75 protein-coding genes, 1 rRNA gene, 1 other RNA gene, 2 riboswitches and 1 other annotated feature are annotated in these 99139 nt (G+C 50.9%); of the genes, 61 read left to right on the plus strand and 16 right to left on the minus strand.

Annotation, left to right across the window (positions count from 1 at the left end; genetic code table 11):
• Positions 1-41: 41 nt before the first annotated feature.
• Positions 42-140: riboswitch (purine riboswitch) on the plus strand.
• Between the two features lie 63 nt (positions 141-203).
• Positions 204-1952: an adenine deaminase gene (ade, locus tag ACFQ0N_RS14370; RefSeq protein ID WP_379327317.1), complete on the plus strand. Its 1749-nt coding sequence runs from the start codon at positions 204-206 to the stop codon at positions 1950-1952.
• Here the strand turns inward: ade and ACFQ0N_RS14375 are convergent.
• Positions 1936-2841 carry a phosphotransferase gene (locus tag ACFQ0N_RS14375; protein WP_379327168.1) on the minus strand — a complete coding sequence of 302 codons (906 nt, stop codon included), beginning with the start codon at positions 2839-2841 and terminating at the stop codon, positions 1936-1938. The genes ade and ACFQ0N_RS14375 overlap by 17 nt on opposite strands.
• A gap of 223 nt (positions 2842-3064) precedes the next feature.
• On the opposite strand from ACFQ0N_RS14375, the gene ACFQ0N_RS14380 reads away from it, so the two are divergent.
• From ACFQ0N_RS14380 to ACFQ0N_RS14410, 7 genes are all read left to right on the plus strand, one after another.
• A complete protein-coding gene (locus ACFQ0N_RS14380; protein ID WP_379327170.1) occupies positions 3065-3265 on the plus strand; it encodes a hypothetical protein in 201 nt (66 codons plus the stop codon).
• A 465-nt stretch (positions 3266-3730) separates the two neighbouring features.
• Positions 3731-4309 (plus strand): DoxX family membrane protein, encoded by a 579-nt coding sequence (locus tag ACFQ0N_RS14385; protein WP_379327319.1) that lies wholly within the window; start codon positions 3731-3733, stop codon positions 4307-4309.
• A gap of 180 nt (positions 4310-4489) precedes the next feature.
• Positions 4490-5128, plus strand: a complete 639-nt coding sequence (locus ACFQ0N_RS14390; protein WP_379327171.1) for a DUF2306 domain-containing protein — start codon at positions 4490-4492, stop codon at positions 5126-5128.
• A gap of 72 nt (positions 5129-5200) precedes the next feature.
• Entirely contained in the window at positions 5201-5617 is a 417-nt protein-coding gene (locus tag ACFQ0N_RS14395) for a VOC family protein (protein WP_379327173.1), read from the plus strand.
• A 164-nt stretch (positions 5618-5781) separates the two neighbouring features.
• Positions 5782-6420 carry a TetR/AcrR family transcriptional regulator gene (locus tag ACFQ0N_RS14400; protein ID WP_379327175.1) on the plus strand — a complete coding sequence of 213 codons (639 nt, stop codon included), beginning with the start codon at positions 5782-5784 and terminating at the stop codon, positions 6418-6420.
• Between the two features lie 7 nt (positions 6421-6427).
• The gene (locus ACFQ0N_RS14405) at positions 6428-6937 is read left to right on the plus strand and encodes a DUF4188 domain-containing protein (RefSeq protein ID WP_379327177.1); all 510 of its coding nucleotides are present in this window, start codon (positions 6428-6430) and stop codon (positions 6935-6937) included.
• Positions 6938-7087: 150 nt separating this feature from the next.
• A complete protein-coding gene (locus tag ACFQ0N_RS14410) occupies positions 7088-8707 on the plus strand; it encodes a S8 family serine peptidase (RefSeq protein ID WP_379327179.1) in 1620 nt (539 codons plus the stop codon).
• Positions 8708-9227: 520 nt separating this feature from the next.
• Here the strand turns inward: ACFQ0N_RS14410 and ACFQ0N_RS14415 are convergent.
• Positions 9228-10001: an SDR family NAD(P)-dependent oxidoreductase gene (locus tag ACFQ0N_RS14415; RefSeq protein ID WP_379327181.1), complete on the minus strand. Its 774-nt coding sequence runs from the start codon at positions 9999-10001 to the stop codon at positions 9228-9230.
• 435 nt (positions 10002-10436) lie between these two features.
• Positions 10437-11294 (minus strand): pentapeptide repeat-containing protein, encoded by an 858-nt coding sequence (locus tag ACFQ0N_RS14420; RefSeq protein WP_379327183.1) that lies wholly within the window; start codon positions 11292-11294, stop codon positions 10437-10439.
• A gap of 211 nt (positions 11295-11505) precedes the next feature.
• On the opposite strand from ACFQ0N_RS14420, the gene fosB reads away from it, so the two are divergent.
• Positions 11506-11928 (plus strand): metallothiol transferase FosB, encoded by a 423-nt coding sequence (gene fosB / locus ACFQ0N_RS14425; protein ID WP_379327185.1) that lies wholly within the window; start codon positions 11506-11508, stop codon positions 11926-11928.
• 34 nt (positions 11929-11962) lie between these two features.
• On the opposite strand, the gene ACFQ0N_RS14430 is transcribed toward fosB, so the two are convergent.
• The gene (locus ACFQ0N_RS14430; RefSeq protein WP_379327187.1) at positions 11963-13396 is read right to left on the minus strand and encodes a GNAT family N-acetyltransferase; all 1434 of its coding nucleotides are present in this window, start codon (positions 13394-13396) and stop codon (positions 11963-11965) included.
• A 257-nt stretch (positions 13397-13653) separates the two neighbouring features.
• Between ACFQ0N_RS14430 and ACFQ0N_RS14435 the strand changes: the two genes are divergently transcribed.
• Together ACFQ0N_RS14435 and ACFQ0N_RS14440 are read left to right on the plus strand one after the other, a co-directional pair.
• Positions 13654-14085 (plus strand): hypothetical protein, encoded by a 432-nt coding sequence (locus tag ACFQ0N_RS14435; protein WP_379327189.1) that lies wholly within the window; start codon positions 13654-13656, stop codon positions 14083-14085.
• Between the two features lie 109 nt (positions 14086-14194).
• On the plus strand, positions 14195-15079 hold the full coding sequence (locus tag ACFQ0N_RS14440; protein WP_379327191.1) for a sugar phosphate isomerase/epimerase family protein: 885 nt from the start codon (positions 14195-14197) through the stop codon (positions 15077-15079).
• 968 nt (positions 15080-16047) lie between these two features.
• Here ACFQ0N_RS14440 and ACFQ0N_RS14445 read toward each other — a convergent pair.
• Complete coding sequence (locus ACFQ0N_RS14445) at positions 16048-16998, minus strand: copper amine oxidase N-terminal domain-containing protein (RefSeq protein WP_379327193.1); 951 nt, start codon at positions 16996-16998, stop codon at positions 16048-16050.
• 187 nt (positions 16999-17185) lie between these two features.
• Between ACFQ0N_RS14445 and ACFQ0N_RS14450 the strand changes: the two genes are divergently transcribed.
• Together ACFQ0N_RS14450 and ACFQ0N_RS14455 are read left to right on the plus strand one after the other, a co-directional pair.
• Positions 17186-17788 carry an RNA polymerase sigma factor gene (locus tag ACFQ0N_RS14450; protein WP_379327195.1) on the plus strand — a complete coding sequence of 201 codons (603 nt, stop codon included), beginning with the start codon at positions 17186-17188 and terminating at the stop codon, positions 17786-17788.
• Positions 17733-18650: a hypothetical protein gene (locus tag ACFQ0N_RS14455; RefSeq protein WP_379327197.1), complete on the plus strand. Its 918-nt coding sequence runs from the start codon at positions 17733-17735 to the stop codon at positions 18648-18650. Before ACFQ0N_RS14450 ends, ACFQ0N_RS14455 begins: the two co-directional genes overlap by 56 nt.
• 99 nt (positions 18651-18749) lie before the next feature.
• On the opposite strand, the gene ACFQ0N_RS14460 is transcribed toward ACFQ0N_RS14455, so the two are convergent.
• The gene (locus ACFQ0N_RS14460; RefSeq protein WP_379327199.1) at positions 18750-20873 is read right to left on the minus strand and encodes a DNA topoisomerase III; all 2124 of its coding nucleotides are present in this window, start codon (positions 20871-20873) and stop codon (positions 18750-18752) included.
• Positions 20874-21011: 138 nt separating this feature from the next.
• Here ACFQ0N_RS14460 and ACFQ0N_RS14465 point away from each other — a divergent pair, with 138 nt between their 5' ends.
• From ACFQ0N_RS14465 to ACFQ0N_RS14475, 3 genes are read left to right on the plus strand one after another with little or no spacing between them, the layout of a single operon-like run.
• Complete coding sequence (locus ACFQ0N_RS14465; protein ID WP_379327321.1) at positions 21012-21725, plus strand: ABC transporter ATP-binding protein; 714 nt, start codon at positions 21012-21014, stop codon at positions 21723-21725.
• The gene (locus ACFQ0N_RS14470; protein ID WP_379327201.1) at positions 21722-23086 is read left to right on the plus strand and encodes an ABC transporter permease; all 1365 of its coding nucleotides are present in this window, start codon (positions 21722-21724) and stop codon (positions 23084-23086) included. Before ACFQ0N_RS14465 ends, ACFQ0N_RS14470 begins: the two co-directional genes overlap by 4 nt.
• Positions 23087-23130: 44 nt before the next feature.
• Positions 23131-24216 (plus strand): efflux RND transporter periplasmic adaptor subunit, encoded by a 1086-nt coding sequence (locus tag ACFQ0N_RS14475; RefSeq protein ID WP_379327203.1) that lies wholly within the window; start codon positions 23131-23133, stop codon positions 24214-24216.
• 67 nt (positions 24217-24283) lie between these two features.
• On the opposite strand, the gene ACFQ0N_RS14480 is transcribed toward ACFQ0N_RS14475, so the two are convergent.
• Positions 24284-25036: an exodeoxyribonuclease III gene (locus ACFQ0N_RS14480; RefSeq protein ID WP_379327205.1), complete on the minus strand. Its 753-nt coding sequence runs from the start codon at positions 25034-25036 to the stop codon at positions 24284-24286.
• A 247-nt stretch (positions 25037-25283) separates the two neighbouring features.
• Between ACFQ0N_RS14480 and ACFQ0N_RS14485 the strand changes: the two genes are divergently transcribed.
• From ACFQ0N_RS14485 to ACFQ0N_RS14495, 3 genes are read left to right on the plus strand one after another with little or no spacing between them, the layout of a single operon-like run.
• Positions 25284-25679: a GntR family transcriptional regulator gene (locus ACFQ0N_RS14485; RefSeq protein WP_379327207.1), complete on the plus strand. Its 396-nt coding sequence runs from the start codon at positions 25284-25286 to the stop codon at positions 25677-25679.
• Positions 25663-26514: an ABC transporter ATP-binding protein gene (locus tag ACFQ0N_RS14490; RefSeq protein ID WP_379327209.1), complete on the plus strand. Its 852-nt coding sequence runs from the start codon at positions 25663-25665 to the stop codon at positions 26512-26514. The genes ACFQ0N_RS14485 and ACFQ0N_RS14490 overlap by 17 nt, the downstream gene beginning before the upstream one ends.
• Before the next feature lie 5 nt (positions 26515-26519).
• Positions 26520-27170 (plus strand): ABC-2 transporter permease, encoded by a 651-nt coding sequence (locus ACFQ0N_RS14495; protein WP_379327211.1) that lies wholly within the window; start codon positions 26520-26522, stop codon positions 27168-27170.
• Positions 27171-27732: 562 nt separating this feature from the next.
• Here the strand turns inward: ACFQ0N_RS14495 and ACFQ0N_RS14500 are convergent.
• On the minus strand, positions 27733-29706 hold the full coding sequence (locus tag ACFQ0N_RS14500; RefSeq protein WP_379327213.1) for a CAP and S-layer homology domain-containing protein: 1974 nt from the start codon (positions 29704-29706) through the stop codon (positions 27733-27735).
• A 368-nt stretch (positions 29707-30074) separates the two neighbouring features.
• Here ACFQ0N_RS14500 and ACFQ0N_RS14505 point away from each other — a divergent pair, with 368 nt between their 5' ends.
• The gene (locus ACFQ0N_RS14505; protein WP_379327215.1) at positions 30075-30929 is read left to right on the plus strand and encodes an undecaprenyl-diphosphate phosphatase; all 855 of its coding nucleotides are present in this window, start codon (positions 30075-30077) and stop codon (positions 30927-30929) included.
• An 88-nt stretch (positions 30930-31017) separates the two neighbouring features.
• Here ACFQ0N_RS14505 and ACFQ0N_RS14510 read toward each other — a convergent pair whose 3' ends face one another.
• Positions 31018-33255 carry a helix-turn-helix domain-containing protein gene (locus ACFQ0N_RS14510; protein WP_379327217.1) on the minus strand — a complete coding sequence of 746 codons (2238 nt, stop codon included), beginning with the start codon at positions 33253-33255 and terminating at the stop codon, positions 31018-31020.
• A gap of 285 nt (positions 33256-33540) precedes the next feature.
• Here ACFQ0N_RS14510 and ACFQ0N_RS14515 point away from each other — a divergent pair, with 285 nt between their 5' ends.
• From ACFQ0N_RS14515 to ACFQ0N_RS14595, 17 genes are all read left to right on the plus strand, one after another.
• Complete coding sequence (locus tag ACFQ0N_RS14515; protein WP_379327219.1) at positions 33541-34452, plus strand: ABC transporter permease; 912 nt, start codon at positions 33541-33543, stop codon at positions 34450-34452.
• A gap of 101 nt (positions 34453-34553) precedes the next feature.
• Complete coding sequence (locus tag ACFQ0N_RS14520; RefSeq protein ID WP_379327323.1) at positions 34554-35402, plus strand: carbohydrate ABC transporter permease; 849 nt, start codon at positions 34554-34556, stop codon at positions 35400-35402.
• Positions 35403-35430: 28 nt separating this feature from the next.
• A complete protein-coding gene (locus ACFQ0N_RS14525; protein ID WP_379327221.1) occupies positions 35431-36990 on the plus strand; it encodes an extracellular solute-binding protein in 1560 nt (519 codons plus the stop codon).
• 175 nt (positions 36991-37165) lie between these two features.
• On the plus strand, positions 37166-43750 hold the full coding sequence (locus ACFQ0N_RS14530; protein WP_379327223.1) for an Ig-like domain-containing protein: 6585 nt from the start codon (positions 37166-37168) through the stop codon (positions 43748-43750).
• 590 nt (positions 43751-44340) lie between these two features.
• Positions 44341-45291, plus strand: coding sequence for an ABC transporter permease (locus ACFQ0N_RS14535; protein ID WP_379327225.1), 951 nt, complete (start codon positions 44341-44343; stop codon positions 45289-45291).
• A gap of 18 nt (positions 45292-45309) precedes the next feature.
• The gene (locus ACFQ0N_RS14540; RefSeq protein WP_379327227.1) at positions 45310-46185 is read left to right on the plus strand and encodes a carbohydrate ABC transporter permease; all 876 of its coding nucleotides are present in this window, start codon (positions 45310-45312) and stop codon (positions 46183-46185) included.
• Between the two features lie 70 nt (positions 46186-46255).
• Entirely contained in the window at positions 46256-47935 is a 1680-nt protein-coding gene (locus tag ACFQ0N_RS14545; RefSeq protein ID WP_379327229.1) for a type 2 periplasmic-binding domain-containing protein, read from the plus strand.
• A 195-nt stretch (positions 47936-48130) separates the two neighbouring features.
• Positions 48131-55012 carry an Ig-like domain-containing protein gene (locus ACFQ0N_RS14550; RefSeq protein ID WP_379327231.1) on the plus strand — a complete coding sequence of 2294 codons (6882 nt, stop codon included), beginning with the start codon at positions 48131-48133 and terminating at the stop codon, positions 55010-55012.
• A 73-nt stretch (positions 55013-55085) separates the two neighbouring features.
• Positions 55086-56933: a cache domain-containing sensor histidine kinase gene (locus tag ACFQ0N_RS14555; RefSeq protein ID WP_379327233.1), complete on the plus strand. Its 1848-nt coding sequence runs from the start codon at positions 55086-55088 to the stop codon at positions 56931-56933.
• Between the two features lie 17 nt (positions 56934-56950).
• On the plus strand, positions 56951-57757 hold the full coding sequence (locus tag ACFQ0N_RS14560; protein ID WP_379327235.1) for a response regulator transcription factor: 807 nt from the start codon (positions 56951-56953) through the stop codon (positions 57755-57757).
• A gap of 198 nt (positions 57758-57955) precedes the next feature.
• On the plus strand, positions 57956-58336 hold the full coding sequence (locus ACFQ0N_RS14565) for a BlaI/MecI/CopY family transcriptional regulator (protein ID WP_379327237.1): 381 nt from the start codon (positions 57956-57958) through the stop codon (positions 58334-58336).
• Positions 58333-59808, plus strand: coding sequence for a M56 family metallopeptidase (locus tag ACFQ0N_RS14570; protein WP_379327239.1), 1476 nt, complete (start codon positions 58333-58335; stop codon positions 59806-59808). The genes ACFQ0N_RS14565 and ACFQ0N_RS14570 overlap by 4 nt, the downstream gene beginning before the upstream one ends.
• 155 nt (positions 59809-59963) lie before the next feature.
• The gene (locus ACFQ0N_RS14575) at positions 59964-61148 is read left to right on the plus strand and encodes an MBOAT family O-acyltransferase (protein ID WP_379327241.1); all 1185 of its coding nucleotides are present in this window, start codon (positions 59964-59966) and stop codon (positions 61146-61148) included.
• Between the two features lie 32 nt (positions 61149-61180).
• Positions 61181-62320: an SGNH/GDSL hydrolase family protein gene (locus tag ACFQ0N_RS14580; RefSeq protein WP_379327243.1), complete on the plus strand. Its 1140-nt coding sequence runs from the start codon at positions 61181-61183 to the stop codon at positions 62318-62320.
• The gene (locus ACFQ0N_RS14585) at positions 62307-62447 is read left to right on the plus strand and encodes a hypothetical protein (protein WP_379327245.1); all 141 of its coding nucleotides are present in this window, start codon (positions 62307-62309) and stop codon (positions 62445-62447) included. Before ACFQ0N_RS14580 ends, ACFQ0N_RS14585 begins: the two co-directional genes overlap by 14 nt.
• A 168-nt stretch (positions 62448-62615) precedes the next feature.
• Positions 62616-63398, plus strand: a complete 783-nt coding sequence (locus ACFQ0N_RS14590; RefSeq protein WP_379327247.1) for a squalene/phytoene synthase family protein — start codon at positions 62616-62618, stop codon at positions 63396-63398.
• 66 nt (positions 63399-63464) lie between these two features.
• Positions 63465-63896, plus strand: a complete 432-nt coding sequence (locus ACFQ0N_RS14595) for a universal stress protein (protein WP_379327249.1) — start codon at positions 63465-63467, stop codon at positions 63894-63896.
• Positions 63897-63957: 61 nt separating this feature from the next.
• Here the strand turns inward: ACFQ0N_RS14595 and ACFQ0N_RS14600 are convergent, their stop codons facing one another.
• A complete protein-coding gene (locus tag ACFQ0N_RS14600; protein ID WP_379327251.1) occupies positions 63958-65151 on the minus strand; it encodes an MFS transporter in 1194 nt (397 codons plus the stop codon).
• Between the two features lie 235 nt (positions 65152-65386).
• On the opposite strand from ACFQ0N_RS14600, the gene ACFQ0N_RS14605 reads away from it, so the two are divergent.
• The gene (locus ACFQ0N_RS14605; protein ID WP_379327253.1) at positions 65387-67681 is read left to right on the plus strand and encodes a hypothetical protein; all 2295 of its coding nucleotides are present in this window, start codon (positions 65387-65389) and stop codon (positions 67679-67681) included.
• An 88-nt stretch (positions 67682-67769) separates the two neighbouring features.
• Here the strand turns inward: ACFQ0N_RS14605 and ACFQ0N_RS14610 are convergent, their stop codons facing one another.
• The 4 genes from ACFQ0N_RS14610 to ACFQ0N_RS14625 form a co-directional block, all read right to left on the minus strand.
• A complete protein-coding gene (locus ACFQ0N_RS14610; protein ID WP_379327255.1) occupies positions 67770-72209 on the minus strand; it encodes a DEAD/DEAH box helicase in 4440 nt (1479 codons plus the stop codon).
• 145 nt (positions 72210-72354) lie between these two features.
• A complete protein-coding gene (locus tag ACFQ0N_RS14615) occupies positions 72355-72858 on the minus strand; it encodes a C40 family peptidase (RefSeq protein WP_379327257.1) in 504 nt (167 codons plus the stop codon).
• Positions 72859-72862: 4 nt separating this feature from the next.
• A riboswitch (cyclic di-AMP (ydaO/yuaA leader) is annotated at positions 72863-73020 on the minus strand.
• A 165-nt stretch (positions 73021-73185) separates the two neighbouring features.
• On the minus strand, positions 73186-73998 hold the full coding sequence (locus ACFQ0N_RS14620) for a hypothetical protein (protein ID WP_379327259.1): 813 nt from the start codon (positions 73996-73998) through the stop codon (positions 73186-73188).
• 35 nt (positions 73999-74033) lie between these two features.
• Entirely contained in the window at positions 74034-76055 is a 2022-nt protein-coding gene (locus ACFQ0N_RS14625; RefSeq protein WP_379327261.1) for a M1 family metallopeptidase, read from the minus strand.
• A gap of 149 nt (positions 76056-76204) precedes the next feature.
• Between ACFQ0N_RS14625 and ACFQ0N_RS14630 the strand changes: the two genes are divergently transcribed.
• Positions 76205-76762, plus strand: a complete 558-nt coding sequence (locus ACFQ0N_RS14630) for a YwhD family protein (RefSeq protein WP_379327263.1) — start codon at positions 76205-76207, stop codon at positions 76760-76762.
• 21 nt (positions 76763-76783) lie between these two features.
• On the plus strand, positions 76784-77947 hold the full coding sequence (trpB, locus tag ACFQ0N_RS14635) for a tryptophan synthase subunit beta (RefSeq protein WP_379327265.1): 1164 nt from the start codon (positions 76784-76786) through the stop codon (positions 77945-77947).
• 67 nt (positions 77948-78014) lie between these two features.
• Here trpB and ACFQ0N_RS14640 read toward each other — a convergent pair whose 3' ends face one another.
• Positions 78015-80114 carry a transglycosylase domain-containing protein gene (locus tag ACFQ0N_RS14640; protein ID WP_379327267.1) on the minus strand — a complete coding sequence of 700 codons (2100 nt, stop codon included), beginning with the start codon at positions 80112-80114 and terminating at the stop codon, positions 78015-78017.
• 210 nt (positions 80115-80324) lie between these two features.
• On the opposite strand from ACFQ0N_RS14640, the gene speE reads away from it, so the two are divergent.
• The 6 genes from speE (at position 80325) to argS (ending at position 85423) form a co-directional block, all read left to right on the plus strand.
• Positions 80325-81152: a polyamine aminopropyltransferase gene (gene speE, locus ACFQ0N_RS14645; RefSeq protein WP_379327269.1), complete on the plus strand. Its 828-nt coding sequence runs from the start codon at positions 80325-80327 to the stop codon at positions 81150-81152.
• A 16-nt stretch (positions 81153-81168) separates the two neighbouring features.
• Entirely contained in the window at positions 81169-82038 is an 870-nt protein-coding gene (gene speB / locus ACFQ0N_RS14650; RefSeq protein WP_379327271.1) for an agmatinase, read from the plus strand.
• Positions 82039-82178: 140 nt separating this feature from the next.
• Complete coding sequence (locus ACFQ0N_RS14655) at positions 82179-82430, plus strand: DUF7667 family protein (RefSeq protein ID WP_379327273.1); 252 nt, start codon at positions 82179-82181, stop codon at positions 82428-82430.
• 16 nt (positions 82431-82446) lie between these two features.
• Positions 82447-82974 carry a DNA-deoxyinosine glycosylase gene (locus ACFQ0N_RS14660; RefSeq protein WP_379327275.1) on the plus strand — a complete coding sequence of 176 codons (528 nt, stop codon included), beginning with the start codon at positions 82447-82449 and terminating at the stop codon, positions 82972-82974.
• Positions 82975-83024: 50 nt separating this feature from the next.
• Positions 83025-83260: a binding site (T-box leader), on the plus strand.
• A gap of 44 nt (positions 83261-83304) precedes the next feature.
• Entirely contained in the window at positions 83305-83724 is a 420-nt protein-coding gene (locus tag ACFQ0N_RS14665; protein ID WP_379327277.1) for a YwiB family protein, read from the plus strand.
• 16 nt (positions 83725-83740) lie between these two features.
• The gene (gene argS / locus ACFQ0N_RS14670) at positions 83741-85423 is read left to right on the plus strand and encodes an arginine--tRNA ligase (protein WP_379327279.1); all 1683 of its coding nucleotides are present in this window, start codon (positions 83741-83743) and stop codon (positions 85421-85423) included.
• Positions 85424-85439: 16 nt separating this feature from the next.
• On the opposite strand, the gene ACFQ0N_RS14675 is transcribed toward argS, so the two are convergent.
• Positions 85440-86393, minus strand: a complete 954-nt coding sequence (locus ACFQ0N_RS14675; protein ID WP_379327281.1) for a S8 family peptidase — start codon at positions 86391-86393, stop codon at positions 85440-85442.
• Positions 86394-86775: 382 nt separating this feature from the next.
• On the opposite strand from ACFQ0N_RS14675, the gene rpoE reads away from it, so the two are divergent.
• From rpoE to ACFQ0N_RS14750, 15 genes are all read left to right on the plus strand, one after another.
• Positions 86776-87336 (plus strand): DNA-directed RNA polymerase subunit delta, encoded by a 561-nt coding sequence (gene rpoE / locus ACFQ0N_RS14680; RefSeq protein WP_379327283.1) that lies wholly within the window; start codon positions 86776-86778, stop codon positions 87334-87336.
• 213 nt (positions 87337-87549) lie between these two features.
• Complete coding sequence (locus ACFQ0N_RS14685) at positions 87550-89151, plus strand: CTP synthase (RefSeq protein ID WP_379327285.1); 1602 nt, start codon at positions 87550-87552, stop codon at positions 89149-89151.
• Between the two features lie 140 nt (positions 89152-89291).
• A complete protein-coding gene (locus tag ACFQ0N_RS14690) occupies positions 89292-89690 on the plus strand; it encodes a response regulator (RefSeq protein WP_379327287.1) in 399 nt (132 codons plus the stop codon).
• A gap of 197 nt (positions 89691-89887) precedes the next feature.
• Complete coding sequence (locus tag ACFQ0N_RS14695) at positions 89888-91144, plus strand: UDP-N-acetylglucosamine 1-carboxyvinyltransferase (protein WP_379327289.1); 1257 nt, start codon at positions 89888-89890, stop codon at positions 91142-91144.
• A 108-nt stretch (positions 91145-91252) separates the two neighbouring features.
• On the plus strand, positions 91253-92605 hold the full coding sequence (gene rho / locus ACFQ0N_RS14700; RefSeq protein ID WP_379327291.1) for a transcription termination factor Rho: 1353 nt from the start codon (positions 91253-91255) through the stop codon (positions 92603-92605).
• Between the two features lie 5 nt (positions 92606-92610).
• Positions 92611-93861, plus strand: coding sequence for a radical SAM family protein (locus ACFQ0N_RS14705; RefSeq protein WP_379327325.1), 1251 nt, complete (start codon positions 92611-92613; stop codon positions 93859-93861).
• Positions 93862-93961: 100 nt separating this feature from the next.
• A complete protein-coding gene (gene rpmE, locus ACFQ0N_RS14710; protein WP_379327293.1) occupies positions 93962-94159 on the plus strand; it encodes a 50S ribosomal protein L31 in 198 nt (65 codons plus the stop codon).
• An 82-nt stretch (positions 94160-94241) separates the two neighbouring features.
• Complete coding sequence (locus ACFQ0N_RS14715) at positions 94242-94640, plus strand: hypothetical protein (RefSeq protein ID WP_379327295.1); 399 nt, start codon at positions 94242-94244, stop codon at positions 94638-94640.
• Between the two features lie 54 nt (positions 94641-94694).
• Positions 94695-94961, plus strand: an RNA gene (ffs, locus tag ACFQ0N_RS14720) — signal recognition particle sRNA large type.
• 212 nt (positions 94962-95173) lie between these two features.
• Positions 95174-96952, plus strand: a complete 1779-nt coding sequence (dnaX, locus tag ACFQ0N_RS14725; protein ID WP_379327297.1) for a DNA polymerase III subunit gamma/tau — start codon at positions 95174-95176, stop codon at positions 96950-96952.
• A gap of 22 nt (positions 96953-96974) precedes the next feature.
• Complete coding sequence (locus ACFQ0N_RS14730; RefSeq protein WP_379327299.1) at positions 96975-97286, plus strand: YbaB/EbfC family nucleoid-associated protein; 312 nt, start codon at positions 96975-96977, stop codon at positions 97284-97286.
• 21 nt (positions 97287-97307) lie between these two features.
• A complete protein-coding gene (recR, locus tag ACFQ0N_RS14735; RefSeq protein ID WP_379327301.1) occupies positions 97308-97907 on the plus strand; it encodes a recombination mediator RecR in 600 nt (199 codons plus the stop codon).
• A 232-nt stretch (positions 97908-98139) separates the two neighbouring features.
• The gene (locus ACFQ0N_RS14740; RefSeq protein WP_379327303.1) at positions 98140-98415 is read left to right on the plus strand and encodes a DUF2508 family protein; all 276 of its coding nucleotides are present in this window, start codon (positions 98140-98142) and stop codon (positions 98413-98415) included.
• Complete coding sequence (locus tag ACFQ0N_RS14745) at positions 98412-98675, plus strand: pro-sigmaK processing inhibitor BofA family protein (RefSeq protein WP_379327305.1); 264 nt, start codon at positions 98412-98414, stop codon at positions 98673-98675. The genes ACFQ0N_RS14740 and ACFQ0N_RS14745 overlap by 4 nt, the downstream gene beginning before the upstream one ends.
• Positions 98676-99024: 349 nt before the next feature.
• Positions 99025-99139: ribosomal RNA gene (locus ACFQ0N_RS14750) — 16S ribosomal RNA — on the plus strand; the annotation flags it as partial.

Raw genomic sequence — 99139 nt, forward strand, 5'->3', positions numbered from 1 at the left:
TCATTCTGTTGGAGGCCAATGAGACACTTGTGAAATCAAGCTGCATCCTTTAAAATTAGTATTGTATAACCTCGCGATATGGGACGAGGGTCTCTACCAGGAACCGTAAAATCCTGATTACAAGGAAGTGCTCGTATGCATTTTTTTGTAATCGGGATTTTTTGCATTTATGACGAGAAAAGGATGTGTTTGCTATGCAAGCGATGAATGCTGCGTCACTGTCCAAGCGCGTTCAAGTAGCGGCTAAGCAGGTAATTGCGGATGTCGTACTTAAAGGCGGGACGATTGTTAATGTGTTTACAGGAGAGCCGATGCAAGGCGATATCGCCATTGTTGACGGAATAATTGCTGGAATTGGCTCCTACGAAGGCAAAGAGACCGTTGATGTCAGCGGCAAATGGATCGTGCCGGGTTTGATCGATGGGCATGTGCATATTGAAAGTACGATGCTGACTCCGCGCGAATTTGCCAAGGTGTCGCTGCAGCATGGCGTGACGTCGGTCATAACAGATCCGCATGAGATTGCCAACGTAGCAGGTACGAAGGGGATTCAGTATATGCTGGAGCAATCGGAGGAGCTCCCGTTTGATATTTTTACGATGCTGCCCTCCTGCGTGCCGGTAACGCCTTATGAAAGCAACGGAGCTAATGTGGGCGCTGAAGATTTAGCCCCTTTCTATAACCATCCGAAAGTAATTGGATTGGCCGAAATGATGGATTTTGCTGCGCTTTCGAATCAGGAGCGGGGCATGCTGGACAAAATTACCAGTGCACACAACAATGGAAAACGTATAGATGGGCATGCGGCTGGAATTGCGCGAGAGGATCTGAATCTCTATATGTCGGCAGGCATCCGGACAGATCACGAATGTGTCAATGTAGCAGAAGCAAAGGATCGTCTCAATTTGGGCATGTATTTGATGATTAGAGAGGGAACGGTCGCCAAGGATTTGCGAGCACTTGTCCCTGTTGTTACGGCGCAAAATGCCAGACGATGCCTATTTGTAACGGATGATAAGTTAATTGACGATCTGGTGGATGAAGGAAGTATTGATCATAATGTACGTCTGGCGATACAAGAGGGCATTAGCCCTTGCACGGCTGTACAGATGGCCACGCTGAATACAGCGGAATGCTTTGGGCTTGCCGACCGGGGAGCGATTGCTCCGGGCTATCAAGCAGATTTGGTCGTTCTGGATGATCTTGATACCTTCTCGATTCATCAAGTGTTTAAGCGGGGCAAATGTGTAGTCGACCAAGGCGAGCTCATAAAGGAGGCTTTTGCGGCAGCGCCAGCGGCCGCGGAGGATAAGGGGCTGACCGCCTTTCACACTGCAGAGTTGAGTGAGCAACAGCTTGCAATCCCGCTTTCCTCTGACCTCTGCAATGTGATCGAGATCATTCCGAACTCCTTGGTTACCATTCACCGCCAAGAAATTGTAGATCGAGTTGATGGCTGCTTTGTCCCCTCTGTAACTAAGGATCAGCTAAAGCTTGCTGTGATCGAAAGGCACAAAGCTACCGGAAACATCGGGCTGGGCATTGTCAAGGGGTTTCAATTCACTCATGGCGCGATCGCTTCCAGCGTTGCCCATGATTCGCATAACCTGATCGTTGCAGGGGCATCCGATGCAGAAATGTTGACGGCAGCCCGTCATGTTATTCAAATGAAAGGCGGGCTGGCCGTCGTATCTGGCTCCGAGGTGCTGGCATCCTTGCCGCTGCCTGTAGCGGGTTTGCTGTCTGAATGGCGCTACGAGGAGGTTTATGCGTGCATGAAGCAGCTTAATGAAGCGCTGCGTGCAATTGGCACTCCAGCGACGTTCAATCCATTTCTGACCTTATCGTTTTTGGCATTGCCTGTCATCCCGCATTTGAAGTTAACAGATAAAGGCCTATTTGAATTTGCTTCGCATGCACATATTGGCATTCAGGCTAGTTCACTTCAATAATGAGCTGTTCAAGGTCGTACATTAAATCGGGAATCCAGGCATCCGATCCGGGAATGATTTGAGTCCCACCATATAAAAGCCATCGCAGCGTTTTGATCAGCCAGCATATGCCGCCAATATTCACTTGCCAATTCAGTTGTTCTAATGTCAGTCCGGCATGGTGCTCATAATGAAAAGCATGCAAAATATCGTCCTTAGGTACACCGCTCCATGTATGTGCCTCAGCAATTAAACAATATAAGTCGCCAAGGTGGGGGCTCAAATAGGCGTTCGACCAGTCAATGGGCAATATACGCTGCCCCTGAACCAGCAGATTTTTAGCGTGATAATCATGGTGAACAAGAGTAAGAGGAGTTGTCAAATAGAGCTCGTTTACAGCATCCGGAAATGTATGCCGGAGCGTTGCGAGCGCACGATTCCCGGATAGACGCTGCACGCGGAGCAAATCATCCAATAAAGCAATAAACTCTGCGGCGGAAACGGTGTAAGCAAGCGTGACTTCATGCGGCAGACCCTTTTCCAGATTAGCTGCTGCAGCCTTTCGTAGCCGGGCCAACTCCCGTGCCGATTCAAGAAACGCCGCGGCAGAGGGAAGCTGTTCCAAATTATGTTCTCCGGCGTCCTCCATAATGATCACCGCGCTAGTATCCATGTTAAAATCGCTGTAAATGTACGGGGCGCTGATCTTAAGCGGATGAATCAGCTGCCGGTAAATAGCGGCTTCGCCAGCCATCTCGGCGTTACCCCACTTAATAATGCGGGTTTCACCTGATGGCAAGGTTGCTCTATACACCTCGGAAAGCGACCAGCTCCTTAGTAGTGTCCAATCAGTGACTTGGCGGAATAGAGGGGCAACGGAACAGAATGCAGATAGTCGGGTTGGAATCATAGATATCCTCCTACTAGTTATTTATAGACGTAGGAAGATTTTTGCATAATTTTCAGGAAAAATATAGACTGATAATAATCGGTCTGTTATGATGTTGAATAGAGTCTATGAAAATTTTGAAACTCTTTTTTTTGTATAAAACATGCATATAATAACTAGTTGACAGGCTGCAAACAATTCGTGTTTGTGGCCTGTTTTTCACTTTTGCAGTTGGAGGGGAAGAATGAATTCATCCAATAGAAGACAGGCGCTAAACACTGTCCAAACTGTGTTGGCGGCTAATCTTGCCTGCAATGAAGCTGATCTCACAGGCGATAAGGTGACTGTTCACCGCGCTGAAATAAGAGGAGGGAGATTTCGTTTTCCGGTGCGTGAGCAGTCGCTGCATATTGCAACGATGGGAAGAGGTGCGCGCTTGGGTTAGGCTACTGGCCGGCTTGGGTTGAAATATATGCACGTTAACATGGCGGCTGGCGATGAGCGCGGCGGTTGCTGGAAGAACTTTATACAGGAAAGCCGAATATAGTGTGGAGCTTGGGGAAGAGGGGGGCGACGCAGCCCCATAACTGGAAATTATTCCGAAGAAATTTTGGGCTGGAAGTGCATTGATTGGATATTGAATCCACAAAATGAAGCGATCGCAGACAACATCCAAAGCTTCCACCTGCAATGATAAATGGATAAATCTTGAATCATAGGCACTAATTTAATAGTCAAGAAGAACTGATTAATTGTCATAAACCGCCAATAACGAGTTTTTGAAGAGAAAAGACACATTTTCCGCCGCTTTGTACTAATTTCATATTTTCTGGGCTTTACAATTTCCAGGAATGGTCTTAGGATAGAGGTTAATGAAAATTTTAACATTCGGAGGTTGATGTAGTTGTCAATGAAGGAAGAATTGAAAGGGAAAAATATTATTATTCCCGAAAACCCGGTTTCGAACTTCCTGTTCAATAACACGCGATCGGGTCTGATTTGGCTGGTAATTCGGCTGTATCTGGGTTATGCCTGGCTGACAGCAGGCTGGGGCAAAGTTACGAGTGAGAAGTGGGTCGGCAGTGAAGCTGGCGCAGGTCTGACCGGATTTATAAAAGGAGCGCTCGGCAAGGCGGAAAACGGCGGAGACGTTTCGGGCTGGTATGCATCATTCTTGGAAAATATGGTGCTGCCGAATGCAAAGCTGTTCTCTTATTGCGTAGCTTTCGGTGAGGTACTCGTTGGCCTTGGGCTTATTTTAGGCTTGCTGACGGGGGTCGCCGCTTTCTTTGGTGCCTTTATGAACGCCAGCTTCCTGTTCGCAGGAACGCTGAGCACGAATCCGCTATTATTCATTCTGGCTACATGGCTCGTATTGGCCTGGAAGGTAGCCGGCTGGTATGGCCTTGATAGATGGGCATTGCCATTCCTCGGAACGCCATGGAACATGCGCAAGCGCAGCAAGAAAGATCAGACGATTTCGTCGTAATTTTAATAGATTAAGCGAGAGAAGCCCCGGCAGGAAGTTGCTGGAGCTTCTCTTTTTTACCCCATGCCACCGTGCATGGTGATGGTGCCTTATCTGCTTCTCTGTTATAGTAGACTAGACACATCATAGTACAGCATAGTTGCCTATGCATGGGCAATTGAACAGAGAGAGGTATTTGGAATGTCCGGTAAGAAGCAGCTCTATCTTTTCTTGCTTGCTGCCGCCATCGGCGCTATTGTTTACACGGTTTATATTAACTTTTTTCATGACCCGCAAGCTGCTGAATTTCTGAGTCACAAAAGCGGATCGAAACGTCCAATCAACACTTCAATATGGCTAGACGTCATGAAAGTGCATATCATATTTGCTTGTGCGGCCGCCATAGCTGGAGCATTCAATTTTTCCAGGAAAATTTCCAGGGATCATCATCGCAAGCTTCATCGAATAATGGGCTATCTATATGTAGGTGCTGTTATCGGGACAGATCTTACATCCGGCTATATGGCGCCTTATTCCACTGGAGGAAAACCTGTTAGCATAGCTTTTAATATGCTCAATATATGGTGGATGGTTACGACGGTTGTGGCCATTATTAAAATAAGAAAAAAGCAAACCGTCCGACATCGGCAATGGATGGTTCGCAGCTATGCTTTTTGTTTTACCAATCTGTTCATTCATCTGATTGCAGCACTTTTTCATAATGGATTCGGCTTCGCCTACACGGTTAGCTATATGATCAGTGTATATGGCTCGATTGTAATACTCATTGTTTTGGCGGAGATCGTCAACAGGACGATTTTTCGGAAAAATGCTATCTAAGACTGGCATGATCGCTTAATATAGAAGTAGAGTAGCCCCTAAGGAGTACTCAATCGAAGGAGGAAGCGATCGATGACGAAGAAGGCTTTGCTCAAGCGAATAGAATGTGCTTATCTTCCAGTAACAAACGTTGCTGCATCCGCAGCTTGGTATGAACAGGTGCTGGGTTTGACCTTGCGTTCACCGATTAAGCCGGGAAAGGGAGCCATTATGATTATGGGCAGCGGTCAATGGCTGTTTCTCCTTCCGAGTCCCGAAGGGCATCCGCTGCATTTCACGACGACCGGTTGGACGGAGGATGGTTCACAATTCGAGATGTTTCCCATCTGTTTCGAGACGGACGATATCCGGACATTGGAGTTGTCACTGCGCGAGTCGGGCGTGTGGATGGAGCAAGAGGTGCGTGATGAAGGCGGCTGCGGACTGCAGTTGAATTTCAAGGATCCGGACGGCAACAAGTTTCAAGTCTGGCAGCAGCCGGTTGGTTGAGAAGTGTAATAGCTGATCCAAATATAGTGGAATCAAAGCTGTAGTTCCTGGTCGTTTACCGGGGCTGCAGCTTTTTATGTTAGCATCAAGCACTTTATCTTGACAAAATAAATTAACTCATGTTAATTTATTTATCGAAGTAAGCTAATTTAAGGGTGGGCAGTATGCATAACGATATTTCATTAAGAGAATTGAAAAAAGCAAGAACAAAGGTGGCTTTCTATGAAGCTACTTTATCATTGATAGGAGATGGCATGTTTAGGGATGTGATGCTCGACGACATTTGCCGGAAAGCGGAGGTGTCCCGTGTTACCTTCTTTAAATTTTTTCAGAGGAAGGAAGACCTGCTCGTCTATTTTATGCGCGTATGGTTGACCGAACGAATCATTGAGATTAAGGCAGAGTGTAAGCGGGGATTTACGGCCGTCAGACATATCCTGCATAACGTAGCTGAACAATCTAAGGAAAGCCCAGGGTTAATTCCAAGCTTGATATCCTTTTTGGTTGAGAAGCATATGCATCCTTGCATGCCGGAGCTGAGCGAAGCCGAGGTTCGATTACTGTTTCCCGGTCATGAGGAACTTGGAGCCGAGTCGCCCAATATGTTCGCTTTGTTTCAACAGTTTATGATGGAGGCAAAGGGGGACGGAAAGCTAAGAAATGATGTGACGGTGGAAAAGGCAGTCAAAGTGTTGTTTACGATATTTTACGGTGCATTCCTAACTGCCCAAATGTACGCCTCATCGGATATTGCAGGTTTTTATGAAACGCATCTTTCATTGCTGGAAAAAGACGAGGAGTGATGTGATCATGAGTAAGGTTAAACCTGGCCGCTATACCGCACAAATGGAAGACTCTTTTGTTGTGTTTATTATAGGAATGAGGGTGAATAAGCTATGGGCTGTACACAAGTGGCTGCCGACATTTATGGCCATGAGTCCAATGATTCAGGAATTGTACCGTAATAAAGAGTTGGGTTTCCTGGACTCCAGCTATCACCTATCTTGGCGCGGTGTGACGCTCATTCAATATTGGAACTCGTTTGAGCAATTAGAGAATTATGCGAGAAATGGCGCGGTCCATTTGCAGGCTTGGCGCAATTTCAATCAAAAGGTTGGCACAAGCGGCGTTGTTGGTATTTACCATGAGACGTATCTTGTTGAAAAAGAGCAGTACGAATGTTTATATAACAACATGCCTGTTTTCGGCCTGGCCAAGGCGGGAGCTCATGTTCCTGCTACGGGCAAACGTGAAACCGCAAGCAGAAGGCTGGGACGGAAGGGGGATCCCGCAGTTCCGACGCCGCCTAACCCGATGTAGGAGTGACAGCAAGGTTCTTGCATAACCTCCTTGATTAGCAGATACATGGTGGTAAAAATATGCAAGACTAACCCGGTGTCTCTGATGACAGCGGGGTTCTTTAATAGCTGCGCGGTATAATTTAAGCTGGCACGAGGGAGTGATCGAATAATGTGGCCATCAATTAGAGAGTTTCTGCGGATTCCTGAGGAACTCACTGGAAAAAATGTTGGTATCGCTGTGGTGGATGGAAGATTTCCGAACCATCCGGACATTGCTGCGAATGCATGTCGAAACACTTATATCGTAAAAACATCCGAAAGTAATCCACATCCAATGATAATGGAGATGGATAATATGCCTTGGAACGGAGGAGTGCACGGGTTATGGACAGCAGCTGCGGCTGCTGGCTCTGGCCAGCTATCACAAGGACATTATGCTGGAGCTGCTCCTGACGCTAATCTCTTTTTGCTCGAGACAGGGTCTTTTATCACTGTTGAAGAAATTGAATCAAAATTTGTTGCTGCTCTAAAGTGGCTTAGAAAATCTTGGCGTCGGTATAATATCCGCGGAGTTGTATTAACAGTTGCATCAACTAGGGATACGGGTCTATTACCTTGGCAGGCAGATCCGATTCGGATACTATGCGAGCAGCTTGTCCACGATGGTTTGCTCGTGGTCGTAGCGTCAGGTAACACGATAGATTTAACATGCAGTGGGCCAGCATCCTCACCGTCTGTATTATCTGTCGGCGGTGTGATTATGCCGAAGCACTTAGATATTTATGATGCCAAGCCCTATCACGGTTGCAGGGGCAAGACGTTTGAAGGCAAAAATATCCCTGAAATCCTCGCTCCTGCTGAAAATGTGGTGCTGCCGATGACGTTTCAGTCACAAGAAGAGAGACAAAATCACGCTACTGCAGCGTACGATCATTTGCCTGAAGGCTATGCCAGAACAGAAGGAACTTCATTTGCTGCCCCCATTATATTGGGATGCGCGGCATGCGTTTGGGAAGCGCATCCTGATTGGACGGCAAGCCAGATAAAATCTGCAATATTAGACAGCTCGATCAAGAGTGATGCTTGGAAAGAATTGAATGCCGGATTGATTGATGTTGCATCTGCTATGAATAGTACTCCATCAAGAGATAACTCCGACTTGCCGTACGCCACATGGAATGGCTGGAAAAGCAAGAAGGAGACAGTGCGATTGAAGGCATTACAGGAACGGGACGAGGAACTTGTTACTTCTGTGTTATTGTCCTTTTGTGATGATGTACGATCCAGTGAAATTGAAGAGCACGTACGAGTGCTTTTAGATCACCAGTCCGATAAGATCCGTACAGCTGTGATAACGACACTGGCTTTCAACCCAGATACAATTACTAGCGATGACTTGCGTCATTTACTCCGCGCTAATAGCAGCTATTTGCGAATGGGGGCATTATTTGCCTTAAGGCGTTGCCCCAGCTTATGGGATGAGTTCACTGATGAAGTTAGCAGGTTATTTACCGATCCCGATTTGAACCTCCGGTATTGTGCAATAGAACTTGCAGCGGTAATAAACAAGCAATGTTTTATTGAGCCGCTTATTTCAGGACTATATGAAGATGCCCAATTCCAACGGGTATCGATATTTGGAACGAGGTGCAATGCACTTGAGATATTAACTGGTATTGCTTTTGATCCGGTACCTGAATGGCTTGAAGGACAATGCTGGTACTCGGATCGGAGCACACAAGCCAGGCTCCATATCGCCCAAAAGTGGGGGCAATGGAGGGGCTACTAGAGTAATAATGGTAGACATGCTATAATCAGCTATGGACTAGAATTGTGGTGGATGATTTCGACCATGGCGCAGCTTCCCGAAAGGGGGTGAGGCCAATGGTCGCACTTGTGGCGTTTTACGATGCTCTACGTTGGATTGTGACAATACTAAGCCTTGTGTTTGGTGTTCGTAAGCTCTATCGTTGGGTGCGTCGTAAATTTAAGCGTAACAAGCGAAAATCCACCGCATCTTAGGTTGGGACGCCTAGACGGTGGATTTCGCTGAACCAAGATTTTGTTTTAGCGCGCCGTGGTAATCCACAGCCTTTCATGTCCTGAAAGAGTCCTTGTCGCTACCAACGGCAAGGGCTCTTTTCAGTATACGGTTCGATGCACGATCCATATACCTGTAATAAATGAAGGCTTGTTGCCCGTCAAACTGAATACAAAAGTGAATAGTAAACTGAATACTTGAATTATACCACACAGTCCTTATTTCAAGCAATGACAGCCCCTTGCGGGGATGGTTAACACATTAACACTCAAATTAATGATCTCGCCCCGTCGATATAGATTTCAGTGCCAGAGATGTAGCTTGCTTGCTCTGAAGCAAGAAACGCCACCAGATCAGCGATTTGATCGGCTTTGCCGACGCCAAACGGATATTTGCCTTCGGGATATTCCACCGGAATGATCACTTCGGAGAGCGCGTCAGAGCGTACGAGGCAATCATTGATTGTGGTGTCGATTGCTCCGGGACAAATAACGTTGACACGGATTTTGTAGCGTGCCAGCTCCAGGGCGGCGGCTTTGGCGAAAGCGGTCAGGCCGGCCTTGGAAGTGGAGTAGACAGTCATCCCATAGCTGTTGAAAATGCGATTTCCGTGTATCGAGCTTGTTAGAATGACATTGCCGCCCTTCTTCTTCATGAGCGGAATCGCATGTTTAACGGTCAGAAAAGCGCCTTTCAGGTTTACCGCCATAATCCGGTCCCATTCTTCTTCAGGCATATCTTCAATTGTAGTAAGCAATCCTGCGACACCGGCGTTTGAAAACAAGATGTCGAGTGATTTGCCCCAAGCCGCAAACTGTGCGAATGCATCCATGACCGCATTGCTGTCCGTTACATCCGCCGTGACGGTCATCACCTCACCCTGTAAAGATTCAATCTCCTCTTTTAAGGAAAGCAGACGGTCTGCTTGATTATCAACTAAACATAGCGCGGCCCCTTGGCGAGCCAATCGAATGGCCGAGGCACGGCCAATGCCTAAGGCAGCGCCAGTAATGAAAGCTGTTTTGCCCAGCAGTGTAGTCATGGTTCGGAATCTCCCATCTCATCGCTTAGTTTTACTAGTATGCCTCTTTCTTTTATATTTTATCAGAGTTGCCGGGCTATTGTTTGCAGAGAAGTGGTACAATACTTCAGATAGCGGAATAGAACGCCGATTGTGGACATCTGTACGCGCGGGTGAAGCGGGTATGAGCGGACCGTAGATCCGTTATCTGTGAACAAATGTGCCCAAACGACTGGTTCGCGGACCGTGGTTCCGTTATTTGCCTCAAATTGCCCCAATAACCCGCCAAAAATCCACGAATAACGGATCGTGTGTCCGCGGGAGCTCCGAATGGGCTCGTTTTCGGCAAAATAACGGATCGTCTGTCCGGTGACTCAAAATTGGCCGCTCCCGCGGCAAAAAATCGTTGTTGTTGCGGTGGCGAACCGCCTATTTTAAAGCGGTTCGCTCCCTGGTTTACCAGTGAGCCGGACGATCGAGCCGGGGCGGCAGCTTGGTGGCGGCATCGCCATGTGCGGCATTGATCTGGAATTGCGTAAGGAAAAGGCTGGTGCTGAGATCTGCGCCGCTAATATTCGCATCGCGCAGGTCGGCACCAATGAGATCGGCATATCGCAAATCCGCCCCCCTAAGATCGGCGGCTATCATATTGGCGCCTCTTAAGTTGGCGCCTACAAGATTGGCACCGCGAAGCTTAGCGCCGATCAGATCAGCCCCGCGCCCAAGCTTGGCAAACCGGCGTGAACCTGCTGCAGTTGAGGCTTGTATATTACGGAGCTTCGCACGCACCAATTCACTCGTTTGCAGCAATAAGCTGTTAACACTCGCTCGATAAGCGGGAAGATCTAGTGCCAGCAGCGATTCAGGGTCAAGCCGGGTGAGGCGCATCGTCTCTTCGATTGCTTCGCGTAATGCGACCGTAATTGACGAGGTGTCGCGCAGCTCAAGTGCTTCACACAAATAGAACAGCAGCTCATGCAATTGCTGCATCCTCGGAAAGACGTCAAACATCTGCTGTGTCGTCCCAGGAGCTTGCCGCCAGTCTTGACCGCCATAAGTAAACTGGGACACCTGCTGACCTGCGCCAAAGCAGTCATAGACGGTGCAGCCGCGCATGCCCTGCTGCCGTAAACGGCTGTGAATGGTGCAGCGAAAGCTCGATGATTGCAGGTTATGACACGGCGTGCCAGCAGCTTTGTCAAAAGCGAAGTCGGAGGAAGCGGCAAAAGGAAGCGCGGCACAGCATAAGCCGAAGCATTGCTCACAGTCAGCTTTTAACTGCTGCGGTGCAGGTATATTTGAATGGTCAGACATAGGTCGTGTTCCTTCCGTAGGTGCGTTTTTTTCAGAAATATTTTAATCGTGTTTCCATAGAGCGTACAGATAATTTTCGCTTATACTTATTTTCTGCTAATAATATTATAGTGAAATCAAGATAAAAAGTGGAGGTTTATGATACAGCTTCGAGCAAGAAAGTGTTTCTAAGTATTACTTAATATTACTGTCCAAAAAGGGGAGACCAAGATTGAAAATAGGTGCAATAAACCACTTTCTGTTTTCAGTATCTGATTTGGAAAGATCTATTATATTTTACGAGCAGGTATTTGGAGCCAAGCTGCTAGTAAAAGGTAGAAGCTTGGCTTATTTCGATTTGAATGGTATATGGCTGGCGCTCAATGAGGAAAAAGATATACCGCGCAATGAGATTCAACATTCGTATACACATATTGCTTTTACAGTAGAAGAAGCAGATTTCGATTCATGGATTGCCCGGTTGAAACAGCTGCAGGTCAATATATTGCCGGGCAGAAGCAGAGATGAGCGTGACAGACGCTCTGTATACTTCACTGATCCAGATGGCCATAAATTCGAGCTGCATACTGGATCGCTGCAGGACAGACTTTCATATTACAAGGAAGAGAAAGGGCATATGGCGTTTTATGACTAATTCGCATTATTTCATGCCGCCGCGGCTGCTCCATTCAGCTTAACTTCAATTCCCGTATTATTTCATGTCCTGTTCGCATAACCTCATCAAAGCCTAAAGAAGCATACAGCGCGGCTGCTCTCATATTGTTTGGCCGATGGCCTAATACAATTTTGGGACAATGATGCCGCTCATGCATGTAATGAATCAATCTCTGCATGGCCGCGCGGCCAAATCCCTGACCCTGGAATTGTTTATCGATCAAAAAAGCCATAATCCAGTAGCTCCCGTCTTCCGGGTCGACGGCATATATGGCAAGCCCCACAAGCTGGTCCCCGGCATAGATCGCAAGTGGCGTAAATCCGCAGTAGGCTGATTCAGCCAGCCAGTATACGGAGGATACCGGGAACCAAGCTGTTTGTTCAGCAGTCACCTCTAATTGTGTACATTCATACCAGTTTTCAGCGGTTACGGGCTGCAACACAATCTTCTTGTGATAGCGTGCCATTATTTGATCGCATACGCCCAGGAGCTTCGCGCGCAGTTGGTCTGCCCATTCCGGTGCAGATGCGGGCAATGCCTCCATTCCTGCAACACTGCGGAGCAGCCGGGCAAGTGTATAAAGCTCGGAGAACGATTGGAATAAAGGCAGCAGGCTGGCATACTGTTCATCCAGTTCTTTTACTGACCGGTAGCCGTTCAAGAAAAGCTGAAGCTTATATTCTGCGGACTCGTCGCTTACTTCAAGGAGGCCGCGGATCGCTGACGTAATGTCCATCATAAACCAGTGAAGCATCCCGTCATTAAAATCGATCACACAATACTTGGTCTCATCAGCCATATAAAAGAGATTATCGGGTTCAAAGTCGTAGTGGACGATGCCTACATCCGCTGTACCTGCCGGAAGCTGCATAAATTGTCTGTGGAGTCGGTTGACTGCATGCTGCAACTGCGGCAGCAATTCCGAATCTATTCGTGCCGCGCTGCTTTGCAGAGTGGCAGAGATGAAGGCAAGCGCATCATTCCAGCTTTGGTGAGGGACGTTTTGACGGGGATAAGCGGCAGATAGATGGTGGAGAGTGGCGAGTGACTGTCCCCACTGATAAAGCTGCTGCTCCGACATCTGTTCTATCGCCAATGAAACGCCCGCAGCTTGGGCGAATACAACGCCATAATAGGTACCGTGATCTGTCTCGGCTGTTTCTATCCATTCACCGCTTAAAGAGCGGACGGGCGGCGCGGCGGCATATCCTTGCTTCAGCAAATAATGGATGAAGTTTAGTTCAGCTTCAAGCTGCACACGCGATTGATCCTCCTCATGGATAAAACGCAAATAATACGGCTTTCCGTGAAGTTCGAATACGTATACAAAGTTGCTGCTAGCCCGCCAAAATCGCAAAGATTCCGCATCATGCTCCCATAAAGCAAGCAGTGCTCTGGCGGGAAGATCGTCTTTCAGCCCGCGCAGCATATTTGTTAAAGACATCATTGGTGTTCTTGCCTCCTTGCTGGCTATATCATGATAGCCTACTCCATATTGTTGAGAAAATAGATAAGAGGATCAAGATACAGCATGGTTATAATTGTTTTCTACCGCTGGAGTTGAACATAACAGGTCTTATATGAGCGTGCTTGTCATACTAATTTTATGAGGGGAAGGGCGCTGGGAGGACGGTTGACTGATATAAAACGGTTTGATACGCTGGAAAAAGCCGGGCAAACAAGAAGACTTCCAGGAGGTAACGAATGAGGATAGCAATATCGATTGTGCTTGCAATAGTTATAGCTGTGGGGGCGTACTATACGGGTACAACTATTAAAAAGAATGATATGGAAAAAGAAGAGATACGTAATTTGCTCATGTCGCAAAACCAAAGCTTGACAAAAATAAGCGACAGCATTGAGCACAAGTTTCCGCAGGAATATATAAAAGGCCTAGTGGAAACCTTTCATTATAACGGGCTTCATTTTTCCTACTTCTCCAATGCTAACGGCTTCATCCAGTATTGTTTGCAGGAACTGGAGAAGAAAGAATGGACAGATCTGCTTGCCAAAATTAAAGAAGGACTGGCGATAACGGAAAAGATAAAATTCAATACTGGAGCTAAGGAGACAGAGGCCGGCTTACAGGACTGGAACGCCTTTTTGGATCAATTCCCGTCTCCGGCTGCAAAATAAGAACAATAAAGGGTTGTGCTCAGTTAGTGGGCGCAGCCCTTATTGCTGTTCATTTGCAGATTTTTGAAGGACTTTGCCGGCATATAGCGAAGTAGAGTGGAGTCTAAGGATGAAAATTTGGGAGGAGCGGGAAATCATGATGAATCTTGGAATACTTGCACATACATTCGGAAAAATGAAAAGCCGTGATTTGGCGAAGCTGGTTCATGAGCATGGCTTTAATTTTGTACAATTGGCTCTGGCTAAGGCGCTTACCGATTTTGATTATCGGTATGGCATGCTGAGCCCGGGGCTGGCCAATCATATAGCGGAGCAGTTTCAGTCGCAAGGCGTAAGAATAGGCGTGCTGGGCTGTTATATCGATCCGATCCATCCGGACCCGGAAATTAGGCGGGATGGCATTAATCGGTTTAAGGAGCATTTGAAGTATGCGCGTGCCTTTGGGACGCATATTGTTGCGACTGAAACCGGCGATCTGCGCACCTACGAGCAGCTCTACCCGGAGAAGTATATTGAGAAGGGGTGGAATACACTGCGGGAGACGGTCGAGGAGCTGGCAGAGGAAGCGGAGAAATGGGGCGTGCTTATTGGTATCGAGCCGGTAGCTTCGAATACAGTAGCATCAACTGCCCTTATGAAACGTCTTATTGAGGAAGTAGCGTCCCCGGCCGTTCACGTCGTACTAGACCCTGTCAATTTGCTGGACCGGCATAATGTGGAACGGCAGGACGAGGTGCTGCGCGATGCTTTTACCCAGCTGTCTGACCGGATCGCGCTTATTCACGTCAAAGATTTCAAGATGAATGAACAGGGTGAAAAGGCGTACGCTATGGTTGGAAAAGGCGAGCTGAATTATCCGCTGCTTTTCGAGCTGCTGCAGCAGCATAAGCCGCTAATCGATATTTCTCTGGAAGAAGGCGTTGTCCCGACATTAGGGGAATCAAGTGGATTTTTGCGCGGATTATGGGAGCAGGTCCAGCGAAATAATAGCTGATTATTTTTGCCAATAGCGTGTCTATGGAGGTCGAATAATCATGTATAATCGAGTCCCTTTCAGTACGCCATAACTTGGAAAGGTTCGCGGTACAATTGTTGTAGAAAATACAACATTAGAACCCGCATTCTGTTGTTTTAGACGGAATTGTTGTACGTTCTGCAACAATCATCGCTCATTAACCCCCCTGGTGGAGCAGATTGTTGCATTTCATACAACAATTGGGATCATAGTTACTTCCGGCCATCGATTTGTTGCAGAAACTGCAACATTTGAGCGTCTTTTTCACCCATCCAAGTCTCGTCTTCACATGTTAGGATATCTCTTCTTGGACTTGTTGGCCAGCGACAGCCTCCCGTGTTACGTTAGCCCCCGCTCGTCACTCCCCTTCTGATGATGCTGCGCAGTATCATGGGCTAGCGTCTAACTGCAAAAATCCCTGTAGACGCTAGCCCATGCCATTCGCTCGTTTATTTTGCAGGATTTAAACTTCGTGAATGTTGGTCCATTCTCATTGTTATTTTAATAATTTTCACACAGTGCAATATTCAAGAACATCATTAAAATATAGTAATTCAAATTTTATGACTTCTGATATTTATCTATAAATAACTAAAAATACTGGCGGAAGTAGGCCGAGCGGACCCTAGTTCCGTTATCTGTGAACAAATATGCGAAAAAAGCAGGGCGGCGGACCGTGGTTCCGTTATTGGCATCAAATCGCCCCGAAAACCCGGTAAAATCCACGAATAACGGATCGTGTGTCCGCGAAACCTCCGAATGAGCCGGGTTTCGACAAAATAACGGATCGTGTGTCCGCATGGCTCACAGTTGCCCGCCTCTGCGGCAAAAAAACGTTGTCCATAGAAAATCGAAAGCCTCCGTAGGTCCGCATGCCCTCATTCCCCCGCTTAAAAAACCTTCTCTATCAAGGGCGGTCAATCAGACCCTTGAAGAGAAGGTTTTTCTCATTTTTGCTGCGTATCCATCAGCCATTTGAATTCTTTGCTTTCATACATGACAATGAGCGAGGTTTTGCCCGACTCTCCACTCGCAATCAGGTGAATGACAGTCGTGTCGGTCTCCCATTGGGAATAGAATACGGCCCGGCCTTGGGAAATATAGGCTGGCCAATCTAAAGTGCTGATCTCGCCTTCAGGCTCTTCATCATGCCACACCACGTCGGAAGCATTCTCCGAAGCCCCGAATTTGTCGGTAAAGACCGCTTTGAGCTCTTTGTAGTTTGCTACAATGTTGGCTGCGCTGGTGTTATTAACCTGATAAAGCCCGGCTGTAAGCTTGTTGTTGATAAAGTAATATAAAATGTCAGCATTTAAGGCAGCGACTTTCCCTTTGTACATAAGTGCGCTGGAGTCGCCATGAACAAGCTTGAGGCCTTCGCTTTTTTTCACTTGACCTGCCGTCATTCCCCAAGTGGCATTGCGGAAATCCTTGATTGCTGCTTCGTCTTTACTGCGGGCAGGAACTTTCACTTGTTTGCCCAACTGTACGACACGATTGTTGGGATCATACTGTACATTAAGCTTGGCTGCCTCGCTTATGAAGCGGAGCGGAACGAACGTTATGCCGTTAGTTGCCCGCGGCGCTATCGTCAGCGGTACCCTCTGGCCATTGACGTAGGCATATTTGCTGCCGATAATCAGTCTGAGCTTGAGCTTATCTTTAATTGCGGAGATGACCTTCGTCTCCGGGTCGTAGTCGACGATAAAGTCCAGCGTTTTGAATACTGGAGCGAACGGAACAAGGATACTGCCGTTTTGAATAATAGGTGGTTTTATTAATGAAATGCGTTCGCCGTTCACGTAGACATGGATCGGGATGGCTGCGGACACGATGGCAGGCGCAGCCGTGGCGACCATGAGGACCGCCATGAAGAGTAGTAGAAGCTTCTTCTTCATCTTTGCTACAATTCCTCCTATTGGATGATAAAAGCGCACTGCAATGATTATACCACAAGCTGAAAAACTGCCAATATGCCTGCAGCAGCAGTGCTTTAAAGCAAGAAGCCGCAAATTAGCATGTCACAAAAATGGATACCGGTTGTTATATAAGTATCACACGGGCAAGAGAAGGGAGGTGCGCGAGATGACCGAACAGGACCTGTTAAGGGCGATAAAGGATGGCGATACCGAGTGTTATGCTGAAATCGTGCGGCGCTATCAGCAGCAGCTGTTTGTGTACTGTTATCATCTGCTCGTACAGCGGGAGGAAGCGGAGGATGCGGTGCAGGAGGTGCTGATTAAGGCATTCGAGAAGTTGGAGCGCTACCGCTACGAGCAATCCTTTTCGGCCTGGTTGTACAAGATCGCCTACCATCATTGTATGAATGTCCTGAAAAAGCGAAAACGGTGGACGCTCATTAACGGATTGCTCAAATTCCAGAGTGAGTCAGCCGTAGAGGAAGACGGCTATAACAAGGTAGAGCGGGATGAGCTTAAGCGAATGCACGACAAAGCCTTGCAGCGGCTAACGCCATTGGAGCGGTCATTGATCGTTCTTCGCGTTATAGAAGAGAGGCCGTATGAGGAGATCAGCGCAATTCTGAACAGCAGCTGTCCAGCCTTGCGCAAAAAGGTAGAGCGAACGAAAACGAAGCTGCGCACAATATGGAATGAATTGGAGGGGCAATCCTATGAAAGAAAAACAAGCATTTCCTCAACAGCCGAGTATCCCTTTATTCGAACATGATCTTCCGGCAATCGATGTTACAGCGCGTGTAATGAGCGCGGTGCGGGAGCGGGCGGCACGCTCCACGCGGGCGCGGGCACTTCGCGGCAAGCCGGCCTATATCATCGGTCTGGCCGCTGTGTTTATCGTTGTTAGCGGCTTTGGCTATGCGACATTGTCTTGGAAGCTGCAGCGGGAGGATGGCCGTGTCGTGATGGATTACCGGCAGTTTGAGCCGGGCGATGAGCCGGTCAGCAGCCGGGAGGATTTTGCCGAGAAGCAGGCGCTGCTGCCGGAGGGGACTGCCGCATTTTTCTATGAAAAGCCATCGCAGGCCGGAGAAGCGGGGCGGTACTTTTCGATCGACAATCCCGCCATGTTTGATTCCGCTGCTCAATTGCGGCAGGAAAGTGCGCTTCCTGTTCGTGTTCCTGATCAGCTTGGAGACGGCTTCCAATTTGCTGAAGGCAACTTCATAAGCGGCCATAGCCATCCGGATGAGGGATTGATGGAGCAGTTGAAGGCGGAGGCGGAGCGTTCACAGGAAAGCTTCGCGTATGCTCCGATCGATATTGGCGACCGGGTAGGGTTGTCGCTGCTCTATAAAGGAACGGCCGGCGGTGAAATCCGGGTATTCGCCGATGCAGAGGGAGAACGCTGGCGCACCGTATTTACCGACCTTAAAGAGAAGCATGTAAGCGAGGCCAAGGTCCGCGGCATGGAGGCGCTGCTCATTGCCAATCAGATGACAGGCGAGCTGGAAGTGATGTGGATCGACGGTGAGGGGGAGCGCGCGGTCTTTTATAAGGTAAGTACGGAAACGCCGCAATTTGTCAGTTCCGGGCAATTGTTAGCCGCGGCAGAGGAGTTCGTCAGCCAATAAAATAAAACACGCCAAAGCCGGCAACATAACAGCGCCCTTCAGGATTGTTATGCATATGTGATGCGTACAATTCCGAAGGGCGCTTCCCTGTGTTATTTGCTATTTTTTCTTTTCCATTGCTGCTTTAAGCAGATCGCCAAGATTGGAGCCGATAGACTCCTGTTTTTTGCTGTACTGCTGTACGAGGCGCTGCTGCTCGCGCTTGTTCATATGCTTGCTGTCTTTGTTGACCGTTTCGGTAATTCCGCATGGCAAGCACTGTACGTAGAGCCCTGCTTTGCCTTCCTTCAACTCCATTTTTTTATGGCAGGTCGGGCAGCGGCGGTTGCTTAGCCGTTTGTCGCCGGAGCTGCGATAGCCGCAATCTTCGCTCGGGCAGACAAGCATCAGGCCGCGCTTGGACTTTTTCTCAAGCAGCCGGGTGCCGCAGTCCGGACAATGGCGATTCGAGACATTATGCGGCTTATAAGTGGCGTCGCTCTTTTTGACACCTGATACAAGGCTTTGCGCCATCTCGCGAATTCCTTTCAGGAACGGTTCGGGCTTGCCTTGTCCGCGGGCAATCCGCTCCAGCTCCGCCTCCCAGCGCGCCGTCAGCTCTGGCGTGCGCAGATCGGCCGGCGCCAGCTCGATCAGCTGCTTGCCCTTGCCTGTCGGATGCAGCGTATTGGCTTGCCGCTCAATCGTATCGGAGCTGACGAGCTTCTCAATAATATCGGCGCGCGTGGCCGGTGTCCCCAGCCCGTGCTTTTCCATCTGAGTGAGCAGCGCAGCTTCGGTGTAGCGTTTGGGCGGCGACGTGCGGCCACTTTGCAAGCGGCACTGCTTCACAGCAACAGCTTCGCCCTCGCGCAGCTCGGGAAGCGTGACGGAGCGTTCGTCCTGCTCGTCCTCGCCGTCTTCATCATCGAGAGCCTGGTTGTCGTAGACAGCCCGCCAGCCGCTATCCTTCATCGTTGTCCCTTTGGCATGAAGCGTCTCGCCGTCGATGCTGATCGCGACACTGACCTGATCGAAGCGCGCCGGACCGTAAAACAGACTGAGAAATCTTCTGACGATCAGATCATACAGCCGTCTTTCCTCTGTGCTTAGCGCATTCAGCAGAACGGTTTGCTCTGTAGGAATAATGGCATGGTGATCGGTAACTTTGCTGTCGTCGACGACCCGTTTGCCAGGACGCAGCGGACTGCGCAGCAATGGCCGGGCCAGCGCAGCGTAAGGACCGACGGCAACACTGGATAGCCGTTCTTTTAACGTGTCCACCATATCGGATGTCAAATAGCGCGAGTCTGTCCGCGGGTAAGTGACCAGCTTATGCTGCTCGTAGAGCCGCTGCAGCACATTGGACGTTTGCTTGGCCGAGAAGCCGAGCAGACGGTTCGCATCCCGCTGCAATTCGGTCAAATCGTAGGCCAGCGGATGAGGGACGGTTTTCTCGCTTTTTTTGAGCGAGGTAATTTTTCCGTTTTTGCCGGTAAGCTTTGCCTGCAAGCTCTTCGCTTTCTCGGCGTCAAAAATTCGCGCATCCCCGTTTGCTCCCCGCCATGTCGCCTCGAAAGAATCAGTATCGATGCGCAAGGTGAAATATTCCTCGGACCGGAACGATAAAATTTCCGTCTCCCGCTGCATAATCATGCCTAGCGTCGGCGTTTGCACGCGCCCTGCTGAAAGCGGGGAGCCGAATTTGCAGGTTAGCGCCCGCGTTACATTAAGCCCGATCATCCAGTCTGCCTCGGCGCGGCAGCGGGCCGAGTGATAGAGCCGCTCGAACTGGCTGCCCGGCTTCAATGCGGCGAAGCCTTCTTTAATCGCCTTGTCCGTCTGCGAGGAAATCCACAGCCGCTGGAACGGCTTTTTCCAATTGGCCATGTCGATAATCCAGCGGGCGAGCAGCTCGCCTTCGCGCGCGGCATCGGTAGCGACGATGAGCGAGGTGATGTCCGGGCGGCGCATCAGCTGCTGTACAGCCTTGAATTGATGGCTGCTTTCCCGCAGTACCTTCAGCTTTGTCTTATCCGGCAGAATGGGCAGATCCTCGAGCTCCCAAGTGCTGAATTTACGATCATAGTCCTCCGGCTCCGCCAGTCCGACCAGATGGCCCAGCGCCCAGGTCACGACATATTTAGGGCCTTCAATAAAGCTTTTATGCTTATCGCGGCTGCCCATCACACGAGCGATTTCTCGTGCTACGGACGGTTTTTCCGCCAGTATGAGAGTTTTCATGCGTTCTGTAGTCGACTCCTTTCATTGCTATTGATTATACCATAATCCGGCCATATCCAAACTTTTCATATCGGCGCACCGTAATACTAGTGTAGACATTCAGTGGGGTGAGATAAAGAGGAAAGGAGAATGATAGCTTTGCTGCGTATACAAGATTTGTCCCATTCCTTCCAGAACGGCACAGAAACGACGCCCGTGCTCCATAATATCAGCTTCGAGGTCAAGGAAGGGGAAATCATTGCGCTGCTCGGCAGCTCCGGTTCAGGGAAATCGACGCTGCTTAATTTGATGGCAGGGCTGATGAAGCCGACAGCAGGAAGCATTTACATAGCCGGTCACAATATCGTGACGATGAATGAAAACCGGCTGGCCGAGTTTCGGCGCAAACATATCGGCTTTATTTTTCAGGCGTATGAGCTGATCGCCAATTTGACCGTACGGGAAAATGTGGAGCTGCCGCTAGTCTTTCAATCGGTACACCCGTCGATCCGCAAGAAAAAAGCGCTGGAGCTGCTGGAACAGGTCGGCATCCCGGAGAAGGCGGAGCTCTTTCCCTCTCAGCTGTCCGGCGGCCAGCAGCAGCGCGTCAGTATTGCGCGATCTTTAATCACCGAGCCTTCTGTCATTTTTGCGGACGAGCCGACAGGCAATCTGGATACGAAGACGGAAGAGGAGATCATTGCCATTTTAAAGCGACTGAACAGCGCGATGAAGACGACCTTTATTATTGTAACGCATGAGCGGGAGGTTGCAGAGCAGACGCAGCATATCATCTCGCTGCGCGACGGCTTTTTGATCAATGAGCGCATGGCGGATGAGAGTGTACCTGCGGCAGGGGGGGATTCAGGATGAGAGTGCGCGACATTACGCGGCTGTCATGGGACCAGGTTCGCAGACGGAAAGTAGTGACGGCTTTGTGCGCGGCTGGCTTGTCGATCGGCTGCGCGGCTATTATTTTGGCGATGAGCATCGGGGAGTCGGCGCAAAATTATATTGAGCAAGAGATGAACAGCTTTTTTAAAATGGACGAAATCACCGTCTCGGCCGATCGCGGAGTTGCCCAAAATAGCAGCGGAGGTTCTGGTGAGGAAGAGGAGCTGTTGAAGCGCGGCCAGCTGACCGAGCAGAAGCTCAAGGTCATCAGAAACCTCCCGCATGTGGTAGCGGCGGCCCCGTTCCAGCAGCTGGACTACCTGGGAGCAATCACGACGGATGACCGCAGGAGCCATATTGAGGTGGTCGGAACAGATATGGAGACGCTGGAAAAATTCGATCATCAGTTTATGCAGGGGGCGGTGGCCGATTTGCCGGGCACCATTGTCCTGAGCTATGGGGCGACATTCGGCTTCGTCGATGAGGAGACGCGCAGCAAGCTATTGGAGCAATTGCGGCGCAATCCCTATGACGAGCAGCTGCAGGAGCAATACGACAAAATGATGCGGCTGCCGGCGCCGCTGTTCCAGCGCCAAATCCAGTTTAATAGCTTCGCTTCGGACGGAAAGCAAAAGACCAGCTCTCCTCTGCGGGTGAGCGGCATATTGAAAAAGCCTGCCGGCGCCAATGAAAGAACGGTCATCTATGACAAGAAGGCTTACATCTCCATAGAGACGGCCGGAATGCTCAGGCGGGAGCTCGGTTTGAGCCGGGGGGAGCCGGAAGAGGAAACGTACAGCTCCGTACTCGTCAAGGTAGATGATCAAGCGCATGTCGAAGAGGTTGAGCGGCAAATTAAAAAGCTGACCCTGGCGACGCAGACCAATCTGCAGCAAAAGGAACGGCTGGCCGAGCAGTTCAGCATTTTCAAGGCAGTTGCTTTAGGCGGGGGGATCTTTATTCTGATTATCGCCTCGATTTCCATTGTAGTAGCGATGACGATGTCGACCTACCAGCGCAGAAGGCAGATCGGCATTATGAAGGTGCTCGGCGCCAACCTGCGGCAAATTCGCAATATGTTTATTGTGGAGGCGGCGCTGCTTGGCTTCCTTGGCGGTCTGCTTGGCGTACTGTTCTCCTATTGGATCGTGTGGGGCATCAATGCGCTGATCCATATGATGGCCGGCGGCGACAGTCAGGATGCAGTCATTATATTTATACCATATATAGCGATTCCGGTCGGGATGGGCTTTGCTATTTTGACAGGCGTAATATCGGGCATTTATCCGGCAGTAAGCGCGTCGCGCACCGATGCGCTGACCGCAATCCGCCGGGATTAGTAAACGGCCGGCATATGTAACGAGAAAAGGGGTGGCACGAATTAATGAAGAAAAAAATAAAGTGGATCGTAATCGGTGTAATCCTCATTGCGATCAGCTATGTTTTATATACAATTTCGCAGCCGAAAAAGCCGATGGAGCAAGCTGTCGGTACACAGGCGATCTCTTTTGATGTGACGGAGGAGTCGCTGGTCAATACAGTTGAAGTTAAAGGGAAGTCGCTGTATGAGCAGGAGGTCCCGGTCTATGCCCCGTTCAGCTCCAAGGTCAAAGAATGGAAGGCCGAGGACGGGCAGCAGGTGAAAAAAGGGGACGTGCTGTTCACGCTTGATCAGACGCATCTGCAAAATGAAATCGAACAGGAAGAAGCTTCGATGCGGAAAGCGAAGCTGGAGACAGAGCTGCAAACCTATATGTCGCAGCTTGGCGACAGCGATTTGACGTTGGAAGCGACAGAGGCGGACCGCAAACGCACACTGGTCAACAAGGAGATTGCTCGGTTGAACCGGGAGCTCGGCGATGTGACGGCATCGCTGCAGCGCAAATCGCTTGACCAGAAAAAAGCACTGCTGGGCAAAGCGCAATATTATGCCCCGGCGTCCGGCATATTCCTGTATGACACCACTGCCGCGAAACGCCCGCAAGCTGTAGGGGACGACCAGTATATCGGCAAAATTGTCGATTTGAGCAAGCTGCAATTCATCGCTCTGGTCGGCGAGCAGGACGTCTTTCACATTAAACCGGGCATGTCTGTGCAGGTGAAGATGAATGCGATGAAGGAGGTTCAGCTGGCAGGCAAGGTGCTGCGGGTGTCCAAGTTCGCCAAAACGGGCACGGATCAAAACAGCATGGAACAGGCCGCGCAGTTTGAGGTGACGATTACGCTGGAATCGAATGAATATTTGATTGCCGGACTGACATTGAATGGACAGATCGAGACGGAGCGCCGCGACAAAGTAACGGTTGTGCCGACAATCGCAGTCATGCGGGATAAGGATGCCTACTATGTCATGCTCGATAAAGGCAATGGTCAGTATGAGCGGAAGGACATTAAAGTGGGGATGGAAACGTCGGAGAAGACGGAAGTGCTGGAAGGGCTGAAGCCGGGCGATAAAGTTGTGATTGAATAAGTGTGTAATGCGATTGCGTCATATGCTGCGAACAAAGGGCTGCCCAAACATAGGGCAGCCCTAAAAGCTATTTCATATAAAGCAAGACCGGGCAATGATCGCTTCCCAGCACATCACAATCGATTTCGGCATCGACAAGCTCGGGGGCCAGCCGGGACGAGGCCAGAAAATAATCGATGCGCCATCCGATATTGCGCTCCCGGACTTTGGCCATATAAGACCACCAGGAGTAGACATCCGTTTTGTCCGGATAGAAATGGCGGAACGTATCCATAAAGCCGCTCGCCTGCAGCCGGGTCATTTTTTCTCGCTCTTCATCTGTAAAGCCGGAGTTGCCGCGGTTGGACTTGGCATTTTTCAAATCGATCTCCTGATGGGCGACATTCATGTCGCCGCATACGATGAGCGGCTTGACAGCGTCCAGCTTTTGCAAATAGCGGAGGAAGCGGTCCTCCCAATCCAGCCTGTAATCGAGCCGCGACAAATCGCGCCGCGCATTGGGCGTATAGACATTAACCAGGTAAAAGGCGTCAAATTCAAGGGTAATGACTCGCCCTTCCTCATCCTCCTCGCCATCCAAGCCGTATTGCACAGACAAAGGTTGTAATTTAGAAAAAATGGCTGTGCCGGAATACCCCTTCTTCATGGCGTAATTCCAATATTGAACATACCTATCCCCCAAATCCAGCTCAATCTGTCCGGCTTGCAGCTTGGTTTCTTGAAGGCAAAAAATATCGGCATCTGCTTGCTGAAAGTAATCCATAAATCCTTTATTCACACATGCTCTCAAACCGTTGACGTTCCAGGATATTAGTTTCATCTGCTGCTGCTCTCCTCGTTATGCTGAAGCTGTCTTTCCCGCCCTACTTTCATTACGGCTTAGCCGCTAAAGCAGGCGGTCCCATATACCGATGGTAGCAGTTAAATCCAGGAAGTACAACGCTAGAAAAGAAAAAAGTGTTCCATAGCAGATACAAGAGGGGAACTTCAGGTATATTGACAGTTCCGTTTATGATGTATATGATGTGTATTAATAAGATACACAGTTGGGACGTGGAAAAGCAAACATGAAAATAGTAATTTCGGGCAGCTCGGATTTGCCGCTCTACCAGCAGGTAAAGGAGCAAATCAAGGATGCGATTTTGTATGGCGAGCTGGAGGAGGGGGAATTACTACCTTCAATACGTGCCCTCGCGAATGATCTGCGTGTCAGTGTGCTGACTACCCGCCGTGTATATGACGAGCTCGAAGCTGAGGGGTTGGTGACGACTAAAGCGGGCAAAGGAACATTCGTCGCCAAAGAAAATCTGGAGCTGCTGCTGGAGTCGAAGCGGCATGCGGTGGAGGCCAAGCTGATGGAGGCTTGGAAGTCAGCGCGTGCGCTGGGGATCGGCAAGGATGAGCTGTTCAAAATGATGGAATTGCTTTTTGAGGAGGATGACGATAATGAGTCTGGTGCTTGAAGTGAAAGGGTTGCGTAAAAAGCTCGGAAGCTTTCAGCTGCAGGATATCAGCTTTGCGATTCCGGAAGGCTGCATTACCGGCTTTATCGGGGCAAACGGTGCCGGCAAGACATCGACTATTAAGGCGATCCTCGGCTTGCTTCCGTTCGATGACGGCCGTATAGAGGTGTTCGGGCAAGCGATGAAAGGAAATGAAATAGCGATAAAGAACCGGATCGGTGTTGTGCTGGATGAAGGTTATTTTTATGAGGATCTGACGTTAAAGGAAATGAAAAGCATCGTTGCTCCGGCTTACTCCCGCTGGGACGAGCAAGCATTTCAGCGCTATATGGAGCGGTTCGGCCTCTTCCTGCAGCAGAAAATATCAACGCTCTCCAAAGGAATGCGGATGAAATATGCGCTGGCGCTGGCTCTTTCACATCATGCAGAGCTGTTAATTATGGATGAGCCGACCAGCGGGCTCGATCCGCTGGTACGCAAAGAGCTGATGGATATGCTGCTGGAATTTATGGCCGATGGCGGCAAGGGCGTCTTTTTTTCATCCCATATTACGTCGGATTTGGAGCGTACAGCAGATATGCTCATTATTGTCGATCAAGGAAAAGTCATTTTGCATGAAGGCAAGGATGAGCTGCTGGACCGTCACGGATTAGTACAAGGCGAGCGGGCCGCGCTGAATGAGGGGACACGTTCATTATTTTTGACATTGCATGAAACGAATTACAGCTTTACAGGCCTCACCAGCGACAAGCCGGCCGTGCGAAAGCAAATGCCGGGGGCGGTTATCGAGCGGCCGACAATTGAAGATATTATGCTTGGATATGTGAGGAGGTAGAGAAGATGCTCCTTAATCTCATACGCAAAGATTTTTTGTTAATTAAAAAATATATCCCGATCATGTTCATTATTGCCGTCGTCGTTCCATTTTATTTGAACACAAGGGCGGCAGGAACATTTATGGAGGGCAGCTTTTTCAATTTTTTCCTGACTACGCTATATATCCAGTATTTGATGTTCAATTCGGTATCGCTGGCGGAATATAAAAATAAGGGAAACGCCCTGCTATGCGCGCTCCCGTATACAAGAAAGGCGTTCATCACGTCGAAGTATTGCTTTTTGCTTATTATTTTTATAGGCTGCCTGCTTATTTACAGTGCGGTCACCTTGTTGGTATTGGGGCAAACGGCGATGTTGAGCATAGCGCAGATCGTCCTGTCTTTTTCCTTGCTGTCATTTGTGTTTAGTCTGCTTATTCCCGCGCAAATTCATTTTGGTTATGAAAAATCAAAATTTATATTTGCCGTCTTTATTGTCGCTACGCCGTTCGTCATGCCGCAGATCATTAAGCTGCTTCAGCAAAATAATGCCTCAATGCCAGCCGCTGCGTCCGGGCTGCAGTCATTTGATGTACTTATGCTAGTGGCCGCATTGGTTGCTTTAATCGTATCGCACCAAGTATCCAATCGGTTTTACGGGATGAAAAGCTTGTAGCGAGGGCGTATACTGGACCGGTTCAGGGTATCTTGGCCATTAAGCTTGCAATAAGCGGGCTGCCGGTAGCAGGGACTTTCTATCCAGGAAAAATTTTTAAAGAGCGGGCCCCACGGTCATTTTGACCTTGGAGCCCGCTCTTTGGTGGACATCTGTAAATGCGGTCGAAGTGGGGCTGCACGCGGACCCTGGTTCCGTTATGTGTGAACAAAATAGCTAAAACGGCTGGCTCGCGGACCGTAGATCCGTTATTGGCCTCAAAACGCCGTAAAAACCAGGCGAAATCCATAAATAACGGATCGTCTGTCTGCGGAACCTCCGAATTACCGTTTTTTGACCAAATAACGGATCGTATGTCCTCCTGACTAGATCTGCAGCCTCCGATGGGGCCAAATTGTTGTGCAAAATACAACATTTCAACTGGGACTTCACCGAATTTTAGGGAAATGGTGTATGTTCTGCAACAATCATCCCCTCTTGGCCAGCCATGAGGGGGAGATTATTGCATTTCGTACAACAATTCGAACCGTGGTTCGCTTTCGGGAGTGATTTGTTGTATGAACTACAACATTCTTTCCAGTAAGCGATAGACCATAATGCAGGCTTGCTCGACAGTTGTACTGCTTTTTGGTTTGAATAAATTATCGGCATCGCCCTGCACGACGGATAGCGCGCGAAGCGTTTCGACAGCGCCCGTCGCCCATGAGGATATTTTACCAGCATCGGCAAAGGCAGCCTTTTCGGACGCATGCTCAGGTTTGAAATCCGGTTTGCCCTTTTGGAGCGCGCGATTGAGCATGACGGCAATTTCTTCGCGGGAGATCGGCTGCTTCGGGGCAAAGCGCTGGCTCGAAACGCCGTTCACGATCCCGAGGCTGTACGCTTTCAGCACTTCAGGATTAGCGGTATCGGCAAAAGGGTTGTCAGCCGCCTCCGGCAAAGCCTTGCCGGTCAAAGCTTCATAAAATTTCACGACAACGGCGCTAAATTGCTCGCGGGTAATCGCTTGGCGGAAATCCAGTTTGCTGACAGGGGACACCAGTCCATTTTTATCGGCGTTTTCCAGCTCGGCAAGCGCCCAGGTGCTTGCGTTTTTATAAGGGCTGGCTTCAGGCTTCTCCAGAACAACCTCCAAGCCGCCGTTATTTCCAGTTCCGCCTGTTGTACCCGTGCCGGTCTGCCGGTCTTTCTTCTCATCCAGATTGAAGAAATGGGTCGTATACTCGATTGAAGCATCCTGCCCATCCTTGGACTGCAAGCCGGTGATGGTGATTTTGATTTCATCGCCAGCTTTGAAGGAGAGTCCCTCCGGCTTGAAAGAAATAAATGGCGCGTTGCCGTTTGGATGGCGCTGCTCGCTGAAGAGGATCATTCCGTTATCGCTGGAATAGGAGCCGGTTTCGTAGAGCCGCCACTTTTTCTTTTGTCCTTTGCTTACAACTTCAATGCGAAACGTCTCCGGATCGATCGGTGCAAAGCGCTCCGGATTGAGCTGCACCGAGATCATCTCGAAGCCCGACATTTCCATCGGGAAGTTGCCGGCTGCTGGCCAGGCAATATAGTCGGGTGTTTCCATCTGTTGCGGAAACGGTATGCTCAGCCGCATAACGGTATATTTGCTTGTCATGCCGAAGCCGACCGCTTGCAGGTCCGGCATCAAAATAGCCCGCCTATGTCCAAGGCTGTACCGGTTGTTGTCCCCGCGATCATCCATGAAGGAGATGACTGCTCCGGCAGGATCGTAGCCGTAGTGCAAATTTTCATAAGCGTTCAGCTTCGCCGTTTGGTAGAAACTATCCTCCATATCTGCAGGCTTGGCCGGGTTATGCGGATCTTTGCTGTTGTAAGTCTTCTCCAGAACAACAACTTTATGCTGCGCGGCCTGCGATAAGGAAGGGTCGAGCGTGATGTTCTCGGAAAGCCCTGTCAAATAGCGCATAAATTTGGTTGCATTCAATGCGTCCTGCAGCACTTGCTCCTTTAATGCGCCGGCTTCGTAGGGACTTTTCAAAACAGGCATCTGCACATAAGGACTTTCCTTATCGTAGTTGAACACGGGAGCATATTGGCTCCATTTTTGCTTAATTGCTGCGATGCTATCCGGACTGACAGTGTTTTGCAGCGCGGGGTCGCCATTTTTCAGCGTTGTCATCGTCGCTTCCTGTGGCCGCGGATTCAGTTCTTCGCTAGCCCGCACGCCCAAATAATAGGAATAATTGTCATTCGTGTAGATAAAGACATTGACGGAATTGACAGCGAGCGGCTCTGTCACAAGTTTAAAATATCCTTTACTATCGGCTTGAACCTGATAATCTTTGGAGAAACTCACTTTGCCGCGGGGGCCTTGAACCATAATGCGCATCGATTGCCCGGCGTTTTTCTCTGAGGTGCCCTCTACGGTTACTGTCCGGTCGTCATGGTAGACAGCCTTGAACGTGTTATTGACATACTCCGTGGAAACCCCTTCGGCGGATGCGGCTTGAACCAGCAAAAATAGGGAAGCGAGCATTGTTAAAATAATGGCACTTCTACGCATAATGCACTCCTTATTAGTCGTTATGTAGTAGTCAATAGGAACTATTCTACTCTATTAATCGGCAAAATACGACAAGTTTTTAGCGCCTTATCGGTAACGGCTAGGCTGTTTCTGCTTTATCCACAAGAAATGGTGGACAACTTGTTTATAACATGTGGGCAATGAGGATGGAATGTGGATAACTATGCCGGTTGTTGTGGATTTACATAATCTTAACATTACAAAATTGTAAGGCGTGGTAAGGTAAAAGCATAGCTGCACGGCCTACTTTTTTGTATACTTAGCAAGGGTATGCAGGTTGTTAACAGCTGCAGCTGTTGCATGACATTTTGCAGCAATCTACTAGTGGAGAGGAAGAACAGGCAGCCATGGAATTTATTGATTATTTAAAGGCTCTTATTCTCGGCTTGGTTGAAGGACTTACAGAGTATGCACCTGTGTCATCTACAGGTCACATGATCATCGTCGACGATATGTGGCTGCAATCAGAGCAATTCCTGACCAAATATGTCGCAAATACGTTCAAAGTTGTTGTGCAATTGGGCTCCATACTGGCAGTCGTCATTTTGTTCCGCCACCGGTTTATCGATTTGCTGGGCTTGAACCGTTTTCGCCGCACACAGTCTGGCGATGGAGCAAGCGGCGCGCCACAAACTGCCGGTCGCCTCAAGCTGATGCAAGTCATCGTCGGCATGATACCGGCGGGGGTATTCGGACTGTTATTCAAGGATCAGATTGACGATTATTTATTTTCAACGAACACTGTACTTATCGGACTAGTGGCTGGCGCGGTTCTGATGGTTGCCGCCGATCTTTTCCGCCCTAAAAAGCAGATCGTGGAATCGGTAGATCAGATGACATATAAGCAGGCAATAGGCGTAGGCCTGTTTCAATGCCTTTCCTTGTGGCCGGGGTTTTCGCGGTCGGGGTCAACGATATCAGGCGGGGTGCTGCTGGGGATGAGCCACCGCGCGGCGGCCGATTTCACTTTTATTATGGCAGTACCCGTCATGGCAGGTGCGAGCGGGCTGTCACTGCTTAAAAACTGGCAGTATATTACCGCAGATACCCTTCCATTTTTCATAGTCGGTTTCATTAGCGCCTTTGTCTTTGCCATGATTTCGATCAAATTTTTCTTGAAGCTGATCAACCGGGTAAAGCTTGTCCCATTTGCGGTCTATCGCATTCTTTTAGCAGTAGTCGTATATATTGTCTATTTCTAGCATGTTAATAAAACCGGATTCAGATGCAGAGTGACGCATCGCGAATCCGGTTTTTTGTGGATAACTTGTGCATAAAATGTGGATATGTTTATTGTTTGTCCCGATATTGACTGGGCGTCATGCCGGTCGCTTTTTTGAAAACAGTGAAGAAATGGCTTTTCGTCTGAAAGCCTGCCCGCATCCCGACGTCTGTAACCGGCCAATCCGTTGAGATCAGCAGCTCCTTCACCTTGGCAATCCGCTCCTGCAAAATATAATCGGACAGCGTCTGGTCGAACGTTTCCTTAAAGAGCTGCCGTACATGCCTTGTGGATAAAGAGACATGCTCGGCGATATCCTCAATGGTGAGCATCGGGTCATGCAGGTTTTGCTTGGCGTACTCCACGATTTCGGCGACAATCTCCTCACGCCGGCTGGAGCTTTTCCGGTTGCTCAATTCATGAATAATGCCATGCAGTTCATTTTCCAGCCATTCACGTACGCCGAATAAAGTATCAAACGACTCCAGCACATTTTCGATGTCTTCTACCGATTCGACCGAAGGCAGCTTATTGAAAGTTTTGAACAAGGTATAGAGCATCAGCAGCAGCTGAAACTTGCTTTGCGTGTAGTGCATCTCCTGCATATGGGTAAAAATGCGATCAAGCGTCTCCGTCACTTTATCCGCTCTGCTCATCCGAATCTGCTTGATCAGCTCATCCAGCAGGTCGTCGTCCAGCGGCTGAGCGCGGCGCATATAATCCTCATAATCGCGTTCAATGAATACTTTGTCCTCGCTGGCAATGAATTTAAGCATCGTCAGCTCATGAATCCGCTGGTAGACGATGCGCAGGTCATCGCTGAACAGCCGCTGGCCGCTGACAGCCACCGTCACATGAATCTGTGTCCATTGTTCAATTTGCCTTCTTGTATCCTCCAGCACCGCAACCAGCTCATCCATCCCGATCGTGTCGCCGGCGATAAACAAGACCAGATGGTCGCTGCCGAGATCGACCGCTTCCGCATGCCAGCTGCGACGGGCGACTTCCTCGGCAATATTGCCGATCGCATACTTTAACAGCCTGCGGGAAGTGAAGTTGTACCGCTTATTGAAAGCGCTGTATTCATTGATGCGGATAACACTTATATAAAGCCCTTCGTGGCCGAACAACGTTGAATGTTCATGCAAATACTGCTCTACGGGCGAGGCCAGCTTGCCTTGCAGCACCCATTGCCGCAAATATTCCGTCTTGATGACGTTCCGATGCTCGCGCATGGACGAATCCAGCTGCCCCATGCGATCCTCAAGCATTTCAATCCCGTGCCGGATCACCTTGTATTCATCCATCGCGCTGTCACGCTGCCTATTTTTCTGATGCAGCCCGAATTTGCTTTCCAATTGATTGGCCAGCTGCGTGAAAGGCTTATAGGTGCGCCGGGAATTCCAGAACAGGATGACAATAAGCAGACCGATCAGACAAGCGACGAAAATAACCATCCGCGTGCGAAACGAGACGAAATCGGCGCGAATGCCTTCCAGTTTGGCCATATGATAAATGCTCCAGCCTTGCGGCTCGATGGCCGCATACTGGACCGACCACGTTTCTCCTTCATAGGTGCGCGTGAAGCTTCCGGTTTCGTTACTTGAAAGGGTTATCAGGCCGTCATACAAATCATCGGCAGCGGGCTGTCCAAGCATCACTTGTCCGTTTTTGTCCAAAATGAAGGATTGGATCTCCGCGCCGGCATCTTCTTTGAGCAAATATTGCTGCATAAGCTTGTCATTTAACAGCAGTACGAGATAGCCGAAAGACTGCTGCCCGGAAGGAACCGACGGGATAATAAGTGCAAGCTGCTGCGTGCCGTTCAGTCTGTGGAGAAAAAAACGCAAGTATGTGCTGCGGGGCTGCCCGACCCGATCCAGCATCTCCTGATCGCCAAACTGCGAAAAAGCGAGGATGCCATACTTTAAGTCGATGACATGTTTCGTCCGCATATTGATCAAGTAGGCATTGTCGAGAAAGGGCTCGGTCGCCAAATATTTGTTGGCGGCGACGATCGCCTCCACCTGCGCTTCCTGCGATTCTGCACCGGCTGTCATCCAGGACTTGATGCTTTTGTCCGCATACATGTTCAAGCCATATGAGATGAGTTTATTGAAAATGAACTTGGCATTGTCCCGCGAATGTGCGATCTCTGTCTTGTTCACTTTATCAATTTGCTTCATCGCATAGATCGAGAACTGATGTGTCATCAGGTACACGAACGGAATGGACACCGCGATAAACAAAATACATAAACTCAGGAAAATCCGGATATACGTCTGTTTAGGAATAAACCGGCTCAACCTGCATCCCCCTTGTCTCTAAATATGCACTACGAGTATATCATATTCGAACCGTACCGGGTTGTTGTCCATGCAAGATGGCGACTTTGCCGAAAAGCCAGTAACGGCGCGGGTTTCCGGTGGTAAGTCAGCCGCGATTTCCAATTTGCGCACTTCATTTCCTCATTAAGAACCTGGCGAAATGCGGGGTTCAGAACCGTTATTCCCCGATCAGAACTATACAGAGCCCCCTGGACGGCATAAACTTGGCGGTAGGTAAATCAGTGGAGAGGAGGAGTTGTAGAGGTGGCTGTATTGAGGGAAATCATAAGAAACAAATATTTGTATGTACTGGCAGTCCCGGGATTGCTGTTCCTGCTCATCTTTGCGTATCTTCCGATGACCGGTTATTTGATCGCCTTCAAAAAATATCGATTGGCTGACGGGATCTGGGGGAGCGAATGGGTCGGATTCGACAACTTTAAATTTTTCTTTATGGGCAGCGATTGGTATAAGGTAACGTTCAATACGATTTTTCTGAATGGGCTGTTTATCGTTTGCGGCTTGGGGATTGCCCTGCTGCTGGCGATATTGCTGAATGAAGTGAGGCTGTTTATTTTCAAAAAGATTGCCCAAACGTTTATTTTCATGCCTTACTTTATTTCATGGCTCGTTGTCAGCATGATGGCGTTTGCGTTTTTGAATACGACGGACGGCATGCTGAACCGTACATTAGCATCCTACGGCATGCAGGGAGAGAACTGGTATCTGATGCCGGAAATTTGGCCGGCTGTACTCACCATTATTTATGTATGGAAATTCGCCGGCTATTACTCGATCATTTTTTTGGCGGCGATTGCTGGGATATCGGGCGAATATTATGAGAGCGCGCGCATTGACGGTGCCAGCCGGCTGCAGCAAATGATCCATATTACGCTTCCATTGATTCGCAATGTGCTGATTGTGCTTGCTTTGCTGGGGGTCGGCCGCATTTTTTACGGCGATTTCGGCATGATATACGGCATCATCGGCGATAATGCCCCGTTATACCCGACTACGGACGTCATCGACACGTATTCGTTCCGGGCGCTGCGCCAATTGGGCGATTTCAGCAAATCGTCGGCCGTCATTTTATATCAGGCGGTGATGGGACTTGTGACGATCATATTGTTTAATGCCATAGCCAAAAAAATAGACAAGGATTCAGGCTTGTTCTAAAAAGAAAGCGGGTTATCGAGATGGAAAACGCAATCCGTCATGTCAAGACGGCAAAGGCGGCAAGAGGCAAAACAGGCGAGCCTTTCTCCGAGAAGGTCTTTATGTTTGTTGTTTATGCCATTACGGGCCTGTTTGCACTGGCTTGCTTCCTTCCATTTTGGCTGGTGCTGATCAATTCCTTTGCAGCGGAATCGAGCATCAAGCTGCATGGTTATCAGCTGCTGCCGAAGGAATTTTCATTGAATGCCTATCAATATTTATTTGAAGGCCGTCAAGTGTTCAGCAGCTACGTCGTCTCCACTACAGTAACCGTAGCCGGGACGATCATCGCGGTGATGATCACTGCTATGTACGCATACGTACTGGCGCATCCGAAGGTGAAATACCGCAATATTTTGTCCTTCCTGACGTATTTTACGATGATTTTTGGCGCCGGTCTGGTCGGCTTTTACATTTTGGTCGCTAACTGGCTGGGGCTGAAGGATACATTGTGGGCGCTCATCCTTCCTTATGTGCTGAACCCGTTTTTTGCCTTCATTATGGTATCATTTTTTCGGACGCTGCCGTATGAGATCAATGAAGCCGCAACTGTGGATGGCGCTAATGATTTGACGATCTTTTTCAAAATTATTATTCCGATTTCCAAGCCGGTCATAGCGACGGTCAGCCTGTTTTATGCGCTGCAGTATTGGAACGATTTTTTTCTGGCGCTGCTGTTTATTGACGACTACAAGCTGCATCCGCTGCAAATGATGATCCGGCAGCTTATTTCCAACATTAATATCGGTTCTTATGTAGGAGGCAGCCAGACCACCTATACGCAGCCGCTGCCAACTTATGGCGTACAGCTCGCGACGGTCTGCATGACGATTGGTCCGATTATTTTCTTATATCCCTTTACGCAAAAGTTTTTTGTGAAGGGGATTACGATCGGTGCCTTGAAAGGGTAGTAACACAAAACTTTTTAGGAGGGCCAACATGAAAACAAAAAGATTAATGGCGTTAATGGCAGCGATGTTGCTGCTGCTGGCAGGAATCATCGGTTGCAGCTCCAAGCCGGACGAACCGGCTCCGCCTTCCGGCAATTCCAACGGGGATAAGGAGAGCGCCAGCGAGAAGCTCGATCCTGTTACGCTGAAAATCGTGCTGCCCGGCGACCGCCCGGCCGACATGGATGTCATTATTAAGGAAGCGGAGCGGAGAATGGCCGATACGCTCAATGTAAAGCTGGACCTGGTCTTCGTGCCTTGGTCCGATCTGGCCCAAAAAACACAGGTGATGCTCGCTTCCGGCGAGAGTGTCGATCTGATTTTTGATGCGCCTTGGCTGCATATGGAACAGATGGTCAGCTCGGGGTACTATGAGCCGCTGGAGGAGTTACTGGATAAATACGGGCAGGATGCGCTTAAAGTGAGATCGCAGCAAATGTTCGATGCGAATAAATTCCAGGGGCAAGTGTACGCGCTGCCGCTAGGCAATACGCATTTGGCGGGAAGAACGTATTTGGTGCGCAAGGATCTTCGCGAGAAATACGGTCTCCCGCCGATCAAAACCTACGATGAGCTGATCCAATTCGCCTATAAAGTGAAGGAAAATGAAAAGGATGTCATCCCGCTGCTTGCATATGGGCAGCCCGGGCAGAAGGACGTCTCATGGGGCGCCTTCCGGGCTTTCATGGAATATGATCCGCAAATTTTGCGCTCGGATGCACTCGGTCAAAGCCTAGTCCTGTACTACAAAAATAATGACGGCAAAGTCTACAATCTGTTCGACGAGATGGAGCCGCGCATTTGGTCGTGGATTGAGGAAGCGAGGAAGCTGTATACCGATGGCCTGATCCACCCGGATATTTTGGCGCTGAAGGATGTCAACTCTGTCATTGAATCCGGCAAAGTAGCCGTCGCCATCTACAATGAGTTTGGCGTGCCGACCCAGTTTGCCACTGCCGTCGCCCGGAACGTTCCCGGCGCCGAGCTGGAAGCGGTCACGTTCATCAAGATGGAGCCGGGCGAAAATATTACCAATTTCAAGCAAGCGAACTTCCAGGCCATACCTAAGGTCAGTAAAAACAAAGAACGCGCCATGATGTTTTTGAACTGGACGGCGCAGAAGGAAAATTACGATCTGCTTGCCTATGGAATCGAAGGGACGCATTATAAGGCGGTTGGCGACGACCAGTACGAGCAAATTGGCTCCAGCTATTCTTACTTCCCTTATGCATGGATTTGGAATCCGACAACAGACCGTCTGAACGCCGGTTTTGATGAAGAAACAATCGCCCATTATCAATTCAATAAAGATGGCGACAAATTGACATCGAGCATCTTGACGGGCTTCTCCTTCGACCCGGGACCGGTCATGAATGAAATTTCCCTGTACAACGCTGTAGAGGATAAATATTATAACGCACTGTTCGATGGCGTATTCGATCCGACGGAGCAATGGAACAAGCTGAAAGCGGAAGGCGAAGGCTACGTGAAAAAAATTCAAGCGGAGCTGCAAAAGCAAATCGATGCCTTTCTTGCCGCCAAAAACTAGCTCAAAAGTATGACCCAGGCAAACGGAAAGGAGGGGAGTGGACTCATCATTTGCCTGGTGCAAGTATAGAGCAGCAGGGCTGTCCCATAAATTATCCGCGATAATTTTGGGCGCCCTCTTTTGCTGGAATGAAATGAAAACGATTACTTAATTGAGGAATGGAGGTTCATGGTTCATGATAGGAAAAAGTAAAAAAATGACGTGCCTGCTGCTTGCTCTTGCCCTCGTCCTGTCCCTGGGCAATTTCCCGGTCGCGCATGCGGCAGACAATGAGCCAGCAAAAGTTAATTGGCTGGCGGCCGATATGGATACGACATTCAGTGACGGCGTCAGTCCCTTCATTTTGGAAAACAGCAGCTCCGGCGGTACGCAGCGCATTGTACAGATTAACGGCAATAATGCGCTGGAGCTGCGCGATGCTTCGCTTGGTTCCAATTTGTCCAGCTATTTCTATTCCGAATTGAAGAGCGGCAGGCTGAAGGACCGCATTAATGAAATTTACAGCAGACCGATTGGCAGCTCACCGGTCGATTTTGTTCTGGAATATAAGGTGATGCGCAGCGCTGCCAGCGATAAGCCTGTCAATAAAGATATTTATGCGCAATTGCAGTTTGGTAACTATGACGGCACGATGGTGCCGCGCTTCCCGGCAGGCATGCCGAGCATCGTAGGTACGAGTGCTTACAAGAATAGCGAGCCTAATGTACTTAAGGTGATTAACGATCAGGATCTCCCGGAATACAAGTTTCAGATTGTGCCAAATGGCGGAGCGCGGCTTATTTCGAGCGTAAAGCTGGCTTTTTCCGTTCGGGTCGATACGGGCGGCACAGACGAGGCTTACGTCATTGACGATCTGGCCGTCTATGAGCTGAATTCGGATGCACCGCTTGATGACGAGCCGCCGACTGCACCTGCAGATCTGCAAGTTACCGGCGTTAGCGACACCAGCGTCAAACTGTCCTGGACGGCCTCCACAGATAATGTGGCGGTGACGGGTTATACGGTTTTTAAGGACGGGGCAGCAGCAGCTGTTGTCGGCGGCACGGCGACTGAAGCTTCAATTGTAGGGCTGACTCCGAAAACAAGCTACCGGTTTACGGTTAAAGCAAGAGATGCCGCAGGCAATGTGTCTGCTGCCAGCAATGAAGTGACGGCCACGACCAGTCCGTCTGCCAGCGGCTTGCCGGAACCGTTCGGCAACCGCGATATCGGCGCCGTCCGGCTGACCGGAAGCGCCAGTTACGATGAAGCGGGCGGCATCTACAAGGTGAAGGGCTCGGGCGCCGATATTTGGGGCAAAGAGGATGCGTTCCATTTTGTTTACCGGCCGTGGACTGGCGATGGCGAGATTGTCGCGCGGGTCGCTGCTATGGAAAATACGGTTGTATGGAGCAAGCCCGGTATTATGATTCGCGGCGGCATTTCGGCTGAGGCGCCTTATGCGATGATGGCGGTTACACCCTCGAACGGCGTCATTTATCAGAACCGGCTGCAGCAGGGCGGGGATGCTACGCAGTCCTGGGGCTCCAAGTCTTCCGCGCCGTACTGGTTGAAGCTGGTCAGAAAAGGTAATCTGATTACTGCTCACGAATCCAGCGATGGCGATAACTGGACGCTGATCAAAAAAGATACCCTTACACTTCCGGAAACGGTCTATGTCGGCCTTGCGGTGACCAGCCATGACAACGGGAAGCTGACGACAGCCGATTTTGACCATGTGAGCGTCGGGCCGATCACGTCCTCCGGCAATCAACACGCGCCTTTCCCGGGCACAATCGATACCCGCCGCGAATGGATGTGGAATAAAACGAAGCAGATGTCGGAAATCGACAATCAATTGAATATTGCCCAGTTGGTGGCGCAAATCATCGATAATCAGAATGTAGATGTCAATTTGCAAAAGCTGGACCAGATGTTCAAGACGTACGATTGGGAGCAGTATAAGACCGTTTCCAAAATGTATGCCTATCTGATGGTAGGCGACCGTTTCAGCAGCGACCTGATTAAGCATGTAAAGGATTATTTCGCCAGCTATGCTTATGCCAAGCTGCCGCAAACGGAAAACTTGAGAATGAGCAATTATACGGCAGGTTATTTGGTTGGACAATATTTTCCTGATTTGAAGGATTTGAACGGAAATTCCGGGGCGCCGCTCAAGGCCGCAAACCGCGCCAATATTGAGGAAATGCTGGAAGCGGGCGTATACCGGGGCTGGGCGGAATATGAAAGCCCGGAATATACGTTTATGACCTATCTGTGTCTGAATGCTTTGTATCAATATTCAGATGAACCGGATTTCAAGCAGAAGGTCAAAATGGCGATGGATGTCATGTGGTTCGAGTGGGCAAATGACTGGATTAACGGCGCGTTCATCTCGACCTCTAACCGCGCCAAGGGCGACGGTGTAACGGCAAGCGACCAGTCGTGGCGGGGCGCTGACCATACGGCGCTGTCGTGGATTTACTTTGGCGGACACCGCGCGCAGGAAGGTGTCGGCGAGTCGGACAGCATGGCTCCGGGCGCTTACCGTCCGTACCTGGAGTATTTGGGCATGCTGACTTACAGCGGCATGAGCTACACGCCGCCGGAACTGGCGGTCCGAATCGGCCAGGATACGAATAAAAGCTACACCTCGCGCAAAACGAATATGCAAAATTCGAGCGGCCGCGCTTTGAAGACATACCGCTCTGCATATGTGCAGCCGAATTGGGGGCTGTCTACAGAGGTAACTTACAATCGCGTCGACAATTGGATCGAGGATATACCGGTCGTCGTGCGCTGGCTGTCCGATTCGCCGGCCTCGGTGTTCAGATTGTCCGTCGATCAGGAGGATGCGCCGATCGGCAACTATGACCAGCCTGAAAACCATCGCATTATGCAGGACGGCAAGACAGCCGTCGGGGTGTTTAAATCGCTGAGCGAGCCGGGCAAAAATAACTTTATTAATGCGATGTTCCCGGATACAGGAGCGATCAAAACCCGGGAGGAGCAATCCGGCTGGGTATTCAGCGATACGGGCCCGATGTATTTTGCCTTTAAAATGATAAAGCCTTATTCCTGGTACTATCAGACGCCGGCCGATCCTTCTAACAAGGTCAAGCCGAATAAGCCGCATCCGACGAAGCAATTGCATTATGATTACAACATTTTACGCAGTCAGGCAGACAAGAACGGCTGGGTGCTGGAGACGGCAGACGCTTCCGAATATGCCGATTTTGCCAGCTTCAAGCAGGCGGTGCTGAACAGAACGTCACTCGACAGCTCTCATATCGATGAAGCGAACCCGCGATTGGTCTATACGAATCTGAGCGGTAATGTGATGGATATTAACTTTGATCTGGCCTCAGGCTCCTATAACAATACGCACAAAATTAACGGCAAGCCGATCGATTATTCCGCCTACAAGCTCTTTGATACGCCATGGCTGCAGCAGGAGCAAAACGCCGCGCTGTTCACGGCGTCTTACGGCGGTGAATCACTTACTTACAATTTCGCCAACTGGTCGATCACGCGGAGCGGCTCGGCAGTAGCTGTTCCGAACAGCGGCTTCGATAGCGGGGCGGGCGATCGCCCCGATAACTGGATTTTTAGTGGGACAGCCGCGTCATCAGGCCATTGGGACAGCAGTACATTTAGAAGCCCCGGGCATGCCGTAAAAATCGCGAATCTTGATGCCGGGGACGAAGGCCGCTGGAGCTTGGCAGGCGATAGCGGAATTAAGGTTGATGCCGGCAGCAGTTATACATTGAAAGCATGGGCGAAAACGGCCAAGGCCAGTGCAGACGGCGGTGCTTACGCTTCGCTCGCCTTTTACAAAGAGGATGGCAGCCCGGCAAGCGGTACTCCGGCTGTCTCCAAGTTTGCGGCAGGCACCAAGGATTGGACGCTCCTTGACGCTTCAATTGTGCCTCCCGTCGATGCTGCTTATTTAGGCATAAGCCTCGGTTTGAAAGGGACAGGAACGGCATGGTTTGACGATCTTGAGCTGACCAAGCAGGCGTACACAGCGGTGACCGGAGTTTCAATCACTCCGGCCGTGCTGACGCTTGGCGTGGGAAGAACGGTTAGCTTGAATGCCAATATTGAGCCTGTCGAAGCGACAAACCGGGCTGTAACGTGGACATCAAGCAATCCGTCGGCGGCAGTCGTGGATCATACAGGCAAGGTAACAGGGCTTGCCCCCGGCACAGCTGTTATTAAAGTGACGACGCAGGACGGCTCCTTTACCGCGGAGGCTGAAGTAACGGTCATTATGGAGCCGCTGTTTGCAGATGACTTTAGCGGCGGTCTGAACAATTGGGATTTATTCGGCACAACGGCATGGCAGGTGGAAGGCAGCGGCAGCGATGCGGTGCTGGTCGGCAAGACGACACTAGGCTCGCCGCAGCGCGCCGTGGCGAAGGTCTCCGCATTTCCGTACAGCTCTACAGATTACAATCTGCAATTCACTGCCTATGGGGACCGTTTCCGTACGATGTTCCGGTATTCATCCAGCACGGGTTATTATTTTCTGGAATTTAAAAACAATGAGGAAGCCGAGCTTTGGAAGTATGCCAATACATCCACTCCGGAACAGGTAGGCACGCTAGTCCATATTAGTGAGGCGATCCCGGGCTTTGTGCTGACAGATCCGCATGCTTACAAGATCGAGATAAAGGGAGTGCAATTCAAGCTTTTTATTGATGATACACTTGTGGAAACGTTCCAGGATGTTTCATTGGCAGCGGGCGGGATCGGCTTTTCGGTGAAAAGTGTAGGACCGGAGGCGAAAGTAACCATCAGCCATGTGTTGGTGGAGCCGGTTGTCACTGTGCCGGCGCCTGTGAAGGTGACAGGCGTAACGCTGGATAAAACGGCATTAAGCCTGCTTGCAGGCGGAGACAGCTACCGGTTGGCGGTGAAGGTTACGCCTGAGGATGCGGCTGATCAATCGGTTCAATGGAGTTCTAGCAATCCGGAAGCAGCCAGTGTAAGCGCAGAAGGCGTAGTAACGCCTCACACTGCCGGCAGCGCGACGATAACAGTAACGACGGAGGATGGCGGGTTTACAGCCAGCTGTGAGGTTACGGTAACGGAAGAGCCTGAGCCGTCGGTTAGCGTAGAGAGCGTCAAGGTCGATCCGTCGTCCGTGTCACTGCAAGTAGGCGAGAGCAAGGCGCTGACGGCAACTGTAGCACCGGCCAATGCGGCGAACAAAGCGGTCGCATGGAGCACGAACCATCCGGAAGTGGCAACGGTTGATGAGACTGGCCAGGTGAAGGCGGTCGGCGCAGGGAAGGCGACGATAACGGTAACGACGGCGGATGGCGGGTTTACGGCCAGCTGTGAGGTTACGGTAACGGAAGAGCCCGGGCCGTCGGTGAGCGTGGAGAGCGTCAAGGTCGATCCGTCGTCCGTGTCGCTGCAAGTAGGCGAGAGCAAGGCGCTGAAGGCAACGGTAGCGCCAGCGAATGCGGCGAACAAAGCGGTCGCATGGAGCACGGACAATCCGGAGGTAGCAACAGTCGATGCAAACGGCCAAGTGAAGGCGGTCGGCGCAGGGAAGGCGACGATAACGGTAACGACGATGGATGGCGGGTTTACAGCCAGCTGTGAGGTTACGGTAACCAAAGCGACCGAGCCGCGGCCGCCGGAGTATGTATGGTACGATCCGCAGCCGCAAACGCCACAGCCGCCGAAAGGAATGATGGTCGTCAAGCCGGAGGCGCTGAAAAACAGCCTAGCAGGCGTGGTGACGATCGAGGCGGCTGACGGCATCACGAAAGTGGAGCTGCCGTCTAATGCGGCAGAACTGCTGCAGGGCAGTAAGCTGCTCGTACAGAGCGCGCAAGCGACGCTGGAGGTGCCGGCAAAAGCGCTGGAGCTAGCGGGAGGCGCCATTTCGCTGACGCTTATGCCGCTGGTGGACCCGGCGGCGCAGGAGCGCATCGCGAGCGGCCAGCAGGCGCTGGGCGCGGCGCTGCGGACGGGCAGCAGCCTGTATGAAATCGGGCTGACGGCAGGCGGCAAGGAGCAAGCGGCGGGCTTCGCCGCTCCGGTGACGCTCCGGCTGAAGGCCGATGCTGCGCTGCAGGCTGGCCGGACCGGGATCTTTTGGCTACCAGCAGCGGGCAAGCCGGGCTATATCGGCGGCGAGTATGGCGAGGACGGCTGGCTGATGGCTGTAATCGAGCGCCCGGGAACGTATGCCGTGCTGGAAGTAACGAAGACGTACAGCGACCTGCCGGCAGGCCACTGGGCGTATGAAGCGGTAGCAGAGCTGAGCGCGAAGCAAGTGCTGCAAGGCACAAGCGCGACGCGCTTTGAGCCGGGGCGGGCGGTCACGCGGGCGGAGTATGCTGCGATGCTGGTTGGCGCGCTCCGGCTGACGGAGACAGGAGAGCATCGCTTTGCCGATGTGCCGGCGGACAAATGGTATGCGGAAGCGGTGGCGATCGCATACAAGGCCGGGCTTGTGACGGGAAGAAGCGCCAGCGTCTTCGATCCGGAGGGCCGGATTACGCGGGAAGAGATGGTAGCGATGACGATGAAAGCATTCAGCCTGACCGGCAGCAAAGGCGGGAGCGCGGCGGCGCAGCCGGAGCGGGTATTCGCGGATGAGACGGCGATCTCGGCCTGGGCGAAGCCGTACGTGCAGGAAGCGGCGGCGCTTCAGCTGATCCAGGGCCGTGCGGCGGGCAAATTTGCACCGAAGGAAACAGCCGGCAGAGCGGAAGCGGCCGTTGTGATTTGCAATTTAACGGCATTAAAAGTCCGGTAACCCGGTTAACTGTGTACTAAGCGACAACATCTTGCCAGGGCGGTGGGGAGACCGAGGCACAATGTTGCACAGAATACAACATTTCAAGCAGGATTTCACCGTATTCCCCGAAAATGCTGCACGTTCTACAACAATCATCGCCATTTAGCCCCCTTCGAGGAGCAGATTGTTGCATTTCGTACAACAATTCGGGGGCATGCCAGCTTCCCACCATGGACTTGTTGCACAATCTGCAACATTTTGAGCGCGTTTTTCTATTTGCCTGACCCCACGGTTCGCGGACCGCTATTTGCGCCAAATCACCGCAGAAATAAAGCAAAATCCGCACATAAAGGATCATGTGTCCGCGAAACCCCGAATTGGCGTGCTTTTCGACAAAATTACGGATCCACGGTCCGCTCGACCGCTAAAAATGCCCGGCAGCAAAGGTGGCGGCTGCCGGGAATATCAACCAGCTGCAATCCGACTTTTCCCGGGTATTATTGTCCTTCCCTCCGGTTTTCGGTATCGCAGATTTCAAGTAAGCTTACATTGTAAGCACTTTCTCAAGGGGAAATTGAATCGGGAGAGGATGCTTGAAGGAGGGAAAGATGGAACTCGCGAATGCCGTACCCGCAAAAAAGTCAGAGAAGTCTTTCAAGGGAAGACTGGGCAAAATTTGGAGATTCAAGCTGTTATATCTCCTGCTATTGCCCGCATTAATATGGGTTATACTTTTTGATTACCTGCCCCTTTATGGGATCACGATTGCTTTTTCGGATTATAATGTCATTCAAGGCTGGTCCGGAAGCGAGTGGGCGGGGCTGAAATATTTCCGGTCGCTATTTGAGTCCGAAATGTTCCTTAATGCCTTTAAAAATACGCTTATTATTAGCTTGTACAAAATGATCAGCGGCTTTATTTGCCCGATTTTGCTGGCGCTGGCGCTTAATGAAATCCGGGTGGCCTGGTTTAAAAAGACGCTGCAGACGGCGGTTTATTTGCCGAGATTCGTTTCTTGGGTCGTGTACGGAGGCATCATTACGCTGCTGCTTTCACCCGAGACCGGCATCATCAACAAAGTGATCGAGCTGTTTGGCGGCAGCCCGGCTTACCTGCTCGTAGAGCCTGCTTACTTCCGGACCATTCTAGTCGTCACGGATGCGATGAAGGAGATGGGATGGGCGGCAATCATCTACATCGCCGCTATTGCCGGGCTGAATCCCGAAGTGTATGAAGCGGCGATTATGGACGGGGCGACACGTTTCCAGCGCATTCTGCATGTCACCTTGCCCGGTATTTCCAGCACGATAGTCGTCATTTTCATTCTGAGAGTCGGAACAGTGATGAGCGCAGGGCTCGATCAGGTGATTAACCTGTACAATCCGATGGTATTTGAAGTCGGGGACATTCTCGACACTTATATTTATCGGGTGGGCATTGAACAGTTCAATCTCAGTTTGGCTGCGGCTGCCGATGTGATCAAAGGCATAATCGGGCTGGCGCTTGTATTGACGGTCAACCATATCGCCAAGCGGATTAATGATTCCGGTATTTTTTAAAAGAAGGAGAGCCAGCCTATGAAGCTTACGAGAGGCGAGAGCGCCTTCGTCACGACCAACTATGTTTTGCTGACCTTAATGACGTTAATTATCGTTTTGCCCTTTTGGTATGTCATTTCCGTATCGGTGACGCCTTACCATGTTTTTAGCGCCAAAAATGGACTGGTGCTTTTTCCGACCACCTTCAGCTTCGAGTATTATGAGTATTTGCTGAAGAAGGGATCGATGATTTATAACTCTTATGGCATGACCATCCGCAATACAGTATGCGGCGTGCTGCTCGCCTTGATCTTGACGGCTACAGCTGCTTACGCGCTGTCGGAGAAAAAGCTGCCGGGCAGGCGGATCATCATGATCGTATTCGTATTCACGATGCTGTTCAAGGGCGGGATGATCCCGACTTATATTACGATCAAAGAGCTGGGACTGCTAAATACCGATTACGTGCTCATCCTGGTGATGGCCTATACGGCTTTTAATATGATCATTATGAAATCATTTTTTGAAGGCATACCGGAAAGCCTGAAGGAATCGGCGGCCATCGACGGCGCCTCGGAGTTCCGGATTTTATGGCAAATTGTTTTACCGCTTTCCATGCCGGTTATCGCTTCAATCGGCCTGCTTTATCTCGTTACCTACTGGAACGATTTTTTCAATGCACTGCTCTATGTGACCGATTGGAATAAAGCGCCGGTACAGCTGGTGCTGCGGACGATCATTGCAAGCTCCAGCCTGCCGCCTGAGCTGCTGGAAGCGGCCGGAACGACGCCCCCGCCGACAATCGGCATTCAAATGGCGGCTATCGTCATCGTAGCTTTGCCAATGATGATTGTTTATCCATTCGTGCAAAAATATTTTGAGCAGGGCATGCTGATTGGATCTGTGAAAGGGTAGCGGACTTGACAATGGTTTATCCCCATGGGGTAAATATAGATTTTAAAAAAAGAAGGGGGACGATTGTTCCATGACAAAGCACAAAAAACAGTGGTCATATGGCGCACTTTCCGCTGTCCTGATCGGCACGCTGGCCGTGACCGGCTGCGGCAGCAATTCCGGCAATGGAGGAGCTGATTCCGCCAAAAACAACCCGCCGTCAAACGGGAATAAAGCGGGGACAGAAACAAACACAGGAGCTAACACGCCGCCTGCAGAGACGCCGGCTCAGCCGTATACGTTCAAATGGCTGAAGGCGCAAGATATTTCGTTGCCTTATGACGCGTCTAAGGACGTGGTGAAGCAAGCGATTGAGAAGAAGCTGAACATTAAAATTGTTCCTGAGCTTGTAGACGTTCAGCAATACAAGACAAAGCTGAATTTGAAAATGTCCAGCAGCGATATTCCTGACGTGGCCAGAATCGATTTTGCCGATGACTTTCAGAAATATGCGCAGCAGGGCGCCTTTGTCGACATTACAGACATGATTAACGAGAAGGATACGCCGAACATTATGAGGGAGGTTTCACCTGAGGTTTTCGAACAGGCCAAGGTGAACGGGCGGATTTACGGCATTCCGTATCAAGGCGGCCCTGGAGCGGGTTACCGCTGGGACCTGGTGCTGCGCAAGGACTATATGGAGGAAGTCGGAGCCAGCGTACCAAAAACGCTTGATGAATATTACAACCTGCTCAAGCAGGTGAAGGCAGCGAAGCCGGATGTCATTCCGCTCGGCGGCTACACCGCCCAAATTGGCGAGACGAAGTTTGCCAACAACTCGTTTGACAATATTTTTGGCGCCTTTGGCGTTACACCGGGCTTCTTCACTGAGCAAGACGGCAAGTTCAGCAATTATGATATTGATCCGCGCATGAGAGAAGCGCTGTTATTCCTGCAAAAGATGTACGCCGAAGGGTTGATTGATAAGGAGTTCGCCACAATTAAAGAGGAGCAGCTGCGGGCCAAGCTCTATAGCGGCAAGCTGTTTTCCTGGATGGGCTGGTGGTCAACAGCCAACGATTATGATACGCAAATTGAGACCAATGAGCTGATTAAAAGCGGCAAGCTGGCCTCTGACGGCAAGCTGCCGAACCAGGCCGAGGAGCCGTTCAAATATTTGACATTGACCGGTTCGCTTACAGGCGCCGACGGTAAAGCAGTAGCTCCATCCGGTGCGCCTTTCAACCAAATGAATGCGATCAGCGCCAAGACGCAGGACCCGAAAAAGGTGCTCTCCATCATTGAAAAGTCGCTGTCGCTTGAAAATCAAATGCTTACTGTATGGGGAATCGAAGGCGAGGATTACAAAATCGAGAACGATAAGCTGGTAACGGCGATCGATCTGGTTGACCCGCAGACGCAGCAGGACAAGAACGGCAATTTCCGCGGGACGCAAAGCTATCTGTTTGCACCAGGGCTTAATGGCTGGCCACGGTACTTAGAGTCGCTGCCTAAACGTTTTTCCGAGGCGCTGGATGTAGCCATCAACAATCCGAATCAAATTACGGATGCCTCCAACTACCTGGAATCTCCGACGAAAATCGCCAAAATGGTTGAGCTGAACACAATGCGCGATTCTGTCTTTACTCAGATTATTATGGGCGGAGATATTAAGAAGTTCGACGACTTCGCGGAAAAATGGAAGAACCAAGGCGGAAATCAAATTTTGCAAGAACTTGAGGAATCCTTTAAGAAGAAAACAGGCAAGTAGACAAGAAGAAACGGCTGACGCCGTCCTTGGTGCGAGGCAAGTTTCTTCCCTTAGAAATATAAGCTGTGTATAAGGTGAAACTTATACTTTCTTATATTTTTTAAAAAAACGATAAGAATCGTCCCCCGTTTATACAGAGACAGGAGGTCTTGTATCGACGGGGGCTATCCTTGTCATTTTCGGAGGCGTTTACATATGAGAACGTGGCTAAGACATATAAGCACCTTGTTGATCGCCGCTTTTATCGTGCAGCTCATTCCGATTTTCGGAAAGGCTGAGGCAGCAGCAGACGCTCAGGAGCGGCAGCTGCTATTTGAGGACCATTTTGCTAACGGTTTGGACAGCTGGGACTTGTTCGGCAGCCCAGCCTGGGAAGTCAAGAGCGACGATGCAGGCTCCTGGTTGACAGGAGAAACTGCCTTGACCGGACCGCAGCGGGCTGTGGTCAAGTCGTCGGCATTTCCTTACAGCAATGCCGATTACAGTCTGTCTTTTGACGCGCAAGGGGACCGCTTTCGCGTCATGCTTCGATACACTTCAGGAATGAGCTACTATTTTCTGGAGTTTAAAAATACGAAATCGGTTGAATTGTGGAAGTATCCGAATTCATCGGCTGCTGAGCAGGTAGGTGCTCCGGTCGATATTTCCGCCGTGCTTCCGGCATTTAATATGGCAGAACTGCACCGATATGAGCTGGAGGTTCAAGGCGAAGTATTCAAGCTGATGATTGACGGCAAGTTGGTAACCGCTTTCTCGGACAGCTCGCTGGAAAGGGGCGGTATTGGCTTCTCGCTCAAAAGCGTTGGAGCCCCTGTCAGCGTCAAGATTAGGGAGGTGGAGGTAAAAAGCATTGCCTCACCGCCGGAGCCCGCCTTCGCGATTCAGCATACCCCGGTTGAAGCTGTGCCCTACAATGCAGATGTAGCGGTCGCCTTTTCGCTGGCCGATGCCGGGTCGCCTGTAACGGCTGCAGTGTACTATGCTTACGGCGACGAGCCATCTTATTATTCAACCGGCGGCATCCAGGGGACTGGCGACGTTTACAAGGCAGCTATTCCGGGTACGAACCGTGCCGGCCATCTTCGCTACTACATTACAGCACATGATGAACAAGGCCGTGAAGGACGGTATCCCGATACAGGCGACATTACAGTTGCTGTGGGAGAACTGGCCCCATATTTCAACGATTTCGAACAGGAGGCGGTCGGGTCTGCACCATCCGGCTGGACGATTGGCGGAAATACAAGAGTCATTCAACTGCCTGACGGCAGCAAAGTATTCAATCTGAATGGGTCAGGCAGCGCCAGGCTGAATGTGCCGATGTATCAGAATGCTGACAACTTTATCGTGAAATTCAAAGCGAAATATGAACGGACGAGCGAGGCGGTCCAGAATACATGGCGTTTCCGCTATCGCGCGACGGATGACAACAACAACAATGCGATGGAGTGGGCGACCCATAATTCCAAATATTTTCTGATGCGAAAAACAACGCTGGGCGGCAACTATTATATCGCCAATTATGTAAAGGCGCTGCTTGATGATTGGCATGAATATGAGCTGCGCGTCAGCGGGATTACGCATAAGCTGCTGATCGACGGCGCAGAAGTGGCAAGCGGTGACGATTCCGATCCGCTGGCGCTGAAGAAAGGTTATTTTCAGTGGAACGTCGTTGGCGGGATCAATCTGATGATCGACAATTTCTCCATCGAGCCGATTGCAGCCCCATATGTATTGGATTTGCAGCCTTCCGGCAATTACGCCGGCATTTATGAGCAGCGCGAGGAGCCGGGGCTTTCTTTAGCACTCGATACGGGAGCAACGGCACATAAGTTTACGATGAATTATACCGTGCGGCGCTCTGACGGAGATCGTGCGGTCGTGGCAACCGGTGAAAAGAACTACCAATTGGAGAAGTATGACAAGACAGAGGACACGTTTGCTTTCGCGCCTGCCATTAAGCAAATCGGCACGTATGAGGTGACAGCCGAGTTTGCTGTGGACGGCGTGAAGCAGCCGGACAAGACGAAAAAGATGCGTATGGCTGTTATTCGTCAGGCGGCTGAGGTGAAGACGCTTGATCTGGATAATGAGAGCAAATTCGGATTGAATACGCATTATGCATTAAACTGGAAGGACGATATTATCGATGGCGCCCGCAAAATGGGAGCACGTCATCACCGTTCCGGCATTAACTGGGATGAAGCGGATCGCAATGTGAAGGATGCCTCCGGCAAGCCGGTGTATGATTATAGCGGCATTGATGCCAGACTGGATAAGCTGTTTACCTACGGCTTCAATCAGATCACCGTGCTCGGCATTGACCGGAACGGCTACTATCAGAACGGTACTGTCAATACGCCGAATGCGTTGAAGGCGATGGGCGACTTCGTCTACGATGCGGTCAGCCGCTATAAAGGGAAAGTCAGGCAGTGGGAAATGCCGAATGAGCCGGAAATTGTTTCTAAGCCATATATCCCGGCGGAATTCGTGCAACTGCAGAAAATCGCTTACTTGAATATGAAAAAGGCGGATCCGGATGCGATGCTGCTTGCCGGCGATCATACGTCCAGCGTTCGCAGCGTGCTGCCGAAGGAGCTGGAGCTGGGCTCCTACGATTACGCCGATGCTTTTTCTTATCATCCGTATGTGTACAACGCCATGCCGGATGACAATCTGAAGGAAATGGTCGATGGCGTCAAGGAACTGGTCAATGCTTATGGCGGCTGGAAGGACTATTACTTGACAGAGGGCGGCTGGCCGACAGCGAAGGCCGGTTATCCGTCCGTGACGGAAGAAACGCAGCGGGATTATATTGTGCGCGCTTTCTTGAATTATATGATTACAGATCAGGTGAAGGCTTACGAGTATTACAATTATAAAAACGACGGCACCGATGACCGCTATTATGATATATTTTGGGGAATAACCGATAATGATGGACGGCCGAAGCTGGCGTATACGGCGGTTAACCAATTGATGACTAGCCTGGACAAAGCAAGATATGTCGGCACATGGAATACGGGAGACCCGGCTGTTGCCGTTCATGTGTTTCTGAATGACGGAGTCCCGGTTATCGCAGCCTGGAAAAAGGTCGATCATAAGGACAACCCGGCTGTCAAGCCTCCTACCAGCGAGGTTACACTGCCCTTTGCCCTATCCGGGGTCGAGGTCAAAGATATTAACGGCGCAGCGCTGCAAGCTGCGGAAACCGGAGGGAAGGCCCGGTTTGTCGTATCCGGATCGCCGATCTACATCACTGGAGCGCCCGCTGATTTTGTCCGGCAAGCAGCTGCGCAGCTGCTGCAGCAAAAGCAGCAGGAGGCAGACCGCAGGCTGGATGCTTTGCGAACTGCGAGCAATGCTGCGCTAATTGATGGAGACAAGGCGGAGCTAGGGAAGATTGCCGCTGAGCTTACGGCTGCGCTTCGCGCCGGAGATGATCAGGCAGCTTCCGTTCTCGAGCAGGGCATCAAACAAATCTATGCTTTGATGAAGAAAGTTTCGGGCCAGATTGAAGCTGAAGGAGTAGAGCGAGCACCGGGCTATGTGTTGCTTGAAGCGCTATACAATATGGCCGAAAGTGCATCGATCGCACTATCCTACACGCTGCAAGATTCAGCTGGCGCTGCCGCAAGCCTTGACTATCAGGCTGCGGTACAGTCTGCGGCAGCGGCATTTGAGGCGGCCAAGGGCAAGTACAGTGTAATGCCGGTATCGGAGGCAGCCGTGCTGCGCATGAAGCGCTACGGCGGGCTGGCGGATGCAGCCTACGGGCGGGAAAGCTACGCAGACAGCTATGCTTATAATTTGCTGGCCCGGGAATTTTCCGAAGTGGTCAAGGCGATGACGGCGTCAGAGCCACCTAAATTTATCGGTATACTGCCAAATGTAGTGCCTGTCCAGGCGAATGGCGAAGCAGGGCGGATCAGCAGTTTCACGGTATCACTTGCGAACGAAATGGATGCCCCGCAAAATATAACGATGCGCATCGGCTTGCCGGACGGCTGGGCCGCTCATCAGTCGGAACCGGCAGAGATCGAGCTTGCCGTGCCGGCAGGAGAAGCGGTCGAATATGCTTACCCCGTCAAGGTGCCGGAAGGCACGATCAAAGGGCGCTATGATATTCAGATGGACATGGTCTATAATGGCACTATATTTGATACAAAAATGATCCAGCTGACGGTAGAAGAAGGGATCGAGGCCAAAATTGCCCCGGTCAAACAGACCATCCAGGAGCTTGATACGATCACGCTGGAATTGTCGGGCACCTCTACAGCGGAGAAATCCGGCAAGGTTATATTGACCGGACCGGATGGCCGCAAGCTGGAGCCGGTAAATACGGCAACTTTCAGCGGCTTGAAGAAGGGCGACAAGCTCAAGCTGGATTTTTACTGGACGTATCATTCTTTTGTACCGTTCAATGAGTATCTTGTAGATGTGCAAATCGAAGCGAATGACGGCAGGACGATTTTTCATGATCCGGCCATGCCGCTTGATTTCAATCTCGTGCAAAAGGCGGGAGAGCTGGTCATTGACGGTGCGCTTGACGGCTGGGAGGATGCGTTCCCGTTCCATCTTCGCCGCAATGATCAAAATGCTAGCGGCTATCATGAGCCTGACAAACTGGAAGCGACCGCTTATACGAAATGGGCGGAGGATGGCATTTATTTCGCTGTCCGCGTGAAGGATGATGTCCACAAGCAATCGGAAAATGCTGCAAACCTGTGGAAAAATGATTCGATTCAAATTACACTTGATCCATTAAACAATCGCGAGTCTCCTTACGGCGCGGACGATGTGGAATGGGGCTTTGCGCTGGCGGATGACGGCCGGCTGCTCGTCAATATTTTCAACTCCATGCCGCCAAACCCGAACGGAGAGATGAGCGGACAGGTTCCATTCAAAGCCGTTCGGGATGAGGCAAAAGGCATCACCCTGTATGAACTGAAAATGGAGGGTAAATATATAAAAGATTTGCAGCCTGCATTAGGCGGCTTTATCGGTTTGAACGTAGCTGTCAACGATGCCGACTACCAGAATGGCCGGGACAATTTTATTCAATGGACAAAAGGGACGGCAGATTCTAAAAGTACAGCCTTCTATGATTCCTTCTACTTTATCGAAGCTGGTGACGATCATAACCAGCCTGTCAAGGTGACGGGCGTAACAGCCGAGCCGTCGGCCTTGTCGCTGCAAATAGGCGAGAGCAAGGCGGTGACGGCGACGGTAGCTCCGGTGAATGCGGCGAACAAAGCGGTCGTATGGAGCACGGACAATCCGGAAGTGGCAACGGTCGATGCGAACGGCCAAGTGAAGGCGGTTGGCGCAGGGAAGGCAAGGATAACCGTTACGACGGCAGATGGCGGGTTTACTGCTGTTTCCGAAATTACGGTAATCAAGGCTTCCGAGCCGCCGGTGAGCGTGGAGAGCGTCGCAATCGAGCCTGCATCCTTGTCGCTGCAAGTAGGCGAGAACAAGGCGTTGACGGCAACGATAGCGCCGGCGAATGCGACGAACAAGGCGGTCGCATGGAGCACGGACAATCCGGAAGTGGCAACGGTCGATGCGAACGGCCAGGTGAAGGCGGTTGGCGCAGGGAAGGCAAGGATAACCGTTACGACGGCAGATGGCGGGTTTACTGCTGTTTCCGAAATTACGGTAATCAAGGCTTCCGAGCCGCCGGTGAGCGTGAAGAGCGTCAAGCTCAAGCCTGCATCCTTGTCGCTGCAAGTAGGGGATAGCAAGGCGCTGACGGCAATGGTAGCGCCGGTGAATGCGGCGAACAAAGCGGTCGCATGGAGCACGGACAATCCGGAGGTGGCAACGGTCGATGCGAACGGCCAGGTGAAGGCGGTTGGCGCTGGTAAGGCGACGATAACGGTAACGACGGCGGATGGCGGGTTTACAGCTGTTTGCGAAGTTACAGTAACCAAAGTTTCTGAGCCGCAGCCGCCGGAGTATGTATGGTACGATCCGCAGCCGCAAACGCCACAGCCGCCGAAAGGAACGATGGTCGTCAAGCCGGAGGCGCTGAAAAACAGCGTAGCGGGCGTGGTGACGATCGAGGCGGCTGACGGCATAACGACTGTGGAGCTGCCGTCTAATGCGGCAGAACTGCTGCAGGGCAGTAAGCTGCTCGTACAGAGCGCGCAAGCGACGCTGGAGGTGCCGGCAAAAGCGCTGGAGCTAGCGGGAGGCGCCATTTCGCTGACGCTTATGCCGCTGGTGGACCCGGCGGCGCAGGAGCGCATCGCGAGCGGCCAGCAGGCGCTGGGCGCGGCGCTGCGGACGGGCAGCAGCCTGTATGAAATCGGGCTGACGGCAGGCGGCAAGGAGCAAGCGGCGGGCTTCGCCGCTCCGGTGACGCTCCGGCTGAAGGCCGATGCTGCGCTGCAGGCTGGCCGGACCGGGATCTTTTGGCTACCAGCAGCGGGCAAGCCGGGCTATATCGGCGGCGAGTATGGCGAGGACGGCTGGCTGATGGCTGTAATCGAGCGCCCGGGAACGTATGCCGTGCTGGAAGTAACGAAGACGTACAGCGACCTGCCGGCAGGCCACTGGGCGTATGAAGCGGTAGCAGAGCTGAGCGCGAAGCAAGTGCTGCAAGGCACAAGCGCGACGCGCTTTGAGCCGGGGCGGGCGGTCACGCGGGCGGAGTATGCTGCGATGCTGGTTGGCGCGCTCCGGCTGACGGAGACAGGAGAGCATCGCTTTGCCGATGTGCCGGCGGACAAATGGTATGCGGAAGCGGTGGCGATCGCATACAAGGCCGGGCTTGTGACGGGAAGAAGCGCCAGCGTCTTCGATCCGGAGGGCCGGATTACGCGGGAAGAGATGGTAGCGATGACGATGAAAGCATTCAGCCTGACCGGCAGCAAAGGCGGGAGCGCGGCGGCGCAGCCGGAGCGGGTATTCGCGGATGAGACGGCGATCTCGGCCTGGGCGAAGCCGTACGTGCAGGAAGCGGCGGCGCTTCAGCTGATCCAGGGCCGTGCGGCGGGCAAATTTGCACCGAAGGGAACAGCCGGCAGAGCGGAAGCGGCCAAACTGATTCACAGCTTGATTGCAGTTTAAAAAGTGTATAACAGCGAGCCCCTCAGACGCGCGAATTGGCTGAGGGGCTTCCTGACAGTTTGGAGGGAATGAGATGATGGCGTTTATGAAGCGGCTCCGGAAACAGAGGGGGCGTACCAGCTTATTTTCAAGGCTAAGTGTACCGATCTTTGTACTGATCGTCACTTTCATTGCCCTTTTTTCAATCGCTTCAAGCTATATTCTCATTCGCGTACAGAACGACCATACCCGGCAGATGGCGGAGCAATCGATGAAATTTGTCTACCGCAATGTCAGGTACCAGTTTGATACAATGAGTAATGTCGCTGCATTTATTTTGGCGAACCAACCGATTGAAAATATGATAGAACGTACTCATCGCGAGCCGTACGAGGCAGTGGACGACTTGTTCGCGCTGCAAACGAATCTGCAAAGCCTTTCGCTGCTGTCGCTCGTTAACGATCTTGGCGTAAACGATGTGACGCAGCAGTCCTATACGATTTCGCTGGCGCTTGAAAAGGAGAGCGGGCTTTATCAGCTTGCGACGGACCGTTTCTACCCGACGACAGGGGTATTCAAGGCAGATGATCTGCAGAATGAGCAGTGGTTTCACAGCTTGGCCGAAGGAAGGCAACAGACGGTATGGTGGGGGCAAAAAACAGGCCGTTCGGGTGTGCAAATGATTTTTTCAGCTAGAAAAAAGACGAGCATCAAGGACGGGCGAACGATTGGCACAGTTATCGTCGGCGCGGATACGGGGAGCATCAAGAGCGTATTCAGCAACGCGCCATTAGAAAAAGGATATCATTTGCTGCTCGATGAGAAGGACAACGTTATTTTTAGCGAACGCTTCAGTTTTCTTGAATCGCTGGCCGAGCACCCGATCCTGCAGGATGTATCCGGTTTAAGCGGTTCCGTGGTGACGAAGGTAGATGGGGAAAAAGATCGGGTCATGTACGAAACGCTGGACAACGGGTGGAAGGTGTTTACCATTGTGCCGGAAAGCCATTTCGGCCAGTATACGCTTCTCATCTCGGCCATAGGCGCAATCACCGCGGCAGGCGCCTTGCTCGTTGCCGGCTTCTGGCTGCGCAGAATCGTTGTGCGCGTAACCGTACCGATTACCAGATTGGTCAATGCGATCCAGCGTCCGGAAGTCGTGGAGTTCAAGGAACCGCTGCCCGAGCAGCGTTCGGGCATCTACGAAGTCGATGAGCTGAACCAAAAATTTGCTTCGATGCTCGTAACGATTCGCGGCTTGATCGAGAAATCGTTTGCGGAGGAGATGGAGCGCCGCGAGCTCCAGCTGGAGCTGCTGCATGCCCAGATCAACCCCCATTTTTTATATAATACCCTGGATTTGATTAATTGCCGCGCGCTAATGTCCGGCGATATGGAGACAAGTCAAATCGTCCGCTCGCTGGCGAATGTGTTCCGTTTTGGCTTGAATCAGGGGCAGTCGCTCATCTCCCTTGGAGATGAGGTGAAGCAGGTCGAGGCCTATTTGCATATCCAGCAAATGATGCTGGAACAGCTGCAGGTGGACATTCAAATACCGGATAATTTGCTGTCCGTGACGGTCGTCCATCTTTGCCTGCAGCCGCTCGCCGAAAATGCGATTGTACACGGCTTTGCCGATCAGCCTGCGGAATGCCGCCTGACGATTTCTGCGCGCGTAGATGGAACGAGACTGATTTTGCGTGTGACAGATAACGGCAAAGGGTGCGATGCCTCGCAGATGAATCGGGAACTGAAGGAGCAGGCGGGCGAGCACTCAAGCGCTAACGGCAAAAGCGGGGGCACCGGTTATGGCACAATGAACGTTCATCGCCGGATTCAATTACATTGCGGGCAGGCGTACGGCCTGCGATACATTGAGGTGGAGCATGGAACGTGCGTGGACATTTTGCTGCCTTTGCGCCCGAGCTTAGCCGCACCTTGAGAGAGGAGTGAACAACCATGTTTAAGCTGCTGATTGTTGAGGATGTACGCACTGTACGCGAAGCATTGCTGCATGCTGTCGATTGGGGCAAAATGGGCATTCAACTGCTCGGAACAGCCTCCAATGGCGAGGAAGCCTTGGCGCTGATTGAGCGCGAGGCGCCGGATTTGCTGCTGACCGATATCGGGATGCCGCGCATGAACGGGCTGGAGCTGATCGAGAAGGTCAAGGAGCGCTATCCCGACATCCGCTGCATCATCTTGTCCGGATTGAATGAGTTTGAGCATGCGCGGCAGGCGATCAAGCTGCAGGTGCTGGAATATATTTTGAAGCCGATCAATCCGGAGGAAATCGAGCGGGTTATGGCCGCTGCCGTCGGCGATTTGCTGAGGCAGCAGGAGGAGCGGCGGGAAAAAGCGGCAGCGGAGCAGGTTATTAAGGAGGCTATGCCCAATTTGTCCCAGACGCTGTCGCTGGATGAATGGACGGGCAGCCTGAAGAAAAAGAAACTGGTGGAGCAGGCGATCAGCTATATCAAATCCTCCTATAACCGCAAGGAGCTGACGCTGTCCGACATTGCCGCGGCGGTCGGAATCAGTGATAAATACCTCAATACTTTGGTTAAAGAGGTAACGGGCATGACTGCCAACCATATGATTATCCGGCTCCGTATGGAGGAAGCGGCGAAGCTGCTGAAGGACCCGGTCAATAGAATCTATGAGATCTGTGAAAAGATCGGCTATGCCGACCAGGATCATTTTCGGGAAACGTTCAAAAAGCAGTATGGCCTGACGCCGACAGAATACCGCAACAGATTGTTGTAGCCTGCAAGATCGTTCCGTGGCGATAGCAAATAAATCCAGTATTGTTTGGTCTAGTCCTAGAAGGGGAACCAGGTTCGGGTGCAGCGGCACCCGCTAATCTGGTTTTTTGTGTTTTAATTGTTATTGACAACTGCGACAACTCGTCGTATATTCATTCTACGACGAGTTGTCGCAGTAATGATTAGAGGTGCGCGCCCAATGAAAAAATTAGGAAGACTGTCTGAAACAGAAATGGAAGTCATGGAGGCAATATGGGGAGTAGCAACTTCCGTAACGGTCAACCAACTTCTGGATATTTTTGAAAGTAAGGATTGGAAAACTTCTACGTTATCGACCATACTGAAACGGCTGATTGAAAAAGGTTTTTTGACAAAATCAATGAGCGGCAAGGTGAACTATTACGATCCTGCTTTGACATTCAGTGAATACAAGAAGCACGAGACCCAAACTTTTCTTAGCCGCTTATATAATGGGAAAGTGAAAAATTTTATTGCTGCTCTGGTTGACGAGGATGAACTTAATCAGGATGACATTACAGAGTTGAAAGAATGGTTCAAGCGTGAGGAGGGCAAGAAATGATGGGTTTCTTCCTATCTCTCCTCATTGCATCATTCGTCGGAACGATCATTTGGATGGTGCAAAGCTGTGTAAGGCCAATCACGCAAAAAGTGTTTTCGCAGACGTGGCATTATTATGCTGGCTTGATTCCTGTATTTTTTCTTCTTGGCGGTTCAGAAATCATAAACAGACTTATCTCTTTTATACGTTCTGTCATACCGGAGGCAGCCACAATTCCAGAGTCAGGATCGGTTGCAGAACATTACGCACACATCACTCCAATCGAGAAAACGGCAACAAGCAGCTCATTATTTATGCAGCAGCAGTTTGACTATCTGTTACGGCTCAATAACATAAAGGAATTTGTTCTGTTCGCAACTGTAATTTGGGCTGTTGGAGCAGCTGTCTTTCTTGTTTTTAACTTCAATAAATATAGGACATTTAAACGTTCGATCTTACAAGAAAGCCGGGTGTGTGATACGGTACAATGCCCTGTAAAAGTAATCATAAGTGCTGATGCAACAACGCCAATGGTTATGGGTTTATGGAAACCGGTTGTAGTATTGCCGGACACCCAATTTGGGGAAAAAGAGCTTGCCATGATCCTGTCCCACGAACTCGTTCATTTAAAGCGCGGCGATTTACTTGTGAAGTTAATGGTGCTTACTGCAAATGCAGTTCACTGGTTTAATCCGGCAATTTACTCGCTCAATAAACAGATAAATACGGTTTGCGAACTGTCTTGTGATGAAAAAGTCGTTCAGGAAATGGATATGGAAAACCGAAGGTTTTACGGTGATACGCTTTTATCCATGCTGGAGTATGGCGTTATGCAAAGAAATGTGGCTCTAACCAGCAGCTTATGCAATCCGAAAAAATATATGAAAAAGAGACTTTTAAACCTCATGAATGCGAAAAAAGCAAATAAGTCTATTATTATGCTTTCTCTTATTGCAACAATTGCATTGGTTGGAAGCGGCGGACTTGCTGCGCATGCCGCCGGATTGGCAGTGCCGGACATAGCAGTGCCGGATGCAACAATAGTAATGGTTGGACCGCCTAAAATTTCGACTGGTAAAGTACCTGAAGGCTATGGCCGCAATGTTTACGTTCAATTGGAGGATGGAACGGTCTTCTACTTCGATAAGGATGGGAATGTATCAGAGGTACCCGAAATGAGAAAAAGTTTATCGCCGCTGGAATATACCACTGAAGAGATTGTAGATATGATAAAACAATGCATTAAATATAATGCTCCCATACCTCCAGAACATGTTGATAAACTCCCCCAAAAATATTTGGATGAGATCAATGAGACTTATGGTTTGCAACTTAGACGCTCAGAAAGTTTAACCACCGAGGAGCTTGTTGATCAGGTTAAACGATCGATTAAAGATAATGCTGTACCTCAAGTATATGTCGATGCGCTCCCACAAAAAGAATTGAATGAGATCAAGAAGACTTATGGCTGGGATCTGCAAAAGTCAAACTAGAGAGACGTTAAGCTGAGACAGCCTGGCGAAGTTAAGTTAACAAAATAAATATTTAGCGGTTTAAACTTTTGACCCGATTTACTGATTCGAGGACCCTGTTAAGGTGCATCAAAACCTCAGGGCCGATATTTCCTAATCTGACATTTAGGTGACATATGTTTTATACAGATTGGTCTTACTGGCTGTTCATTGCCGTTGTCTCTGCTTCCTGCTTCGCGGCTCCTATTAAACTGCGGCCGTTTCTTATTATAATCGCCGGCTGCTTGTTTTATTGGTATTACGCGGGCCCCTTCCTCCTGGTGCTGTTAAGTGAAGCCGTTCTGATCGGCTGGGCAATGGCGCAGTTCGGGAAGACAGGCAGACGCTGGGTATATATCGTTGCCCTGTCGGGGGCAATTGCTGTGCTGATCTATTGCAAATATCGGGGGCTGCTGCTGCAGCCGCTGTTTGATCTGCTGCCGACCGCGGCCAAAGTGCATTTTCCGCAAGCGGATGACCTGATATTGCCGCTGGGTGTTTCTTATTTTACTTTCGAGCTGATTCATTATGTAGTGGAAAAAAGAAGAGGGACGCTGCCTGATCATCGTTTTGGCGACTTTTTAGCATTCGTGTTGTTCTTTCCGACTTTGTTCGCCGGGCCGATCAAGAGCTTTCAGCTGTTTCAGCCGCAGCTGGCAGCCCGTTACGAGCTGCGGCTGCAGCTTCAGGGAATTGGGCTGATCGTAAAAGGATTGTTCAAAAAACTCGTCATCGCCGGCACGCTTGAGCTGCTGGCCGAGCCGCTGTATTCGCCGGAAGGCTTCTCGGCTTCATCGCCAGCGCTGCTCTGGACGGCGCTCCTGTCCTATACTTTTGTCATTTATTTTGATTTTTCCGGTTACTCCGATATCGCGATTGGTACGGCCAGACTGCTGGGCATTGTCCTTCCGCCCAATTTTCGCAATCCTTATTTCAGCCGGAACATCGCCGAGTTTTGGAATCGCTGGCATATTTCATTAGGGAACTGGCTGACGAGGTACATCTACTATCCGTTGGGAGGCAGCCGATGTTCCGAATTCAGAACCTGCCTGAACCTGCTGGCGACGATGGCAGTATCGGGCTTATGGCACGGGGCGGCCTGGCATTTTGTTGTATGGGGAATCGTCCATGGCATGATGCTGTGCATATACCGCATATATGCTAAACAGATCAAAACCCGCTGGTATGTGCCCATCCCGCATTCACTCGCCACAGTACTCTCCGTTGGTTTTACATTCCTGTGCGTGACGCTCAGCCGCCTCTTCTTCGTCCTGCCGCTGCAAGAGGGCTGGTCGCTGGCGAGCAGGTTATTTCAATTTTAAATTTATGCACATAAGGGAGACGTGTTAAGTATATGTTAAAATCCCAGCTTGTCGTTGGTATTTTGCTTGCGGCGATCGGGATAGCGGTATTGGATCAGCTTGCGAAACCGGTCGTGGAAGAAATGAGAACGCATGTTATCTCTTATGCGGAGCGGGAGCTGCGAGTTCCCCCGTACGATGCAGTCGTTTATACCCCTTTATGGATCGAACATTTGCGCGGCGAATTGGACGGCAGGAAGCCTGTCATCGGATTTTTCGGTTCCTCGACAGTTTACGGGTCAACCGTGAAGAAGAGCCAGAATACGGCAGCAGGTGTATTCCAGAACGGACTGCAGGATTACAGGGTAGTCAATCTGGGGCTCAGCGGAGCCCGCTTTACAGATACTTATACCATTTTGCAGTCGATCATCGAGCAGGTTGATATCGTTATTTTTGAAATTAATTACGGTATGACGGTTGTAAGCGATAATGAACCGGAGGCAATCGCTTATCCGACGTTGGCCGGGAAGCTGGGTTATCCGATCAAGCGTGAATGGCTCGCGCCCTTCCCGGACAAAAACGAGCACTCTTTACCGGGCGGCCTGCACAGCTGGATTGCCTCCGGTCTGGATAGGGTCACTCTGTACCGCGAGCGTGACGTCCTCAGTTACTATTTGTTCAAAACCCGGACACCGAAAGAGAAAATTAGAAGAGAACTGGCCAAGCAAAGCGGAAAGACAACGCCTGCCGACCCTATGTACAAGGCTTATGACAGCATGACAAAGGAAAGCAAACAACGGATCGACCAGGGATTCCGGAAGCTGTACACCTGGAACAAGCCATTTTCCGAGGAGGACAGCTTCGGTCTGTTTATGATCGGCAAGACGCTGGACTTGCTGCAGCGCCACAACAAGAAGGCATTTTTCTATACCGCGCCGCTGGATTACAGCTTGATCCAGAACCGCAATCTGCTGCAATGGGACGATTATGAGCGCGTCATGGGAGTATACTGTAGTCTTGTCGAATCACGCGGGTATCCGTTCCTTGAGTTCAATCGGCGTACTCCCGTCATCCCTCACCACCTGTACCGCGATCCAACACATTTGACCGACGCCGGCAGCCGGCAGTTTGGAGAAATTTTGTTTCGGCAAATCGTGCCACAGCTGAAGGAGGCGGGCGATGTTTCGGCCTAAACGCTTTGCCCGCGCTGCGGTTTACTGTCTCGTTACAGCCGGCTATGCCATACTTTGGATGGCCTTCATACTCGGAATTCTTTTCTTTGCCTATGAACCAACAGCATTCATTTATATGAATTTCTAATGCCCGGCCGGGAGAAGAAGTCCTCCCTCCAGTTAGGAAGAGGGCTGTCCCTGACGTAGCTTGTCCTATACAACGTATGGTAATATAGAAATAAAGACAACAATAAGGATAAAGTCAAGCTATTTTTTGGAGGGAACTCTCATTTCTAACATTGCACTGAATGATGCCATGACCATGCTTCAGCAAACCAGCCGTACGTTTTACATTCCGATCAGCCGTTTGGAAGCGGAGTTGAAGGAAGCGGTCACATCCGGCTATTTGTGTATGCGGGCGATTGACGAGATCGAAGACCATGAACATTTGGACGATGCGATCAAGATTGATCTGCTGCGCGGAATACAGCACTGCCTTACGCTGGAGCGTCCGATAGAAGAGACGGAGCAATTTTTGACTCCGCATAAGGCAGTGCTTCCCGAAGTATCCTTCCGCTTGCCGGAGTGGGCGGGGTTGAGCCCTTCCGGAGCGGAAGAGATCGTACTGCGCTACACGGCGAAAATGGCCGGCGAGATGGCCGATTGGGTGGAGCACAAGTGGGCAATCTGTACGGAGGCTGATTTGGACCGCTATACTTATAGCGTTGCGGGCATGGTTGGCGAGATGTTATCAGAATTGTGGCTGTGGTTTGATGGTTCAACATCTGATCGGCAAAAGGCAATCGCTTTTGGACGGGGACTGCAGGCGGTTAACATTTTGCGTAATCGCAAGGAGGATCTTGAGCGCGGGGTCGACTTCTTCCCGGACGGCTGGGAGTTTAAAGACATGATCAAATATACCCGCCGCAATTTGAAGGAAGCAGACGCCTATATTGCCGAGCTGAAAAAGGGGCCTGCCGTCGAGTTTTGCAAAATTCCGCTGGCGCTGGCCAAAGCGACGGTGAAGCTAATTGCTGCAGGGGGCAATAAACTAACCCGTGATGCGGTGTTGAAAATTGTCGGAAAAATTGGCGGCTAGCATTTGAATGATAGGACAAATGAGCGTATGCTGTAAGAAGAGGCCATTTTAATGGGAGGGATTACCATGTTATATGCTCATGTTATTGTAGCTTTTGACGGTTCTGCACAGTCTTGGAAGGCGCTGGAGAGCGGCATCAAGCTGGTAGAGAGCGATCTGGCGGAACGTTTGACGGTCGTTCATGTGTACAGCTTCCCTTATCTGACATTGGCGGATGCCGTGATTACTGCATCCGCTCCGGTACAGAAGGAGCTGTATGATAAGGCGGAGGCGATGCTGGCGGAAGCAGCCGAGAAGATCGCCCATCTGCCTAATTCGCGCGCAGAGCTGCTTGAAGGCAGTCCGGCACAGTCGATCCTCGGCTATACCGAGCAAAATGACGGCAGTCTGATCATTATCGGCACCCGCGGCTTAGGCGGTCTGCGCGAGTTTATGATGGGCAGTGTCAGCCATAACGTTGCCCAGCACTCCAAGGTGCCGGTGCTTATTGTCAAATAGCTTTTACCCGTCGTAAAAACAGCCGGGCAAGAGGGTCTATGCTCTCCTGCCCGGCTGTTTTTTAGTGGACGCCCGATTGCTGCGATTGGAGGCGGCGGGCAAAGAATGCTGAAGCTGTCATAATAATAAGCAGTGCGACCGCACAGCCGGCAAATAGCCAGCGTGTGGCATCCATGCCGAAATCATCCATAAACCAGCCAGTCGCCTTGGGGAACAGCGCGCCGCCAATGCCGCCGGCGGCCATTAGCAGACTCGTGGTGCGTTCCACCCTTCCGGGAGCGGCACGATTTGTGAAGACGAGTGCGATAGCAAACATGCCTGACATAAATAGTCCGGTTCCGAAGGCGAACATGAACATCGACACTGTATCGGTCAGCCAGCCCATCATGATAAATAACAGTGCATTGACCGCACAGACGAAAATAAGGTAGGTTCCGCCGCCAAAGCGGTCAGCCAGCTGCCCCGAAATAAGCCGGCCGATCGACATCGCTCCCCAAAACAGGCTTAGCGCCAACGTTGCTGTAGATTCAGCCAGCCCGTTGCTTGCAACAAGTAATGAAGGCAAATAATGAACATAACTCATCTCCAGCCCAACGTAGAAGGAGAAGAAGAGAATGCCAGCAGCAAGCAGCGGAACCAGGCTGCGCCCGGCAATTGGGCTGGCGGTGGTGTGTCCGTGCTCCAGGGAAGAGGCCTGGTCGAATGGTTTGTTAAGCAAGGCAGGCCACAGCACGAGCCAGAGCAAAAGCGTGCATACAGCGATCAGGCCAACAATGCCAAAGGCAAACCTCCAGTAGCCTGCGTTAATTAATGCGGCCCCGGCAAAAGGCATCAACAGCGCTCCTACGCCGAAAAATACTTCAACACGGCTCATCGAGACGTTAGCTTTGTCGCCCGTGGCACCGATAATAAAGGAACCGACGACAGATTCTGTTGTACCGAAGCCAAAGCCGGCGAAGGGCGCAAGGGCGAGCATAACTCCCCAGGAGGGCAGCGACATGTATGAAAACTGAATCAGGGCCATTACTCCGAGGGCTGTGAGCAGCACTGCTTTTTTTCCGAATTTACGGATCAGCCATGGCGAACACATTATCCCTACCATACCCCCAAGAAATTGATGCATCACCAGTTGGCCGCCATCGCCATATTGAACCCCGTACGCATGGACCATCGGTTCCATGACAGTACCCATTACAAGCTGGCCAAGACCGACAGCCAAATAAGCAGCGCATCCCAAAAAAACAAGCCGGGTCATAACGGTCGGATATCTCCTTTCAAAATTGAACATCCCTACTACAATATCACGTTAAGGCTATCTTTCCTAATGTAATTTATATAAATGGAAGACTTCTTTTCAACCAGGAATTGGCTTATAATGGGGTGGATCTAGCAGAGGCGCCGCTCACCAATAACTGATGAAAGGGTGAAGAGCATTGCGCAAAATCGTTCAAGTATTGTTAGCATGCTTCTTGTTGCTGGGAGCGAGTCAGGTGTATATAGGCGCGGGCGCCGTCGCTGCAACTGCAGCGCCCCGGGCTATTCAGGGAGAGGCGGCCGGCAATGTCGTTACTCTTCAATTTGACCGGCAGTTAACGGCTGCAGGACAAAGCGGCGAAGCTATTCCGCAGGAGCTTTCCAGGCAGGGGGTGACACTAACCGGATTGACAGGTTATCGTATTCAATCTGTATATGCGATCGGCAATGAAATCAGGATTGTGACAGATCGGCCATTAACAGATCTGGATGCAGTAAATGTTCGCATGGAGGCCGGCGTAATTCCGCCGGCAGCAGGGCAGAGCAATGCAACCTTGGATTATCGAGTAGTAACTTTGCAGGGGCGGCTTGCTTTGCTGAATCAACTGGATCCGCAGCGAACCGGCTTTGGGATAAGGGAAGTCGTCAAGCTGCTTGCCGTGCAGCGGCCGGATAATATAGTCGGCAGCCCGGGCATCGATCAGGAGGACGCCCGCTATTTGTTGTCTATTATGGAAAATGCGGATGAACGCCGCGTCCAGGCGGCCGAGGAGCACTTGCAGGCAGCCGCTGAACAGGCAGAGCGTTTGATGGAAAGTGCGGGCGCGTTTTCCCGGGCACCGGAATGGCAAGCGCTGGCGTCTGCACGACAGACTGCAATTGAGGCGCTGAACAAGCCGGCTTCCGAAAGGGAGTTTAATCAAGTGACAGTCCGGCTATTGCAGGCAATGGATCAGCTGCGTTACGCGCATCAAGCGTCGCGGGAATTGCCGGAGCCGCTTGTATTCGCCGCGGCCGGCCTTATCGGGGATCATCATTTTGATTATCAGGACCACGCTGCGCTGCTTGACGGACAGGCGCAGGCAGAAGCGAAATTTGTCGTTTCCTTGCAAGCTCCATCCGGATCTTTTCATGATCTTCAGGTGGGGGATCGGATTATTATCCGAATGGGTACGGCGAATCCGGTTATGTTGTATACGCTGACAGGAGCGGATATAGCCAAGCTGAGTCAGCATGATGCTGAGTTACATATCGATGCCAAAGCGTTCTTCCTTGATTCGCGGCTTGTAGACGGAACTATCGAACCGAGCTTATGTATTTCAACCGCTCAAGCTGCTTCACAGATTAGCTGTACAAGCGCCGCGGTCCCGCTTACCGGCTCTCCGCAGTTTGTCATCGACCGCTCAGACCGGCAGCCGCCGCAGTTGTCGTTGTCCGCTGCCGGACAAATGCTGCTAGGTTCCTCCGTGACTGCGGAAAGCAGCAAGAAGGGCTATATTTACTTGGCGTATACTCAGATGGGACCAGGTGAATATCTGGAGCGGATCAAAGTTGAGGCTGGCCAGCCGCATACGTTTACCTTTGATTCATCCAAATTCGAAGCCGGCACAAGCTTGAAACTATATGCGATCGATGAAGCGGGCAATCAATCCGTCAATCAGGAAGTCATTCAACTCGGGCTGATCGTGAAAAACGGTGCCTCGCCGGCAAAGCTTGTCATTCATGATGATGCTATTTATGCAGACAAATCGATGACGGTTGGCGAGCTTCGTTCGGCGCTTTCCGCTGTCGCCGGTTTTGAAATTGAGGCGAATGGTACAGTGCTTGATCAGAGCGCCGATAGGACGCCAATTGCTGCCGGCATGACGGTAAGAGCGAGCGCTGGAGCGGCAAATGCAGTTTACAGCATACAGCCCTTGTTAGCTGTAGGCTCTACGGATGAGCTTCAGGGAGAATTGGATAATCCGGCGGGGGCAAGAGCCTTTTATTTGAATACAAATATGACGGATAAATCCTTTATCCTATCGGTTGCAGACAATGTGGTGCTGGCGTCTGCGGCTCCGATTGAGGTTGGCCTGCGCTATGTTGCCTTTGATGGCGGCGAATTGACGAAAGCCGGACCGGTGACGATTGCCGCATATGTGCAACTGACCAATAGTGCTGAAGACGATGCTGCGCTTGGTCGTTCTCTGGAATGGCGTACATTGACAGACCGGATTATCCTAGAGGGAAACAGCGATATGAAGCTGGATGGCTACACCGGCGAGTTGCGGCGCTTCGGCGATGAGGACCAAGGCTACTATGCGAGCGCGGACGGGCATGCCTTTGCAGCTGAAGAAGCGGGGTTAGCCGCAGCTTTGCAGGCTGGCAGGGTGAACCGTATTTATTTGACGAATGATATTTATTTGTCGGAGCTGCTTGTGTTCCCCGACCGCACTCTAACCTTGGCCGGCCGGAACCGGTCGCTCTATGTGCCGGATACAGCCGGAACGCATTATGGCGCTATTGAAGGTGTTGCCATTATAAAATAAAATAGCTCATGCGGCAAAAATGTAAAAACTCCATTCTTTCCCCGCAATGTATGCGGGGGAAAGGATGGAGTTTTTCTGCTTGCCTGCATCATAACAGCTGGCTTGGCCATAAAATGAGCGACTGATTGTCGCGTTCAGCTCCAAGCGCCAGCAGCAAGCGTTCTGCCTCTGTGCCTGAACCGGCGATTTTTTGGCCGTTCCACTGTTCAATCTTGAGCTTGCGCAGGGATTGCCGGCGAAGGAGGGTACCCAGCATCTCCTTCAAGCGGTCAGCATCCTGCAACGGCTCAGAGCTACCGCCCGCTGCAGACATATCGGTAATCCGTTTTCCGTTGTTTTCAACCCATAAGCGCCAGCGTCCCTGATCGAACACGAAAAAATTGCTGCTTTTGCGCGCGAAGCTCGCCCCTTTTGCCTGAGGCCACACAAGCGTTGCCCCATACGGATTGATAGGATCGACTGCCGAGACGATCATCAGCCCGGCCGTACGATCAGCCGCGGCCGGTACAGGCTCTCGCAAGGCGGCGATAAATTCGCGTCTGGCAAACTGCAGTGTCGATGTATCTTCGACAAGTATGCCGCGTGTCACAATACCCCAGTGCTCCAACTGGCGAAGTACAGGAAGAAGCTCATCCCACGGGTAAGGGCAGTGAAGGGCGGCGAGCTCCTTGGAAAGGATGCCGTAATTGTCCAGCAAATGCTGTGTCCAATGCAGGACGGAGCCGGATAGCCCGGCTCCTGCCGCGGCTATAGTAGTGTGCGCATGCCCAGGGACGAGCGGCTCATCCGCCGCCTCATCTTCGCCTTCTGCCAGTAAGGAAGACGTGCAATACCAGCGGCCTTGTCCGGATCCGGTTTTGGCCAGTTGCTTTCCTTTTGTTTGCAGCTGCAGGCGCAGCGGGGCAAATTGATCGTTGGAAATATGGCCTTCCCACACCAGGTCCATCAAGTCGCTGAGCAGCGCGGATGGCGCCAAGCCTGTCTCGCGGGCGAGCCGGGTAAGAAAGCTCGCGCCGCTTCGCTGCAGCAGGGCAAGCAGCTGCGGATGCTTCGTTTCGGCTGTCTGGCTGCCGGTCCTGTGTGAAAGATAGGGCATATAGAGCGGCTTGGCATCGGCGAGGAAGAAAGCGATTTTTCCTTCTTTCTCATCCGCCTGCTTTTTTCCGAGCCATATAATTTCACCGGAAGCGCATAGCAGGTCGAGATCTTCTTTGCGGTAGCCGGTCACACGCGCAGGGAAAATCAGACTTTCCCAGTGAGCTGCCGGCAGGTACAAGCCTTGCATCCGGGCGATGACAGCACGAAGTCCATCCATACCGCTTAATTGAGTGCCGGGCCATGCATGCTGGAGTACAGCCATTTGGATGTACCAGCGAGATGCGGCGGCAGGTTGGGCTTGCTTTCGCGCCTGCTCAATCGTTAAACGGATCAGCCGTTTGGCTATTTGAGCGCTTGTCCATATTCGTTCCCGCTCATCTGCTGCAAAAGGAGCCTGCTCAATACGCTCCATAGCCAGCAACCGGTCGATAATATAAGCCGCTTGCGCCGGAGTCAAATGATAGCGTTCCTGCAGCTCGCTATCGGTAAAGGAAAGGCGATGGTCGGCATAACGGCTGATGATGAAGTCGATCACGTAATCGGAGACAGGGAAATCGTCGTATATTTGCTGCTCCTCTGCGCAAATCCAGCGTTTCCCGCTGCCTTCGCCAAAGGCGATGGCCGCTGCGCGCTGCTGCTGCGCCAAAAGGCCGAGCCATTGCTGCAGCTGACCAGGACGCTCAGTCAACTGCTCCAGCTCCTCCTCTGTCAGATCGCCTCGCAGCTTCAACAGATCGTAGACGGCTTCGGGGGATTCGGGCTGCTGCCGCAGTGTCTGCAGGCGTTCTTTTTCCGCTTGTTTAATGCCTTCGTCTATACCGTGCTGTTCGCTGAGCCCAAAAACTGCGCCGGCTGCCTGTCTGCTGAGCTGTTGGAGCTGCAGGCGCGTAGCGTCGCTGAAGCCGTCCCCTTCATATATTTGCGTGTTGACATAATCGGCCAAAAACTGTAAAGCAAACGGTGAAGGCCCTTTAGTTTCCTTTACGATAATTTCGATCCGACCTTCACTGATCGCCGTCAGCAGCTGCTTTAGCCCTTCGCTGTCCAAATACAGATGCAGGCATTCTTGAACGGCCTCCTGCAAATAAGGGAAATGCTCGGCATATGGAAGTGCCTGTTTCAGCAGCTGTTCGCTGCGCAGCCGTTTTTGCCAGAGCGGCGTGCGCGTGAAGCTGCGCGACAGCAGCAAGGATGTCTCGGCAATTCGCCGGAAAGAAATCGCCAGCATCGGCGACCCGGTCACGGCTTCCTGCAGCAGGGCATCGACTGTTGCGGGAGTAATATGCCAAATGGTTTGCAGCCATGAGGCATCTCCGTCCGGGACGACGATTTCGATTCCGTTGTCTTTGGCGTTGCCGTAAAGCTTGTAGGGCAGCATTTTCTCGAACTGCCGCTCGATGGCAAGCAGCCAGGTGCGGTTGAGCGTTCGCCCGAAAGGATTGTGAATAATGATCCGCTGCTGATTAGTCAAATCCTTGTAGTGCTCAATTACGATCCGCCGCGCGGTCGGCAGTGCAAGCATATTATGCTGCACGCGTATCCATTCAATAAGCTCCTGTGCGGCGGCGGCTTCAAGGCCGTAATCGGCCTCCAGCCATTGCATTGCCGCATGAAGCAGTGCGGGCTTGATTGATGCGGCCGCGGCAGGGGCGGACTGAGGCAGCTCAAGGCGCTGCTCCAGTTGTTCGATGAAGCTGCCGAGCTGCATGCCGGCTTCCACGCTTCGCCCTCCCGGCTCGGCCCGCCAAAATGGTATTTCACTATACCGGTTAGGCGCTTCCTGGACATAGACGCGATCCTGCTCGATCCGGCTCATCATCCAAGAGGAGGTGCCAAGCTGGAATACGTCGCCGGCGCGGCTTTCATGCACATACTCTTCATCCAGCTCGCCAAGGTGAATTCGGCTGTCGGCATGATGGACGGAATACATCGAGGACTGAGGGATTGTGCCAACCCCGGTAATAGCGGAAGCGGCCGTGTTTCCGCGTTTGGTCAGCAGTCCGCTGCTGCGGTCCCAGTCCAGCAATGGCCTGGAGAACGGATAAAATCCGGACAACACCTGCAGTACAGCCTCCAGCTCCATCCGGGTCAACGGGCGATAGCATTCACTGCCGGCAACGAGCAGAAATAATGCGTCCACCGTTATCGGGGCAGCCGCGACGATGGCTGTCACTTGCTGGGTGAGCACATCCAGCGGACGCTGCGGCAAGCGTATTTCGGCAATATCCCGCCGGATGATGCTGCGGCGGAGAACCGCTGCTTCGGCCAGCTGTCCCTTGCTTCTGACGATAATGAAGCCGCGGCTTACGTCGCCAACGGAGTGGCCGGCCCGCCCGATGCGCTGGATACCGGCTGCCGCATCGGGCGGCGGATCGAGCTGCAGCACAAGGTCGACATGCCCGACATCGATGCCAAGCTCAAGCGAAGAAGTAGCGACCAGACAGCGCAGATCGCCATTTTTCAGCAATTGCTCGACCTCAAGCCGCCGTTCGCGGGCGAGGCTGCCGTGGTGAGCACGGGCGAACTGGTAGCCGGTATGGTCGTTCAAGCGCAGGACGAGCCGTTCACATAAGCGGCGGCTGTTTACGAACAACAAGACTGAGCGTGCAGACTGCATGAGGTGCATCAGCATGCTGATTATCGGCGTCCAGGCGTTTTCCCTGTTTTGCAGCTGCTCGTCATATTCCGGCATCATGACTTGAACCTGCATAGCTTTCGTCATATGGCTTTCAATAATGGTTACAGGCCGCGGCTCCGCTAAAGCCGACTCCCATCCCCCCAAGAAGCGGGCGATGCGCTCTAGCGGTTTTTGCGTAGCAGATACTCCGATGCGCTGAACTTTGTGAGGACAAAGCGCAGTCAGCCGCTCCAGTGAAAGGGAAAGATGGGCGCCGCGCTTATCCCCGGCGAGTCCGTGGATTTCATCGACAATAACAGCTGTCGTCGTTTGCAGCGCGCTGCGTCCTTTTTCTGCAGTCAGCAGCAAATAAAGCGATTCGGGAGTCGTAACGAGTACGTCCGGCGGCCGGCGCAAAATTTTGGCGCGTTCGCTGGCTTTCGTATCGCCGGTTCTAACGGCGGAAGAAATGGACGGCCACCGGCCTTCTGCAGTATTGGCGGCATAAGACTCGATTTCTTCTATAAAATGGAGCAGGTGCTGATGAATATCATTATTTAAGGCTTTGAGCGGTGTGACATATAAAATGCGCACCCCAGGCTGCCAGCTGGCTGCGGCAGATTTCCCCTTTACCAGCTTATCCAGGCAAGGGAGCAGGGCGGCTAGTGTTTTTCCCGATCCTGTCGGCGCGGCAATAAGGGTATGATCACCTTTTGCAATGGCTGACCAGGCTTGCAACTGCACGTCGGTCGCCTGGCCGAAAGTAAGCCCGAACCATTCGGCCAGGACGGGATGATAGTTGGACAGGGTCACGGGAAGCGTCTCCTTCATAAACAAGAATATAATCACAGGATCGGATTGCTGCTTCTATTATATACTTGAAAATAACAAGACCACAGCTTGTCCGTCGCGAAAGACAAAGTAGCTGTGGTCTTATTAGGCATCCTTAAAGGATGCTTTAGTCAACGTCCTGATCGTCTACAGGCTCATCAGTAGGCTCGTCGGCGTACTTTTCGAACGTTTCCGTGCTCATTACACGGCGAGCAGTTACATAGCGTTTTTCATAATAGGAATCGCTCAGGCCGCTTATAGTTACACCTTTGCTGGAGGAAGAATGTGCAAACTTGTTATCTCCAACATAGATGCCAACATGCGAAATGCCCTTGCCGCTCGTATTGAAAAATACGAGATCGCCGGGAATGAGGTCGCTTTTGGCTACTTTTTTGCCCAGCTTGGATTGGGATCCGGATGTGCGCGAGATTGAGACGCCGATTTTTTTAAATACGTACATCGTAAATCCGGAGCAATCAAAACCCTTTGTAGTCGTTCCGCCATAATGATACGGCGTGCCGATCACATCGCTAATAATGCTGTCCATCTTTGACTCGGCCGCGAAGGCGCTTGCAACTTGGAATACAAGCATTAAAGAGAGGGCGATCAGCAAAGCAGAAAGCTTTTTCAAAACAAGGTACTCCTTCCAACGCCTACGAGGTTAGCTGTGGGGTTCGGTTGAAGGTCCCCTATGATCTCTCTCCTCCAGTCCTTCATTAAGACAGAGGACGAGATCAATTCACCCAAAGATGGTTCCCCCGTTTCTCTCACGAGAATTCGGCAAATTTTTCATTTCCGGGAGTATAAATTCGCGTATTTTTGCATTTTCCCTGCTAAGTTCACATAATGTTCACAAATTAGAATTCTAAGAGTGCAACTTTTTGCGATTTTAATCGTAAAGGCCGAAATTTTCATAACGAAAACAGGCTCCGCTGCTGCGGAGCCCGTTCTTCACCAATTATGTATCTGTGCGGAGGGTTTCATATTGGGCGGCGATTGTCCATACTTTCATCAGGGTACGTATCAGATAATAGGTTTGATTTACAATGAGTGCGACAAGGCCGGCCAGCATCATGGAAACTGAGGTCACTGTGGCGCTGACAAAAATGCTCATTAGCCACATCATAAAGGAAATTGCAAGGAAGGGGAGTATGCGGCGCAAGGCCGTCCATAAGGTGCGCCAAATCCCGGTTCCCGATACAGCGCCAAGCTGCATGGCCAAAAACAGAAGATGCAGCAATACGGCCCAGGCCAGCCAGCCGGCAATGTAAGGCATCATTTCCTCCAGCAGCCCGGTCAGCGATCCGCTGGAAACCAGCAGTTTCCACGCTAGGGGCAGCAGCCATGCAAGTGGTGTCAGCATGAGGAGCGTTTCGATAAAATAGAGCAGTGTAATTGGCCTCCAGGCGGTGCGGATTCCTTGCAGAAAATGCGTATTGCCATCATCGTTTGTGTGGCATAGGGAATAGAGGAGGCCGGCATTGATGATCGGTGTTATTAATATACGCACTCCCAGCAGGCCGCCAAACAACCATAAATAGGGCGAAATGAGATCTGTCTTCATCAGCCGAAACTGGGCCTCGGCCAGAAACAAGGGTATAGCACTATCGATGCCAAGGGTATCCGGGAATCTGCGGAGCAGCGGCACTACGATCGATTCGACAGTACGATAGATGAAGAAGCCCCATATCAGTTCATATATAAACAAGGCGATCATAATGTAGATGTGCTTAAATGTCAGCTTCCAGCCCCGTTTGACATAATTTTTCATGCTAGCGCCTCCTTTCATTACTGCTTTATGATGAATTACCACGCTACTGTGCCGAATAGCCCCTCGACCAGCTTGCTGACCATCAGACTCCAGCGTGTGCGGGTTTTTTCAGGCAGCTCGGCTTTCATAAAGTTGTTGATATGCTGGTTGTCCAGAACATTCGTGCCGTGGGGATCGACGGCAGCCCATAGCAATGGCGAGTCATGCAGCAGTCTGTACTGGATGTGGGCTTCTTGTCCGTCCCATTTTTTCGTGAGCGTGGTGCCATCAGCAAACTTGAACAAAATGGGGAGCGGTCCGTAAATGCCGCCATTCCTTTTAATCAGGACGCTTGATTCATACTGCTGCTTATTCCCCTCGGATTGTACGGCGCGCACTTGGATCGCTTCTACGGAATAATCGGCCATAGCGTCGCCATACACGAACTGGCTGAAATAGTCGTTCCATTTTGTTTTCGTCACCTCTTCGACCACTCGCTGAAAATCGGCCGTCGAAGGATGCTTGAATTTATATTTCTGAAAGTAAGTGCGCAGAATCTTCCGCATTGCTGCGTCGCCGACTTGGTTTTCAATCCCGGTCAGCACGAGCTTGGCGCGCATATATACATTTTCGGCATAATGATTATGGTCATGGTAGGACCAGGCGAGCTGTTTCAGCGGTGCAGGATCGGTCATATAGCTGGCTTCGAGCGCAAGATTTGGCGTGACGCCGTATTCGCTTTCCATCACTTTATCTTCGGCATAGGAAGTGAAGCCTTCGTCGAGCCAGGCCTCCTCGAATTCATTGGTAGCGACCATGCCGTACCAGTATTGGTGGCCGATTTCATGCACGACTGTTCGTTCAAGCTCAAAGCCCGGGTTCTCATTATCGGCGGAGAAGGCTGTAACAAGTGTAGGGTATTCCATTCCTCCCGCCCCGTTCCCCCCTTTTGGCGGAACGACTATAGACAAGGTTGAATAAGGGTATGTCCCATACCACTGCGCAAATTTAGTCAGTGCGGATTTAGCGGCATGCATATAGCGGTCCTTCAGCTCGGCATGAAGCGGATCAAGATAGAGCTTGATTCTTACGCCCGGCACGCCCGTTGTAGAGAAGGGCTCTTCTGCATAAACAAAGTCCGGAGAAGCAGACCAGCCAAAATCGTGCACGTCATCTGCATAAAATTGATAGGACTGCCGCCCATTTTGAGTGATTGGCGCCCCTGATTGAAAACCTGTGGCAGCAACCTTATAACCGTCAGGCACATTTATTTTCACGCTGTAGGTGCCAAAATCGCTGTAAAATTCGGAATTTCCATGATATTGATGCACATTCCAGCCTTCACCCGTTCTGCCGCGCATGCCTGACGGTTCAAAAACGGCCAGTTTGGGAAACCATTGCCCGGCCATTATGAAATCGCCGGCATAGCCCATGCGGGCGAAAACCTCCGGCAGCTGTACCTCAAACTTCATTCTCAAGGAGACGCTTGCTCCCGGGGCAACGGCTTCTGGCAGGCGGAGCTTGGCCAGCGTAAAATCGTTTGTATTTCCGTCGTCAGGCTGGACGTAATGCAGTCTCGGGAGGAGGCTTTCTCCCTGGATTGTCTCAAGTGATTCGATGCGCATAGAGCCAATGCTGGATGCGGTCGCTTTATCATTGCGCAGCCGCCCTCCGGATTCCTGCATAAAGGTAGAATCTGACGAGCGGAAGGCATTGGGGTAAAGGTGAAAGTAAAGCTCGGATACCGGCTTGCGCCCGGGATTTTTCCACGTGACGGTCTGGGTACCTTGCAGCAGCTTGTTTTCTTCTTGCAAGCTCACTTCGATATGGTAATCGACGATTCGCTTGCTCAGCTCGATTTTAGTCTTCTGAATGGGGATTTCTTCTTCCTTGGACCATACCTGGCTCCCAGCTTCATCTCTCGAGACTGAAATAGCTGCGGCAGGGACGAGCGCATCTGCATTGGCGTATGTATATTGTGAAACCCAGGCCGAACTAAATCCTTCTCGTGCGGTTACGCCGACCAGAACAGCTAGAAGAGCAAGCATTAGTAAACGCTTAGTGTGATGTGGCGTCATTGAACGATTCCCTCCCGTTGACAAGCATCTACAGCATGTATATGTTTGCTTTTCACAGATTATTAGCTAAAATGGAATTAAAGTACGGACAGGCGTTAAAACTGTGCGTGAGCGCGCAGTTTCAATATAGTGGAAGGCGGGGAAAGCCGATGTCAGAACAAGAACAAAACCAAGAGCGGCAGCAAGGAGAGACTGCGGAGAGCGCTGAGCAAGCGCCAAAGAAGGAAAAGAAAACATTAGCGCTCAACGTGGTCAGCAATAAGAAGCATCGCGGCTTCGGGGCAGGCACGATCGACCTGAGTCAAGTAGCTTGCGTCATGATCGATAACGGAGAAGCCTATATAGATGTTGGAGCTATGCATGCCAAGAGCAAGATCGAGCGCGGGATTCGCTTCAGCCCCAATAAGGAGGATGTGCCGAACGGCAGGCTTTGCTGGATTGTATGGGTTGCTGTAGACCGCAATGAGGAAGGTTCATATTATGCGGGGGCGACCGCTTGCCCGATGCTCATCGATTCCGAGGCTAGACGAGGGTGGAAAATACTGGCGCAGCATGTGAACAATTTGGACTATGCGATTAAACGCCGCTTCATTCTGGATGAGCTTGGAGCAGAAGAGAAAGCAGCCTTGCGCAAATTGCTTGTTAGCCATAATCTGGAATGGTGGGATCGCTCGCCGGATGAGCTGAAGCAGGCTTTAAGCGAATAAAATATATTGGAGGCAGATCGGATGAATGAAGCGACAGAAGTAAAAGGATATTTCGGAGAGTTTGGCGGCAGCTATATTCCGCCTGAGCTGCAGGAAGTTATGGATCATCTGGACGAGCAATTTACAAAATATAAGGATGATCCTGAGTTCAATGAGGAATACCACTATTTGCTGCGGGAGTATGTCGGCCGCGAAAATCCGCTCACCTTTGCCAAGCATCTGACTGCGGAGTGGGGCGGGGCCAAGGTATACTTGAAGCGGGAAGACTTGAATCATACGGGCGCTCATAAAATTAATAATGTTATTGGTCAAATCTTGCTTGCCAAGCGGATGGGAGCGAAGCGGGTTATTGCCGAGACGGGGGCTGGCCAGCACGGGGTAGCGACCGCTACTGTTTGTGCGATGTTCGGAATGGAATGCGTCATCTACATGGGGCTTGAGGATACAAAGCGTCAGTCGCTGAATGTATTCCGCATGGAGCTGCTGGGTGCCAAGGTGGTAGCGGTCGACAAAGGTCAAGGGCGTCTGAAGGATGCTGTTGACGAAGCGCTGAACGACCTGGTGGCCAATTATAAGACAACCTTCTACTTGTTGGGTTCGGCGGTAGGGCCGCACCCGTATCCATCGATGGTGAAGCATTTCCAATCGGTCATCAGCGAAGAGTCCAAACGCCAAATTTTGAGCAAGGAAGGCCGCCTGCCGGACGCGGTACTGGCTTGTGTCGGCGGAGGCAGCAATGCGATCGGCGCCTTTGCGCATTATCTGGACGAGCCTTCTGTACGCTTGATTGGTGTAGAACCGGATCAGGCGCCAACGCTTACACAAGGTGTGCCGAGCGTTATTCACGGGTTCAAATGTCTCGTGCTGCTTGATGAAGAAGGCAATCCGAAGCCAACCTATTCCATTGCCGCAGGTTTGGACTATCCGGGTATCGGGCCTGAGCACAGCCATCTTAAAATGTCCGGCCGGGCGGAATATGCCACGGTCAGCAATGAAGAAGTGCTGGCGGCATTCCAGGAGCTGTCGCGCGCTGAAGGCATCATTCCGGCATTGGAAAGCGCACATGCCGTAGCTTATGCGAAAAAGATCGTGCCATCCATGAGCAAGGACCAAATTGTTATTATTAACTTGTCCGGACGCGGCGATAAAGACGTAGAGCAAGTATTCGAGATGCTGAACAAATAATGGCGAAGGGCTGTTTCCAAAGTTGCCTGCGGGTCACTTTTGGAGCAGCCCTTTATATTAGACGCCTCTAATGCGTCCACCATCGTTTGAAGGTTCGCCACCAGGATGACTCGTCCGGCTGCCCTGACTGCTCTTTAGTGCCGGCAGGGGCTGCCGTTTCGCCATGCGCTCCGCAGATCTCGGTTGGCTCCGTGCCGCTAATGAAAGCTTCCAGCCGTTTGTTCGGGCAGGACGCCGCGGCGAGCTTGCCGGTATCCGGATCGATGTAGACATTGACGACTCCCTCGGGGACGGCGAAAATTTTCGGCGGCACAGCATTCAAAGCATTTTCGACATAATTGGCGAATATCGGCGCTGCCCGGTGAGCTTCGGAAGTTGTCAGCTTGCGGTCCTTGTCATACCCGACCCAGACGGCAGTAGCCAGCTCGGGCGTATAGCCGACCAGCCAGGCATCGGTAGCTGTAGTCCCTGTCTTGCCGGCGACAGGCCGCTTGAGCACAGCGGCAACCCGGTTGCCGGTGCCTCCAGTATCGAAAACACTCTCCATTAAGCGGGTTAATACATAAGCGTGGGCCGCGTCTACGACTTGTTCGGAGGCTGGCTCGTATTGATACAGCACTTGCCCCGACCGGTCCTCAATGCGGAAGACGGCGATAGGCTGCATGCGAACTCCCCCGTTGGCAAATGCGCTGAATGCCGAAGCCATCTCAAAGGGACTGACCGGGAAGGTGCCGAGCGCCAGTGAAGGCACGGCATTCATCGGACTGTGAATGCCCAGCTTTCTGGCCATGTCGATTACTTTGTCGGGACCGACCTTCATTAAGGTGCTCACGGCAAAAATATTGTCCGAACTGGCGATTGCCTGCCGCATATCGATTTCTTTGTTGGCATATTTGTCGTTATAGTTACGCGGCGCATAGGTTTGCCGCCCTTCATCATAAGTGAATACGGTAGGCTCGCTCTTGAAACGCGATTGAGGCGTCATCCCTCCCGCTTGCAGGGCAGTCAAGTAGACGATCGGCTTAAAGGAAGAGCCCGGCTGCCGTGTATTCGCGAATACACGATTATATTGATTGGACTTGTAATTTCTGCCTCCGACCATCGCCTTTATATATCCGTTGCGGGGATCGATGGAAATGAGCGCAGCCTGCTGCTCGGATTGCTCGGGAACTCCTTTGGCAATCGCTTCTTCAGCCGCCCGCTGGGCAATCGGATCGAGCGTGGTATAAATTTTTATGCCCCCTTCGAGAAGCAAGCGCTCGTCTAATCCGAGCTGGTCGACAACGATGCTGCGAATATAATCGCGAAAATAAGGGGCGGTTCCTTCCTGCTGGCTGCTGCTGAGCGGCTTGAAGTGCAATAATTCACTTCCGGCTTGCTCGGCTTCCGCGGAAGTGATATATCCTTGCTCGGCCATCATGGCCAGAATGGTTCGCTGCCGATCCTTGGCATTTTTCATATCGTTGTATGGCGAGTAATATTTCGGGCCTTTCGGAATTCCGGCGAGCAGGGCGCTCTCTCCCAAAGTAAGCTCGGAAGCCTGTTTGCCAAAATAAAGCTGGGCGGCTGCCTCTGCTCCGTATGCCCCATGCCCGTAATAGATCTGGTTCAGATAAAGGCCGAGTATTTCATCCTTGGAGTAATGCATTTCGAGCTGCAGCGTATACATAGCTTCCTTGAACTTGCGCTTCCATGTGCGCTCATGCGTCAGATACAAATTGCGGGCAAGCTGCTGGGTCAATGTGCTGGCGCCTTGCTTGGTGTCGAAATGCTGCAAATTAACTAGCATAGCGCGGAGCATCCCTTTCGTATCGAAGCCGATATGATCGTAGAATCGCTGATCCTCGATGGCGAGCGTGGCATGAACCAGATCGGGCGAGATATTTTTGAGCGGCACCGACTGCCGATTTTCACCGGCATGAATAGCATCGATAACATTGCCTTGCAGATCGATAATTTGCGAGGTCTGGCTAATAAATGAGACCGGTAGCGCCTGTTTATGCAAATAAAATAAAAAACAGAAAGCCGCGATCATCAGCACAGCAAGCCCGCATCCCGCCGCTATCAACAAACGCTTCATCCGGCGAAGCAGGGGGGCCCATCTTTCGGCCCGAATCAGAAGCGGCAAGCGCCGTTTTCGCTGGGAGCTGCTATTTTGTTTTGTCATGGCAATCACCTCCGGATGTCTCACTTCCTTAGTATGGAAAATGAGAGGGAAGGCTATTCATGCCGTTCATATTTTTTTCAGCAGATACATTCTAAAAGGTTGTTTTTTCTGTTTGTAAAGGGATGAACATTCCACTATAATACAGATTGGATCAGCGACCTACAAATGTTAATGCTCCATATAGATAATGACGAAAGAAGGGAACGCCAGATGGAATTATGGTACACCGAGAAGCAGACTGAAACCTACGGCATTACAGCCAAAATTAAAGAAACTTATGTCAGTGAGCAAACTGATTTTCAAAAGCTGGACATGATTGAGACTGAAGAGTTCGGCACTATGCTCGTACTGGACGGCATGGTAATGACTACAGACAAGGATGAGTTCGTCTATCATGAAATGGTAGCTCACCCGGCACTGTACACCCATCCAAATCCTAAGCATGTGCTTGTCGTTGGCGGCGGGGACGGCGGCGTGATCCGCGAAGTGCTTAAGCATCCGGAGGTAGAGAAGGCAGTTCTTGTAGAGATCGACGGCAAGGTCATCGAATATTCCAAAAAATATTTGCCGAACATTGCGGGGCAGCTTGACAATGAACGGGTTGAAGTGATCGTCAATGACGGCTTTATGCATATTCATGATCATAAAAACAGCTATGACGTTATTATGGTAGATTCTACCGAGCCGGTAGGCCCGGCAGTAAATCTGTTTACACGCGGCTTCTATCAAGGCATTTACGATGCCCTCAAAGAGGACGGCATTTTTGTTGCTCAGACCGACAACCCATGGTTCAAGGCGGACCTAATTGCCAATGTAAACCGTGACGTAAAGGAAGTCTTCCCGATTGTCCGCGTATATTGGGCAAATGTGCCGACTTACCCAAGCGGTCTGTGGACATTTACGATGGGCAGCAAAAAATATGATCCTTTGGCAGTAGATGAAGCTGCTATTCCAGAGAGCGATACAAAATATTACTCTCCACGTCTGCACAAGGCTGCATTTGCACTGCCTAAGTTTGTAGAAGACTTGGTCAAATAAGAGAGGATAGGCAAATATGAAACTCGATCAGCAATATTCGGGCAATGTCTTTATTTTGAGCTCGGAAGATTACGCTGCCTCCAAAGCAGTTATTTACGGCATGCCTATGGACTTTACGGTATCCTTCCGCCCGGGATCTCGCTTTGGTCCGCCGCGTATCCGCGAGGTTTCCATCGGACTCGAGGAATATAGTCCTTATTTGGACCGGAGTCTGGAAGATATTACTTACTTTGATGCAGGCGACTTGCTGCTGCCATTCGGCAATGCCGCGCGTTCGCTTGATATAATCGGCGAATATGTTCGCGGCGTGCTTGCAGATGACAAGCTGCCGGTCGGGCTGGGGGGAGAGCATCTGGTTTCTTGGCCGATTTTCAGAGAAGTACATGCCAAGTATCCGGATTTGGCGATCATCCACTTTGATGCGCATGCCGACCTGCGGGAGCAATACGAAGGCGAGCCGCTGTCGCACTCCACGCCGCTGCGCAAAGCGGCAGAGTTAATGGGCGGCAGCAACATTTATCAATTCGGCATTCGTTCCGGTTCCCGCGAGGAATGGCAGTATGCGCGGGAGAACATTAACTTCTATCCGTTTGAAGTGCTGGAGCCGCTGAAGCAAGTATTGCCGCAGCTTGCAGGGCGTCCGGTCTATTTGACAATTGACATCGATGTGCTGGATCCTTCTTGCGCCCCCGGTACGGGGACGGCAGAGGCTGGCGGCATTACAAGCAAGGAATTGCTTGATGCCGTGCATGCGATTGCGCGCTCGGATGTCCGCGTAGTTGGCTGCGACCTGGTAGAGGTAGCGCCGGCTTACGATCCGACGGAGCAGACGCAAATTGTAGCGGCCAAAGTCATCCGCGAGATGCTGCTCGGATTTATCAAATAAAGCTTACGGATCATATTTCGCTTAGACCGGATTTCCTTGCAGAGAGCCGGTCTTATTTTTTTACCGCATAAGATTCGCAGCTGTGGGCTATGAAACTCTTCTTTTGGGGCCATACTGGCTACTAGAAGGAGGGAGCGCTTGTGGGGATCATGCCTATTCACGAACGTCTGGCCGAGCTGTGGACGATACGAAGCCGGCGGCCGCTTACAGAAGCGGAGATGTCTGATTTCGAGCATTGCCTGGCTGTAAATGCTGCCTATTGCCGTCAGCTGGCGCATTTATACAACTGCTCGCTGCTAGCTTCCATGACCTCAGATGCCGAATGGCAGCATGAGTTATGCAGCCGCATTGAAAAAATCAGCGGGCTTCCGCCGACATTAGGACGCATGTAACAATAAGGGGGGCGGGATGCAGGTACAATCATTTCCACCGGTCATTGATGCGAGCGCCCGTATTTTAGTTTTGGGGAGCATGCCGGGGACGGCCTCGCTGGAGAAATTTCAATATTACGGCCATCCCCGCAATTATTTTTGGCCGATTTTGTACCGCTTGTTCGATACACCGCTAGAAGCTGATTATGAGAGAAGGCTGCTTTTTGCCCGGAACCGCGGCATTGCACTCTGGGATGTGCTCGCTTCTTGCGAGCGGCAGGGCAGTCTTGATGCGAATATTAAAAACGAGCAGCCTAACGATATTCTTGCTTTATTGCGGGAATATCCCGCTATTCGCTGTCTTGCCTTTAATGGCAGCAAGGCTTATGAAGCGTTTGGGAGACTGGCGAGCAAACATGGCGAAGCTGACGAACAAGCGCAGCGCGTCTTGGCAGCGGTCGATCTATTAAAGCTGCCCTCGACTAGTCCTGTTCCGACACCGAAGATGCGGAATATCGATGATCGCTTGCAGCATTGGCGGCAGTTGCTGCAATATGTGTGCTAGGCTTGTTTTTTATTTCACTGCCCTCTATAATAAGTAAAACTAAGTTAATGGCAATGACGATGATCGGGAGAGTACTGACGCAGCAATCTGTTAGCAGCGAGCCGGGAGGGTGGAAGCCGGTATCAGACGCGAAAAGGAAGCGCACCCGTAAGTTGGCTGCTTGAACGAAAGTAGGGCAGCCCGGCACACTCCGTTACAGTGTTGAGCGGCGCCGCAGTTCCGGGAGCATACTATGGAACGCGCAGCGCTACAAGAGTGGTACCGCGGAGCAGCCTCCGTCTCTTTATTGAGACGGAGGTTTATTTGTTTTCAGAGAGGACGCCGGAAGCAATGAGCAACGAACAAGCGTCTGTAAACATTGTGCTGGAAAGCGAGACAGACGGACAGAAGCAGGAGCGTAAATTTGCAGGAGAATGGTTTCGTAAGGGCGAGACGATCTATTTGCGTTATGAAGAGACGGATGAGATGTATGGTGCGATCCGTACACTGATCCGCTGGCGGGCCGGCGAGCTGCAGGTGACCAGACGGGGCGGCGTGGATTCCGAGCAGAGATTTATTGCAGACACCCGCCTGATGGGACGCTACAGCTCGCCCCATACGAAATTTGCAATGGAAATTGAAACGACCTATTTGCAGCTTGAGCACAGCGGTCTGCCATTGCGGATGGAATGGCACTACGGCTTGCAGGTTAACGGGCAGCGGGCCGGCCTCTTCAAGGTGAGGCTGCAGGCTGAAGAAGCGGGAAAATAACGAGGAGGAACAGGATATGAGCAATGAAAATACATTACAGCAGCTGGATGAAAAGGTGAAGGGGGCAATTGCAGACGCCGCAGTCGCGGCAGGGCTTGCCGCCCGCGAGGAGCTGCCGGTATTTGTGCTTGAGGTGCCGAAGGACAAGGCGCACGGCGACTTGGCGACAAATGCGGCGATGCAGCTGACGAAAATAGCGAAAAGAAATCCGCGGCAAATAGCGGAAGCGCTCTTGGAGCATTTGGACAAGACTCAGGCTTCCATTCAATCGGCCGAAATTGCCGGTCCCGGCTTCATTAATTTTCGGGTCGACAAAAGCTATTTGTATCCTGTCATAGATGCAGTGCTCGAGCAGGGCGGCAACTATGGGCGAGTTCAAATCGGCGGAGGGAAAAAAGTGCAGGTGGAGTTCGTCAGCGCCAACCCGACTGGCAGTCTGCATTTAGGTCATGCCCGCGGTGCGGCGGTAGGCGATGCCTTGTGCAATGTGCTGGATTATGCGGGGTATGACGTCACCCGGGAATACTACATCAACGATGCAGGCAAGCAGGTGGAAAATTTGGCGCTGTCGATCGAAGCGCGCTACAAGCAGGCGCTAGGACAGCAAGCCGAGCTTCCGGAAGACGGTTATTATGGCGAGGATATAGTCGGCTTTGCTCAAGCCTTGGCGGAGGCTGAGGGGGATCGGCTGCTGACGATGCCGGAGAAGGAACGCTATACGTTTTTCCGCCAGTATGGGCTGGAGCGGGAACTGGATAAAATTAAACGCGATTTGGCGCGGTTCCGCGTCGGTTTTGATGTCTGGTTCAGTGAAACCTCGCTCTATGAAAGCGGACAGGTTGTGCAGGCTTTGGAGGCGCTGCGCGAACGGGGCCAAGTGTTCGAGGAAGAAGGAGCGACCTGGCTGTCGACAATGCCGTATGGCGACGACAAGAACCGCGTATTAGTGAAAAATGACGGATCGTACACTTATTTGACGCCGGACATTGCCTACCACCGCGATAAGTTTGGCCGCGGCTTTGATCAGATGATCAATATTTGGGGAGCGGATCATCACGGATACATTCCGCGCGTAAAGGCGGCGATGGCGGCGCTGGGCAACGATCCGGACAAGCTTGTGGTCCTTATCGCTCAAATGGTCAGCTTGTATCAAAACGGCGAGAAGATGAAAATGTCGAAACGGACCGGCAAGGCCGTGACGATGGAGGATCTGATGGACGAGGTTGGCGTCGACGCAATCCGCTATTTCTTTACAATGCGGAGCATGGATTCTCACCTTGACTTTGATATGGATCTTGCTATTTCGACATCTAACGAAAATCCGGTTTTCTATGTTCAATATGCACATGCGCGTATTTGCAGCATTTACCGGCAGGCGGAGGAGCAAGGGATTGCGCTTGCCAATGCCGCGCAAGTCGATTACAGCAAGCTGACTGCCGAGCATGAATATGATTTGCTCCGCAAAATGGGCGAGCTGCCGCAAGAGGTTGCCGAAGCAGCGGCGCAGTATGCTCCTCATCGTCTTATCCGGTATGTATACGAGCTTGCATCGCAGTTCCACAGCTATTACAAAGCAGAGCGCGTCATTACGGAAGATATGGCGCAAACGCAAGCGCGCCTTGCTTTACTCGCCGCAGTAAGAACTGTTATTGCCAACGTGCTGCGTCTGGTTGGGGTTTCGGCTCCGGAACGGATGTAAACGAAAATCCGCGGGGTTATCGCTCCGCGGATTGCAGCATGCGCATAATATCGAGCTCGCCGGTCAGACGCGGTCGCTTTGGGCCGCGCAACGGGAGCATTGAACGCTTCAAGATCGCTTTTATTTCTGCCGGGGGCAGACCTGGCTTGCGCGCGAGCAGCAGAGCGATAGCTCCGCTCACATGCGAGGTTGCCATCGAGGTGCCGCTCATTTCATGGTACTTGCCCTTTAGCCAAGCGGAGTGAATTTTATCGCCGGGAGCATAGATGTCGATATAAGCGCCGCGGTTGCTAAAAGGCGCAATGCGTCGAAGCCTGTTTGTTGCGCCGACCGAAATGGTCTGTGGATAGCGAGCAGGATAGTCAATAGATTTGCGACTGCCGTCATTGCCTGAGGAAGCGACGATAATAATGCCGGCATTATAAGCGTAATTTACGGCATTAAGCAGCGCCTTGCTGCGTGTTTTCATTCCAAAACTCATATTGATGATGTCCATGCGATTGTGGATGCACCACTCAATGCCGAGAATGATGTCCGAGACGAATGCACTGCCGTCGTGATCAAAGGCTTTGACTGGATACAAAATGGCGCGCGGTGCGATGCCGATCATACCCCGCGGCTGATTAGCGGCGGCGATCGTGCCTGCGATATGAGTGCCGTGGCCGTTATCATCGTGAGGAAGGGCGTTGCGGTTCAGTAAGTTGATGCCTCTAGCGAGCGAGTACTTCAGATCGGGATGGTTAAAATCAACGCCAGTGTCGATGACACCGATTTTGATACGATGTCCGGTCGTGATACTCCATGCTTGCGGGGCTTTCACCTGCCTGACACCCCATGGGATACCTTTTTCGCGAACAATTAGGCGTTGTGCGACAGGCCGCTGCTGCAAGCGGGTGACTCTCCGTTTCTTGCCTTTTTCGGGTGCAGCCGTAGCATAGTGCAACCAATGGCGAATTGCGATTTTGTCCATGTGGGCCTCCCCCTCCCAGGCGGGTAATGCTGCAGTATTGTATGAGAGACGGGAGCGTCTTGTATGAGCAAGTGACCTTCTTTATGCATAAATAGGCTCAAAAAATCGTGTCATTAGCCGCTAAGACTCATAATATGAAGGAAGAGCTGTAAAAGACGGTTCTGAATCCGAGCCGGTCAGGGATCGCGCGCGGTGGATACAGTCACAGCCCAAGGGAGAGCGGCGGGAATTGAAGGGATTTCCATCCGCTCTCCCTTGGGCACGTATACCAGCCCATATTTCGCAGAGCTTGCTTTTTTAAGGGAAATAGGTTTTACTATAGGTTGAAAAAGCAACATGTGCAGCGAAGAAGGTTTGCATTCGTACGAGAGGAAGTGTACATATGAGCAGCGAGTTCGCTTTGAAGCTTGAGCCCGAACGCATTAAGGAAATGCCGATGGTCGATTTGGCATTTGAGCTGTTGAAGGTGGCGAACACCCCGTTTTATTACCGTGATCTCATGATGGAGATTGCAAAGATCCGCGGCTTGTCTCAAGAGGAAATCAACCAGGTGATTGCGCAGGTATATACGGAAATCAATATCGACGGACGGTTTGCTTGTGTCGGCAACAATATGTGGGGACTGAAGCGCTGGTATCCGGTAGAGCGCAACGAGGATCCGGTTACAAGCGCGAAGCGTCCGCGAATCATCAATGACGATGAAGATGATGAAGAAGATATTTATGTGGATGAAGAAGAAGAAAACTACGCGTCTGACGACGAGGACTTCGATATGTACGACGAGGATCAGGAGATTTTCGACGATGAGGAGGAAGCGGAGGAAGTCGACGAGGAAGTTATGATCGACGACGAAGATATGGAGGAAGAGCAGGAAGAAGACGACGAAGATCAAGAGGATGACGAATTCGACGACGATTCCGACGAAGAAAAAGACGATAAATAACAGGCCGCGATGATACCCGTTTAAGACTCTTGACATGAACAGCTTATGCAGAGTACACTATTGCATGGGCTTCAAGTTCGGATAGAAGTATTAGGCCAAATTTAGAAAGTGCCCCGTGTATACGGGTGTCACTTTTTTCTTTTTTTCGAGCCATTTTTGCAGCGAAAATGGGCAACCCTATACTTTAACTATTAGCGTGGAGGGTATCATCAAGTGACTAAGTACATTTTTGTAACCGGCGGTGTCGTGTCGTCCTTAGGAAAGGGAATTACGGCGGCTTCGCTTGGCAGACTGCTTAAGAACCGGGGTCTGAAGGTAACCATTCAGAAGTTTGACCCGTACATCAACGTAGACCCGGGCACGATGAGCCCTTACCAGCACGGCGAAGTGTTCGTTACCGATGATGGAGCGGAGACAGACCTTGATCTGGGTCATTATGAACGTTTCATTGACATTAATTTGTCAAAGAATAGCAATGTGACGACGGGCAAAATCTATTCGACCGTCATTACGAAGGAACGGCGCGGGGAGTATCTTGGCGGCACTGTACAAGTCATTCCGCATATTACGAATGAAATCAAGGATCGGGTATTTCGTGCAGGCAAGGAAACGGGAGCGGACGTTGTCATTACTGAAATTGGCGGTACTGTAGGCGATATTGAAAGCCTGCCGTTCCTGGAAGCTATCCGGCAGATCAAGAGCGACATCGGCCGCGATAACGTTATGTATATTCATGTAACGCTTATTCCGTTCATTAAAGCTGCGGGCGAAGTGAAAACGAAGCCGACTCAGCACAGTGTAAAAGAATTGCGCAGCATCGGCATTCAACCGAACGTGATCGTATGCCGGACAGAGCATCCGATGGCTGAAGAGCTGAAGCGCAAGGTCGCTTTGTTCTGCGATATTGATGCCAATGCCGTAGTGGAATGTATTGATGCGCCGACACTGTATGAAGTGCCGCTTAATTTGCGTGCGCAGGGCTTGGACGATTTTGTAGTCAATCATTTGAAATTAACGACTAATGAACCGGACATGACCGGCTGGGAAAGTCTGGTCAACCGGGTGAAAAACCTGAAGCATACTACAGAAATTGCCATTGTCGGTAAATATGTCGCGCTGCATGATGCCTATCTGAGTATAGTGGAGTCGCTGAGCCATGCCGGATTTGAATTGGACTCCGATATCAAAATCCGTTGGGTGAACGCCGAGGAATTGACAGAGGACAACGTAGAAGAGGCGCTGGACGGTGTAGCCGGCATCCTGGTGCCTGGCGGTTTTGGCGATCGCGGCATAGAAGGAAAAATCAATGCTATCCGTTACGCTCGCGAGCGGGAAATTCCATTCTTCGGGATCTGCTTGGGCATGCAGGTGGCAGTGATCGAATATGCGCGCAACGTAGTTGGGCTTCTAGATGCCAACAGTTCGGAAATTAACCCTTCGACACCATACCCTGTCATCGATTTGCTGCCAGAGCAGAAGGATGTAGAGGATTTGGGCGGAACAATGCGCCTCGGCCTTTATCCTTGCAAGGTGGTCGAAGGCTCGTTGGCAGAACGGGAATATGCGGATGAGCTGGTGTATGAGCGCCACCGTCACCGCTACGAGTTTAACAATGAGTACCGTGAGCAAATCGAGGCTTCAGGTCTTCGCATTTCGGGGACATCGCCGGATGGGCGTCTTGTAGAGATGGTTGAACTGCCTGACCACCCTTGGTTTTTGGCTGTCCAATTCCATCCGGAGTTCAAATCCCGTCCGAATCGTCCGCAGCCGTTGTTCCGCGGTTTTGTAAAGGCAGCTTTGGGTAAAACCAAATAGAAGTCCTTTCGCGAGATTTTTTCTGTTTTTTTTCGAGCAGAAGCAGGATATCCAATTCCTCCGCGCGAATATATTAACGATTATGGAAGAGTTGACCAAATCGTGTCGCAAGGCGTCGCGCATTGTTGGGAGGGTTCAAGTTGGATAAGAAGAAAGTATTGATCGTGGATGATCAAAACGGGATTCGTGTCTTGCTTATGGAAGTGTTCAGCAGCGAAGGTTATGTGACCTTTCAGGCCTCCAATGGCAAATTGGCGCTTGAAATCGTGAGATCCGAGACGCCCGATCTAGTGCTGTTAGATATGAAGATTCCCGGAATGGATGGATTGGAAATTCTGAAGCACATTAAGGCGATCAACAAGGAAATCAAAGTCATCATGATGACTGCATACGGCGAGTTGGACATGATCAAGGAAGCAACAGACCACGGAGCGTTAATGCACTTTACGAAGCCGTTCGATATTGACGAAATAAGAGTAGCTGTTAATATGCAGCTTCGTGGCGGAGAGTCGGGTAATTGGTATGCGATAGGGTCCTGAAGGGGACCCTATCTTTTTGTGTAGCGAGCATTGCGCGAGCGGGCATGCCTGTCCAAAGGCGATGTCATATGGTATAATGGCTACTGCGAGATCCCTGTAGGACCCAAGGGTTCCTGAACCAAATACTTACTAAGGATAACTTCACTTTTGGGGGATCATCTACTTGCTCCCTTCGAATGGGGAGGATAATGAGGCTGATGGAAAAATTGATGATTCGCGGCGGACAGAAGCTGCGTGGCACCGTGCAAATTAGCGGCGCCAAAAACAGCGCGGTAGCGCTATTGCCGGCATCAATATTAGCGGAATCTGCTGTTGTGCTGGATAATTTGCCCCATATTAGCGATGTAGCGGTGTATAGTGAAATTCTTGAAGAACTAGGCGGAAGTGTCGAATGGAAAGGGGATTCAATTGTAATTGATCCCTCGGCGATGATGTCCAAACCGATGCCTAACGGCAATGTAAAACTGCTCAGAGCATCCTATTACTTGATGGGAGCGATGCTGGGACGTTTCGGCGAAGCTGTCATTGGCTTGCCTGGCGGCTGCAATTTCGAGCCCCGGCCGATCGAGCAGCATATTAAAGGGTTTGAAGCGTTAGGAGCGGAAGTGACGAACGATCATGGCTCTGTGCGCATTGTTGCCAAGGAACTGCGCGGCGCCAAAATATATTTGGATATCGTCAGCGTAGGTGCCACAATTAACATTATGCTGGCGGCCTCCCGTGCCAATGGCTCCACAATTATTGAAAACGCGGCGAAAGAGCCGGAAATAATAGATGTCGCCACACTCCTAAATGCTATGGGAGCCAAAATTAAAGGAGCCGGTACAGAAACGATTCGCATTGAAGGCGTAGATAAACTCCAAGGCTGCCGCCATTCTATTATCCCTGACCGTATTCAAGCTGGCACTTATATGATTGCTGCTGCAGCGACGCGCGGCGATGTCCTGATCGATAATGTCATCCCGAAGCATTTGGAAGCTGTAACCTCCAAATTGCAGGAGATGGGCGTTCATGTGTATGAAATGGATGAAGCGATTCGTATCGTAGGACAGCCCCATTATGAATCCGTCGATGTGAAGGCGCTGGTGTACCCCGGTTTTGCTACTGATCTGCAATCCCCGATGACTAGTTTATTAACTCAGGCCAAAGGTGTAAGTATACTGAGCGACTATGTATACAGCAATCGCTTTAAGCATGTTCCGGAATTGATGCGAATGGGAGCTAATATTCGGGTAGAAGGGCGATCAGCCATTATAGAAGGCGGTCTGCTCAATGCCGCCAAGGTAAGAGCGGCGGATTTGCGCGCCGGCGCTTCGCTCGTAGTTGCTGCCCTTACAGTACCGGAAGGGATTACCGAGATTACTGGCGTTGAATATATAGATCGCGGTTACGACAATTTGGTAGAAAATTTACGTCACCTTGGCGCTGATGTTTGGCGCGAGGATGAAGTTTAGCTGGTAAAATAGCTAAGAATCAGGGCGGATGGAATAGACTGCTCTGATTCCGGCAATGCTGGAACAAGCTGGTATTTTATAGATTATTGATAAAGAAGTGGTGAGACTATGGCGACTGATCTTCAGATTGGAGATCTGGAAGAAATGAAGCTGACGGAATTGTACAAGCTGGCGAAGCTGCATCAAATTCCTTACTACGGTCAGCTGAAGAAAAAAGAATTGATTTTTGCAATTTTAAGAGCACAGGCAGAGAAGAGCGGACTTATGTTTATGCAGGGTGTGCTCGAAATTTTGTCTGAAGGCTATGGCTTTTTGCGTCCGATTAATTATTTGCCTAGTACAGAGGATATCTATATATCCGCATCGCAAATTCGCAAATTCGACTTGCGCACAGGAGATCTGGTATCCGGCAAATGTCGCGCTCCAAAGGAAAACGAGCGCTATTTTGGTCTGTTGCAGGTCAATGCTGTTAACGGACAAAGCCCTGAGCAAGCAGCCGAAAGGCTACACTTCCCTGCTCTAACTCCCCTTTATCCGCAGAAGAAGCTAGTGCTTGAGAATTCCCCGTCAAAACTGTCAACGCGTATAATGGATCTTCTCGCTCCTGTCGGTCTTGGCCAGCGCGGGTTAATCGTAGCGCCTCCAAAAGCGGGAAAAACCTTGCTGCTGAAGGAAATTGCCAACAGCATCTCAACTAACCATCCGGATATCGAGTTGTTTGTGCTGTTGATCGACGAGCGCCCGGAAGAAGTAACGGATATGTCGCGTTCGGTTAAAGGCGAAGTTGTCGCTTCTACTTTTGATGAGCTTCCTGAAAATCATATCAAAGTTGCAGAGCTTGTGCTCGAACGTGCGCTTCGGCTGGTTGAGCACAAAAAGGATGTCGTAATTCTGCTGGACAGCATTACGCGGCTGGCTCGTGCGTACAACCTTGTTGTGCCTCCATCAGGCAGAACCCTTAGCGGCGGTATAGATCCTGCCTCATTCCATCGCCCCAAACGCTTCTTTGGCTCGGCGCGCAATGTAGAGGAAGGCGGAAGCCTGACTATATTGGCCACAGCGCTCGTAGAGACGGGCTCGCGTATGGATGACATTATTTATGAGGAGTTTAAAGGAACAGGCAATATGGAGCTGCATCTCGACCGCAAGCTGGCGGAAAGAAGAATCTTTCCGGCGCTCGATATACGCCGTTCGGGAACGCGCCGCGAGGAAATGCTGTTATCAAAAGAAGAGCTTGATAAAGTATGGGCGATTCGCAAAGGCATGAATGATTCGATGGAATTTGTCGATAACTTCTTGAAAAAGTTGGCTGACACAAAAACAAATGAAGAGTTTCTAATGTCTCTGGATACGTCCGGTTTGCAGCAAAGCTCGCGTGGAGCGGGTAATGGAACGGCGGGCAGCGCAGGAACGACTAGCAATGGAGGGCGGCGTACGACACGCTCGGCGCCTGTATCCTAATGATGATGAATTTAGTGTATGCAGATGCAGAAGGAAATTTGTTCGATCATCCGGACTGGATTGCGCTCGGCCGCAGCGGAGAAATGATTGTTGAGATTATGGACGATGAGCTGATCCCTCTGCCGGAAGGGGCTACATTGGTTGGGCTGCCCTATACGCGTCCAATCGGCATAGAGAGAGCTACCGGCGAGATGAAGCCGTTGCCTGGCGAAGTTCAGGCGGTAGGGGCGCTTCTTCCGCAAGGGTTCACCCGGTTAAATATTCCCGGATATATTAAAACGGACAAATCGCATAAATTGCCGCTGTTCGGTTACTCAGCTGTTGTCTGGAAGGATGGCGGCTTCTATGTTACCGCGCAGCAATGCGATGATCCTGAGCGCTGGAATCCGCTAAATTGCGATCGGGACAAGCTGAAGCTTTCGGTAGACAGCTTGTTGGCCAAATATCCGAATAACCGCTTATACCAGCATTTATCCAACTGCGCCCTTGGTTATGAATGCTTGACGGCATCCAACACGTTTCTGCAGCGCTGGGAAGGTGCGGTTCCGGTCTCTTATTCGTGTAATGCAGGCTGCTATGGCTGTATTTCGGAGCAGCCGGATGACAGCGGTTTTCCAGCTCCGCAAACCCGCATGAATTTTCGTCCAACCGTCGATGAAATTGTGGAAATTATGCTGGAGCACCTGACGACGCCTGATGCGATTATCAGCTTTGGCCAAGGCTGCGAGGGCGAACCGTCCACGCAAGCAAAAATTATCGTAGAAGCGATGCGGAAGGTACGCGGCATTACATCGCTGGGACATATAAATATTAATACCAATGCCGGTCTTACCGACCATATCCGGGCGATTGTAGATGCCGGATTAAGCCTAATGCGGGTCAGCACCATTAGTGCACTCGATGATCATTACAATGCTTACTACAAACCTAGAGGCTATACGCTCTCCAATGTCGAAAAATCGCTTCGTTATGCTGCGGACAAAGGAGTATATACCTCGATCAATTATTTGATATTCCCTGGCGTTACTGACCGCGAGGAAGAGATAGAAGCGATGATTGGATTCGTGCGGCGCACCGGTCTGCGGCTAATCCAAATGAGAAATTTGAATATTGATCCCGAAAGCTATTTGGCGTTAATTCCCCCGCCGCAGGGTGAAATATACGGCATGAAGCAGATGCTGGAGATTTTCGCTGAAGAGCTGCCGGATGTGGTCATCGGCTCTTATACGCATGTGCCCCCCAAACCGGGGAAATGAAAAGGATTGCGATCCGGACAATAACCGTGATATAATTCGATTTGTGTGTATTTTAACTCTGAGCTCGCATGTAGCTCAGGGCGGAAAGAGGTGAATCGCGATGAAACAAGGAATTCATCCGAACTACAACGTCACTACAGTAACTTGCGCTTGCGGCAACAGCTTCGAGTCTGGTTCGATCAAACAGAACCTGCGCGTTGAGATTTGCTCCGCTTGCCACCCGTTCTTCACGGGTAAACAAAAGTTCGTAGATGCTGGCGGTCGTGTAGACAAATTCAAAAAGAAATACGGCATCTAATTGCAATATGCCGTTTCTGCCGAAAATTAGCAGAATACAAGAACCTCCTGCAGCCATCCTATGGACTGAAGGAGGTTTTTTTATGTCCACCAAATTTGCATTATGTTCAGCGCGAGCGCTTGTTGCTGCATTGGCTGTTATGCTGCTTATTACGACTGGGGCCTGCTCCGGCCGCGATAAAGGAATGGCGGCAAAATCGTATGGTCGTGACGGTTATTTAGGCTTGTCGAATAGCAACCCGCATTTGCCCAATAAGCATGGGAATTATTTGAATTATGGCAGCGATGGCGATTTTGTTATTGAAAAAATGAAAGAAATTAACGGCGTTTCCGATGTTAATGTGATGTTCCAAGGAGTGGAGCTTTATGTAACATTAACCGCCCAAAAAGGCTATGACAAGCAGTATTTGCATCAGGAAGCGCTGGCGTCGCTGCAAAAAAATATGCCGCGCTACAATGCTCATGTGGAAGTAACAAGGTAACAACTTGGCTTGAACAGTTGCATATTGTTGCAGAACGCGCTATACTTATTTCTGCCGTGCTAGATGGGGAGGTAGCGGTGCCCTGTAACTCGCAATCCGCTGTAGCGAGGTTGAATTCCTGTCAGAGGTGATGCTGATGTGGGGTTTGGTGTTTGGGAACAGTGTTGACGGACGGGTCCTCCGCAATGGGCGCCTGTGAACCTGGTCAGGTCCGGAAGGAAGCAGCCATAAGCAGGTTAGTTCATGTGCCGGAGGAGTGCCTGTCCCGAGCTGGGAACAAAAGTGCCGCCTGGATCACATTTATCGAAGGCAGGTGCACGGTATCTCTCTTCGAGGGATTTTTTTTATAAATTATAAGCAAACATCCTTTCCTTGTTCGTTGGTCGAACCGGGAGACGGATGTTTTTTATTTCAGGCAATATATGAGGTTAATGTTTTTCTTGGCAGGATGATCGTGTATAATAAGGGGGCATTGTCTCTTCTGAAGAAGAAGCGGCAGCGGTCTATGGAACAATTCGAAAGGAACGGTCTACATGTCACATATCGCTTTATACCGCGCCTGGCGTCCGCAGACGTTCGGGGACATGGTCGGCCAACAGCATATTATTCAAACGCTGCAAAATGCGATTCGGGAGCAGCGGATTTCGCATGCTTACTTATTCAACGGTCCGCGAGGCACCGGTAAAACAAGCGCTGCCAAAATTATGGCGAAAGCAATCAACTGCGAATCCGGTCCGGCCCCGGAACCGTGTAATGCATGTGCGGCTTGTCAGGGAATAACGGCAGGATCCATCATGGATGTCATCGAAATTGATGCCGCCTCCAATCGGGGCATCGATGAAATTCGCGATATTCGTGATAAAGTGCGGTATGCACCTTCCGAAGTTCGATATAAAGTGTACATTATTGACGAGGTTCACATGTTGACCTCTGAAGCATTTAATGCGCTGCTAAAAACATTGGAAGAACCGCCTGGGCATGTTATTTTCATTTTGGCAACTACGGAGCCGCATAAGCTTCCGGCTACAATTATATCGCGTTGTCAGCGCTTTGATTTCCGGCAAGTATCGCTGCCTGAGCAGACGGCGCGTCTAACGCAAATTGCCGTACAGGAGGGGATTCAAGCGGACGAGGACTCTCTCGCTTATATCGCCCGCTTGTCTGAAGGCGGTATGCGCGATGCGATAAGTTTGCTGGAGCAAGTAGCGGCGTTTGCCGGAGAGCGGGTTACACTTTCCGCTGCAGTGGATGTTACAGGTGGGCTCGCAGCCGAGCAATTCACACAATTGGCTGAAGCTGTTCAGGCAGGCAATGCCGGAGCGATCCTTCCCTTGGTGGAGGGATTAATGCAGGCTGGCAAAAGTCCTGACAAATGTCTCGAAAACCTCATTTATTATTTCCGTGATTTGCTAGTGCTTAAGCTGGCTCCTGACCGGGCGTCAACAGAAAGAATTGTCGACCAGGAGCGCTATCGGGCGATGGTCGATGCTTTCAGTGCAGAGCAGCTCTTTCGCATGATCGATACACTAAATAAGTATCAAAGCGAAATAAGGATTGCATCTTTGCCGCAGACGATCTTTGAAGTGGCCTTGATGAAGGTATGCGCGCTGCAGGCGGCATCGAACGGTCCAGGTGCAAGCGCCGAAGCAGGAGCAAATGCCGATTCAGCCGGAGAAGGGCGCTCCTCGGAGGAGGTTGCGCGGCTTCAGGAGCGTATTGCTTTACTTGAGCGCAAGCTGGAAGAGGTAATGCGCTCCGGTGCAGCCGCAGCTCCGGGCAGCGGAGCCGCTTCTTCGGAGCCGAGTAATCGCGGCGCTCGCGGAGGAGGCTTCAGAGGCACAGGCAGCGGCTCCGGCAGCGCTGTGCGCACGACTGTCAAGCTGGAACCCTTCCGGGCGGCGGCCGAAAGCCAGGCGACGGGGCAGATCCGCATGAAGTGGGGCGAAATTTTACAGCGTGTAAAAGAAGCCCGCATCACCGTTCATGCTTGGCTTGTGGATGGCGAGCCGGTGTCGGCCGCAGAGAATACCATTCTTGTCGCCTTCAAAAATACGATGCACCGCGAAACAACCGAGCGTCCTGCTAACCGTGAGCTAATCGAGCGTGTCTTTCACGAAATGTTCGGCCGGCCAGTCAAGCTTGCAACGGTTATGCAAAAGGAATGGCAGGCAGCCGAGCCGGCTGCAGCCGAACCGCTTGTGATGCAGCATGAAGAAGGGAATGGCGGGCCGGACAAGGCGCGGCAGCCGGAATGGGTTGAAGAAGCGGTCAAGTTATTTGGCGAGGAACTTGTTGTAATTGATGATAACTGATCACATTTAGGAGGTCTTTCCCATGAACAATATGAATCAAATGATGAAGCAAGTGAAAAAAATGCAGGAGCAAATGCTCAAGGCGCAAGAAGAGCTCGGCAGTAAAACGATAGAAGGCACTGCTGGCGGCGGAGTTGTGACAGTAGTTGTGAATGGACATAAAACTGTGCAAAGTATCGTTATTAAGCCTGAGGCGGTAGATCCGGACGATGTAGAAATGCTGCAGGATCTCGTGCTTACGGCTGTCAATGACGCTTTGAACAAAGCTGACGAATTGGCTAATAAAGATATGAGCAAATATACTGGCGGTATGAAAATCCCGGGATTGTTCTAGACAAAGTAGAGGAGCTGCGCTTTGTATTACCCAGAACCGATTGCCAAATTGATCGAAGCCTTTAGCCGTCTGCCCGGTATTGGGCCGAAGACGGCTGCAAGGCTGGCCTTTCATGTCCTGAGAATGAAAGAAGACGATGTTATCGATTTTGCCAAAGCGCTCGTGAGTGTCAAGCGGAATCTTCATTATTGCTCGGTTTGCTGCAACATTACAGATGTCGATCCTTGCCGGATCTGCCAAGACAAGACGCGGGACCATTCGGTCATCTGCGTGGTGCAGGAATCCAAGGATCTCGTTGCGATGGAGCGTACGAAGGAATTCCAAGGACAATATCACGTGCTGCAAGGAGCGATTTCGCCCATAGAAGGGATAGGGCCGGATGACATTCGCATCGCAGAGCTGTTGAAGCGTCTGAGTGATGAGCGTGTGCAGGAGATGATTTTGGCGACAAATCCGAATATTGAAGGCGAAGCGACAGCGATGTATCTGTCCCGTCTGGTCAAGCCCTTCGGCATTCGCATTACTCGTATTGCACACGGCTTGCCTGTAGGCGGAGACTTAGAATATGCCGATGAGGTAACTCTGTCTAAGGCGCTGGAGGGTCGCCGCGAATTAAACTGATGATTCGATGGATTTAATCTGACTAAGAGCCCCAAGTTTCTACTGTGTAAGGCGGTGGAAATTTGGGGCTTTGTTTGGAATGTAAAACCCAAGCCAATTATGCCGCAGCCTGTTTTTTCTTGCAGCTTCAATCTGCACATTGTTCTATTTGCGCCCGGATTGTTCATAGATTGATAGTAAAGTGCTTCATATGGCGGGAGCGCGTACTATGGACAAGCGGGAGGCGAAGGCGATGAAATGGAGTCGGTGGCTGTGGCCTGACAGGCAAAGCAAAGAGCGGCAAAATAGCGAGGAATTGGAACGGCGCAGTTTGCAAAATGAGCTTAGGGACGCAAAGCGCGAATGGGAAAATGCACTCCGTCATTTTGATTGCGCGCTGGGCGAGGATCATGTTGACTATGCGATCTATACCATCAAGGCGGCCGAGAAAAGATACGAAATGCTATTGCGTAAAGCCAAAGCCAGTAATAAGCAATGGCCGGCATGGGTCGGGGAGGACGCGGTATGAATCTCTTTTGGCTGGCGTGCCTGGTTATATCGACTTTACTGTTAACGGTGGTGCTCTATCGGCAGCGCGCGTCGCGCTTATGGATAAAGCATTTTGCTCTGCAGCTTATCGGTGTCGTGCTTGGCATTTATTTATTGAATTTTTCAGGTATCATTTCCGGCTTCGAAATACCTTTAAACCCGTTGACGATTGGCACTGTAATTTTGTTAGGACTGCCTGGGATGGGGTTGATTATTGGCCTGCAATTGGTGTTAGTGTAGCTGGATCAAGTTTATAAATGCAAGCGATAGCTCGTCGTTCTCATGAAAAAGAAAAGAAAAAAGCAATGGGCTATTGACCTTCGGGGGAAAGATGTGCTACATTATTCATCGTGCCTGGTTGAAGGGAATCAATCATTCCTCTGAAGGTAAAAAACTTTTTTAAAAAAAGTACTTGCAATCAACTAGGCGGATGTGATATATTATTCTAGTCGCCGCTGATAGCGACGGCGAGCAAGAAAAGAAGATTTGTTCCTTGAAAACTGAACAATGAGCAAAACTGTCAAATCGCAAGAAAACAAGTAATGAGCTAACAAGCTTATTCATGAATAGAAGTTTTCGGACTTCAACTTTTATGGAGAGTTTGATCCTGGCTCAGGACGAACGCTGGCGGCGTGCCTAATACATGCAAGTCGAGCGGAGCAGAAGAGAAGCTTGCTTCTCGGAAGCTTAGCGGCGGACGGGTG

Source organism: Paenibacillus sp. GCM10027626 (genome assembly GCF_042676285.1).
Classification (GTDB): Bacteria; Bacillota; Bacilli; order Paenibacillales; family Paenibacillaceae; genus Paenibacillus_Z.

Excerpts from the sequence above, each read along its gene's own strand:
- speB (WP_379327271.1), top strand. The coding sequence starts at position 81,169 with ATGAAACTCGATCAGCAATATTCGGGCAATGTCTTTATTTTGAGCTCG.
- ACFQ0N_RS14555 (WP_379327233.1), top strand. The coding sequence starts at position 55,086 with ATGATGGCGTTTATGAAGCGGCTCCGGAAACAGAGGGGGCGTACCAGC.
- argS (WP_379327279.1), top strand. The coding sequence starts at position 83,741 with ATGAGCAATGAAAATACATTACAGCAGCTGGATGAAAAGGTGAAGGGG.
- ACFQ0N_RS14380 (WP_379327170.1), top strand. The coding sequence starts at position 3,065 with ATGAATTCATCCAATAGAAGACAGGCGCTAAACACTGTCCAAACTGTG.
- ACFQ0N_RS14450 (WP_379327195.1), top strand. The coding sequence starts at position 17,186 with ATGACCGAACAGGACCTGTTAAGGGCGATAAAGGATGGCGATACCGAG.
- rpmE (WP_379327293.1), top strand. The coding sequence starts at position 93,962 with ATGAAACAAGGAATTCATCCGAACTACAACGTCACTACAGTAACTTGC.
- ACFQ0N_RS14525 (WP_379327221.1), top strand. The coding sequence starts at position 35,431 with ATGAAAACAAAAAGATTAATGGCGTTAATGGCAGCGATGTTGCTGCTG.
- ACFQ0N_RS14580 (WP_379327243.1), top strand. The coding sequence starts at position 61,181 with ATGTTAAAATCCCAGCTTGTCGTTGGTATTTTGCTTGCGGCGATCGGG.
- ACFQ0N_RS14455 (WP_379327197.1), top strand. The coding sequence starts at position 17,733 with ATGAAAGAAAAACAAGCATTTCCTCAACAGCCGAGTATCCCTTTATTC.
- ACFQ0N_RS14585 (WP_379327245.1), top strand. The coding sequence starts at position 62,307 with ATGTTTCGGCCTAAACGCTTTGCCCGCGCTGCGGTTTACTGTCTCGTT.
- ACFQ0N_RS14480 (WP_379327205.1), bottom strand. The coding sequence starts at position 25,036 with ATGAAACTAATATCCTGGAACGTCAACGGTTTGAGAGCATGTGTGAAT.
- ACFQ0N_RS14625 (WP_379327261.1), bottom strand. The coding sequence starts at position 76,055 with ATGACGCCACATCACACTAAGCGTTTACTAATGCTTGCTCTTCTAGCT.
- rho (WP_379327291.1), top strand. The coding sequence starts at position 91,253 with ATGGCGACTGATCTTCAGATTGGAGATCTGGAAGAAATGAAGCTGACG.
- ACFQ0N_RS14395 (WP_379327173.1), top strand. The coding sequence starts at position 5,201 with ATGACGAAGAAGGCTTTGCTCAAGCGAATAGAATGTGCTTATCTTCCA.
- ACFQ0N_RS14590 (WP_379327247.1), top strand. The coding sequence starts at position 62,616 with ATGACCATGCTTCAGCAAACCAGCCGTACGTTTTACATTCCGATCAGC.
- ACFQ0N_RS14705 (WP_379327325.1), top strand. The coding sequence starts at position 92,611 with ATGAATTTAGTGTATGCAGATGCAGAAGGAAATTTGTTCGATCATCCG.
- ACFQ0N_RS14675 (WP_379327281.1), bottom strand. The coding sequence starts at position 86,393 with ATGGACAAAATCGCAATTCGCCATTGGTTGCACTATGCTACGGCTGCA.
- ACFQ0N_RS14485 (WP_379327207.1), top strand. The coding sequence starts at position 25,284 with ATGAAAATAGTAATTTCGGGCAGCTCGGATTTGCCGCTCTACCAGCAG.
- ACFQ0N_RS14475 (WP_379327203.1), top strand. The coding sequence starts at position 23,131 with ATGAAGAAAAAAATAAAGTGGATCGTAATCGGTGTAATCCTCATTGCG.
- ACFQ0N_RS14695 (WP_379327289.1), top strand. The coding sequence starts at position 89,888 with ATGGAAAAATTGATGATTCGCGGCGGACAGAAGCTGCGTGGCACCGTG.
- ACFQ0N_RS14560 (WP_379327235.1), top strand. The coding sequence starts at position 56,951 with ATGTTTAAGCTGCTGATTGTTGAGGATGTACGCACTGTACGCGAAGCA.
- ACFQ0N_RS14550 (WP_379327231.1), top strand. The coding sequence starts at position 48,131 with ATGAGAACGTGGCTAAGACATATAAGCACCTTGTTGATCGCCGCTTTT.
- ade (WP_379327317.1), top strand. The coding sequence starts at position 204 with ATGAATGCTGCGTCACTGTCCAAGCGCGTTCAAGTAGCGGCTAAGCAG.
- ACFQ0N_RS14595 (WP_379327249.1), top strand. The coding sequence starts at position 63,465 with ATGTTATATGCTCATGTTATTGTAGCTTTTGACGGTTCTGCACAGTCT.
- ACFQ0N_RS14375 (WP_379327168.1), bottom strand. The coding sequence starts at position 2,841 with ATGATTCCAACCCGACTATCTGCATTCTGTTCCGTTGCCCCTCTATTC.
- ACFQ0N_RS14430 (WP_379327187.1), bottom strand. The coding sequence starts at position 13,396 with ATGATGTCTTTAACAAATATGCTGCGCGGGCTGAAAGACGATCTTCCC.
- ACFQ0N_RS14540 (WP_379327227.1), top strand. The coding sequence starts at position 45,310 with ATGAAGCTTACGAGAGGCGAGAGCGCCTTCGTCACGACCAACTATGTT.
- ACFQ0N_RS14745 (WP_379327305.1), top strand. The coding sequence starts at position 98,412 with ATGAATCTCTTTTGGCTGGCGTGCCTGGTTATATCGACTTTACTGTTA.
- ACFQ0N_RS14390 (WP_379327171.1), top strand. The coding sequence starts at position 4,490 with ATGTCCGGTAAGAAGCAGCTCTATCTTTTCTTGCTTGCTGCCGCCATC.
- ACFQ0N_RS14470 (WP_379327201.1), top strand. The coding sequence starts at position 21,722 with ATGAGAGTGCGCGACATTACGCGGCTGTCATGGGACCAGGTTCGCAGA.
- ACFQ0N_RS14730 (WP_379327299.1), top strand. The coding sequence starts at position 96,975 with ATGAACAATATGAATCAAATGATGAAGCAAGTGAAAAAAATGCAGGAG.
- ACFQ0N_RS14385 (WP_379327319.1), top strand. The coding sequence starts at position 3,731 with ATGAAGGAAGAATTGAAAGGGAAAAATATTATTATTCCCGAAAACCCG.
- ACFQ0N_RS14500 (WP_379327213.1), bottom strand. The coding sequence starts at position 29,706 with ATGCGTAGAAGTGCCATTATTTTAACAATGCTCGCTTCCCTATTTTTG.
- ACFQ0N_RS14575 (WP_379327241.1), top strand. The coding sequence starts at position 59,964 with ATGTTTTATACAGATTGGTCTTACTGGCTGTTCATTGCCGTTGTCTCT.
- ACFQ0N_RS14545 (WP_379327229.1), top strand. The coding sequence starts at position 46,256 with ATGACAAAGCACAAAAAACAGTGGTCATATGGCGCACTTTCCGCTGTC.
- ACFQ0N_RS14505 (WP_379327215.1), top strand. The coding sequence starts at position 30,075 with ATGGAATTTATTGATTATTTAAAGGCTCTTATTCTCGGCTTGGTTGAA.
- ACFQ0N_RS14415 (WP_379327181.1), bottom strand. The coding sequence starts at position 10,001 with ATGACTACACTGCTGGGCAAAACAGCTTTCATTACTGGCGCTGCCTTA.
- ACFQ0N_RS14495 (WP_379327211.1), top strand. The coding sequence starts at position 26,520 with ATGCTCCTTAATCTCATACGCAAAGATTTTTTGTTAATTAAAAAATAT.
- ACFQ0N_RS14630 (WP_379327263.1), top strand. The coding sequence starts at position 76,205 with ATGTCAGAACAAGAACAAAACCAAGAGCGGCAGCAAGGAGAGACTGCG.
- ACFQ0N_RS14460 (WP_379327199.1), bottom strand. The coding sequence starts at position 20,873 with ATGAAAACTCTCATACTGGCGGAAAAACCGTCCGTAGCACGAGAAATC.
- ACFQ0N_RS14445 (WP_379327193.1), bottom strand. The coding sequence starts at position 16,998 with ATGAAGAAGAAGCTTCTACTACTCTTCATGGCGGTCCTCATGGTCGCC.
- ACFQ0N_RS14520 (WP_379327323.1), top strand. The coding sequence starts at position 34,554 with ATGTTTGTTGTTTATGCCATTACGGGCCTGTTTGCACTGGCTTGCTTC.
- ACFQ0N_RS14640 (WP_379327267.1), bottom strand. The coding sequence starts at position 80,114 with ATGACAAAACAAAATAGCAGCTCCCAGCGAAAACGGCGCTTGCCGCTT.
- ACFQ0N_RS14435 (WP_379327189.1), top strand. The coding sequence starts at position 13,654 with ATGAGGATAGCAATATCGATTGTGCTTGCAATAGTTATAGCTGTGGGG.
- ACFQ0N_RS14440 (WP_379327191.1), top strand. The coding sequence starts at position 14,195 with ATGAAAATTTGGGAGGAGCGGGAAATCATGATGAATCTTGGAATACTT.
- ACFQ0N_RS14420 (WP_379327183.1), bottom strand. The coding sequence starts at position 11,294 with ATGTCTGACCATTCAAATATACCTGCACCGCAGCAGTTAAAAGCTGAC.
- ACFQ0N_RS14400 (WP_379327175.1), top strand. The coding sequence starts at position 5,782 with ATGCATAACGATATTTCATTAAGAGAATTGAAAAAAGCAAGAACAAAG.
- ACFQ0N_RS14410 (WP_379327179.1), top strand. The coding sequence starts at position 7,088 with ATGTGGCCATCAATTAGAGAGTTTCTGCGGATTCCTGAGGAACTCACT.
- ACFQ0N_RS14715 (WP_379327295.1), top strand. The coding sequence starts at position 94,242 with ATGTCCACCAAATTTGCATTATGTTCAGCGCGAGCGCTTGTTGCTGCA.
- ACFQ0N_RS14405 (WP_379327177.1), top strand. The coding sequence starts at position 6,428 with ATGAGTAAGGTTAAACCTGGCCGCTATACCGCACAAATGGAAGACTCT.
- ACFQ0N_RS14565 (WP_379327237.1), top strand. The coding sequence starts at position 57,956 with ATGAAAAAATTAGGAAGACTGTCTGAAACAGAAATGGAAGTCATGGAG.
- ACFQ0N_RS14660 (WP_379327275.1), top strand. The coding sequence starts at position 82,447 with ATGCAGGTACAATCATTTCCACCGGTCATTGATGCGAGCGCCCGTATT.
- ACFQ0N_RS14620 (WP_379327259.1), bottom strand. The coding sequence starts at position 73,998 with ATGAAAAATTATGTCAAACGGGGCTGGAAGCTGACATTTAAGCACATC.
- dnaX (WP_379327297.1), top strand. The coding sequence starts at position 95,174 with ATGTCACATATCGCTTTATACCGCGCCTGGCGTCCGCAGACGTTCGGG.
- ACFQ0N_RS14535 (WP_379327225.1), top strand. The coding sequence starts at position 44,341 with ATGGAACTCGCGAATGCCGTACCCGCAAAAAAGTCAGAGAAGTCTTTC.
- ACFQ0N_RS14530 (WP_379327223.1), top strand. The coding sequence starts at position 37,166 with ATGATAGGAAAAAGTAAAAAAATGACGTGCCTGCTGCTTGCTCTTGCC.
- ACFQ0N_RS14740 (WP_379327303.1), top strand. The coding sequence starts at position 98,140 with ATGAAATGGAGTCGGTGGCTGTGGCCTGACAGGCAAAGCAAAGAGCGG.
- ACFQ0N_RS14665 (WP_379327277.1), top strand. The coding sequence starts at position 83,305 with ATGAGCAACGAACAAGCGTCTGTAAACATTGTGCTGGAAAGCGAGACA.
- trpB (WP_379327265.1), top strand. The coding sequence starts at position 76,784 with ATGAATGAAGCGACAGAAGTAAAAGGATATTTCGGAGAGTTTGGCGGC.
- speE (WP_379327269.1), top strand. The coding sequence starts at position 80,325 with ATGGAATTATGGTACACCGAGAAGCAGACTGAAACCTACGGCATTACA.
- ACFQ0N_RS14570 (WP_379327239.1), top strand. The coding sequence starts at position 58,333 with ATGATGGGTTTCTTCCTATCTCTCCTCATTGCATCATTCGTCGGAACG.
- ACFQ0N_RS14490 (WP_379327209.1), top strand. The coding sequence starts at position 25,663 with ATGAGTCTGGTGCTTGAAGTGAAAGGGTTGCGTAAAAAGCTCGGAAGC.
- ACFQ0N_RS14600 (WP_379327251.1), bottom strand. The coding sequence starts at position 65,151 with ATGACCCGGCTTGTTTTTTTGGGATGCGCTGCTTATTTGGCTGTCGGT.
- rpoE (WP_379327283.1), top strand. The coding sequence starts at position 86,776 with ATGAGCAGCGAGTTCGCTTTGAAGCTTGAGCCCGAACGCATTAAGGAA.